We start from the raw sequence: 95,999 nt of genomic DNA, 5'->3' as shown, positions 1-95,999 counted from the left end.
GCCGAAGCCGACTATGCCGAACTGGTCGAATACCTGCGGGTGGGCGTACAGATGGTGTTTCTCGAGCTTCAGCCCAAGCGCGAAGGCCCCACGCGGCGCGAGTCGCTGCACTAGGGCCGCGGCGGCGCCTGTCGCGCACGCGGTTCCGCCTGTTTTCTTGAACGTCTTCGACGAGGGATCGGATGAGAGACCAATCGCATCTGCAGCATAGCGACGAGCCGGCGGTTCATGCGGCGCGTCGTGCACGCGTGGCGGATATCGTCGGCCGCGACGGGGTGGCGATGCTCGCGGCCACGCCCGAGCGCAACCGCAATAACGATGTCGACTATCCCTATCGGCCGAACAGCGATTTTCGCTATCTGACCGGCTTCTGCGAGCCCGAAGCGATCGCGGTGATCGCGCCCGGCTTCGAGGCCGGGGATTACATCCTGTTCTGTCGTGCCCGCAACGCCGATCAGGAAGTCTGGATCGGCCGACGGGCCGGCCCGGATGGCGCCATGGCCGACTACGGCGCCGATCAGGCCTTTGCCATCGACGAATTCGAGGATTGGATCGGGCGCCTGCTCGACGGCCGCTGCAGGGTCTATCTGTCTTTCGGTACGCATCCCGAGTTCGAACAGGGCGTGCTCGATCAGCTGTCGGGCATGCGCAGCCAGGGTCGAGGCGGCGTGCCGCCGCGCGAAGTGGTGGCCCTCGACGGGCTTCTCCACGACATGCGCCTGCGCAAGTCCGAACACGAGGTCGCACTCATGCGCCAGGCCGCTGCCACCTCGGCGCGTGCCCATATCGCGGCCATGCAGGCGGTGCGCCCGGGCATGTACGAGTATCAGCTCGCAGCGACCCTGCATTACACCTTCGAAAACGACGGTATGCACTGGGCCTATCCGAGCATCGTCGGCGCCGGCGAGAACGCCTGCGTGCTGCACTACATCGAAAACAGCGCGCCCATGGCCGACGGCGATCTGGTGTTGATCGATGCCGGCGCGGAATATCGCGGCTATGCCGGCGATATCACCCGCACCTTTCCGGTCAACGGACGTTTCTCTGACGCCCAGCGCGAGCTTTACGAGATCGTGCTTGCGGCCAATCGGGCCGCGATCGAGGCCGCCCGGCCCGGCGAGCCGATGAATGCGATCCATCAGGCGGCGCTGAAAGTACTGGTGGCCGGGCTGATCGATGTCGGCCTGCTCGAAGGCACGGTCGACGAGGCCATCGACGCCGAAAGCTACCGCGCCTATTTCATGCATGGCACCAGCCATTGGCTGGGCATGGACGTGCACGACGTGGGCGACTATAAAGTCGACGGTGAATGGCGCCTGCTCGAACCGGGCATGGCGCTGACCGTGGAGCCCGGGCTGTATGTCCGGGGCCAGGACAACCCGTCGTCGCGCTTCGCGGATATCGGTATTCGGGTCGAGGACGATATCGTCATCACCGAAACCGGCTGCGACGTGCTGACCGTAGATGTGCCCAAGGATGTTGACGAGATCGAGGCATTGATGGCCAAACCGTATCGGAGCGAAACGCCGTGAGCCGTGACTACGATATTGCCGTGGTCGGCGGCGGCCTGGCCGGCGCCACCTTTGCCTGTGCGCTGGCCGATACGGGGCTCAAGATCGCGCTCGTGGAGGCCGTGGCCTTCGACGCACCCGCCGACGAGAACATGAAGGCGCGTACCACCGCGATCGCGGCCGGCACCCGGGCGATGTTCGAGGAACTGGATCTGTGGGCCGACATGGCCCACGACGCCGCGCCCATCAAACGTCTGCACGTATCGCAACAGGGGCGTTTCGGCAGCGTGCGGGTGAATGCCGCCGACTACGATCTGCCGGCGCTGGGCTATGTGCTGCCGAACGTCACCATGATCGCGGCTCTGCGTGCCCGGCTGGCCCAGATGAGCCAGGTCGACGTGATTGCCCCGGCACGCTTCGAGTCGCTCACCCGCGACGACGCGGGCGAACGCATCGAACTGGCCTGTGCGGTCGGCGACGGCGAAAGCCGGACATTGAGCACACGCCTGCTGGTCGGCGCCGACGGTGCGCAGTCGTCGGTACGCGGCGCGCTGGGTATCGGCGCGCGCACCGACGATTATCAGCAGCGCGCCATCGTCACCTTCGTGGAGCCCGAACGCGCTCATGGCGGCTGTGCCTACGAGCGTTTCACCCCGGACGGGCCCGTCGCGCTTCTGCCCTGTACGCGCGCCAGCTGTGCCGCGGTATGGACACTGCCCAGCGAACGTGCCGAGCAGATGTGTGCGGTGAGCGAAGAGGCATTCATCGACGGCCTGCAGGCCGCCTTCGGCCAGCGCCTGGGCACGCTCAAGCTGGCCGGGCCGCGCGGCAGCTATCCGCTGGCGCGGGTGCTGTGTGACCGTGCGGCGGTCGATCGTGCCGTGCTTATCGGCAACGCCGGTCATGCCCTGCACCCGGCCGCTGCCCAGGGCTTCAATCTGGCCATTCGCGATGCGCTGCTGCTGGCCGCGATGCTGCGTGAGCGCCTCGCCGCGAATTCCGAGTTCGATCCCGGCGAGAGCGATCTGCTCGGCGCCTGGGCCGAGGCCCGGCGCCCGGACCAGCATCGTGTGGCTAATTTCACCGACGCGATCGTGCGTCTGTTCTCCAATCGTATTCCCATGCTCGACCATGCCCGCGGCGCGGGCTTGTTCGGCCTGTCGCTGCTGCCGTCGATTCGTGACGACATGGCCCGGCGCAGCATGGGCCTGGCCCTGGCCCCGGCGCGTATTCGCAAGGCAAGCTCATGAGTAGTCACAACCCGCGTTATGACGTGGCGATCGTCGGCGGTGGCATGGTGGGCGCCGTGCTCGCGGTGGCGTTGTCGCGCGCCGATTTCTCGGTCGCGCTGGTGGAAGCCAAACGCCCGCCGCGTTTCGATACCCACCAGGACTACGAGCTGCGCGTGTCGGCGATTGCGCCAGGCACGCGGCGTGTACTCGAGAATCTGGATCTGTGGGCGTCGGTCGAGCGTCGGCGCTGCTGTGCGTTCACCGGCATGAAGGTCTGGGAGGCGGGTGGCGCCAGCGAGCTGTTCCTGGAACATACTGCGGTCGGCCTGCCCGAGCTCGGGCATATCGTCGAGAACAACCTGATCGTCGACAGTGCCTGGCAGGCGCTGACCGATGTCGATATCTACTGCCCGGCGAAGATGGAAAGCCTGGCCCTTGATAGCGACGCCGCCCGGCTGCGCCTGGATGACGGCACGACCGTGAGCGCGGCACTCGTGGTGGGTGCCGAAGGCGCGAATTCCCCGGTGCGGGCAGCGGCCGGCATCGAAACCACCGGCTGGTCCTACGGCCAGCGTTGTACCGTGGGTACGGTCACCCCGGCGCGCCATCATCGTCATATCGCCTGGCAGCGCTTTACCGAAACCGGGCCGGTTGCGTTTCTGCCGCTTTCGGACGGTCGTTGCTCGCTGGCCTGGCATGCCGATGACGCGCTTGCCGCAGAACTGGCTGAACTCGATGACGAGACCTTTTGTGCCCGCCTGAGCGAGGCCAGCGGGCATGTGCTGGGTGAAATCGAGCATATGGATCGGCGGGCGTCTTTCCCGCTCAAGCTCCAGCATGCGCGCGAGTATTGTCGCCCGCGGGTCGCGCTGGCCGGCGATGCCGCGCATGTGGTTCACCCGATGGCGGGCCAGGGGGTCAACCTCGGTCTTCTCGACGTGGCGGGCATGGTCGAAGCGCTGGAAGCCGGCCGTGCGGCAGGCCGCGATGCCGGCGACATGACCTACCTGCGTCGTTACCAGCGTGCGCGGATGGCCGAGAATCTGATGATGCTGGGCATCACCGATGCGTTCAAACGGGTCTATGGCAGCGCCAACCCCGTGCTGCGCAGCCTGCGTCAGAGCGCGATCGGGGTCGCGGCCAACCTCGCGCCGGTTCGCCAGGCCATGATTCATCATGCCGTGGGGCTGTCGGCCAACGGCCCGCGACTGCTGCAATAAGCGCAAACGTCTGTATTTTGCAGCGAAAAGCGGCGTTCAGGCCGACGCTTGGCCTGTGTCGATCGCGCCGGTATAGTCGAGGCACGGTCAATAACCGCGTGGGAGAGAACGGGCTGTCGCCCGTCACCGAAGGCGCAAATTTCCGCCCGGAAACGCTCAGGTACCCGAACCACGCGCGCGCCGGCGTCATGACGCGCCGGCTTGATCGACTCTGGAGAGCAGCCGTTTAAACACGGCTCACCGAAGGGGCGAATCTCTCAGGTGCCAGGACAGAGGGGCGGCAGGCGAAAGCCCGGGCCGGCCCGTGTCCTGTTGATTCATCTGCAAAGAGATTGTCATGGCCAAACGAACCCCGCTCTATGAGGCGCATGTCGCGGACGGCGCCAAGCTCGTGGATTTCGCCGGCTGGGAGATGCCGATCGACTACGGCTCCCAGATCGCTGAACACAAGGCCGTACGCGAAAGCGTGGGCATGTTCGACGTTTCGCATATGGCGGTCGTGGATATCAGCGGTGCCGCGGCACGCGAGTTCCTGCGCTGGCTGCTGGCCAACGACGTGGCCAAGATCGACGACGCCGGGCGCGCGCTCTATACCTGCATGCTCAATACCCGGGGCGGGGTGATCGACGACCTCATCGTCTATCACCTGAGCAGCGATCTGTATCGCATCGTGGTGAATGCCGCGACCACGGAAAAGGATCTGGCCTGGATCAAAAGTCAGGCCCGCGATTACGACGTCGCAATCGACCACCGTCAGGACATGGCCATTATCGCCGTCCAGGGGCCGCGCGGGCGCGATATGGCCGCCGAGCTGCTCGACGAGGCGTTCCGGCAGGCCGCGCTCCAGCTCAAACCCTTTCAGGTGGCGGTGGAAAACGATCGCTCGGTCGGCCGCACCGGCTATACCGGCGAAGACGGTTTCGAGCTCGTGCTGCCGGCCGAGGAGGCCGTGACCGCCTGGAAAAGCCTGCGCGACAAGGGTGTGGCGCCCATCGGCCTGGGTGCGCGCGACACGCTGCGCCTGGAAGCCGGGCTGAATCTCTACGGTCAGGACATGGACGAAGAGCGCACCCCGCTGGAGTCGGGCCTGGCCTGGACCGTGGCGTTCAAGCCCGAAGAACGGGATTTTGTCGGCCGCGCGGCGCTCGAGCACCTGCGCGCCGAGGGCGTGGGCCAGAAGCTGGTCGGGCTGGTACTGGAAGGACGCGGGGTGATGCGGCATGAAACCGCGGTACGCGCCGCCGACAGCGATGTCGAGGAAGAACACGCCGAAGGCGAAATCACCAGCGGCAGCTATGCGCCGACGCTGTCGCGCTCGATCGCGCTCGCGCGGGTGCCCGTCGACTGGGAAGACAGCGTCGAAGTCTGCCTGCGCGGCAAGTGGCAGCCCGCGCGCATCGTGCGCTATCCCTTCGTGCGTAACGGCAAGAGCCGTATCGACGACTGAGCGTTTTTCTCAGTAGCCTTTAATCCACCGAACCATCGCGCACACCGCGCCAACCTGCTGCAAGGGGAGCCCCATGAGCGAAGTACCCAAGGATCTGTCCTATACCAAGACCCACGAATGGATCGACTATGACGGCGACGGCACCTGCACGGTCGGTATTACCGACTATGCCCAATCGTCGCTGGGGGACCTGGTGTTCGTCGAACTGCCCGAAGCCGGCACCAAGGTCGGTGCCGGTGACGCGGTGGCCGTGGTCGAGTCGGTGAAGGCAGCCTCGGATATCTATGCGCCGCTCGACGGCGAAATCGCCGAAATCAACGAACAGCTCGAGGATTCGCCGGAGCTGGTCAACGAAGATCCATTCGGCGAAGGCTGGCTGTTCAAGATGAACGTATCCGACCCGGACAGCGTCGAAAAACTGCTGGATGCCGATGCCTACGAGGGCATCGTCGAAGAAGAGGAAGACTAGCCCGCGAGCGCGGGCGTCGGATGGGCCCGGCCGCCCGCGCGCTCTCGGTCGTACTCAAGTTCTGCGAGGATTCATGCCCTTCATTCCGCATACCGAAGACGATATCCGCTCGATGCTGGCCACGATCGGCGTCGATGCCATCGACGACCTGTTCGACGAGATCGACCCCAGCCTGCGCGATGTGCGCCTGGACTCGATACCGGAACGGGCCAGCGAACAGGCCGTCACCCGGCTCATGGGCGAACGCGCGGCCCGGGATGCCGGTGGGCTGTGTTTTATCGGCGCGGGCGCCTACGAACATCATATTCCTGCGGCGGTCTGGGAGCTGACCACCCGGGGTGAGTTCTACAGCGCCTATACGCCGTATCAGCCGGAAGCCAGTCAGGGCACGCTGCAGGTGGTCTACGAATATCAGACCATGATGACGGGCCTGACCGGCATGGACGTGGCCAACGCTTCGCTCTATGACGGCGCCTCGGCGCTGGCTGAAGCCGTGCTCATGGCGGTACGCGCCAATCGCCGGTCCAAATCGGCGCGTATTCTCATGCCGGTGAGCGTGCATCCGTTCTATCGCCAGGTCGCGCACAACATCTGTGCGAACCAGGGCATCACCTTCGAGACGATCGGCTACGACCACGCCACCGGGCGTATCGACGAGGCAGCGCTTGAGCGCTGGGCCGGCGAGGACGTGACCGCGCTGGTGATCCCGCAGCCCAACTTCTTCGGCGTGCTCGAAGACGTGGACCGACTCACCGACTGGGCCCAGGATAACGGCGCGCTGGCCATCGGCGTGGTCAATCCGTTGTCGCTCGCCGTACTCAATGAGCCGGGCCGTTGGGGCGCTGGCGAGGGCGCCGATATCGTCGTCGGTGAAGGCCAGCCGCTGGGCGCGCCGCTGGCCTCGGGCGGGCCGTATTTCGGCATTCTGTGCTGTCGCAAGAAGCACGTCCGCCAGATGCCCGGCCGTGTGGTGGGTCGAACACAGGACGTGGATGGTCGTACCGGCTATGTACTGACGCTGCAGCCGCGCGAGCAGCATATCCGGCGTTCCAAGGCGACTTCGAATATCTGTACCAATCAGGGCCTGCTGGTGACCGCGGCCACTATTCACATGAGCCTGCTCGGCGCGACGGGGCTGGAGAATACGGCCGCGACCTGTATCGCCAATACCCGCGCGCTGGTGGCCAGACTCACCGCCATTGACGGCGTCGAGACGGTTTTCGACGGCCCGGCCTTTCATGAAACGGTGCTGCGGCTGCCCGTCGATGCCGAACGGGCGCTCGCCGCGCTGGCAGAACACGGCGTCTTCGGCGGGCTGTCCCTGGCCGAATTCTATGACGGGCTCGATAACACGGTGCTCGTCTGTGCCACCGAAACCAAGACCGAGGCCGATCTCGATACCTATGCCGACGCCCTGCGCGACGTGATTGCCGCCCAGGCCGACGCGGCTTGAGCGCCGCGCCCGGCAACTCATTTCATACGTTGTATCCAAGGACAGACGATGACCCAGCAGATTACGCTCAAAGGTAATGCCACCGAGGTCGAAGGCCAGCTGCCATCCCCCGGCGATAGGCTGCCCGACTTCAAGCTGACCGGCGCCAACCTGCGCGACGTAGCGCTTGCGGACTTCGCAGGCAAGCGCAAGATATTCAATATCTTTCCGAGCATGGATACGCCGACCTGTGCGCTCTCGGTCAAGCGCTTCAATGCCGAAGTCGATGCGCTCGACAATATCGCGCTGCTGCAGATTTCGGCGGACCTGCCGTTCGCGCATTCGCGTTTTTGCACGGCCGAAGGGCTGGAAAACGGCACGACCCTGTCGATGATGCGCGACAAGCGTTTCGGCCAGGACTATGGCGTGCTCATCGCCAACGGGCCCATGGCTGGATTGTGTGCGCGTGCGGTGATCGTGGCCGACGAACAGGGCACGGTGCTGCACAGCGAACTGGTGCCCGAGATTGGCCAGGAGCCGAACTACGAAGACGCGTTGGCGGCACTCAAGGTCTGAATCGTCGCGGAAAGACATTGTCCGCAAATGAACGCGAACAAGCGCAAATAAAAAACGAATAGAACGAGGACGTGGGTAACGAACGGCTGGGTTTCGATTGCTCCCGCAGGCGTTATCGAATTGATATGTCTTTGTCTTGTTTGCGGCCTTTTGCGTTTATTTGCGGACAACTAGCCTTTGTCGTGAAGAACCCCAATACCGAATAGTAACCACGTCATGACCGAAAAGCTCATCTTCGAACACAGCCGCCCGGGTCGTCGGGCGCTGGCACAGGCGCCGGCCGAGGCGCCGGCCATCGACGATATCCCGGCCGCATTGCGGCGCGAGTCGCCCGTGGGGTTGCCCGAAGCTTCGGAAATGGACGTGGTACGCCACTACACGCGGCTGTCGCAGCTGAATTTTTCTATCGATACCCACTTCTATCCGCTCGGCTCGTGCACGATGAAGCACAACCCGCGGGCCTGTAACACGCTGGCCTCGCTGCCGGGGTTTCTCAATCGGCATCCGCTGGCACCGGCCAGCCATGGCCAGGGCATGATGGCCTGTCTGTACGAGCTCCAGGAAATGCTCACCACCGTGACCGGTATGGAAGCCGTATCGCTCACGCCGATGGCCGGGGCCCAGGGCGAATTTACCGGCGTGGCCATGATCAAGGCCTATCACGACGCCCGCGGCGATAGCGCACGCGATGAAATTCTCGTGCCCGACGCCGCCCATGGCACCAATCCGGCCACTGCCGTGATGTGTGGCTGCAAGGTGGTCGAAATCCCGACCGATGCCGACGGCGACGTGGATATCGCCGCGCTGCGCGATGCCGTGTCCGAGCGCACCGCGGGCATCATGCTCACCAACCCGTCGACGCTGGGCGTGTTCGAACAGGACATCCTGGAAATCGCCGAGATCGTGCACGGTGCGGGCGGGCTGCTCTACTACGACGGCGCCAACCTCAACGCCATTCTGGGCAAGGTACGGCCGGGTGACATGGGCTTCGACGTCATCCACATGAACCTGCACAAGACCTTCTCCACGCCGCACGGCGGCGGTGGCCCGGGCTCGGGTGCGGTCGGCGTGGGCAAACGCCTGCGCGACTTCATGCCCATTCCGGTGGTCGGGCGCGACGGCGAGGGCGATGAGGCGACCTATCGCTGGCTCACCGAGAAGGATATTCCGAACACCATCGGGCGCTTGTCGGCGTTCATGGGCAATGCCGGTGTGCTGTTGCGGGCCTATGTCTATGCCCGCTTGCTCGGTCGTGACGGCATGACCCGGGTGGCGGAATTCGCCACCCTGAACTCGAACTATCTGATGACGCGCCTGCGCGAGGCCGGCTTCGATCTGGCGTTCCCCGAGCGGCGGGCGAGCCACGAATTCATCGTCACCCTCAAGCGTCAGAAGCAGCAGCTGGATGTCAGTGCGACCGACGTCGCCAAGCGCCTGCTCGACTACGGCTTTCATGCGCCGACGATCTATTTTCCGTTGCTCGTTCCCGAATGCTTTCTCATCGAGCCGACCGAAAGCGAATCCAAGGAAACGCTGGATGCCTTCGTCGACGCCATGGTCTCGATCTGGGAAGAAGCCAGGACCGATGCTGCGACCCTGAAAGAGGCGCCGGTCAAGCTGCCGGTGCGGCGTCTGGACGAAGTCGCCGCCGCCAAGAATCTGGATCTCAAGCACGAATCCGCCACGGCGGCCGGCGCCTGAGCCACGCGCGCCCGTCGAACTCGCCGGCTGCATGCGCTGGCTATGGCATCATGGGCGGCTGGCCTTCGTGTGACGTGCCTGCAGCGCGCACCGAGTCTCATCGAACAAAGGACAAGCTATGTCAGCTCTGATCTGCGGATCTTTCGCCTACGACACGATCATGGTCTATACCGGCCACTTCAAGAACGAGATCCTGCCGGATCGCGTGCATATGCTGAACGTGTCGTTCCTGGTGCCGGAGATGCGGCGCGAGTTCGGCGGCTGTGCCGGCAATATCGCCTATTCGCTGAAACTGCTCGGTGGCGAAGGCATGCCGATGGGCACGGTCGGCAGCGATTTCGACGACTATGCCGCCTGGATGGACGAGCACGACATTAGTCGCGAGTACATCAAGCGCGTGGACGAGGCCTATACCGCCCAGGCCTATATCACTACCGACCTGGACGATAACCAGATCACCGCCTTTCATCCGGGCGCGATGAACCATGCCCACGAACAGCAGGTGCCCACCGATGCCGGCATCACGCTCGGCATCGTCTCGCCCGACGGCAAGGACGGCATGGTCCAGCACGCGGCCCAGTTCGCCGAAGCCGGCATCGATTTCATCTTCGACCCGGGCCAGGGCCTGCCGATGTTCAACGGCGAAGAGCTCAAGCGCTTTCTCGGCCAGGCGGCCTATGTGGCGGTCAACGACTACGAAGCGGAGCTGATGAGCGATCGCACCGGTCTGTCGGTGGCCAGCATGGCGGAGCAGCTCAAAGCCATGATCGTCACCAAGGGCGGCGAGGGCTCGGTGATTTACGCCGACGGCGAACAGTTCAAGATTCCGGCCGGTTCACCCACCGCGCTGGCCGACCCGACCGGCTGTGGCGATGCATTTCGTGCCGGCTTGATTTGGGGCCTTCAGCAGGGCCTGGACTGGCCGACGATCGGGCGCGTGGCCTCGCTGATGGGCACGATCAAGATCGAGCGCCCCGGCACCCAGAACCATCGCTTCACCATGGATGAGTTCAAGGCGCGCTACAAGGAAGAGTTCGAGCAGGAACTGGGCTGAATACTGCCAGCGAGGCCGTCATGATCAGCATGCCCCAGCGTCTGAACACGCCGCGTCTGACTCTGCGCGTGCCCGGCGGCGGCGACGCTGAGGCGATCTTCGCCTTTGCCAGCGACGCCGAGGTCACCCGCTTCATGACCTGGGCCCGGCATGTCGATCTCGACGACAGCAGCGACTTTCTCGACGACGTGGCCGAGGGCTGGTCGTCCGGCGAAGACTACTGCTGGCTCATCGAGCATGCCGAGCACGGCGGTATCGGAACGGTGGCCTGTTCCTTCAGCGAGCACGGGGCCGAAATCGGCTATGTGCTTGCTCGTTCGGTCTGGGGTCAGGGTTTTGGGCGCGAGGCCGCGACCGCGGTGTTCGATGCGGCGCAATCCATCGACGACCTTTATCGAATCTGGGCGACCTGCGATACCGAGAATGCGGCTTCAAGGCGCATTCTTGAAGGTCTGGGCATGATCTATGAGGGCTGTCTACGGCGCTGGTCGCCGCGGCCGAATCATGCCGATCGGAAAGCGGGGCCGCGCGATGTGTTCATGTATGCCTGGACGCGTTGACCGAAGCTCGGTTTTGGCCGGCGGTCGCCCGCTGCGAAGCGTCGGGCGAGGCGAGCAACGGACTCGGATCGCGCGGCGCTACCCGATGCGGGCTTGTGGCCAACGCCCCCTGGGTATCACGTAACAGCGTTGCAACGCACAATTGCCATAAGATAGCGTCCAGTCAGCAAGTCTGAACCGCCAAGGCCCTCGCGGGGCCTGGCCGAGGGCGGCATACCCCACGGTGCGCTGCCCGCCTCGATCTACAGGCGTGCACCCGCCCATGCGGTGCTCGCAACAAACGTCAACACGACCTAGAATTCGTCGCCATGTTCGTGCATCCCGATATCGACCCCGTCGCCGTAGCCATCGGCCCGCTTGCCGTGCACTGGTACGGACTGATGTATCTGCTGAGTTTCCTCATCGGCTGGGGGCTGGGCATCGTGCGCACGAAGCAGCCCCATATCCACTGGGCACGTGAAGAGGTCGGCGATCTGCTGTTCTACGTAGTGCTCGGCGTGGTCGTGGGCGGGCGCGTGGGCTATATGCTGTTCTACCAGCCCGGGCTGCTGCTGGATAACCCGTTGCAGCTGTTCTATATCTGGCAGGGTGGCATGTCCTTTCATGGCGGCATGCTCGGCGTATTCGCCGCCGCCGGCTGGTTCGCCCGCAGCACGCAGCGCGCGTTTTTCGATATCACCGATTTCGTCGCCCCCATCGTACCGGTCGGCCTGTTCTTCGGGCGTATCGCCAACTTCATCAACGGTGAGCTGATCGGCCGGGTGACGGACGTGCCCTGGGCGATGATCTATCCGCATGTCGACATGGCGCCGCGTCATCCTTCGGAGCTTTATGAAGCCGGGCTGGAAGGTCTGCTGCTGTTCGCCATTCTGTGGTGGTTCGCCCGCAAGCCACGGCCGCGCATGGCGGTTTCCGGCCTGTTTCTGATCGGCTATGGCTGCCTGCGGTTCTTTGCCGAATTCTTCCGCCAGCCGGATTCGTTTCTCGGTTTCGTCGCCTTCGACTGGATGACCATGGGTCAGGTGCTGTGCACGCCGATGATCGTGGGCGGCATTCTCTTGCTCGCGCTGGCCTATCGGCGCGACCTGGCGACGTCATGAGTAGCTCGGCAAGGGTGGCACTCGAGCAGCCTTATCTCGATCTCATGCGCGAGGTGCGCGAGCACGGCACGCCCAAGGGCGATCGGACCGGCACCGGTACGCTGTCGGTATTCGGGCGCCAGATGCGCTTCGATCTCGCGCAGGGGTTTCCGGTGCTCACGACCAAGAAGCTCTATCTGCGCGCGATCATCCACGAGCTGCTGTGGTTCATCGCCGGCGATACCAATATCGGCTATCTCAAGGATAATCGGGTTCGCATCTGGGACGAGTGGGCCGACGAAAACGGCGATCTCGGGCCGGTCTATGGCTATCAGTGGCGCAGCTGGCCTGCGCCGGATGGCAGCTTGGTGGATCAGCTGGCCAAGGTCGTGGATTCGATCAAGAACAATCCGGATTCACGCCGGCATATCGTGACGGCCTGGAATCCGGCCCAGGTCGACGACATGGCACTGCCGCCCTGTCATCTGTTGTTCCAGTTCTATGTGGCCGAAGGCCGTTTGTCCTGCCAGCTTTATCAGCGCAGTGCGGATATCTTTCTGGGCGTGCCGTTCAATATTGCCTCCTATGCCCTGCTCACGCACATGATCGCGCAGGTTTGCGGGCTGCATGTCGGCGAATTCGTACATACCCTGGGCGACGCCCATCTGTACCTGAATCATCTTGAGCAGGCCGACGAGCAGCTTGCACGCACGCCGTACCCGGCCCCGCGTCTCTGGCTCAACCCCGATGTGGACGATCTTTTCGCCTTCACCTTCGACGATATTCGGCTCGAAGGCTACGAGAGCCACGCGCGTATCAGCGCGCCGGTTGCGGTTTAGCCAACGGCCAAGCGGGGCGTCTGTGGGCGCCGGCCTAGCGGTCGGGTTTCGACAGCGGGCCTGCAAGGCACTTGCGCTTACTGTAGATTCGCATTTTGATAGTCGGTCGACACGGCGGTTTTTCAGCCGAAAGGCGCTGCCTTGTCGAGCAGGCCCCGGTTTTCTCAGCCGCTCACGACAGCGGCGCAGTGCCGAGCGCGCCAGATGCCTGCACGGCTATTATATCGTGCTTGAAACGCCGCTAAATGGCAGTGTATATACGCTAAACTGCGGCGAAATCGGCTAAAAGTGGCATGACTTGATGTCTCGATCTCGAACCGTACGCGTACTTGTCATCGACAACGATCCCGAGGATCGCGCGTGGCTGGCCGAGCTGTTGCACTCGGGCGCGCGGCATCGCTATGCCGTGACCATGGCCGGCAGCTACGAGCAAGGGCTGGCGGCGCTCGCCAATGGCGGCTTCGACATCTGCCTGCTCGACTATCAGCTCGGCGGGCGAACCGGACTGGATCTGTTGCGCAGCCCGGCGGCCGCGGCGCTGAATGCGCCTATCGTGGTACTGACCGGCCACGACGATTACGAGATCGACGTCGCGGTCATGGAAGCAGGTGCCGCGGAGTTTCTGCCCAAGGGCGAGATCAACGCGACGCTGCTGGAGCGCACGATCCGTTATCTGCTCCAGCACTACGAGAATCAGCGTAAATTCAGCTACCTGGCGCGTCATGATCCGGTGACCGGGCTATTCAACCGGGCGGTACTTCTCGAGCGTCTGCAGTACATGCTCGAACGCCCGGTGTCAGAAAGCCACCCGTTCGCAGTGATCTATTTCGACCTCGATGGCTTCAAATCGATCAACGACAGTCTCGGCCATGGTGTCGGCGATCAGGCGCTTTATACCTCCGCCAGCCGGCTCAAGAGCGTCTGCGACACGCACCCCTTGCTTGCGCGTATTGGCGGCGATGAGTTCGTAGCGGTCATCGACAGCGACGACCGCGCCGAAGTCGAGGCCCTGGTCGGGGCCGTGCTGCGAACGTTTCGCGAGCCGATCATCATCGATACGCATCGCATCTTCGTAACGATTTCGATCGGGGTCGCGATGTATCCGCACGATGGCAAGGACGCCGGGACGCTGATCAACAACGCCGATGCGGCGATGTATCTGGCCAAGCAGGGCGGGCGCGATACCGTGCACTGGTTCGACGGCGAAAACGATGCCCGTGCCCGGGCGCGCCCCGGCTTGGACAACGAGCTGCATGCCGCGATCGAGGCCAGCGAACTGCATCTGGTCTATCAGCCGCAGTTCGATCTCGGCTCCGGACGGATTGTCGGCCTGGAGGCGCTGGCCCGTTGGAACCATCCGCGGCTCGGGCCCATTTCGCCGGACGAGTTCGTACCCATGGCCGAATCCCGTGGCTGTATTCGCGCGTTCACCCGCTGGGCGCTGACCACGGCCTGTCGCCAGTACCTGAACTGGCGCGATGCGGGCGTGCTGGACGCAGACGTCGTGCTGGCCGTCAACGTGTCCTCCCAGCATGCCCGTGACGAAGACTTTCTGCCCATGGTGCGACAACTCATCGACACCATGGCCATGCCGGCTCACTTGCTGGAACTCGAATTCACCGAGAACGCGCTCATCCTGGGGCCCGACGATACCAATCCGCTGGTGGAACAGCTCAAGCAATTGGGCGTTCAGGTCGTTATAGACGACTTCGGCAAAGGTTATTCCTCCTTGAGCTATCTCACCCGGCTGCCGGTGGATTCACTCAAGATCGACTTGAGCTTCTTGCATGGCGTATCCGACAACAGCCGCGATCGGGCCATGGCGCGGGCGATCATCGCGCTCGGCGCCAGCCTCGGCCTGCGCGTGGTCGCCGAGGGCGTGGAAACCAGCGCCCAGCGGCAGTTCCTCGTGGACAACAAGTGCGCGTTCGGACAGGGCTTTTTCTATGCGCCCGGCCTGGCAGTGGCGGACTGTACGCGTCTGCTCCAGCACGCCATGCCGGCCAGCGCGTTTTATCATTAACCACCGTTCGTTCGGCAGGGATGGTGTCGCATGACATCGACAGGCCGCAGCCCAGCCGATTCGAACGACCCGTCAGTCGGTGCGGCAGCGCTCACGCTGTTGCTCGAACAGATACCCGACGCCGCGCTATGCCTGCTCGACAGCGCGGGCGTGATCGAACAGTGGCATTCCAGCGCCGAGAGACTGCTCGGTCATATGGCCGCCCAGGTCGAGGGCCAGCGTCTCGAGACGTTGTTGCCCGAAGAGCGACGTTTCGAAGCCGAGTTGCCTCAGGCACTGTTTGAAGCCAGTTCGCGCGGGCGGGCCCGCTTCGAGGCGGCGCTGATAACGCGCATCGGCCAGCGCCGGCTTTGTACGCTCGATCTGTGCCCGCGTACCAACGACAACGACGACGTCGTTGGCTTTATCGTGCTGCTGCGCGCGACGGGCCCGCGGGGCGCGGCCGACGCGGTCAATGCAAACGAAAACCTGTTGGCCGCGCATCGGCTCAACCTGACCCGTGCGACTGACGAGCCGGCCTGGATCGGTATCGATCTGGCCGGCCGTATTGCCGGCCTGGGCGAAAGCGCGGCGCGCTGGCTGGCGTGTGACGCCGAAGACACGCTTGGCCGCGGCATCGCGGTCTGTGTCGAACTGCGCAACGACGCGAGCTGGCCGGTGATATTTCATCGCGCTGTGCGTTCGGCGGCCCCAATCAGTCTCGATGTAAGGCCGGCCAGCACGGCGGCGCCGGTGCGTACGGCCCGTCTGCTGCCGCTGCGTGGCGCGGGCGGCCGATTGAACGGTTTCACTCTGTTGATCGAGGTATTCGATGCCCAGGCCTCGCCAGACCCCGATACCATTTCCCCGCGCGTACCGCTCGATCGTGCCAGCGACCGCGCCGGCGTGATCGCCGCGGCCCACGATTTACGCGAACCCCTGCGCAAGATGCAGCACAACGCACGCCAGCTGCAGACCGCGGAAGCCCCGCGCATGAGCGACGACGGCCGCAAACAGCTCACCGCGTTACGCTCGGCGGCGGATCGCATGCAGAACATGATCGGCGGCATGCTGCGCCTGGCCCGTATCGATACCGCGGCCGCCCAGGTTGAAACCCTGGATCTGAACACGGTGGTCGACGATGTACGCGCCGATCTGGCGCTGCTCATCGAGGAGCACGGCGCAGAGTTCGAAATAGAAAGGCTCGGCACGATACGTGGTGACGGCGCACAGCTGCGCGCACTGTTCCAGAACCTCGTCGACAACAGCATTCGCTACCGCCGAGCGCAGGCGACACCGCGGATTCGTATCCGCGTCGATTCCACCCAGGCCGGTGACGCTGCCACAATCATCCACTACGAAGACAATGCCCGCGGCATCGAGTCTCAGGCCCTGGCGTTCCAGCCGTTTCGGCGCGAAGCGGGCCACGCCGGCGATCACGGTATGGGTATCGGCCTGTCGTTATGCCGGCGTATCTGTCGCCGGCATGGCGGCGATCTGCGTATCGAGCATACCGATGCCACCGGCACCCGGTTTATCCTGGAGCTGCGAAACCTGTCCGAACAGGCTGGCAGTGACGCCGATTGAACCGGGATCGCGTTGCGGCCAGGCGCTAATCTTTTCGACCGACTGAGCAAGACATGTCCACCGCAAACGATCTATCGCCCGCCGATGTCCGCCTGAGCCTCATCGCAGCCATGGATGAGAATGGCGTGATTGGCGCCGACGGCGGCATGCCCTGGCATATCCCGGATGATCTGCGCTGGTTCAAGCAGCAGACGCTCAACAAGCCCATCCTCATGGGGCGGCGCACCTACGAATCCATCGGCCGGGCGTTGCCCAAGCGCCGCAACCTCGTGCTCACGCGGGATGCGGGCTTCGATGCCCAGGGGGTCGAGTGCGTGGCCGATGTCGAACAGGCCATCGGTATCGCCGCGGGCGACGGCGCGGCCGAGCTGATGGTGATCGGCGGTGCCCAGGTCTACGGGCTGACGCTCGCACGCGCGACCACGCTGCAGATCACAAGGATCGAGGCGCGTTACACCGGCGATACCTGGTTTCCGGCCATCGACTGGGACGACTGGCAGCTCGTCTACGAACAACGCGTGGACGCCACGGCCGATACGCCGGCCCATCGATTCATGACCTGGCAGCGGCGACAGCACGCCTAGCAAGAGGGTTTGCGACCGGGAACGGGCGGTCGGGGCGTGATAACCGGCTTTTAGCGCCGGGTTTGTGTACGACGCGCGCCGTCGCTCGTGTAGCATTGAACAACCGCGCGCATCGGCGCCTGCACGGGCAGGATCGCCGGTGTGAACGCGGTGTAACCGCTCATAGTGCCGGCCTCAAGGAGATAAGCATGGCAGAAGACCTCAAGTCGCGTTTCGAGCAGGCCCAGAAGGACGTCGAGACGCTGTCGTCGCGACCCAAGAACGACGATCTGCTCGCGCTGTATGCGCACTACAAGCAGGCCACGGCCGGGGATGTCGAAGGCAAACGCCCGGGCATGACCGACTTCAAGGGCCGCGCCAAGTACGACGCCTGGGCAAAGCTCGAAGGCATGGATAGCGGTACGGCCATGCAGGCTTATATCGACAAGGTTAACTCACTGCTCGACGCCGATAGCTGAGGCCGGTTTCAGCTTCAGATAAGTGCCCACGGCGGCCCGCGTCTCGGCCAGCGACATGAAGCGGCCGAGCCGGGCCTCCTGCCGGCGGGGACAGGTAAAGGCACGGATATCGGGCTGCGTGCTGCTCGCCAGCGCCAGTTCGGTGACATAGTTCCAGTCTCGGCGTTCGCCCAGTGCCAGCTGAACCGGCGCGCTGGCGGCCACGTGGATTTCGCGGGACGCCGTGCGGTCGATGTATTGATCGCTCGCAGTCACTTCGAATACGCCGGCCTCGATCGTCTGCGGTTGGGGTTTGGGACCGTGGACCTTGAGTTCACAATAGCCGCGCCAGCTATCGATGCCACCAAAACGACGCGCCTCACCCTCCTGAAAATAAACGCTCCAGCGCCGCGGCGGGACTCGCAGATCGCGGGTGAGTTCGAGCTGGCTGCCGACCGCCAGCGCGGCGCTCGGCACAGGCGCTCGCAGGCTACAGCCGCCGAGTAGGGCAACGACGAGCAGGGCGGTCGAGCGGATGTGACGTGGGCGCATGGTGCAAGCTTGCACCAAAGCGCATGTCGAATCATCGACCCGACCGATCGATGCTCATGCCGGGGCCCATAATGACGCATCGGGGTCATGACGATTTGCGTAGACTGGGCGCAATGAAGCATTCCATTGACTGGCTGGTGTTCGACCTGGGCGGCGTCGTGGTCGACGTTCAGCCTGCCGAGGTCACCCTCGACAAACTGTCGCGCCGTAGCGAAACCCCCACGCAGCAGCTTGCCGAGCTGCTCAGAGAGCGTTTCACCGAGCGGCCGTATTCGATTGCCGAGCGTTTCCAGACCGGCGAACTTAACGAGGCCGGTTTTCATGCCGCGCTGAACGACAGTCTCGGCAAACCGCTTGAGGCGGCCACTCTCACCGCCGAACTGGAATCGATGCTGCGCGGCGAAAGCGCCGAGATGGTGGCCTTCATGCAGCAGCTCGCGCGGCATCATCGGCTTGCCTGCTACAGCAACACCAATGCCGTGCACTGGCGCTACATGCAGCGGCATTTTCGCTTCTTCTCTGTCCTCGAACGCGCCTTCGCCTCGCAGGAAATCGGCTTTGCCAAGCCCGATCCACAGGGCTTTGCCCATGTCGCGGCCGCGCTCGGCGCGCCTGCGGCGGCCTGTATGCTCATCGACGACCGCCAGATCAACGTCGACGGCGCGAAGGCGGCCGGCTGGCAGGCGCTGCATTTCGAAGGGATCGATCGTCTGCGTGAAGACTTCGCAGCGCTCGGCGTGGAGGCCGGCACATGAAGATTCCGGACGAACTGCTAGCGACGACTGAACAGGGGCCACGGGCCGACCACGTGGACGCACTGCGCGCGTTCCTGGATGCCAACCGGCGGCTGTTCGTGTTGACTGGCGCAGGCATCAGTACGCATTCGGGTATTCCCGACTATCGCGACCGCGACGGCGGCTGGAAAGGCGCAACGCCCATCCAGCACGCAGCCTTCGTCAGCCAGCCGGCCAAGCGCCGGCGCTACTGGGCCCGCAGCATGGCGGGCTGGCCGGCGGTGGCCCGAGCGCGGCCGAATGCCGCCCACGATGCGCTGTACAGACTGGGCGCGGCCGGCCATATCGGTACGTTATTGACCCAGAACGTCGATGGCCTGCACCGCGTGGCCGGCAATCGCGGCGTGATCGATCTGCATGGGCGCCTCGACCGCGTGGTGTGTCTGGCCTGCGATACCCGCCTGTCCCGTAATCGCGTCCAGGAAATGCTCATCGAAGCTAATAGCGGCTGGCTGCACGATAGCGATGCCATTCGGCCAGACGGCGATATCGAACTGGGCGACGTCGATTACGAACGCTTTGTCGTACCGGACTGCCCGGTCTGTGGCGGCATTCTCAAGCCGGACGTGGTTTTCTTCGGCGGCGCGGTGCCGAAAAAGACGGTCGCCCGAGCCTGGGCCGGGCTGGCCCGAGCCGAGGCCGTGCTGGTCGTGGGCTCGTCGCTGATGGTGTGGTCCGGCTTTCGCTTCGTGCGGGAGGCGGCCGTACGCGGTCTGCCGATCATGGCGATCAACCAGGGGCGTACGCGTGCGGATGATCTGATCACCCACAAGCTCGACGACGACTGCGCCGCGTTGCTGGCCGCCGCCGTCGATTAAGCCCGGCTCAAGCCGCCGGGGCGGGCATCAGCGATGGCGCTCTCGCAGGGCATCCACCTGCCCGAAGGGCACGGCCCCCACGACGAGCCGTGTCACGATAATATAGCCGACCAATCTGAGCTGCTGGCGAATCATGAGTCTATCTCCGAATGCGCGTGTCGTTTCACCCGGCCTCGTACGCACGAGCCTGCGCCCGTTTCTTGACGCGAGCGTGACATGAGCCAGAACCAGGACAATGCGCGTTTACGCCTGGGCATCGACCTGGGCGGTACGAAGATCGCCGGCATCGTGCTCGACGGCGAGGATCAGGTCCGTGCCGAACGTCGGGTCGATACCCCGGAAAGTGGCTATAACGCCACGCTGGAAGCGATCATCGATCTGGTCATGGCGCTTGAGAATGAAGTGGGCGCACAGGGTCTGCGCCTGGGCGTGGGTACGCCGGGCAGCGTGCTGCCGGCGACGGGACGGCTGCGCAACGCCAACTCCCAGTGCCTGAACGGCCGTACCCTCGGGGCCGATCTCGAGCGCGCGCTCGCACGCGAGGTGCGTCTTGCCAACGATGCCGACTGTCTGGCGCTCTCGGAAGCACGCGATGGCGCGGCCGCCGACCATCGCAATGTGTTCGGCGTGATTCTCGGCACTGGCGTCGGCGGCGGCGTGGTCATCGATGGCCAGTTGATTACCGGGCGTAACGGGCTCGCCGGCGAATGGGGGCATACCTGCCTGCCGTGGGCGACTGCCGCGGAAGTGCGCCAACCCCCGCGCTGCTGGTGCGGTCTGGACAGCTGTCTGGAAGCCTGGATCTCGGGGCCGGGGATGACTGCCGATCATGTTCGGCGTGGCGGTTACAACATACCGGCCCAGGCGATCGTCGAACGCGCCGAAGCCGGCGAGCGCCTGGCCGGGGCGACGCTCAAGGCCTGGCTGCAACGGGTGGCGCGGTCGATGGCGATGATCGTGAATATTCTCGACCCGGAAGTGATCGTGGTCGGTGGCGGGCTGTCGCAAATTCGCTGGCTGTACAGCGAGGTCCCCAAGATCTGGGCTCAGCATGCCTTCGCCGAGCATATCGATACGCCGCTGGTGGCCGCCGCCCACGGTGACGCCTCGGGCGTGCGCGGGGCCGCACGGCTTTGGCCGCTCGAGGGGTAGGTTGGCCGGCCTGACGCGCGTACCTCCTGATAGACACTCAAACGCTGCGCCAGTGGGGCGGCGGCGAGCTGTCGATACAGGGCCGGCATCGGCCCAATCGCGTTACACCACGAAAACGTGCGATACACGGCTCGGTTTTTGGGGTACAACAGGCGTTGGCGCCGTGTCGGAAGCCTTTGTCAAGCGCGCGCAGAACTCATGAACAGGGGGTTTGCGGGCCGCGCGGGGTGGGCTCTACCGATCGGTATGCTATGGTCAGTGGCCTGTATTTTTCGTATTTCCTGATTAGGAGTGTTTATGGCCGAGAAAAATCCCGAAAAGGGTTATGTCGCCCTGCTGGGTTGGTCGTTGGGTGCGGTTGAAGCGGCGGATCGCTTCGATCGACGCTATGTGGTCGTCGCTCCTGATTGGGCAGAAGACTACTGTAAACAACACGATATTCCGTATATTCCGTGGAATTTCGAGCGTTTGAACGACCGCTCGATGGAAATCGCGGAAAAGCTTAAGGATGAGGGCGTCGATGTCGCCATCCCGCTGTTCGAGGAAACGGTGGAATGGGCCGGCGCGATCAACTCCGTACTCATGGACAATCCGCGTCTGCATGGTCAGGCGGTGCTGTTCCGTGACAAGGCGCTGATGAAGCGTCGTGCGCAGTTGGGCGGTATCCGCGTGGGTATCTTCGAGGAAGCGCACGAGAAGGACGACGTCTATCGTTTCTTCAAGCGTGTGAACCAGACCCTGCTCAAGCTCGACGGTGACCCGGAAGATCCGATCCATCTCAAGGCCTTCGACAAGGCAGGCTGTCTCGGCCATCGCATGATCAAGTCGGCCGAGGAGATCGACTCGATTCCGGACAGCGAATATCCGCTGCTCATGGAAAGCCATCTCGATGGCTGGGAATTCGCGGTCGAAGCGTGGATCTGGGACGGCAAGATCCAGTTCCTGAACATCTCCGAGTACGTGACCCTGGGTTACTCGGTCTTCGTGCCGGCGACGCCGGAGCTGGAGAGCTGGCGCCACCTGATTACCCAGGAAATCGAAAAGCTCATCAAGACCTTCGATATCAAGTTCGGCCAGATTCATCCCGAGTACTTCGTGACCTCCGATGGCACCATGTACTTTGGCGAGGTGGCCTATCGTCCGCCGGGCTTCAAGGCTTTCGAGCTGATCGAACGTGCCTACGGCTTCAACGCCTATCAGGCCACGATTCTGGTCATGGACCCGAAGACCAAGCAGGAGGAGATCGATGCGTTCTTCCCCGAGCCGGTCACGGGTGCACAGGGCTACGCCGGCTGCTTTGGCGTGTACCCGCGCAAGCGCGTGGTCAGCAAGCTCGAGATCCCGAAGGAAACCGAAGAGCATCCCTACTTCGATTTCCACGAGCTGACCGCACCGCTGCAGGATACCGTCACCAAGCGTACCGCCTTCGGTACCCACTGGGGCCTGGTGTTCTTTTTTGGCGACAATCCGCATCAGCTGCGTGATTTGCTCAAGCACCAGGAAGATCTGGACTTCTATGTCTAGTCTTGTCTAGTTCGTGGCGGCGACTGCGTCGCCAACGAAAAAAGGCCGCATCGGTATTGCCGATGCGGCCTTTTTTGTGGGCTCGATCGCGAAAGGCGGCGTTCCGGCCGGGCCTGCCGCCCGGCGCCGCCTTTTTCGCGGCTGCCCCGCTCAGTCGTCCCAGGTTCGATCCGAGGCCCAGCCTTCGGCGACCAGGGCACGGATACGGGCCACCGCCTCGTCGGGTACGGCGCTGGCGTCGCCGATTTCCCGGCTCTTGTAGTGGTAGACATACAGCCGCGAGGCGAACTGTTCGAACGGTAGCGAGGATTCGCCTTCCAGCTCGCCGTGGCTATGGGTCGAGGTCACGATGTCCTGGCCCCAGTTCTGGCCCTTGTCACGGTTCGGGTTGAAGAAATAGACCCGCCATTCGCCGGCCGGGTCGTAGGCGACCCGCTGGATCGACAGCGCATGCCAGCCCACCAGATCGGCGTTGAAGTTCGTCGTGGCGATACCGCAGGGCTGGGCATAGACCAGATCACGGCCGCCGTTGTAGAGCGGATGGTAGGAAGCATAGAAATCGCGGATGAAGGCATCGAAACCGCGGACGTTGCCGGTCGCGGTATCGAGCAGTTCGCCAAAGCCGCGATGCACCCACCAGCCGTGCAGTTCGGGGTTCACCCAGCGATGACCGTCGCCGGTCCGGCCGATGGTGAGCCGGCTCATTTCCATGTAGATACGGTCGAGATGCGGGGTCAGAAGCAGCGAAACCGGATCCAACTCGGTATGTAGCGTGGTCGCCAGCCCGAACGACAGTTCGCTGGAACGGATCGTCTTGCCCTCGAACTGCATGAGCAGTTCGTTCTCCCGGGCGCCGAAGGCAATCAGTTCCAGCAGGTAGCCGACATCGTTCTGGGCCCACAGGCTGATCGCGCGTGCTGCCTGGCAGGTCGGGTTATGCCCCTGATCCACACCACGCGGCTGCCCGAGGACCGACAAGGTACCGGCGAGCAGCAGCACGTTGGCATCGGGCGGGTCCTGCCATTCGCTGGCGGCCCGCAGGTTTTCGGACACGGTCGGGTGGATGGCCAGCACCATCAGACGGCGCAGCCCCGGCAGCACCGGCCGGATAAAGGTCATGCCCTGTTCGAGCAGCTTCGACAGGCCATAGATGGAGCGCGCCGTTTCGCGCCAGATCGCGAACCGGATGATGTCGGATATGAGCGTCTGATGGGCACCGAGGCTGACCTTGCCGACCGCGTTGAGCGCCAGCGCCGGGCCGACCAGTTCGGGCGCGTTATCGACCAGATGCCGCAGCAGGTCTGCGTGCTGGGCCGATACCAGGCCGGTCCGCGCCATCGCCTGGCCGAAGTTGTGGGCTTCTTCGGCGAGGGCGTTGATGTCGAGCTCGGTGAGCGCTGCGGCGTAGTCTTCACGGCTGCCGATTCGGGAGAGCGGTGTCGGCCCGTTGAGCGCGTGCATCCATTCGCGAGCGCGCGAGACGGAGGGATCGTCGTCGGCAAGCTCGGTGGTGGCACGATCGGCGGCGCGCAGCAGGGCCTCCACGCGCTGAACCATGATCGGGCGCTGCAGGAGCACGCGCTCGGCCTCGTGCACGAGCGCGTCCAGAATCGCCGCGGCGCCCAGCCGGTCGAGGATGAACTCGAACAGGTTCTTGACCCGTTCAGCCGCCGCCGGATCGGCTTCGCGTGTTTCCTCGGTGGCCACCGGGAACAGCAGGTCGAGATTGCTGGCCATGATCTGCTGAAGAAAGCGGCGTGCTTCCTCAGCCGTCATTCCGGGCGATTCAATCGCATGCTCGGCGATGGCCAGCATACGCAGTTCGCTCAGGCATTCCAGCGTGGCGTTGATACCGCCGGCCCGCAGAGTGGTGCTGACCAGCGCCGGCTGCAGGGCTTCGGGCTGTTCCCAATCGCCGTTGGCGAACACGCCTGCGGCATCGAAGCGCTGCGCATAGCCATAGAGGTGGGCAACGCCCTCGGGGGTGCGCAGCAGCTTCTGTGCGCGTGCCAGCAACTGCTGCTGCTGCATCGCCTTGCCGAACGAGCGTGCGGCCTCCAGGCGTTCCAGAACCTGTTCGAAATCCGTTGCTAGGCGGGCCGGATCGCTCAGGCCGCCCACTGTGACTTGGGCCATGGTTTGCCCTCCAGTGAACCCGATGGCCCGTTGGCCATCAATTCGGGCACCCGCTCGCATCGTTTTCGCGCACGGTTCGCGTGTCTTTGGACGCCTTGCCGACGGTCGAACGTCGTCAACCGGTGGTATGCCCGCTGAAAATCAAAGAGTGGACGTTAACACAGCGCACCTGCGCGCTCGGGGCGCGTCGGGCATTGTTACAGCGATGTATCGGCAGAGGAAACGGCGCCTGAATGCCCAGAGGGGCAGCACTGTGCGCCTGTGCGCGGGCACAAGAGGGGGTTGCGCAACGCGTATACAGCCGGCCGCGAAGACCGGCTGTATACAAACTGACGAGGTTTAAAACGCCATGCCGATACTGATCGTACCGGTGAGGAAATCGTCTTCCGGATTGCCCGGGATCACGTCTTCATCGGTGTGGTAGTAGGTGGTATTGAACGCGAGCGACCAGTCGCCGTAGCCGGCCGGCACGAAGTCGAGCCCGATGCTGGCGGTGGCACCGATCGATGCATAGCCAAAGCCGCTGTCGCCGCCCTGGAAATCATCGGTCATGAAACCGACGCTGGTCGGTATGGACAGGGTGACCGGCGTCGTGGGGCTGTCGACCAGGGTGAAAGCCGGTTCGATGGCCGCGACGAATACCGCGCCGTCGTCCTGACCTTCCTGGCCATTGACGCGGATATGGGTCAGGAAACTCGGGTTGAGCGCGAAATCGCCGCCCCAGAGGCCGCTGTCGTCGTAGCCGATGCTCAGGTCGAGCACGCGCTCGGTATCGCCTCCGTAGTACCACTGCTGATAGATCGCACCCAGCGTGACCGCGCCGGTGGTATAGGTCAGACCGCCATAGACGTCGATTTCCTGGATGTTGCCGCCGATGGTTTGTTCATCGGTGTTGTTGTTGATATCGCTCCAGGCGCCGAAGGTGAGCGCGAAACCGTTCGGCAGGTCCGCGCCAAGATCGATATAGGCGAAGGTGGTCGACTGTGAACCATAGAAGTCGTTGCCGCCGCCCCAGACGTCCCCGCCGTAGGAGACGAAATGCGAGGCGTAGTCGACGCCCACGGAGCCGTAGATCTTGTCGGCGCCTTGCGGCTGGGCGGACTGCTGCTGCATCTCGGGCGGCGAATCGCTGTTCGGCGCCGCGTCCAGCGCGTTCTCGTCCAGCTGGGCGAACGCCCATGGGCTTGCGCCGCAAAGGAGCAGGGCCGTGCCCCAAACGGTGGCGGATGTGCGTGTCGTGATCATCTTTTCTCCCTGATGGATGGTTTTCTTGCGAAAAATCGAAGAAACGTATGTTTCAGGGTCAACGCAGCACGAAACGCGCCATTAAGCGGTTGATTAATCGTAATTTAGGGCTGCATCGCTAAGTCGAACGACGTATTCCAATGCGACGCGAATGTCGGCATTGCGCCGGGGCGTGCCGGCCCCCGAGATTCAAGCACAGCCATTTGATAGCGGTATGGGCGACCGCCCGCCCAGTGCGATACGCAAAAAGGCGAGAGCGACGCTGATTGGCGGTATCAGGGCGTCGTAAGGAAAAAATGAATATCGCCGCGTGTATCCACCATGCTGTGCATCGTTTGAATATCGGCGGGGTCGCGTTTGCTCAGATCGGCATCGGCTAGCGCCTCGGCCAGCGGGTACTCGATATGGCGGCGAACGGCACGCCCCATGGCACGAGCGCCGTAGCGGCGGTCGAAGCCGGCCTTGCGCAGTACCGCTCGGGCGGCGGGGTCGAGTTCGGCGCGTCGGCCGATGCGGGCAAGACGGGTATTGAGCTTGTCGACCTCGATATCGATGAGCGCATCGAGCATGTCCTGTTCGATCCAGTTGAACAGGCTGATCGTGTCGATGCGATTGACGAACTCTGGATCGAATCGTTCGAGTAGCGCCCGGTCGACGAGGTCGTGCAGGCCACGGCGCTGGCGTGCTGCAGAGATCGGCAGCCAGCGCCGCCAGCCGCTGCGGATAGTCGCGAGATAGCGCTCGATCTCGCGTGCGCCGCAGTTGCTGGTCATGAAGATCATCGTATTGCGAAAGTCGATGGTCTTCGCGCCGGAGGTGAGAGTGAGCTGGCCATTATCGAAGACGTTGAGCAGCGCACGGACGACTTCGCTGCCCGCTTTCTCGATCTCGTCGAACAGCACGATCCCCGGTGCGCCGAAACTGCCGGCAATGCGTTCGGGGTCGAGCAGGGTGGTGCCTTCTTTGCTGCCGACATAGCCCGGTGGCGCGCCGGTGAGCGCGGCGGCGTAATGTTCCTGGGCCAGCGTGTTCATGTCGATACGACACAACGCGTCCCGGCGGCCGTGAATTGCCTCGGCGAGTACGCGTACGAGTTCGGTCTTGCCCACGCCGGTCGGCCCGAGCAGCAGCCCCACGTGCAGCGGGCGGCCCGGGTCGCCGATATCGGCCTTGATGATCTTGAGCGTGGCTTCGAGGCTACCCAGCGCCTCGCGCTGGCCGACGATACGCTCGCTCAGCCGCTGCATGACCGCGTAAGGATCGAAATGGAAACGCGAGCTGCGGTTGGGGGCGTGGTCGTGCGTGTCACGCGCACCCGACGCGGAGGTGCCCTGGCGCTCGGCGAGCATGTCATTGATGAACGGCATGACGCCTCTCGTGTTCTGGCCGACGTACCGAGGTGTTCACCCCGGTACGTCAGGCTGGCCGCGACTCAGGCGCCGGCTTCTTTTTCGACCTGTGGGTGCGAAAGATTGCCCACCGGGCAGTCCGCGGTGGTCGCGGTGCTGCGGGTCATCGCCTCCACGTCTTCCTGGGCTTTTTTCGCATCCATCACCCAGGTGCGATAGAACTCGAACGGGCAGTCGGCCACGCCCTTGTCGCCTTCGCCGGAATCGTTCGTGCCGCTGTAGCCACGGTGCAGCAGCTTGAACAGATGATTCTGGGACTGGTCGTTGGCGCGGGCATCGCGAATCGCCGACACCGACAGCTGGGCATACTGGATACCGTTTTCCTCGGTACCGCATTCGCCCAGCGTACGGCCATCGAAGCCGATCACCGACGAATGGCCGAAATAGGAGTAGACGCCGTCGAAGCCGGCGGCGTTGGCCACGGCCACATAGCAGTTGTTGGCCCAGGCCATGCACTTGGACATCATCACCTGCTGTTCCTTGGCCGGGTACATATAGCCCTGGCAGCGCACGATCAGCTCGGCGCCCTTCATGGCGCAATCACGCCAGATTTCAGGATAGTTGCCGTCGTCGCAGATGATCAGGCTGATCTTGAGGCCCTTGGGCCCCTCGACCACATAAGTGCGGTCGCCCGGATACCAGCCCTCGATCGGGCACCAGGGAATGCACTTGCGGTATTTCTGGACGATCTCGCCGTGGTTGTCGATCAGAATCAGCGTGTTGTAGGGCGCCTTGTTGGGGTGGTTCTCGTGGCGCTCGCCGGTAATCGAGAACACGCCCCAGGTGTTGGCCTGGCGGCAGGCTTCGGAAAAGACGGCCGTTTCGTCGCCGGGAATGGTGGCGGCCGTGTCCATCATTTCGTCCGGGTCGTACATGATCCCCATCGTGCTGTACTCGGGAAACACCACGAGATCCATGCCGGGCAGGCCGATCTTCATGCCCTGGATCATGTCCGCGATCTTCTTCGCGTTGTCGAGTACGTCGGCCCGGCTGTGCAGGCGCGGCATCTTGTAGTTGACCACGGCCACGCCGACGGTATCGGCGCTGCTGGAAATATCTCCGTGTCGCATGCTGTCTCCGGCTGTCGTACCGGCAGCGCCGGTACGCGGTGATAGGTGGCGACGCCGCCGTTCGAAAACGGTCGACGCCGCCGGGAGCAATCGTTGTGGCGCGTGGCCGCTAGTGACTGATCATCCAGGGCCGCGGGCCGGTCTTGGTCTTGATCGCGGGTGCAGCACCCGTGCTGCTGGCCTTGCGGCTGCTGCTCGAACAGCAGCCACAGCCCGCCGGATGGCGCTTGTCGTAGGTCTTGGACGTATGCGGCCGGTCGGCGCTGCGTTCGTTGGTCTCGTGAGCCACACGGGCATGGCTGGAGATCAGCGAAAGACGCGGCGCCGAAATGATGCGGGCCGATGCCGCCCCGCAGTCGGGGCAGTCGGTCGGCTGGCTGCATTCGGCCATGCGGCGCATGGCGCTGAAGGTGCCGCAGTCGCGACAGGCGTATTCGTACATCGGCATGACAAACCTCCTACTGGTCGTAGGCGATGGGCATATCGACGCTACCGTCGAGGAACTTCGTGGGGCCGTCGGCGCCGGGCATGATGTCGAAGTCGAAGATTTCCGAGGGAATCCAGAGCGTCGCACAGGAGTTCGGAATATCCACCACGCCGCTCAAATGACCCTGGACCGGGGCCACGCCCAGAATCGAGTAGGCCTGGGCGCCGGAATAGCCGAACTTCTTCAGGTATTCGATCGCGTTCAGACAGGCCTGGCGATAGGCGACGTTGGCATCCAGATAATGCTGCTTGCCGGACTCATCCACCGAAATGCCTTCGAAGATGAGGTAGTCGTTGTAGGTCGGCACGATCGGGCTGGGTTTGAAGATGGGGTTCTTGATCCCGTACTTCTTCATGCCGTCCTTGATCAGTTCCACCTTCATATGCACCCAGCCGCCGGCCATTTCGATGGCGCCACAGAAGGTGATTTCACCGTCGCCCTGGCTGAAGTGCAGATCGCCCACCGACAGGCCTGCGCCGTCGACATAGACCGGGAAATACACCTTGGAGCCGCGTGACAGGTCCTTGATATCGCAGTTGCCGCCGTGCTCGCGCGGCGGCACGGTACGCGCGCCTTCGGCCGCAGCCTTGTCGCGGGCGTCACCGCTGAGCGCGCCCATATGGGCGGTATCGGCCACCGGCGGGTTGGCCAGCGGCGGCACGCGATCGGGATCGGTGGCGATCAGATCGGCCTCGCGGCTGTTCCAGGTATCGAGCAGGTCCTGGCTGGGCAGGCAGCCGATCAGGCCGGGATGAATCAGCCCGGCGAAATTCACGCCCGGTACGTGCCGTGAGGTGGTGTACAGGCCGTGAAAATCCCAGATAGATTTCTGGGCATGCGGGAAATGTTCGGTGAGAAAGCCGCCGCCGTTCTGCTTGGAGAAGAAGCCGTTGAAGCCCCATTCCGCGCCGGGCAGGGCGCCGATATCGAGAATATCGACCACCAGCAGATCGCCGGCCTCGGCGCCTTTCACGCCCACCGGGCCCGACAGGTAATGCACCGTCGACAGATCCACGTCGCGCACGTCCGAGGCGTCGTCGTCGTTGGCGATCGCGCCCGCCGTCCAGTCGTAGGTTTCGAGGATGAAGTCGTCGCCCGGGTTCACCCAGCAGGCCATGGGGATATCCGGATGCCAGCGGTTGTGCACCTTTTCGTTCTGGGTGGCCGGGGTGTCGAGATCGACCTTGATGAGCGTATCGGTCATGGCGTTGTTCTCCTACGAACGGTGTCAGCGGTGCGAGCGCGGCTCGCCGGTTCGGGAATCAGTCTTGAATGCGGCCGGGGGTGCGGCAATACGTCGGATGACGTAACGCGCATCGCGCTGCGGTTGCGAAGCTGCGGCTGGAAAGCAATGGCCGGTGGCGTCAACCGAAGCACGAGTAGGCCATGGCCGGCCGATAGGAGAACTGGGGGGGCCGCGATCGCGCATCGAGCCGGGGACCGACTAGCGGGCTGTTCAGCCGATGCCGATACCTTCGTGCAAGCGATAGGGCCGGCGCGCCGCGGCTGTATTCGGCGCATAGGTCGCTAGTCGCTGTCGCGGCCTCGGGCAAACGAGGCGAGCACTCCGGCAGTGGGCTGGCGTCGACCGCCGCCGTTGCCATCGGGGGGTTGGGGCGATGCTTCAGCGAGGCAGTTGGTCCGGGTTATAGCCGGGCCGTCGATAGAGCGTCTCCGACCTCGGAGCGATCGCTTGGTCGTAGACGTCGCGCGCCCAGTGACGGGGCTCGATATCCTCGATAGCAACCGATACCTGGTTGGGATCGGCGCCGGCAATCCCAACCAGACTCGCGACGAAAGCATCCGCGAGCTGGCGTTTGACGGTATCGGACTGACCGCCGGCGATTTTCAGATTCACGTGGGGCATGGGGTCCTTCTGCGATGTGCGGGCCCGCGGTGAGACCGCGGGCCCGATGTGATCAGAGCGGCTGGGCGGTCGGCCGGTACAGGATTTCGTTGATATCCACGTCGGCGGGCTGGCTGATCGCGAAGTACACCGCGCGGGCGAAGGAGTCCGCAGGGATGGCGGCCGATTCATAGAAGCCGTTAATGGCCTGCGACGCTTCGGCGTCGGTGATATGACTCGGCAGCTCGGTGTCGATCGCGCCGGGTGAAATGATGGTCGTGCGCAGGTTGTAGTCCTTCACCTCCTGGCGCAGGCCTTCGCTGATCGCGCGTACGGCGTACTTGGTTGCGCAATAGACCGTGCCTGCCGGCGTGACCTTGTGACCGGCCACCGACGACACGTTGATGATGTGCCCGTTCTGTTGTTTCTGCATCTGCGGCAGCACGGCGGCGATGCCGTAGAGCGTGCCCTTGATGTTGATATCGATCATGTTGTCCCACTCGTCGATCTTGAGTTTGTCGAGTGCGGACTGCTGCATCAGGCCGGCGTTGTTGAGCATGACGTCCACGCGGCCGTATTCGGCGAGCGCTGTGTCGACCAGATGCTGGACCTGGTGACGGTCGGTTACGTCGGTGGTTACCGCGAGCGCCGTGCCGCCGCTTGCCTCGATGTCCGAGACGATCGACTGCATACGCTCGAGGCGACGTGCGCCGAGCACGATCGTCGCACCGTGGCTGGCCAGATGGCGGGCAGTGGCTTCACCCAGACCGCTGCTGCCACCGGTAATGACGACAACCTGATTATCGAGCGAATCGCTCATGACAAGCTCCTTGGAACGTGTTGTTAAACGCACACGCCCGCGCCGGGCGCGTGCTTTGGTGACTTATTCGCGGCCTTCGTACTCGGCGTCCGTGACCTTTTCCATCCAGGTGACCGGGCCGTCTTCGCCCTTTTCCTGAATGGCGATGTGGGTCATCGCAGTCTCGGGGGCGGCCCCGTGCCAATGTTTCTCGCCCGGTGGAAACCAGACCACGTCGCCGGGGTTGATGGTTTCGATCGGTCCGCCTTCGCGCTGTACGCGTCCGCAGCCGGCGGTCACGATCAACGTCTGACCCAGCGGGTGGGTATGCCAGGCGGTGCGTGCCCGGGCTTCGAATGTCACGCTGGCGCCCGCTGTGCGGGCCGGCTCTTCGCGGTCGAACAACGGGTCGAGACGGACCGTGCCGGTGAAATACTCGGCCGGCGGGGTCGCCGAGGCACGACTGCCATTTCTGCTGATATCCATGGCGTTCTCCTGTATCGGTTTCGGGATTCGGTTATTCGGCGCGGTACTGGGCGTCGGTCACCTTGTTGCCCCACTCGACGTTCTGCCCCTCACGGCGCTCCTGCACGGCGATATGGGTCATGCTGTGTTCCGCGCTCGCGCCATGCCAATGGTTGGCCCCGGCCGGAATCCAGGCCACATCGCCGGCCTGTAATGTGCGCACGGGCTGGCCTTCGAGCTGAACGCGGCCCACGCCATGCGTGACGACCAGCTGCTGGCCGACGGGATGTACGTGCCAGTTCGTGCGCGCGCCGGGCTCGAAAGTCACTTCGGCCGCGGTCGCTCTGGAGTCGTCCTCGGCGGAGAAAAGCGGATTAACGAGCGCAGAGCCGGTGAAGTACTCGGACAGGTCGGTGCGCGTGGCACGCTGCTGCTGGGTGGTTATCTTCAGTGTGGTCGCGGATGAGTCCGTATCGGCGGTCGGCTCGGCAAGGGCCGTGCTCATCGGCGTGGCAAATGCGAATAAAAGCGCGAAGGGGAGAGTGGGCGGTTTGTACATGGTTCTTTCCTCTCGATGACCGTTCGTTTGGGCGATTTCGACAGGCGATGATTGTTGCGAGCGCGGCGGCGCGTATCCATAGTCGGTATTCGAATGGCTTTATTAGCTGGGCTTCTTAATCCAGCATGGGGAAGTCTGATGCCGCGCCGCTACTACGACGACCTGTTTTCTTTCGTGACGATTGCCCGAGAGGGCAGCTTTACCCGCGCGGCCGCGCAGCTCGGGGTTTCCCAGTCGGCGTTGAGCCAGTCGATGAAATCGCTGGAGCAGCGGCTCGGGTTACGGCTGCTGGCCCGAAACACGCGCAGTATTTCCACCACCGAGGCAGGCGATCGTCTGCTGGCGCTGCTCGGACCTCGTTTTGCCGATATCGAAGCCGAGGTGGCCGAGCTGCAATCCCAGCAGCAACGCCCGGCCGGCACGATCCGGATCAACACTTTCGACTTCGTGGCGGAATATATTCTCTGGCCGCGTCTCGAAGCCGTGATCGAGCAATATCCAGATATCACCGTCGAGATCGCAACGGATTACGGGCTGACCGATATCGTGGCCAGCCGCTTCGATATCGGTGTCCGGCTCGGGCCGTCGGTTGAGCAGGATATGATCGCCGTTGCCCTGCAGGCCGAGCAGCGCATGGTCATTGTCGGCACGCCGTCTTATTTCGCGAAGAACGACCATCCACGCATACCGGCTGATCTGGCGCACCACCGTGCAGCGAACCTTCGGTTACCGACGCGAGGCGCCATCTATGCTTGGGAACTCGAAAACGGCGGCGAAGCGATCGATGTGCGCGTGCCCGGCCGCCTGGTGTTCGACACGCTCTACCAGATCCGGCATGCGGTTCGGCGTGGCTATGGACTGGGCTTTCTGCCCATCGAGATGGCGGCAGCCGATATCGAGGCCGGCCGGCTGCACACCACGCTCGACGACTGGGCCCCGACATGGCCCGGCCACCATCTGTACTACCCGTCGCGCCGACAGTCGTCGCGTGCCTTGCGTACGGTCGTCGAAGGTTTGAAGCTCAGGCCGGACTAGCGCTGCAGTGGGTCGTCACCCATGTTGATGCTGCCTAGACGGTCAGATAGCGGCTGATCTGCTTGGCATCGATATCCTCACCGGCCGCTTCGTGGGCGATCTTGCCCTTGTCGAGCACCAGCATCCGGTCGGCCACTGCGGTAGCGAAGCTCAGCACCTGTTCGGATACGACGATGCTGATCTGGCGCGTGCGCTTGATCTCGTTGAGCGTCTTGGCCAGATCCTTGATGATCGAGGGCTGGATGCCTTCGGTGGGTTCGTCGAGCAGCAGCACCTTGGGGTCGGCCGCAAGCGCCCGCGCGATGGCCAGCTGTTGCTGCTGGCCGCCGGAGAGGTTGCCCGCCTTGCGGCGGCGCATGTCGCGCAGTACCGGGAACAGATCGTAGATATCGCCGGGGATCTTGCGTCGGCCGGTGGCTTCCAGGCCGGCGGCGATGTTCTCCTCGACGGTGAGGGTGCCGAAAACGAGACGCCCCTGGGGCACATAGGCCAGCCCGCGCTTGACGCGCTCGTAGGCCTGGCGCTTGCCGACGTCCTCCTCGCCGATACGAATGCTGCCTTTCGCGGGCAGGATGCCAATGAGCGACTTGAACAGCGTGGTCTTGCCCATGCCGTTGCGGCCCATGATGGCCACCGTTTCGGTCTGGCCGACGCTGAAGGAAATACCGTGGATGACCTCGCTCATGCCGTAGCTGACGCGCAGATCCTGGGTGCTGAGCATGATGATGTCCTCAGTGGCCTAGATAGACTTCGATGACGCGTTCGTCGGACTGCACCTTTTCCATCGGGCCCTCGGCGAGGATCTTGCCCTGGTGCAGCACGGTAACCTTGCGGCCGATGTCCTTGACGAAATCCATGTCGTGCTCGATCACGATCACGGCGCGGTTTTCCTTGATACGGTTGAGCAGGGCGGCCGTGGCTTCGCGCTCAGGCACGCTCATGCCGGCCACGGGTTCGTCGAGCATGAGCAGTTCCGGGTCCTGGATGAGCAGCATGCCGATTTCCAGCCACTGCTTCTGGCCATGGCTGAGCAGGCCGGCGCTGAGGTCCAGTTCGTCGACCAGATAGATCGTTTCGGCGATCTCCTGAATACGGTCGTTGAGGCGGGCCGTGCGCCGGAAGAACAGGCTCGACAACACGGTGCGCCCGCCCGGCGACGACAGCTCCAGGTTCTGGCGCACGGTGAGGTTTTCGTAGATCGAGGGCGTCTGGAACTTGCGGCCCACGCCGGCATGCACGATCTGGTGCTCCGAGAGCTTGGTCAGGTCCTTGTTCTTGAACTTGATCTTGCCGCTGGTCGCACGCGTCTTGCCGCAGATCAGGTCCAGCAGGGTGGTCTTGCCGGCCCCATTGGGGCCGATCACCACCCGCAGTTCGTTGCGTTCCACATAGAAATTCAGGGCGTCGATCGCCTTGAAGCCGTCGAAGGACACACCGAGGTCCTCGACCTCGAGAATCATGGCGTTGCTCATTACGCGGGCTCCTGCGGGGTGGTGCCGGCAGCCGACCGGCTGGCCGTATCCGGTTTGTGGGTCGACGGCTTGGATCGGGATTTACGGCCGGGCATGAGCTTCGAGCCGTAGTCCGACACGAGCCCGGCCAGACCACGCGGGAAGAACATGACTACGCCGATGAACAATGCGCCCATGACCACGGGCCAGATCTGCGGGAAGCTGTCGGACAGCGAGGTCTTGGCCCAGCTGACGATGAACGCCCCACAGGCCGCGCCCACCACCGACAGGCGCCCGCCGACGGCACAGAACACCACCATTTCGATCGACGCCACCGCGCCGATGAAGGTGGGGGACATGAAGCCGACCTGCAGGGTGAAGAATGCCCCGCCGATGGCCGCGAATACCGAGGCCATCACGAACACGAACACCTTCATGTTGGCCACGTCGTAGCCGGAAAAACGCACCCGGTCTTCCTGATCGCGCATGGCGATGAGCAGGCGCCCGAAGCGGCTGTTGATGATGAACTTGCCGGCAAGCAGACACAGCAGCAGGGCGATACAGCAGGCGTAGTAGAGAACGTATTTGGCGCCGTCGGTCCGAATGTCCCAACCCAGCAGGGTGCGCAGGTCGGTGATGCCGTTGATGCCGCCGGTATAGCCCTGCTGACCGACGATGAGAATGGTCAGAATGACGGCAATCGCCTGGGTGATGATGGCGAAATACACCCCGCCTACGCGGCGCTTGAACATGGCATAGCCGATCAGCCAGGCGAAGAAGGCCGGTACGGCGACGACTGCGAATACCGTAAAGGCAAAGCTGTGGAAGGGTTCCCAGAACCAGGGCAGCTCGGTGAGCTGGTTCCAGTCCATGAAGTCGGGAATGCCCGGCGTGGTCTGGATCTTCGTGGCCTCGGGCGTGGAAGCTTCCAGCTTGAGAAACATGGCCATGCAATAGCCGCCCAGGCCGAAGAACACCCCCTGGCCAAGGCTGAGGATGCCGCCGTAGCCCCAGCACAACACCAGCCCGACGGCGACGAAGGCATAGGTCAGATACTTGCCGAACAGATTGAGACGAAAGATTTCGGTGGTGGCCGGCAGGACGATCATCAGAATCGCGGCGATCACCGCGATCTGGATCAGCCCGGACGTGCCGCCGAATGCCTTGGTGAGACGTTGCACGTGAATACTCCCTGACGGCGCGGCCTTAGCGGCGCACCTTGCTGGCGAACAGGCCCTGCGGACGCAGCATGAGGATCACGACCACAGTGAGCAGGGTGAAGACCTTGGCCATCGAACCCGACCAGAAGAACGACAGGATCGACTGCGACTGGGCGATGCCGAATGCCGACACCACGGTGCCCAGCAGACTGGCCGCGCCGCCGAACACGACCACCAGGAAGGTATCGACGATATACAGCGAGCCGGTGGTCGGCCCGGTCGAGGCGATGGTAGTAAACGCGGCCCCCGCCACGCCGGCGATGCCGCAGCCCAGCGCGAAGGTCATGCGATCGACGCGGTCGGTATTGATGCCGGCCGCATTGGCCATGCCGCGGTTCTGAGTGGTCGCACGCACCTTGATGCCCCAGCGCGAGCGATACAGCAGCGCGAACAGCGCGAGCGTGAGCACGAGCGTGATTACGAGAATGAACAGCCCGTTGAGGGGGATATCGATCATGTCGGTGGCGCGGTAGGAGCCCAGCAGCCAGTCCGGCATGGTCACGGTCTTTTCACGCGGGCCGAAGATCGAGCGAAACACCTGCTGGAGAATCAGGCCCAGGCCCCAGGTGGCCAGCAGCGTATCCAGCGGTCGGTTGTAGAGATAACGGATCATGAACCGCTCGACCAGATAGCCGAGCGCGAACGTGCCGATAAAGGCCGCGACGATGGCGACCGGGAAGTACCAGGTCAGCGCGGTGGCGCCCCATTCGGCCGCCTGGTACGACACGAGATAGGTGATATAGGCGCCCAGCGTCAGGAATTCGCCGTGGGCCATGTTGATCACGCCCATCTGGCCGAAGATGATCGCCAGCCCCAGGGCCATGAGAAGAAAGACGCAGAACAGGCTCAGGCCCGAAAAACCCTGCATCACAAAGATTGCGGTCAATTCCTGTGCGGTGAAGTCGCCCATGGTTGCTCCCTTGGGCGTCCACCGGGGCCTTCTTGACCCCGGTGGACGCGTGTTGCTCAAGCGGTCAGGGGTCGGCCTAGTAGCCTTCCGGGAACGGATTCGGCTCGATCACGTCGGATTCCCACACCACCTTGGCCTGGCCGTCGCTGCCCCACTGGCCGATACGGGTACGCATCCACAGATGGTGGTTGGGGTCGACCTTGGTGTAGCCGTGCGGCATGCCTTCCTTCCATTCCATGTTGTCGGAGGCCGCGACCACCTTGTCCACGTCGAAGCTGCCGGCCTTCTCGACCGCGCGCTTCCACAGCCAGGGGCCCAGATAGGCGGATTCGGTCACGTCGCCGATGACCGCGTCCTGGCCGTACTCTTTCTTGAATGCCGCCACGAATTCCTTGTTGGAGGGGATATCCAGGCTCTGGAAATACTTCATCGAGGAATAGAAGCCCTCGACGTTCTGCTTGCCGATACCCAGCACTTCGTCCTCGGTCACCGAGATGGTGAGCATGGGCATACGCTCGGCGGTCATGCCGGCGGCCTTGAGCTGCTTGAACCAGGCCACGTTGGAGCCACCCACGACGGCGGCAAACACCAGATCCGGGCGCTTGAGCTTGATCTTGTTGATCAGCGAACCGAACTGGGTGTTGCCGAGCGGGTAGTAGTCCTCACCGACCACGCGCCCGCCGAGGTGCTTCTCGATATGGGTACGGGCGATCTTCATCGACGTACGCGGCCAGATATAGTCGGAGCCGACCAGATAGAAGCTCTTGGCGCCGAGTTCTTCGTTTGCCCAGTTGAGTGCGGCCAGAATCTGCTGGGTGGCTTCCTGGCCGGTATAGAACACGTTTTTGGACTGTTCCAGGCCTTCGTAGAAGGTCGGGTAGTAGAGCAGGCCGTTGTTCTGTTCGAACACCGGCAGCACGGCCTTGCGCGAGGCCGAGGTCCAGCAGCCGAACACGGTGGCGACCTTGTCGCCCTGGAGCAGCTTGCGGGCCTTTTCGGCAAAGGTGGGCCAATCGCTGGCGCCGTCTTCCACGGTGTATTCGATCTGGCGACCGAGAATGCCGCCCTGTTCGTTGATCTGCTTGATGGCGAGCTTTTCGGCCTGAATCGAGCCGGTTTCGCTGATCGCCATGGTGCCGGTAAGCGAATGCAGGATGCCGACCTTGACGGTGTCGTCGGTGACTGCCAAGCCGGTGGTCATGACCTCGTCGGTGGGCGGGGCGGCGGCATGGGCAGGGCCGAACAGCACGGAGGCGCCGAGCGTCACCGCGGTCAGGCCGGCGAGCCAGGATCGGCTCAGGGTATGCAATTTCATCGAGGGTCTCCCTTGGAATAACGAAACGGGGGCGATGGCTGCGGCTTTGCAAAGTCCGGGCCAAAGCCGGCCGCCTCGCTCGTTATTCAGACTGGCGCCTGTCATCGAAGCCGCCCATACGCCGATCAACGCACCGGCCTACGTCATTCGACGTAGTGGCTGGCGCGTTTCCTGCAGGCACGAGTGCTTACCATCGGATCCAACCGCCCGCTCGCTCTCGAACCGACTGCCTCATGGACAACGGCCCTCAACGCATCGTCAAGATCCGTCGCGCCTACAACCGCTGGGTGGGCGACGAAACGCTCGAGGACTATGCGCTGCGCTTTACCGCCCGCAGCTTTCGTAAATGGTCGGAGCTGCGTATCGCCAGCACCGCGCTCGGCGGTATCTCGTTTCTGGCCCTGGAGGCGATCGGCGCCGTGCTGATGATGGGCTATGGCTTCACCAACGCTGCCTGGGCGATCGGTGCCGTCTGTACCGCCATATTTCTGGTCGGTCTGCCGATCAGCTATTACGCCGCCCGCTACGGCGTGGATATCGATCTGCTCACCCGCGGCGCGGGGTTCGGCTATCTCGGCTCGACGTTCACGTCGCTGATCTATGCCAGTTTCACGTTCCTGTTCTTCGCTCTCGAAGCGGCGATCATGGGGCAGGCGATCTCGATGTATTTCGCGGTGTCGCTGCCGGTGGCCTACCTGATCAGCGCGCTGGCGATCATTCCGCTGGTGACCTTCGGCATCACCGCGATCAACCGCCTGCAGTGGTTCACCCAGCCGGTCTGGCTGATTCTGCTCGTCTTGCCTTACCTCGCCATCGCTGCCAAGCGGCCCGAAACCTTCACCGACTTCGCCGGCTTCACGGGCCGTCAGCACGACGGCAGCTTCAGCTGGGGCGCGTTCGGGGCCGCCTGCAGCGTGGCACTCGCACTGATCGGCCAGATCGGCGAACAGGTGGATTACCTGCGGTTCCTGCCCGAGAAACGGCCGGCCAATCGAACCCGCTGGTGGCTTGCCGTGGTGGCGGCGGGCCCCGGCTGGGTCGTCATCGGCGGTCTGAAGATGTTTGGCGGCGCGCTGCTGGCGTTCCTTGCGCTCCAGCACGAACTGCCCTTCGATCAGGCGACCGAGCCGACGCATATGTATCAGGTGGCCTTCGGCTATGTGTTCGAATCGCCCGGCGTGGTGCTGGCCGCCACCGTGGCGTTCGTGATCGTGTCCCAGGTCAAGATCAACGTCACCAACGCCTATGCCGGCTCGCTGGCCTGGTCCAACTTCTTTGCCCGGGTCACGCGCAGTCATCCGGGGCGGGTGGTGTGGCTGGTCTTCAACGTGCTGATCGCGCTGATCCTGCTCGAAGTGGGCGTGTTTTCCGCGATCGAGCGCGTGCTGGGGCTGTACGCGAATATCGCTGCTGCCTGGATCGGCGCGCTGGCCGCAGATCTGGTCGTCAACAAGCCGCTGGGCCTGTCGCCGAAGGGCATCGAGTTCAAACGGGCCCACCTCTACGACATCAATCCGGTGGGGATCGGCGCGCTCGTGATCGCAAGCGCGTTGTCGCTGGCCGCTTATACCGGCTTGTTCGGCCAGGCCCTGCGAGCGGCCGCGCCGCTGCTGGCATTGGGCGGCGCCTTCGTCCTCGCACCGCTGATCGCCTGGGCCACCGGTGGGCGTTTCTATCGGGCACGGCGGCCGGCCACGCCCTCGCAGCTGGCCCCCGATGGATCCGACCAGGGTCGATGCGTGCTGTGTCGCAATCGTTTCGAAGTCGAGGATATGGCGCTGTGCCCGGCCTATCGTGGCAGCATCTGCTCGCTCTGCTGCAGCCTGGACATGCGTTGTGGCGACCTGTGTCGACCGCAGGCGACGGCTTCGGCACAGGCCTCGGCCGTGGTTCGCCGGGCGCTGCCGAAATCGGTGCTGCCGCATTTGTATACGCGCCTTGTGCGTTACGGCGCCGTGCTGTGTCTTTTGAGCGTCGTGGTGTTCGGCGCGCTGGTCGCGGTCTATGCCCAGGTCGCGCCGCTGGTGTCGGCGGCCGATACGGCACGCCTGTTCGATATCTTTTTGCGTACCTTCCTGCTCATGACCGCGCTGACCGGCGTGCTCGCCTGGTGGCTGGTGCTCACGCGGGAGGCGCGCAACGTTGCCCAGCAGGAAACCTCGCGCCAGACCGAGCTGCTGATGCGCGAGATCCGGGCGCATAAGGAAACCGACGCCAAACTGCAGAAAGCCACCTCCGAAGCCGAAGCCGCAAATCGGGCCAAGAGCCGCTATGTATCGGGTCTGAGCCACGAGCTGAGAACGCCCTTGAACAACGTGCTCGGCTATACCCAGCTATTGCTGCGCGATACGAGGCTGGACGCGGCGCAGGCCGGCAAGCTCGCCACGATCCAGCGCAGCGGCGAGCATCTGCTCGCGCTCGTCGACGGTCTGCTGGATATCGCACGAATCGAAGCGGGGCGTATCAGCCTCAATATCGGCGAAATTCATACCGTGGCCCTGCTCGACCAGATCGAGGCCATGTTCGCGCCTCAGGCTCGTGCCAAGGGGCTCGAATTCGGAATCGAGCGGGTGGGGCGTATTCCGGAAATCGTGCGCGGCGACGAGCAGCGACTGCGCCAGATATTGATCAACCTCGTGGGCAACGCAATCCGCTTCACCCGCACCGGTTTGGTGCGGCTGCGTATTGCCTATGCCTGGGAAGTTGCCACATTCGAGGTCATCGATACCGGCCCGGGTATCGCCGAGGACAAGCTGGAACAGATTTTCCTGCCGTTCGAACGCCTCGACGCCGACCTGAGCGGCCTGACCAGCGGCACGGGGCTGGGCCTGACCATCTGCCAGCTGCTGACCCAGTTCATGGGCGGTGAACTCGCGGTCAAGGCCGCCGAGGGCGGCGGAACGCATTTCACGCTGCGCCTGTTTCTGGCCCGCCGCAAGAAAGCCGTGGCCGACGCGAACGCAGAGGCTGGACAGGCGGCGACGGGCTATCGTGGCCCGCGGCGTCATATCCTGCTCGTCGATGATCTGGCCGACCAGCGGGCGATACTGCGCGATTTTCTCGAACCGCTCGGGTTTGCCATCGACGAATGCAACGACGGCGCGAGCGCGCTGCACTGGCTGGCGACCGAACGCACCGATGCCATCATCATGGACGTCGCCATGCCGGGCATGGACGGCTTCGAGACCGCCCGCCTCATGCGCGCACGGCGCCTGAGCGAGGCGCCGATCCTGGTGGTTTCGGCCAATGCCTACGGCGAGGACGTCGCCCGCAGTGAAGCCGCCGGCTGCGATGCGTTTCTGCCCAAGCCGGTGGATATCGCGCGGCTTCAGGCCACGCTGGCAACGTTATTGCATCTGGAATGGGTGCACGAGAGACAAACGGCTGCGACTGCCGACGCGCCGTGCCCCGTCGGCGAGGCGCGTAGCTTGCCCGCGACGGTGCTGCCGCCCCGGCTCGTTCGTCGCCTGGCCGCGGCGATCGATACCGGCGCGATGGCGGGTGTCGAGGCGGTACTCGATGAAATCGAACGGGTCGAGCCGGCCAGTGGGCCGCAGCTGCAGCCGCTGCGTAACGCCAGTCGCGGCTTTGAATTCGATCGCCTGCGGCGGCTGCTGGCATCGCTATCGCAGCCGGTCGCACACGAGGGGAACGAGACATGAACGTGGCGTATGAATACGACAATCACGAGCATGCGAGCCCGGCCGCGCCGGCCGCCGTGCGCGGCGTGGTACTGGTGGTCGACGATCAGCCGCAGATGCTGGCGCTGCTTTCGGAAGTTCTGGGCGATGCCGGCTATACGGTGATCGTCGCCGCAGACGGGCGCTCCGCGCTCGAACGCGCGCGCATGATCACCCCCGACGTGGTCCTGCTCGATGCCTGCATGCCGGGCATGGACGGCTTCGAAGTGTGTCTGCGCATGAACGCGGACGCATCACTTGTCGGCATGCCGGTGATCTTCATGACCGGGCTGACCGAGAGCGAACATATCGTAAAAGGCTTTCGCGCCGGCGGTGCGGACTATGTGACCAAGCCGGTCAAGCCGGACGAGGTCTGCGTACGGGTGGAAGCCCACCTCAAGCGGGCCCAGGCCCAGCGCCGGGCCGACATGGTGGTCAGTGCTGGCGGACGGGCGGCCATCATCGCCGACGACGAGGGCCGGGTGCGGTGGCACAGCTCGCGGGCGGCGGCGTATCTGCAGCGCTATGTGGAAGCCGCGCAGCCCGACATGCTTCCGGGCGGGCTCGTGCGCTGGCTGCGTCAGGCTGAGCCTTCTTCACGCCCCTACGAAATCGCGCGCGGGCAGGCACGGCTATCCATTCGCCTGGCCGGTCCGGCGGGCGCCGAGGGCTGGATACTCACCCTGGTGGAGTTCGACGACGAAGCCTCGATCAACGATTTCGTCGAGCGCTTCGGCTTGACCCTGCGCCAGGCCGAAGTGCTGCTGTGGGTGTCGCGCGGAAAGACCAATCGCGATATCGGCGAGATTCTGGATATGAAGCCGCGTACCGTGAACAAGCATCTCGAGCATATCTTCCCGAAGCTCGGTGTGGAGACCCGCGCTGCGGCCGCGGCCACCGCGCTGCAGGTAATCGGCCCCTGACAAGGACTCAGGCCGCGCGGCGATCGGCCCAGCGCAGCCAGCGGCGTACCAGTCGCACGCTCAGCCACAGCGTAACCAGCAGCCAGCCCGCGGTGGCGATGAACACCGCCAGCATGAGCGTGCCGATGCCCAGCTCCGGCCATGCAGCAGCCAGGGTTTCGGCGGGGTGGGGCGCATAGGCCAGCGTGTTGAGCACGGTCATGGCGCTGGTGAAAAGCGTGGGCAGGGCCGCCAGCGGGGCGAGCAGGACCAGCAGCAGTGCCGTGGCCGAGAGCGCATGGTGTCGGCCCAGCCAGCGATGATGCGAGGCCGGCACCGGGGCTTGGCCCGCCGCAGCCCACCAGTGCAGCAGGGCGATGACGGCCATGACCGGGATCAGCAGGATGCCGACCCCGAGCCACAGTGCAGCCACGATCGAGCCCGCGGCGAGATAGCCCAGGGTGACGCTGGCCCCCGTGTCGGCAGTTGGCGTATTCATGCGCCCGGCATGGCGCGATGTTCGGCAAAGGCCAGCACGCCGCGAATGAAGCGATAGACGCCCCAGACCCAGAGAATCGCATAGCCCAGAAAACCGATGACCACGTAGGCGAGCACCAGACAGACCAGCGACCAGAGCACGGTGAACCAGAAGGTGCGCATCAGCCAGCGGTGGTGGCTGTAGGCCACCGGATCGCGGCAATCGCGCATCTTTACGTGATTGATGATCACGCCGGCGATCGCGGTGATGCCGTTGAAGAAACCGAGCCCGTAGAGGACATAGGTCACCAGCAGCACGTTGCGTTCGAGTTCGCGCCGGCTGACGCCGGTTTGGTCGAGCTCCTGACTCATGGATTGACCCGTTTTAGCTGACTTGATCGAAGAGCGCGGTATGAAGACGCCGGTTTGCTAGAATCCCGACCCATCAAGACGCTCAACGCCCGGTATTGGCATGCTTCAACTGTTCACGCACCATCGCAGTGTGTCCGCGCATCGCGTGCGCATCGCGCTCAACTACAAGGGCGTGTCCTACAAGTCGATCTTCACCGACATGGACCATGCCCGCGGCGATCGGCTGAGTTATCTCAACGTGAACCCGCAGGGGCTCATCCCCGCGCTCTGGGCCGAGGATGATCTGGTCATTTCCCAGTCGTCCGCCATTCTAGAGTATCTGGAGGAGCGCTATCCTGAACGGCCGCTGCTGCACGGCGATATTGCCGAGCGTGCGCGGATTCGTTCTTTCGCCCAGGTGGCGATCGCGGATACCCACCCCTTGAACAACCTGCGCGTGCTGCGCTATCTGCGCGACGACATGAACGTGCCCTACGAGAAACGGCGCGAATGGTTCGAGCACTGGATCCACAAGGCCTTCGCGCCGATGGAATCCATCCTGGCCAACCATGCCCGCGAGCACGACGAACACAGCTACTGTTTTACCGAAAAGCCCAGCCTGGCCGATGTCTGTCTGGTGCCGCAGGTATCCATGGCCGAGCGTTACGACGTGAATCTCAGCGACTACCCGACCATTCGTCGGGTCTATCGTGCCTGCATGACGCTGGCGGCGTTCCAGGCGGCCGATCCGGACAACCAGCCCGATACCCGCTGAAGTTGCTGCCACCGGGCCGGCTGGTGCTTCGTAAGCGCCGGCTCGCCCGCCCCGGTTGTGCCGCGTTTCGTGCTGCGGCTCCGCGCCCGACGCCATAGTGCTTGTTAATGCTGGACGCCCCGGTCTAGGGTGACAGCATCGACTTATGCAGAAGGTCAGGGCGGGTGATGAGCACGATAGCCACGATAGTTGCCGATGTGCGGGCACGGGCGAGCAGTTTCGAGCCGGCCGAGCGCCGCGATCTGCTGTTGCGGTTCGTCGACGCCTGGTTCGAGGGCATTACGCTGGACGAACTGGCGGCCCGATCCGTTGATGCGCTGTACGCGGCCGTCTGCGAGCAGTTCGAACTGCTTTGTGCGCCGCGCCAGAAGCGCGATCTCGCGGTGGTCACCCGCGATCTGGATGGCAGCGAAGGCTATTGCGATACCGCGCTGCTGGTGCTGGCCGATGACATGACCTTCATCGTCGATACCGTGAGCATGGCGGTACGCGAGGCCGGCGCGGATATCGACTGGATGATGCATCCGATTCTACGGGTCAGCCGCGACGCGGCCGGCGTGCCCACCGATATCCGCAGTGCCGCCGACAGCGCCGAACATGGCGACGAGGAATCGCTGCTGCGCCTGGAATTCGCCGCTCCCGCGGGGCTGGATCACGATGCACTGGTCGAACGGGTACGTCGCAACCTTGCCGATCTGGCCCGAGTGGTCGGCGACTGGCAGGCCATGCGCCGCCAGCTGCAGAAGGTCGTGGCCGAGCTCGATACCGTGCCCAGCGGCATGGATATCGACGAATGCGAACAGACCCAGGCGTTTCTGCGCTGGCTGGCCGACGATCACTTCACTTTGCTGGGCTATCGCCAGCGCGAAGTGCAGATCGGCGAGGACGATGCCGACACCATGGTCGACATACCCGGCACCAGCCTCGGCCTGCTGCGCGAAGATCGCGAGGATATCGACCCGGACGGCTATGTCGCCCCGGCGGCGGCGCTGGATAAATACAGCCAGTCGCCGCGTATTCTGGTGGTCGCCAAGGCCAACCGGCGTTCGTGGATTCATCACGCCGAAACCATGGACGTGATCGCCATCAAGCGCATGGACGACACGGGCAACGTGATCGGCGCGCATCGTTTTCTGGGCCTGTTCTCGGGCGAGGCCTATGCCATGAGCCCGCGCCAGATCCCGTTGTTGCGCCAGAAGGTGCGCGACGTGGCGGCCCGGGCGGCGCTGCGTCCGCGCTCGCACAGCGCCAAGAGCCTGCGCTACATCCTGGAGACCTTCCCCCGCGACGAGTTGTTCCAGTCCTCCGAGGAAGAGCTCTACAACACCGTCATGGGCGTGCTCGGCATGCGCGAAACCGAGCGCCTGCGGCTGTTCATGCGCCGCGACCGCTATGCCCGTTTCTATTCCTGTCTGGTCTATGTGCCGCGTGAACGCTACACACTGGGCCTGCGCGAACAGATTCAGGCCGAACTCGAACGCAGCCTGCAGGGGCGGGCCCAGGAATCCGATGCCCAGTTCCTGCGCGGCGCGCTGGTGCGAATCCACTACCAGATCGCGATCGAGGCCGAGAGCATCGATACGCCGGACGCACGCAGCCTCGAACAGAGCCTGATCGCCGTCACCCGGGCCTGGTCGGATCGTTTCGCGGCGGCGGCTGAAGCCCGCGGCCAGATCATGCCTGCCTATGCCCGCGCCTTCGACAGCGCCTATCGGGAACGCTTTTCGGCCGCGACCGCCGTCGACGACGCCGTTCTGTTGTCGAGCGTGGAACCGGGGGCGGCGCCGCGGCTGCAGGTGGTGGGCGTCGAGGCCGAAACCGTCCAGCTCAAGCTCTATGGCAACGGCGAGGAGACGCCGCTGTCGGCGACCATGCCGATTCTCGAGAACTTCGGCCTGTCGGTGCATACCCAGCGGCCGTACCGAGTGGAACGCGCCGGCCAGGATCCGCAGTGGATACACGAATACGAAGCCGACCATCCGGATGCCCAGGCGCTGGCCGAGAACGACTGCGGCGAGAACGTCGCCGAAGCGTTTTCGGCGGTCATCTCCGGGCATGCCGAGAACGATGGCCTCAACCGGCTGATCGTAAGCGCCGGTTTTAGCCCGCGCCAGGTCGTGCTGGTACGCACGATCACCCGCTACCTGCTGCAGACCGAGCTGCCGTTCTCGCCCGACTATATCCAGGAACAGTTGGCCGGCCATGCCGATCTGGTCGATCAGTTCGTGCGTTTGTTCGAGGCGCGCTTCGACCCGGCCCGCGCGGTGGCCGATGACGAGACCCGGCTGGCGGAAATCGATACCTCGCTCGACGAGGTCGCCAGTCTCGACGCCGATCGCGTGCTGCGTGCGTTCTACGGGGTGGTGAAAGCCGCGTTGCGCACCAACTACTACCAGCGTGACGAAACGGGCGCATTCAAGGCCTACGTCAGCATCAAGCTCGACCCCTCCGTCATGCCGGAGCTGCCACGCCCGCTGCCGATGTTCGAGACCTTCGTCTATGCGCCGGAGGTGGAGGGCGTGCATCTGCGCGGCGGCAAGGTCGCCCGTGGCGGGCTGCGCTGGTCGGATCGCCGCGAGGATTTCCGTACCGAAGTGCTCGGGCTGATGAAGGCGCAGATGGTCAAGAACGCGGTCATTGTGCCGGTTGGCGCCAAGGGCGGCTTCGTGGTCAAGAACGCGCCGGCCGACGAAACACGCGAGATGCGCCAGGCCCGCGGCATCGCCTGCTACAAGATCTTCATTCGCGGGCTTTTGGATATCACCGACAACCGCGTGGGCCAGACGATCGAGCCGCCCCAGGATGTGGTGCGCCGCGACGCCGACGACCCCTATCTGGTGGTCGCCGCCGACAAGGGCACGGCCACGTTCTCGGATATCGCCAACGGCCTGTCCCAGGCCTACGGCTTCTGGCTCGACGATGCCTTTGCCTCCGGCGGCTCGGCCGGCTACGACCACAAGGCCATGGGCATTACCGCGCGCGGCGCCTGGGAAGGGGTGAAGCGGCATTTCCGTGAAATGGGCCGCGATATCCAGCGCGAGCCGTTCACGGTCGTGGGCATCGGCGATATGGCCGGCGACGTGTTCGGCAACGGCATGCTGCTGTCCGAGCAGATCAAGCTGGTGGCTGCCTTCAACCACATGCATATCTTCATCGATCCGAACCCGGACCCGGCCGTGAGCTTCGCCGAGCGCAAGCGCCTGTTCGAGCAGCCGCGCTCGGCCTGGAGCGACTACGACAGCAGCCTCATCTCGTCCGGCGGCGGCGTGTTCGACCGTAGCGCCAAGACCATCGAACTCTCCGCCGAGGCGCGTGCGGCGCTGGATATCGACGCCACGCGCCTGAGCCCGCTGGAACTGATCAACCGCATCCTCAAGGCGCCGGTGGATCTGCTCTGGAACGGCGGTATCGGCACCTACGTGAAAGCGCGTACCGAATCCCATGCCAAGGTGGGCGATCGCGCCAACGACGGTCTGCGCGTGAACGGGCGCGACCTGCGCTGTGCCGCGGTCGGCGAGGGCGGCAATCTCGGGCTGACCCAGGCCGGGCGCATCGAATACGCGCTGGCTGGCGGGCGCTTGAATACCGATGCCATCGACAACTCGGGCGGGGTGGACTCCTCCGATCTCGAGGTCAATATCAAGATCGCGCTCGGTACGGTGGAAGCCGCGAACGCGCTCACCCGCGAGGATCGCAACACGCTGCTGGCCTCGATGACGCCGGAGGTGATCGAGCTGGTGCTGGCCACCAACTATCTGCAGACCCAGCAGATCAGCCTCATGGAGGCCGAAGGGATCACCCGCTTCGACGAGCAGGTCAGCTTCATGCGCGCGCTGGAACGCGAAGGCCGGCTTGACCGCCGGCTGGAACGCCTGCCGGACGACGAAACCATCGAGGAACGAGCCCGCAATCGCCAGGGCCTGACGCGCCCGGAACTGGCCGTGCTCATCTCCTACAGCAAGATCGCCCTGGCCGACAGCGTGCTGGCCAGCGACCTGCCCGACGACCCCTGGTTCGCCCAGCTGCTGGAGGCCGGCTTTCCGCATGCCATGGTTGAGCAGTTCCCGGATGCCGTTCTGCAGCACCGGCTCAAGCGCGAGCTGATCACCACGCTACTGACCAATCAGATGGTGGATCGGCTCGGGATCGCCACCGCGCATCGGCTGCCGGCCGGATTCGGCTCGCGCATGGATTCGGCCGTGCGTGCCTATGTGCTGGCCGATGCCTGGCTGGGCGGCGAGGCCCTGTTCACCGAAATCGAGTCCCTCGACAATCGTCTGGCCACCGATCACCAGTATGCGCTGCATCGGATCGTGATCGGCCTGCTCAAGCATGCGATGAGCTGGTTGCTGGGCACGCCGGGCATCGAGGGCGATCTGTCGAATCTGGTGGCCCGTTATCAGAACAACGCGCGGCTGCTGCTGGGCCAGCTGCCGAACTATCTGGTCGGCGGCTATGCCGAACGCTGGCAGGCCGACCACGACGCCTGGGCCGCGACCGGACTGGACACCGATTTCGCGGCGCGCATCGCCAGCGCCAATGCCGGCGGCGGGATCATGGATGTGGTCTCGTTGGCCGAGGAGTGTGGGCGCGATATCGAATCGGTGGCCGCGCTGTATTTCGCGGTCGGCGACCTGCTGTCGGTGCACTGGCTTCAGGAAGCGATTCATGCCCTGCCGGCGGACGGCCGCTGGGCAGCGCTTGCGCGCACCAGCCTGCGCGGCGACAGCTACCGTATCCATCAGCAGATCGTGGCCCAGGTCCTGGACGTGGCCGGCGACGATCCGCTGGCCACCTGGCAGGCCACGAACGAGCGCACGCTGGCATTCATCGTTGCACGTATGGATGAGCTCAAAGCCATCGACCAGCCCGGTCATGCCCACCTCACCGTCGCGGTTCGCGATATGGCCCGGCTGGCCACGGCCCAGCCCACCAGCCTGGGGGGCGCTGCCTGAACGAGTACGCGCGGCCAAAGCCCGGGCCGGCCGCGGCCTCGTCGCACCTGTCCTGGGTGGTGATGTTCGCCGCCATGCTCGCCCTGGCTGGCGTCGGTTTTGGCGTGCAGTTTCTGCTGTCGCCGTCGCCGATTGGCTTCAGCAGCTTCAATGCCCTGCATTTCGAGATCAACTATCTCGACCACGGCTTTGTCCGGCGTGCCCTCGTGGGCACGCTTTTTCAGGCCGTACCTGATGCCGCGCGCAGCGCTGCAATTCTGGTTTTCGGCTGGGCGGTGATCGCAGCACTGGCCGCCCTCGTGGCCGGCGTTCTCCACATGTTGCGGGAACGCATGAGCCGGGATTCGTTCCGGCTGCTGGCGTTGGCATGGATCGCCGCGCCGTGGACATTCATGAACCTCGGCTACGACTTCGCCCGCCTGGATCAGCTCAACCTGCTGCTGCTCGCCTTGAGCCTGTGGCTGGTCTATCGAGGCCGGATGCTCTGGCTGGCGCCGGTCAGCGTGTGCGGCCTGCTCGTTCACGAGGCCTATCTCTTCTACGGGCTGATACCGGTGCTGGCCTATGGCTGGGTCCGGTATCGATCCGTTTCGTCGGCCACGGGCTTGCGACAGCTGGCGATACCGATGGCGGCGGCACTGGCGATGCTGGGTACGATCGCCGTGGCCGGGCGCTACGAACCGGGCCGCGCGCGCCTTGTCGAGAGCCTGGGCTCGCGCCTGGCCGATCCGAACCACAATGCGCTCAACGTCTGGCTACGCAGCGGGGTCGACAACCCCGAATACGTGATCGCAAGGGTGGGGCAGGGGCTGTTCGGGCCGTTCGAACTACTCGCCATGGCCGGGCTGGTGCTTCTTGCGATGGCCACGCTTATCGGTGTGGCGTATATCGCGGGCCGGTGGCCGGACGCGTTCCTGCTGTCGCCGCTGGCAGTGCTGTCGCTGTTTGTCTTCGGTATCGACTATGCGCGGTGGACGGGACTGATCGCGATCCTGGCGCTCGTTGTCACGACCACTTATCTGCTCGACGGCGCGTTGCACGTGAAGCGTAGCCGCTGTCCACGGTATCTGCTGGTCACATTGGCCGCGTTGATGATACTCGCGGGGCCGCTGGGCACGGTGCATCTACTGCCGTTATGGTTTGGGTGACTCGGGCGCGCGGCGGCGGCGGGCTCAGCGGCCGGGGTAGGTCCGAGCACCGCGCCGGCAGTAGCGGCGTCGCCAGGCGAGGGGCGTGATGCCCGTCCAGCGTTTAAAGGCCCGTTGAAAGGCGCTTTGTTCGGAAAACCCGAGCCGATGACTGATATCGCCAATGCACAGTCCGGCATCGGCAAGATGATGCCGGGCAAGCGTATGCCGGGCGTCGTCGAGGCGTTGCCGGAACGTGGTGCTTTGCAGCTGCAGCCGGTGTTGAAGCGTGCGTTCGCCCAGATCCAGGGCGGCCGCGGCTTCGGCCAATGTCGGCGCGGACATGCCCATACGCGCCTGCAGCCAGGCGTCGAGCGCGTGCAGGGTGTCGAGTGAGGCGGCCCGGCGCACGTTCTGTTCGAACTCGGCGCTGATATGGGCGGCCAGTTCGGTATCGCCACGTCGCAGCGGCAAATCCAGCAGGGCCGGGTCGAAGCATATGCGACAGGCGTCTCGGCCGAATTGCACGTCGCAGTTGAAGAAGTCGCGATAAATGGCCGGGTCGCCCTGGGCACGATGGCTGAACTCGACGCGCTGGGGCGAGTCGTTCTCGCCTCTGGCCCAGCGGGCGAAGCCAAGCCAGGCCGCAAACGCTTCTTCGACCACGGCCGGCATGACCCGGCGCCTGCTGTGCCATTCGATCACCACGTCGTTTGCCCGCGCGAGCAGCCGCCCTTCGCCGATCGCGTTGACCAAATGGGCAAACCGGGCCTGGTAGGACAGCGCCTCGCCGAGGGTGGTGCAGTGGGTCAGCAGAAAACCCAGGCGGCCCCAGCGGCCGGGCTCGGCGGCCATGCCGAATTCGAGGCCGAGCAGGGGGTTGTGCAGGCCTGCAATGCCCTCGGCAAGCAGCTGCTCGTAATAGACGGCTTCGATGGAGCGCTGTGGCGATACGAGCGCGGCCGGGTCGAGCCCGATGTGTTCCAGCAGCTCGCCGCGGTCGAGCCCCTGGTTCTGCAGATGATCAAGCAGGGCGCGAATCAGCGATGCGGCGACCGTGGCTTGCATGCGATGTCCTGATATGGGCGCCCCGCGTATTGTCGCCGGCTTGCGTATCAAGTCAATTTTTTTGACGCCAAATTTCGCTACTTTCGAAATACGAAATCGACCAAGGTAACGACCAGCATGCGGCGATGGAACGGATGGGGCGACGACACCGTCGACAAGGATTTGCCGGCCACGGCCCGTGCCTTTCTCGAATCGCGGCTGGGGCGGGGCCAGGTCATGCCGGACGAGAGCCTGGCCAACGCCTGTGCCCAGGTGCCCGAGTCGCGTCTGGCGGGCATTCCGGGCTTCGACTGCTCGGCCGAAGCGCGGCTGCGCCATGCCCATGGGCAGAGCTTTGCCGACTGGGCCGCGCTGCGTCACGGTCATGTCGGCCCGTTTCCGGATGCGGTGGCCCGTCCGGCCACGCATGAACAGACGCGTTCGGTGGTCGATGCGGCCCGCGAGGCGGGGGCGGTGGTCATCCCCTATGGCGGCGGTACGAGCGTGGTCGGCCACCTGAAGGTGATCGATGACGGCCGCCCGGTGGTGAGTGTGGACATGAGCCGTCATGCACGGCTGCTGGACATCGACGTATGCAACCGAACGGCACGTATCGGTGCCGGGGCGGCCGGGCCGGTGCTCGAATCCCAGCTGCGTGCCCACGGCTTTGTGCTCGGCCACTACCCGCAGTCGTTCGACTACTCGACACTGGGCGGCTGGGTGGTCACCCGCTCGGCCGGCCAGCAGTCGCGCCGCTACGGCCGCATCGAGAATCTGCTGAACGGCGCGCGGCTGGTCTGTCCAAAGACGGATCTGGATGTCGGCGGGCAGGTGGCCTCCTCGGCGGGCCCGGATCTGCGCCAGCTCGTACTCGGCAGCGAAGGCCGGCTGGGTATCGTCACCGAAGCCGCGGTGCAGATCACGCCCATGGCCGAACGCGAAGCGTTTCATGCCCTGTTCTTTGCCGACTGGCCGGCCGCGCTCGCGGCGGCCCGCGCCATCACTCAGGCCGGGCTGCCGGTTTCCATGCTGCGTGTCTCCAACGAAGAGGAAACCGATACCCAGTTACGTATCGCCGGCCACGAGGCGGCGATTGGCTGGCTGCGCCGCTATCTCGGCGTTCGCGGCATCGGCAATCGCCCGGCGCTGATGATAATCGGCGTGACCGGCGACCGGCGCCAGGCGCATCGGCTGCGGGCCGATGTGCTGGCGCTCGCGCGGCGTGGCGGCGGCGTGCATGTGGGCCGGGGGATGGGCCGCATCTGGGCGAAGAATCGTTTTGCCGGCGCCTATCTGCGTAACGCTCTCTGGGACGCCGGCTTTGCGGTCGACACCATGGAAACGGCGGTGCCCTGGTCGCAGGCCACGGCCACGATGAGCGCCATGCAGCAGGCCGCGCATACGGCTCTGCAGGCATTCGACGAACGGGCGCTGGCGTTCGCGCATCTGTCCCATGTCTATGGCGGCGGCTGCAGCATTTACATGACCGTGGTCTGGCGGCGGGGCGCGGACTACGCCACCGATATGGCGCGCTGGCGTTCGCTCAAGCAGACCGTGAGCACGGCGATCGTGGCATGTGGCGGCACCATCAGCCATCAGCACGGGGTGGGCACGGATCATGCGCCGTATCTGGCCGCCGAAAAGGGCGAGGCCGGTATCGGCCTGATTCGTGCCGCCCTTGCCGAACTCGATCCACAGGGCATGATGAACCCGCACAAACTGATCGCGAAACAGGCCTAGCGTATGTGGACTCAAGACTGGCGACCGCGGTTCGAGGCGGCTGCCGAGCAGGCATTCGACGTGCTCGTTATCGGCGGCGGCATCACCGGGGCCGGCGTGGCGCTGCAGGCTGCCCGCGCCGGCCTGCGCGTCGCCCTGATCGAACAGAACGATTTTGCCTCCGGCACGTCGAGCTGGTCGTCGAAGCTCGTACACGGCGGCCTGCGCTATCTGGCCAGCGGCGACTGGCGGCTTACCCGCGAATCGGTGCAGGAACGCCAGCGCCTGATGCACGACCTGCCGGGGCTGGTCACGCCGCTGGATTTCATGCTGCCGGTCTATGCTCACGACAAGCCGGGGCGCTGGGCGCTGCAGGCCGCGCTGGGCGCCTACGACTTCATGGCGCGCAAGCGCTATTCGCACTACATGAAGCCGGCCGAGTTCGGCGGCCATATGCCCTATCTCAACCGCGAGGGGCTCAAGGGCGGCTTCGTCTATCGCGATGCGCTCACCGACGATGTGCGCCTGACCCTGCGGGTGCTCATCGAAGCATGCAGCCACGGCGTGATGGCAGCCAACTATGTCCGCGCCGAGCAACTGCTTTTCGAGGGCGATACGGTCAGCGGCGCCCGGGTGAGCGATCGCGAAACCGGTCGCAGCTTCGATATTCGGGCCTCGGTGGTGGTGAATGCCACCGGGCCGTGGAGCGATCGTCTGCGCGCTCAGGTCGAGGGCGCCGCCCAGCTGCGCCCGCTGCGCGGGTCGCATTTTGTGTTTCCGTTTCACGCGCTGCCGGTGGCACGGGCGATCACGCTGTTTCACCCCGACGACCGTCGGCCGCTGTTCGCCATCCCCTGGCAGGGGGCGACCGTGTTCGGCACCACCGATCTCGATCACGAACAGTCCATGGACGAGGTGCCGCGCATGAGCAGGGCCGAGTCGGACTATCTGATCGCTGCGGCGAACCATTATTTTCCTGCCTGTGGGCTGCAGGCCGCCGATGCCTTGTCCAGCTTTGCCGGCGTGCGACCGATCGTGCGCGGTGCCCCGGGCGCCTCCGCCTCCCAGGAGTCGCGCGAATCGTCGATCGAGCGCGAACGGGGGCTGATCACCGTCACCGGCGGCAAGCTCACCACCTTTCGCGTGACCGCCAACGACGTGCTCGAACAGATCGGCCAGGCCCTCGGCCGGCGTTTTGTTCGCAACGACAAGGCGCCGATCATCCACGCCGTGGGCGCTGCTGCGCAGACGCGTGGCGGGGTACGCCATGGCCCGGCGTTCGTCGACATGCCGGCACGGCCCGACGACGAGCGCGCCCTGGGCACCACCGACTATCGTTTTCGTGAGCTGCGGTATGCGCTGACCCACGAAGCCGTCGCCCATCTCGACGATCTGATGCTGCGTCGTACCCGCGCCGGGCTGCTGCTCGAACAGGGCGGGCTGGCCGAACTGGCCGTGCTGGAACCGCTGGTGCGGGACGCGCTCGGCTGGGATTCAGCGCGCTGGCGCGAGGAAGTCGAACGCTATCGTGCCCACTGGCAGCGGGTGCACGCGCCGCAATGAGCGAGCGCGATCGGCTGCTGGCTATCGATATTGGCACCCAGAGCGTGCGGGCGCTGGTGTTCGACGGCCACGGCAGGCTGCATGCGCGGGCCCAGATCCCTATCGAGCCGCCTTATCACGCACCGGAGCCGGGCCATGCCGAACAGGATGCGACCGTGTTCTGGCAGGCCATGGTTTCCGCCTGCCGACAGCTGCTTGCAGATGACGCGGCGCTTGCCGGGCGGGTCGCCGGACTCGCGCTGACCGCACAGCGTGCTACCAGCGTTTTCCTGGACGCCGCCGACGAACCGATCGGCCCGGCCATTTCCTGGCTCGACCAACGTCAGGCAGCGCGTGTTCCCAGGCTGCCCTGGCAGTGGCGCACACTACTCGCCGGCCTGGGGCTGACCGCCACCATCGACGCCTTTCAGCGCGCCGCGCCGGCGAACTGGCGTGCCGCCCACGCGCCAGAAGCCCATCGGCGCACGCGCCGCGCGGTGCTGTTGTCGGGCTATCTGCTACACCGGCTGATCGGCGAATGGCGCGATAGCGTGAGTGCCCAGGTCGGCTATCTGCCCTTTGACTACAAGCGGCGGCGCTGGGCGGGCGCGCGCGACTGGAAATGGCGGGCCGTGGCCGTAGAACGAGAACAGCTGCCGGCGCTGGTCGAGCCGGGCCAAGCGCTCGGCGGTCTCAGTGCTACGGCCGCCGAAGCGCTGGGCCTGCTAGTGGATCTGCCCGTGTTCAGCGCCGGCGCCGACAAGGCCTGCGAAGTGCTCGGCTGCGGCGCGATCACGCCGGAAACGGCCTGTGTATCGCTGGGCACGACGGCCACGATCAATACCTGTCGCGACGTCTATCGCGAGGTCACGCGTTTCGTACCGGCCTATCCGGCGGCGATACCGGGCCATTTCACCGACGAAATCCAGATCTATCGCGGTTTCTGGCTGGTGTCGTGGTTCAAGCAGGAATTCGCGGCCGATACCGTCGATGTCGCCGCCCGAGAACAGCGCGTGGCCGAGGCGCTGCTCGACGAGCGTATCGCGCCCATCGCGCCGGGCAGCGACGGACTCATCGTGCTGCCGACCTGGTCGCCGGGTGTACGCATACCGGGGCCCGAGGCACGCGGTGCGATCATCGGCTTTACCGATACCCACAGCCGTGCCCATGTCTATCGGGCGATCCTCGAAGGCCTGGCGTATGCCCTGCGCGAGGGCCGCGAACGTATCGAAAAGCGCAGCCGTACGCCGATCACGCGGCTGCGGGTCTCCGGCGGCGGTTCCCAGTCGGACCAGGCCATGCAGATATTGGCCAACGTGTTCGCCTTGCCGGCCGAGCGTGCGCATACGCATGAAACCAGCGGCCTGGGGGCCGCGATCAACGCCGCGGTGGGCCTGGGCTGGTATGCCGATCATGCCAGCGCGGTACGGGCGATGGTGCATGACGGTGCACGTTTCGAACCCGAGCCCGAAGCGGTCGCCGTCTACGAACGCCTGTATCGCCAGGTCTTCACCGGCCTCTATAAACGCTTGAAGCCGGCCTTCATTCGTATCCGCGAGGCGCTGGGCTAGGCTTGCTCTACAGCGGTTCGGGTTTCTTCGGGCGCCCGCGGCTGTGCAACCAGTCGAGCGCTCGCGCGGCCATCACCGCGAGCGTTGCGGCAATGAACGGGTTCACCGAAAAACGAAAACGCTGGTTCTCGTCCACTTCGAAGGCGTTGCCGATCACGCTGACGTACATGATGTTTAGCCACAAAAAGATCAGCGTGGCATCCACGGCACTGACCCGGCGCCGCAGCAGGCAGCGCAGCAGAATGAACAGCCCGTAGACCACGGCCAGCGTATAGCCGATAGCGATCAGAATGCCGATCTGGCCGGTTTCGAGATCGAACTCCGGCTCGGCCGGGTATTCGGGCTGGCCGGCCAGCAGCAGCGAAAACGCACGGCTGTAGGGCTCGATCGCGGCGCGGTTGTCTTTCAGGAACGGGTAGTCGCTGGAGGGGCGCATGAACATCAGCCAGGCCGTGCCCATGGACTGCAGATACACCTCGGGGTGGATGCGTACCGAGGCGATCGCGTCGTCCAGCGCCTGTTCGGACACGTCCGCATAGGCGAGGTGGTTGTAGTTCACGTGGCCGGTGGACTTGCGCTTCTGATCGAGCACGGTGATGCCGGTGGGTTCCACATCGTCGAAGATGTCGGCATAGGCCTCCGGCGTGTTGAAGGGGAAGTCCATCAGCGCCATGTCCGAGAGTTCGCCGGCCTCGACCAGACGCTGGCGTTCGGGTTTGTCGATGGCCAGCGTGGTGAGCTTGGACAGGCTCATGCCCATCCAGTCCGAGGTGGCGAAATGGCCGGTCACCATCACGTTCTTGCCGTACAGCGCAAACACCAGCGCAAGCGGCACGACCGCCGCCGCGAAGACCGCCTTGCGACGGCCCGGCAGTACCAGCCCGCAGAACAGGGCGAGCACCACGAACCACTGCCACTGGAACATCGAGCGGGTGTAGATCAGTGCGGCCATGGCAAGGAACATCGCCAGCGCGCGCACGAACGTGAAGCGCTCCATGCATAGATGAAACAGCCAGGCGATCGTGCCCAGCAGCGCCAGAATCATCAGCGTGTAGTAGGGGATGGCTTCGTAGAGTACGAGCGCCGGGGTGAGCATGAATAACGCCGCCACGCCGAAGGCCAGCTTTGCGTTGTCGGTGAGCTTGCGTACCAGCGAATAGAGCAGAAGCACGCTGGCGATGGCCAGGGCACTGTAGAGCGCACGAAACGCGATGGTCAGGGTGAGCGGATCGTCGCCGAGCTTGAGCACCAGGCCGATGACGAGGTTGTACAGCGGCGGCTGGCCCGGCATGTAGAACAGGCTTTCGGCCAGATTCTCGCGCAGCAGTACCGGGTCGAGAATCTGCCAGGAAGTCGCGATCGGCTCCAGGTCGAAGCGCACGCCGGCCGCATAGAAACAAAGCCGCGACAGCGCATACAGGCCGACCAGCCAGAGCGCCGGCTTGGTCGACGGGTAATAGAACGCGTCCTTTTTCATGCGCGAAGGATTCCTACAAACCGGTACGATGAAAGATCGCCCGCGGCAGCGCGGTGATGATGGTCATGATCAAACGCCAGAAGCCGGGCGTGTAGCACACGGCCGTGCCTTTCTCGATGGCCTTGTGAATATCACCGCCGACCTTCTCGGGGCTGGCGAACAGCGGGCCCTTGTCGAAATCGGCGGTCATGGGTGTATCGACCATGCCGGGGCGAATGGTCACCACCTGTACGCCGGCCTTGAACAGGCGATGGCGCAGGCCGTCCATGAAGGCGTTCAGGCCGGCCTTGGCGCTGCCGTAGACATAGTTGCTGGCACGGCCGCGATCGCCGGCCACCGACGAGATCGCGGCGATCGTGCCGTGGCCCTGGCGTTCGAAGCGGTTGGCGATATCGGTGAGCAGGGCGACAACGCTCACCGCATTGGTATGCCAGGCGGCCACGGCCGCGGCGGGATCGGCCGCGCAGGCCTGCTGGTCGGGCAGGGTGCCATAGGCCACCAGCACCGTATCCAGGCCGCCGAGGGCGGCCTCGGCCGCATCGATCATCGGCGCGTGGGCAGACAGATCGTCGGCATCCATGACCTGTGTGGCGACGTTGGATGCGCCGCGCACTTTCAGGTCGTCGGCGATGGCTTTCAGCCGGGCTTCGTTGCGCCCGGTCAGAAACAGCGCATCGCCGCTGGCGACGAAACAACGGGCGGTCTGTTCGGCGATGGTCGAGGTCGCGCCGACGATCAGAATTTTTCGCATATCACTCGCTCGACTTTTAAGACGAAGACGTTCGTGCATTGGGTGAGGCACTCAGCTGACTGAGTACAAGAAAGCATTTTGTCCGCAAATAAACGCGAATACGCGCAAATAAAGCAAGAGAAAATGCTTGCAGTCGCAGGCTTTTAGCCGCAGGCGCAATCAAGCCATCAACCGGGCTTTCTACATAAAAAATATGATCCGAAGACGCCGCCGAATGGCGTCGATGAGTAAATAAAAGGTGTGTATTTGCGCTCATTGGCGTTTATTTGCGGACTTTTGATTTTCCATCATTATGCGGATCCGTCACGCGTCGCCAGAAATTCGAGGAAAATGCGGGGTCCACAAAGGTCTTGAAGCGTTCCAGGTTGGGGAAATACTCGCTGAACGCGGCCGCGCTCATGCGCGCATCCTTGGCCGGATATACCGCCCCGCCGGCCGCGCGTACGACATCGTCGAGCGCCTCCAGCAGTTCGAACGTCTCGCGTCCGCGGTTGGGGAAATCCAGGGCCAGGGTCACGCCGGGGCGCGGAAACGACATCAGCCCCGGCGACTGCACATCGCCGAACACCTTGAGCACCGACAGAAACGAGCCTGCCCCGGCTGCGGCGATACGTTCCAGCAGCTCGGCGACGGCATCGCGCGCGTCGGCGTGTGGCACCACGCACTGATACTGCAGGAAGCCGTTCGGCCCGTAGGCACGGTTCCAGTGCTTGATGCCATCCAGCGGGTAGAAATACGGCTGGTAGTGCTGGGTGTCGCGGCTGCGCGGCTTGAATTTGCGCCGGAAATAGAGCGTGTTGAGCGGGCGCAGGGTCAGCGGATTGATCATCGACACCGGGGTGACGAAAGGAAAAGTCGGCCCGCCGCGCTTGCGCGGGTCCGGCTGCTGGCCGAGCGCCGGCTTGTGGTTGGCACGCATGAACCAGCCACGGCCGAGATTGGCGCCGCGCGCGCTGCAATCCACCCAGGCCACGGTGTATTCGTAGTCGCGATCCGAGGCTGCGGACAGCTGGAAGAACTCATCCAGATTCGAAAAGCGCAGCGTGTCCACGTCCATGTGCGGGCCTTCGATACGCTTGAGCGCGATCGTGGCACGGGTGAGCAGGCCGGTCAGACCCAGGCCGCCCACGGTGGCCGCGAACCACTCGGCATTGTAGTCCGGCGTGCATACGAGCGTGCTGCCGTCCGAGCGCAGCAGCTCCAGTTCGCGTACATGACAGCCGAATGTACCGGCCATGTGGTGATTCTTGCCGTGGACATCGTTGGCAATCGCGCCCCCTACCGATACGAACTGCGTGCCCGGTGTGACCGGTAGAAACCAGCCCTGCGGGACCACGAGTTCGAGAATATCGGCCAGCAGCACGCCCGCCTCGCATTCGATGACGCCCGTGGCCGGGTCGAAGGCGATGAAGCGGTCGAGGCTGCCCATATCCAGCAGCGTGCCGTCGTTGTTCAGACAGCTGTCGCCGTAGCTGCGGCCGTTGCCATAGGCCAGCACCGGCGTATCCGTGGCCGGCAGGGCGGACGGGCGCGCGCCCGGCCGCTGGACCTGTGCCGGGCGGCTGGCCGGATAGCGGCCCCAGGATGGATGGCTCGATGCGCTCATGGCCCTAGCCTATCGATTGCTGCGGCAACCATCGATCAGATCGCCGAGAACATGATCAACGCCCCGAGCAGCACGCATACACGGCTGCCGTTGTCCTTGGCGGCGAACACGATCGGGTCGTCGTGCATCTGCCCGCGCAGCGTCTTGAGCCAGATCCGGCTGATCCAGTACAGCACCACCGGGCACAGCAGCCAGATACGGGCCGGATGTTCGTAGTGATTGGTGATATCGGGGCTGTTGATATACAGCGCCAGAATCACCACCGCGGTATAGCCCGCGGCCGTGCCCAGGCTGCGAAGCGGGGGCAAATCGTCAGCGATATAACCGCGCCCGAGTGGTGCATCGCCGCTGTGTTTTTCCATCACCAGCAGTTCGGTGCAGCGCTTGGCCATGGCCAGGCTCAGAAAGATCGACATCGACAGCGCCAGCAGCCAGAACGACAGCGGAATGCCGGTGGCCGCGCCGCCGGCGATGATGCGCAGCGTATACAGGGCGGCGAGCGTGAGCACGTCGATCAGCGCCAACTGTTTCAGGCCCAGCGAATAGGCCAGGGTGACCAGGTAGTAGCAGCCGAGCACCAGCCAGAAGAACGGCGGCAGGAACGCCGCGAGCACGATGGCCGCGCCCAGCAGAATCGGTATCGCCATCACGCCCTGGGCGATGGGGATACGCCCCGAGGCGAACGGACGCTCGCGCTTGCGCGGGTGCTGGCGATCGTCGCCGAGATCGACCAGATCGTTGAGGATATACACGCTCGAGGCGAGCAGGCTGTAGGCAATGAAAGCCAGCACCGCCATGCCGACCATGGTCGCGTCTGCATACTGATGTGCCGCCAGTAGCGGTACGAAGATCAGCACGTTCTTGGCCCACTGATGCACGCGCAGAGCCTTGGTCCACGTCCGCCAGCTGGTCTTTTCCGGTGGAAAGCTCGCGCCGACGTCGTAGGCGGCATTCGCGCTGCGCTCGAGCTTGTCGCTGGCGTTGACCAGCACCGCCTGGCGCGCGTGGGCCCAGATCGCGTTATCGACTTCGTGATCGCCGGCATAGTCGAACGGCTTGTCGCCGACTTCGGCCTGAATGGCCGCCAGCTTGTCCTTGCCGGACAGATTGGTGCGGGCATCGCTGGCGAGCACCACGTCGAACAGCTGCAGATGGTCGGCCACCTGATGGGCGTATTTCTCGTTCGCCGCGGTCGCCAGGATCAGTTGCCGGCCTTTGGCTTTCTCTTCTTTCAGATAGGCGATCAGGGCCTCGTTGTAGGGCAGATGCTCGATGCCGAGATCGGCGCGATCGGCGATTTCTGCCTTGAGGGTGGCACGGCCGGCGCGCAGCCATCCGGGCAGCCTGACCAAGCTCTGCGGCGAGCTTTTGGCCAGCACGAACGCCGATTCCACCAGCAAGTCGGAATGCACCAGCGTACCGTCGATATCGACCACCAGCGGGATATCGGCAATCTGTGTTTCGGCCGCTGATTCGGAAAAAGCCTGCGAACTCATTCGAAAGAACCTGTAGAAAATGGAGCGTTTTGTACGTCGGCTAGCTAGGCAAGACCGCACGACGGCGGTCGAGTTCGATCGCGGCCAGGCTGATCAGCCCGAGCAGGACCGCAAACCAGAGCGTGGCCACCCGCGCGATCAGCGTAATCGCCAGTGCGGTGGTCGCATCGACGCCGGAGAGTTTGAGCAGCAGCACCATCACCGCCTCGGTACTGCCCAGGCCGCCCGGGATGAACGACAGCGCGCCCACGAGCATGCTCACGGCATAGATGCCGATGGCGGTAAAGAACGCCAGCTCGATATCCAGCCCGTGGGCGATCACGTACAGCGAAACGCCTTCTGCGGCCCAGGCCACCAGGCCGATCAAAAGCCCGACATACAGTGGTTTATGCCCGAGCAGAGCAAAGGCCTGATCCCAGGCCGACACCGCGCCGTGCAGCAGGTTCTGCAGCTTGCCCTGCGGGTCGGCGGTCCGCCGTTGCATGGTGACGAGCAGCCGGCGCTGTCGAATCGCCACCAACAGCGCCGCCAGACCGGCCAGGGGCACGACGACCCACCAGATGTAGTTGGAAAAGGCGATCAGAACCAGGGTGGACAGCAGTGCGATCGACAGCAGATCGATGAAGCGCTCGGCAAAGAAGGCGGCCAGGCTGTGTGCGTAGGACACGCCATGGCGCACGAGATAGACCGAGCGCATGCCTTCGCCGGCCTTGCCGGGGGTGGTGGTGAGCGCGAAGCCCGCGATATAGATGAAGGCATCGCGCCAGCCCCCCACGCGATCGCCCAGCCAGTACAGATAGCCGTGCCAGCGCGCAAAGCGCAGGGCATAGTTGAACAGCGACAGCGCGAGGATGGTCAGCCACCAGTGCGCCGCCAGCTTATGCATGGCCGCAAAGGTGCGCTCGGCATCGATACCGGCGATCAGGGTGAAATAGAGCAGCAGCGCAAGGGCAAGCGACAGCGCGATGGTTCGTTTACGGGGCAAGGCACGGCCTCATGGCGAAGCCGCCGATAACCGGCGGGCAAGGATACTGGTAGCGACACGCTGAGCGATATGGATAGCCGCACAGCCGAACACGCGCTCGACGCGCGCTTTGTCTTGATCCCCGATCGTGCCTCGAACCAGACGTTCGAATACGTGTAGCTTAGCGCAAACCAACCGGCGCGCATCAAGTCACATGCCCGGCGGCGGGTCCAGACCCGCCGCCCAGGCTGCCCGTAACGGCGCTTTCCCCAGGGAAGCTCTGCATAACCTCTCGCGGTTCGCGTTCGAGTCCTCACAGACGGTGCGGCAAGGCGTCCAGGCGCAGGGCCTGCCTTATTGGCAGGTCAAGCCTGGCAACGCAGCAGCAGCGTCTGTGAGGCCGAACCCCTTCGGGGCCGGGGCTTTTCGCGCGATTGATCGGCGTCAGTGTTCGCTACCGTGCCACTTGTTATTGGTTTGCGCACGCTACGCTCTCACTTCCTTGCCAATCGCGCGCAAAGCACCCGGCGCGACCGTGACAGGTTGTGCAGAGCTTCCCTAGAATGCCGTTCCTGGTCGACGGCCTGCGCGCCGTGCCTTTTCGTTTCAACCGCGAGACTCACTATGGCCGAATACCGTGCACCCACCCGCGATATGCTCTTCGTCCTCAACGAGGTACTGGACGACCAGCGCATCCGCAATCTGCCCGGTTACGAGGACTACGAGCCGGAAACCGTCTCGGCCGTGCTCGATGAGGCCGCTCGCTTCGCTGCAGACGTGCTCTCGCCGCTCAACTGGCCGGGCGACCGGGAAGGCGTGCACTGGAGCGAGGACGGCATCGCCGCGGCCGAGGGGTTTGGTGCGGCTTACAGCCAGTATGTCGAAGGCGGCTGGAACGGGCTGGCCGGCTCGGCCGATCACGGCGGTATGGGCATGCCGCGGGTGCTGGGCGCGGCCGCAATGGAAATGTGGAACGCCGCCAATATGTCGTTCGCCCTGTGCCCGCTGCTCACCGCGAGCGCGGTCGAAGCCCTGGAAAACCACGGCAACGACGAACTCAAGCAGACCTATCTCGACAAGCTCGTCACCGGCGAGTGGACCGGCTGCATGGATCTGACCGAGCCCCAGGCCGGTTCCGATCTCGCCCAGGTGCGCAGCAAGGCCGAGCCCGACGGCGACGCCTATCGTCTGTTCGGCCAGAAGATCTATATCACCTGGGGCGAACACGACATGGCCGACAACATCATCCATTTCGTGCTCGCCCGCCTGCCCGACGCACCGGCCGGCGTGAAAGGCATCTCGCTGTTTCTGGTGCCGAAATACATCCTCGACGAGAACGGCAACCCCGGCGAGCGCAACGACATGCGCTGTGCCTCGGTCGAACACAAGCTCGGCATCCATGCCTGCCCGACCTGCACCATGAGCTTCGGCGAGGACGGCAAGGGTGCGCTCGGCTATCTCGTGGGCGAAGAGAACAAGGGCCTGGCCCATATGTTCACGATGATGAACGCGGCCCGGCATGCCATGGGCGTCCAGGGCCTGGGCATCGCCGATCGTGCCTACCAGCGCGCGCTCGAATACGCCCGCGATCGCCAGCAGGGCGGTCGGGCGATCGCCGAACACGGCGACGTCAAGCGCATGCTGCTGTCCATGCGCTCCCAGACCGACGTGCTGCGTGCGATGTGCCTGGATTCGGCCAGCGCCCTGGATATCGCCGAACGCAGCGACAACGACGAGGAACGCGCCGCCGCCCAGGCCCGCGCCGATGTGATGATTCCCGTGGTCAAGGCCTGGGGCACCGAGCTGGGCGTGGATATCGCCAATACCGGTATCCAGGTGCATGGCGGCATGGGTTTCGTGGAAGAAACGGGCGCCGCCCAGTACCTTCGCGATGCGCGTATCGCGCCCATTTATGAAGGCACCAATGGCATCCAGGCCATCGATCTGGTCGGGCGCAAGCTCATTCGCGACGAAGGCCGCGGCATGCGTGCGCTCATCGCCGATATTCGGGCCACCGCCGACGGCCGCGCCGAGGGCGCCAACGAACACCCGGCACTCTCCGATGCGCTGGACCTGCTCGAAACCGCTACCGATACGCTGCTCAAAGCGGGCCGCGATGCGGCCATGGCCAACGCCTTCAACTACCTCATGCTCTGCGGCACCGTCTTCGGCGGCTGGTATGCCGCGCGTATCGCGGACGTGACGAAGAAGGCGCTAGACGGGGGCACCGATGAGCCCGACTTCTACGAAGCCCGTCAGGCCTGTGCCCGTTTCTATGTACGCCAGATCCTGCCCAAGGCGCGCGGCTATGCCGCGATGGTCGAGGGCGGGCCGGACGTGATCGACAGCGTCGACGCCCAGCGCCATCTCTAAGCCGGGAGGGCGCGTGCCGGCACGAGGCAGCGGCCGGCGCGCGACGCCCTGTATCGATTCAGGCGCTACTGGCTGAGTTCGGGCATCGGCCGCGGATGCGGACGGCGCCAGTCGTGGCCGCGCAGCATCATCTGCCAGTACATCATCGGGAAAACATGGCGCTTGAACAGCCAGTGAAGGCGCCGCGGCTGGCGTGGGTCCAGCGGGAAGCTCGATACCACTTCCTGGTCGTAGCGAAATTCCGCGAGCAGCACGCGCCCGTGTTCGACGGTGAGCGGGCAGGCGCCGTAACCGTCGTAGAGCGGCGCGTCGCCGCCGAGTTCGAGCGCGTTCAACACGCCGTCGACCACGGTGGGCACCTGACGGCGCACGGCGGCCATGGTCTTGGCGTTGGGCGTATCGGTACAGTCGCCCAGAGCGAAGACGTTGTCGTAGGCGGTATGAAGCAGCCGGTGGCGATCCACGCTGACCCAGCCAGCGGCACCAGCGAGCGCGCTGCTGCGAATCACATCCGGCGCGGACTGCGGCGGCACCACGTGGAGCATGTCGAAATCGCGTGTGACCTCGCCCTCGGCGGTTTTGAAAGTCGCTTGCTGGCGCTCGCCGTCCACGCGAATCAGGTCGTGGCCGAAATAAGGTGTCGCTCCGTAGCCGGCGATCACCTTGTCCAGTTCCCGGGCATAGACCGGAACGCCGAACATGCTCGCGCCCTGGTTGTAGAACTCGATGGCGGCGTTCACCCCGCGCCGGCGTAGCGTATCGGCGGTCAGATAAAGCGCCTTCTGCGGTGCGCCGGCGCACTTGATCGGCATGGCCGGCTGGGTGAACAGCGCCCGCCCGCCGGCGAGCGTGCTGGCGAGCTCGTGGGTGTAGGGCGCGTGGTCGTAATGGTAATTCGAGGTCACGCCGTTGCGCCCCAGGGTTTCGACAAGCCCCTCGATGGCATCCCAGTTCAACTGCAGCCCGAGCGCGACCACCAGCACGTCGTATCCGTGCTGGGCGCCGCTGGCCAGGGTGACGCGGTTCGCTTCGGGTTCGAAGCTTGCGATCGTGTCCTGTACCCAGCGTGCGCCCTCGGGCATCACGTCGGCCTGGGCACGGCGTGTGTGTCGTTGCGGCATGTCGCCGCCACCGACCAGCGTCCAGCCAGGCTGGTAGTAGTGTTCGGTACTGGGCTCGATCACGCTCACGTCGAGATCGGGGTGTCGGCGCAGCAGCGCCGAGGCCACCGACAGACCGGCGGTGCCCCCGCCGGCAACGAGAACGCGGTGATGGGCGATAGGGGCATTCGAGGGTTCGGTCATCGTGGCTATCTTCTGCTGAGCGGGTGATGCAGGGCTACAATCCCTGTAGTTCGGTTATTAGCTAACGTTTAAAAGTTATTAAAAACGGCGTTGAAGCGCCGGAATGTTATCAGCGGGGCGAGCCTGTCAATGGATATAGATCAACCCGAGGTGGTCGGTTTCTTCGATCGCAAGACGTTCAGCGTGCAATACGTCTGTATCGACCCGGCCACCGATCGATGCGCGATCATCGATCCGGTGCTCGATTACGACGAAAACGCGGCCCACACACGAACCGACTCGGCGGACGCGATCATCGCCTTCATCAGCCGGCGCGGTCTCACCGTGGACTGGATTCTGGATACCCATCCACATGCGGACCATCTATCGGCCGCGATCTATCTCCAGCAACGCTTCGATGCGCCCCGTGCTATCGGCCGACAGGTGGTCGAAGTACAGAAACTCTGGAAAGACATCTACAACTTCGGCGACGATTTCCATGCCGACGGCCGCCAGTGGGATCGTCTTTTCGACGACGGCGATCGCTTCGAGATCGGTCGCATGCAGGCAGGGGTGATGTTCTCGCCCGGCCATACGCTCGCCTCGATCACTTATGTCGTGGGCGACGCGGCGTTTGTGCACGACACGCTGTTCATGCCCGACTTCGGTACGGCGCGTGCCGATTTTCCCGGCGGCGATGCGGCCACGCTCTACCGATCGATTCAACAGATACTCGCGCTGCCCGACGACACGCGATTGTTCACCGGGCACGACTACATGCCCGGCGGGCGCGAGCCGCGCTGGCAGTCCACCGTGGCCGAGCAGCGTGCGAACAACCCGCACCTGCAGAACATGAACGAGCGTGCCTATGTCGAGCTGCGCAAGCGTCGCGACGCCGAACTCCCGTTGCCGGCGCTCATGCTCGCGGCACTGCAGATCAATATCCGCGGCGGGCGATTGCCGACGCCGGAGGCCAACGGCACCGCCTATCTCAAGATCCCGCTCAACGCGTTCTGATCTGTATCGAAACGCGCGTTCAGATCGAAGGCTGGTTGACCCGCTTCGATAGCGCCTCGGGGCTTTCCACCCGTTCCGAATAGCGATCGGTGAGGTAGTCGTTCTGATCGCGCAGCAGCAGGGTGAACTTGACCAGTTCTTCCATGACGTCGACAACGCGGTCGTAGAAGGGCGATGGCTTCATGCGCCCGGCCTCGTCGAATTCGTTGAAGGCCTTGGGCACCGACGACTGGTTGGGGATGGTGACCATGCGCATCCAGCGTCCGAGTATGCGCAGGTTGTTGACCACGTTGAACGACTGCGAGCCGCCGCAGACCTGCATCACCGCCAGCGTACGGCCCTGGGTCGGGCGCTGGCCGCCGACAGACAGCGGCAGCCAGTCGATCTGGCTTTTGAATACGCCGGTGATGTTGCCGTGGCGCTCTGGGCTGCACCACACCTGGCCTTCGGACCAGAACGATAGCTCGCGCAGCTCGGCCACCTTCGGATGATCGGCATCGGCCTCGTCGGGCAGGGGCAGGCCGTGCGGATCGAAGATCCGTGTCTCGGCGCCGAACGCCTGGAGCAGCCGGGCGGCCTCCTCGGTCAGAAAACGGCTGTAAGAGCGTTCGCGCAACGACCCGTACAGCAGCAGGATGCGCGGCGCAGGGCCCGCCACGGGCGAGCGCAGAGTGAGATGTTCGCGTGCGACATTGGGCAGATCGCGCAGGGCATCGTCGTTCATGGCAAGGCTCTCGAAGCGGGGAAAATCACGCGCCGATAAGCGCCAGCCAGCCGGCCAGCGCGGTGAGGGTGACAAGCAATACCGGCACCGTAAGCACGATGCCGATGCGGAAATACTGGCCCCAGCCGATGGTCAGCCCCTTGCGGGAGAGCACGTGCAGCCAGAGCAGGGTGGCCAGGCTGCCGATGGGGGTGATCTTGGGGCCCAGATCGCTGCCGACGACGTTGGCATAGATCATCGCCTCTTGGGCCAGCCCCGATACATGGCTGGCATCGACCGACAGCGCGACCACCAGCACGGTGGGCATGTTGTTCATGATCGACGACAGGAAGGCGGCAAGAAAGCCGGTGCCCACGGTGGCCACCCACAGCGATTGCGCGCCGAGCGTGTTCAGCAAACCCGCCAGATAGGCAGTCAGGCCCACGTTCTGCAGTCCGTAGACCACCAGATACATGCCCAGCGAGAACACGACGATATCCCAGGGTGCGCCGCGAACGACCTTCATGTTGTTGACCACCGACCCGCGCTGGGCGATGGCCAGCAGCACGGCCGCCCCGATGCCGGCGACCACGCAGACCGGTATGCCGGCGACCTCGGCCACGAAAAGACCGACCAGCAGCAGGGCGAGCACCCACCAGCCGGCTTTGAAAACGGCTGCGTCCTTGATGGCCTCGCGGGGTTCGCGCAGCTGCCCGGCATCGAAGCGTGCCGGGATTTCGCGCCGAAAGTAGGCGTACACGATCGCAATCGAAACCATCACCGATACGACATAGACCGGCGCCATGACGGCGGCATAGCTGCCGAAGCCCAGGCCGAAGAAATCCGCCGAGACGATATTGACCAGATTGGACGTGACCAGCGGCAGGCTGGCGGTATCGGCAATGAAGCCCGCGGCCATGACGAACGCCAGGGTCGCGCCGGCAGAAAACCCCAGCGCCAGCAGCATTTCGAACACGATGGGCGTGAGGATGAGCGCGGCCCCGTCGTTGGCGAACACCGCCGAAACCAGCGCACCCAGCAACATCACCAGCACCAGCAGCCGCGGCCCGTGCCCGCCGCCGCGCCGGGCTACATGCAGGGCGGCCCATTCGAAAAAGCCGGCTTCGTCGAGCACGAGGCTGATCAGGATGATGGCCACGAAGGTAAACGTGGCGTTCCAGACGATGCCCCACACGGTGGCAATATCGGCGATATCGACCACGCCGGTGGCCAGTGCGACCAGCGCGCCGGCGGTGGCGCTCCAGCCGATACCCAGACCGCGCGGCTGCCAGATCACCAGCGTCAGGGTGGCAACGAAGATCAGGAGGGCGAGAATCGTCATGGCGTGTTCGTAGAGCAAAGCAGGGCCGTCATGCCGGTCGGCATGGGCAGCGATTAAGCGCGGTTCGGGTTAGGCCAAGGGCAGGTCGGCGAGCAGGGCCTCGACGCGCTTTCGAATCGCGTCGCGTGTCGTGGCAAAGACACGGGCGATCTCTTCGCGGCTGCCCTGGGCACGGGCCGGGTCGTCCAGGCCCCAGTGGAGTTTGCGGGTGCCGGCCGGCAGCAGCGGGCAGTGTTCGTCGGCATGTCCACAGACGGTGACCACCGTATCTGCCCAGTCGATATCCACATCCGCCAGAATCGACGATGCCTGGGCAGAGATATCGACGCCGGCGTCCTGCATGGTCGCCACGGCGTTCGGGTTCAGCCCGTGCGCCTCAAGGCCGGCCGAGCGTACGGCCACCCGGCCGCCGCCCAGATGACGGGTCCAGCCTTCGGCCATCTGCGAGCGACAGCTGTTGCCGGTACACACGTAGAGAATGTTCATCCGTATCGAATCCCCGCTTAGCCGGCGCAACGGGCGCCGGGCCGATCGGCCATGGTGGCTAGGCGTTGTGTATCGCTGATGAAGGGTTCGCGCTCGGCGTTGGCCCGCCAGGCGGTATTGATGATGTCGCCGACCCAGGCAGGCAGCTGTTCTCGGATGCGGTAATACACCCAGATACGCTCGCGCCGGTCGTCGACCACGCCGGCATCGCGCAGCAGTTTCAGGTGGCGTGAGATCTTGGGCTGGGACAGGTCAAGCGCATGCACCAGCTCACATACGCACAGCTCGCCGTGGGCGGCGATCAATAGCAGGCAGCGCAGCCGTGTGTCGTCGGCGAGCGCCTGAAATACCTCGTGGGCGGCCGGTTCGGCGGCCAAGTGCTCGGGTTGAACAGTCATCACATTCGATAATTCGTATATACGAAAAATAGAATATACGGATTATCGAATAACGCAAGTCGGCATGACGGCTATCGCGGGCCTATAGCTGCCTTGGGTTGGGCGTCATGGTCCGCGCCCGTCGACGATTCAGAGCCCCTGGGCACCCCGACGCAGCCAGCCATGGACGAAGGCCAGCTTTTGCCGTGCCGCATCAGACAGGGCGAACGGGTAGAGATCCGACAGCCCCATGGAGCGGTTGACGTGGTTCACGCCGGTGGCCAGCGAGGCCGCGACATGAATCAGGCGATCTGAGTCGGGTTCTGCGTAAGGGTCCCAGCCGCGGTCCGGCAGATCCGGCGATGACAGGCCGGCAGCCACGAAGCTGTCGGTGATATCGGTCAGATGTAGCAGATGAGCCACGGTTTCGGCCCAGTCCTCATGCGGATGCGCCGAGGCATAGGTGGTCAGAAAACGCAGCGACCAGTCCGGCGGCGGGCCGTTCTCGTAATGGCGCTGCAGCGCGGCGGGGTAATCGGCCCGCTCGTCGCCGAACATGGCACGAAATGCGTCGAGAAAATCGTCGCGCAGGCTCAGACGCCACCACAGCATATGCGCGATCTCATGGCGCATATGGCCGATCATGGTGCGATAACGTTCCTGTAGCGCCTGGCTGCGGGTAGCGCTTACCACCGGGTCGGCCTCGGTCACGCTGATCGTGACCACGCCGTCGACATGGCCCATGGGCACCGGGGCCCAATCTTCGGCGAGCATATGGAAGACCGGCCGCGTGCCCGGATCTTCCGGGCGGAACCAGTGCCAGCGGCCCAGGTTGTCCAGCGCCCAGCGTTTGGCGGCTTCCGTTTGCGCCCAGTTGGCCATGGCGCCGTCGATGGCCGGGTCCGGTGCGAGCGCGGTCATGGCACAGGAACGACAGAAGGCCCCCTGTTCCGGGGCAATCCAGTTGCAGCCGATGACCTCACGGTTGATACAGAAGGGCGGCATCGGCACGAAGGCGCGTGCCTGTGGATCGTAGGCCACCGGCGTGCCTTCGGCGGTGGTGAGATTATCGAACCAGAGCGAACCGGAACCGACCGGGTTGGCGAATACGCGCATGCAGCAAGAGCTCCGAGAGCCAGAATGAAAAGTCTGGGGACACGTTCGGCTGTTCCCGGTCGCGGGTCAACCGCCGTCGATCCAGCCAGCGCCCGTGCGCGTTCTCGCGGCGCCGCAAACGAAAAAAAAGCCCGGCCTGAACACAGGCCGGGCTTGGCACCGCAGGTGCGGTCGATCAGCTGTTTTGAAGCAGCTGCCGGCGCAGGTCCAGCTTGCTGAACTTGCCTGTCGAGGTGCGCGGAATCTCGTCCACGAAAACATAGTTTTCCGGCACCATCCATTTTTCCATACGCTCGCGCAGGAAGTTGGCCAGATCCTCGGACGACAGCTCGCGGCCTTCGCGCAGCACGACCGCCGCCAGCGGGCGTTCGCCCCATTTCTCGTCGGGCTGGGCCACCACAGCCGCCTCGGCAACGTCTTCGTGGCCCATGATGGCGTTTTCCAGCTGCACAGAGGAAATCCACTCACCGCCGGACTTGATCACATCCTTGGTGCGATCGGTGATGTTGATATAGCCGTCGGCGTCGATCGTGGCGATATCGCCGGTACGCAGCCAGCCATCGGGCGTGAACTTGTCTTCGCTGTTCTCCAGGCGGTAGTAGCTGCCCGTGATCCAGGGCCCGCGCACCTGGATTTCGCCCATTTCCTTGCCGTTCCAGGGCAGGGGCTGGCCTTCATCGCCCACGATGCGGGTATCCACGAAGGGCACGGCCGTACCCGCGGTCGCACGAATCGCGTACTGCTCGTCTTCGGAGCGCTTCTGCACGTTGGGCTTCAAGCGCGCGGCCGAGGCCAGCGGCGAGGTTTCGGTCATGCCCCAGGCCTGGACCACGGTCAGCCCGTATTTGTCGAAGCGCCGGATCATGGCTTCCGGTACCGCTGAGCCGCCCACCGTCATGCGCATTTCCGGGTGCAGCTTCCAGCGATTCGGCTCGGCGTCGAGGGCGTTGATGATGCCCATCCAGATGGTCGGCACGCCGGCGGTCACGTTCACCTGTTCGGACTCGTATACCTTGAGCAGGCTTTCTGCGTCCATATGCGGGCCGGGAAAGACCTGCTTGGCGCCGGTCAGCGTCGACACATAGGGCAGGCCCCAGGCGTTGACGTGGAACATCGGCACCACGGGCAGAATCACGTCGTTGTACGACAGGTTCAGCGTGTCCGGCGTGGCCGAGGCCATGGCATGCAACACGCTCGAGCGATGCGAATAGACCACGCCCTTGGGCTTGCCGGTGGTGCCCGAGGTGTAGCACATGCCGCAGGCGTCGTATTCGCTCTTTTCAGGATACTCGAATTCGCCCTGGGGCGAGGCCAGGAAGTCGTCGTAGCCGATCATGCCGTCCGGTACCGGCTTGCCGGCCAGCGGTACGACGATGATCTTTTCGAAATTCACCTGGTCGGCGAACTTCTCGTAGAGTGGTAGCAGCACGTCGTCGATGATCAGGATGCGGTCTTCGGCGTGGTTGACGATCCAGGCCACGTCGTCCGGCGGCAGGCGCAGATTGAGCGTATGCAGTACCGCGCCGGTGATCGGGATACCGAAATAGGCTTCCAGATGCGCGTAAGTGTTCCACGAAAAGGTCGCCACGCGATCGCCGTTCTTGATGCCGGACTCGATCAGCGCCTGCGCCAGCTGCTTGGCGCGCTTGACCATGTCGGCATAGGTATAGCGGTGCAGGCTCTTGTCCGGCATGTGGGTGACGATTTCCACATCGCCGAACTGGGTACCCGCGCGCTCGAGAATATCGTCGAGCAGCAGCGGTCGGTCCATCATCGTGGATTGCATGGGATCTCCTCTAGCTTGAGTTGGCGCCGGTGTAAGGCGTTGTTCTGTTTTAGCGTTGTTGAGCATCGCATTGGCGTGGCGGCAGCGTCCATATTCGTTGGCCTATACCGATATTCCGAACCGCCAGTCTGGAAATGCCCGCGGTGGCAGGGCGGCGTGCGAGCCCGCGTGAAACGGGGTTTTGATCGGCCGGCGGCGGAACACGGCGACCCGTTCAGCTGCCATACGTTCTCAAGCGTAGGCTCGGAGCAAGTCGATTGTCTGCGCAATGCTTAACGCTCGATTCGGAATGAAGAAGGGGTCTGGCAATGAATAAACGTCTGTTGTCCGTATTGGTTTCCGCCGCGCTCGCGATCGGCCATGCCGGCGGCGTAATGGCCGGCGATCTGAACGTCGATGAGGTGCAGGCCGAGCTGGATGCCGCCACGCCGGAACAGCCGGCCGATTTTTCCGGTCATGATTTGCGCTACCTCGATCTGTCCGGCATGGATCTGTCGGGCGCCAACCTGGCGGGTGCGAATCTAAGCGAGGCTCGGCTGGAAAATACGTGCCTCGAAGGCGCCAGCCTGATCGGTACCAACCTCGACCATGCCTGGTTGGCCGGTGCGGATCTTTCCAACGCCAATGTGTCGGGAGCAACGCTCAGGCAGACGCAGCTGAGTGGCGCGCGGCTAGCGGCGGCGGATTTCACTCAGGCCGATCTGAGCGACGCAACGTTCGCCGACGCGACGATGGCCGAGGCCGATTTCACCGGCGCGCTGATACAGGGCACGGATTTCGCCGGCGCCGAACGCAGCGGTACGCGCGGCTTGAACGTGCCAGAGAGTGTTGTTTCGTCGACCGGCTGAACAACTGGCACGGCCTTGGCATGTAGCGGCAAACCCCATGTCGAACCACGCAATCGATGAATCTCAACAGCGGCGATCTGGAACGGTTGCGCGTTTTCTTCGCCATCGTTCAGGCCAACGGCATTGCCAACGCGCAGGGCGTGCTCAACAAGGATGCATCGACGATCAGTCGAGCGCTCACCCAGCTCGAAGAACGTCTGCAGCTGCGCCTGTGTGAACGAGGGCGGCAAGGTTTTGCGCTTACGCCCGAGGGCCGGGCGGTACATGCGCGGGCGCGGGAACTGTTCATGTCGCTCCGCGGCTTCGAACAGACCGTCGACAGCGTGCGCGGCATTGGCGGTGGCACGCTGCGCCTGGCGATCATCGACAACATAGTCGCCGATAACCAATGCCCGCTAGTGGCTGCGCTACGCGATTTCATGCAGCCGCAGGCGGGTCGCGATATCGACTACAGCCTGAACGTACTCACGCCCCAGGCCATGGAGAAGCAGCTTCTCGACAAGCGCATCGATCTGGCGCTGGGCGTATTCGAGTCACCGCATGACCTGCTCGAATACACGTCGCTCTACAGCGAAACCGATTATCTCTATGCGGCGGCGCGGCACCCCGCCTGTGCGGTCGGCGACGATGCACCTGCGCTGGCCGAGGTACTGGCGACCACGCGCTTTGCCTCACGCAGTTTTCTGGACGATGCCGAGCGCGCATTGCTCGGCCTCGATATCCGTACCCGAGTCAGCCACGCGAGCAATCTGGAAGCGCTGCTGGCGCTGATCCTGTCCGGGCAGTACGTCGGCTTCATGCCGACCCACTATGCCCAGCCGTGGGTCGAAAGCGGCGCATTGTGCCGCATCGGTCCGGCGCGTTATTCGCGCCGCTCGACCCTCAAGGCCGCGATCCATCGCGACAGCACTTCGCGTGCCATCGTCACCGAATTTCTGGCCCTTCTATGTGAACGCGGGGCCGATACACGTGAACCTGCGGAATGCGTCATGTAAGCCGTTCGGCGTGCGCGCTAACGTGAAACGCACCCTCGAAAACCGGACTGAATCCATGCGCCGTTTCATCGTGCTGGGCGTGCTTCTCGCCATCTTCTGTCAGCCGAGCGCGGCTCGCGCCGAGCCCACCTACCGCGTGGCATGGACGATCTATGCCGGTTCCGTGCCGCTGGTTTATGCCGAGCAGACCGGTCTGCTCGATCGCTGGGCGGATCGCTACGACATCCATATCGAAACCGTCCAGATCAACGACTACATCGAAGCGGTCACCCAGTTTTCGCTGGGCCAGTTCGATGCCGTGATCTGCATGTCGCTGGATGCGCTCACCATCCCGGCGGCCTCTGGTATGGATACGACGGTGATCGCGCCGTTGAGCACCTCGGCCGGCAGCGACGGGCTGATCATGCGCGGCGACGACCCGCAGCTGACCGATCTTAAAGGCCAGCAGATCAATCTCGTGGCCTTGTCCGGTTCGCACTACCTGCTGGCACGCGCGCTGGACTCGGTCGGCCTCGCCGAGCCGGACGTGACCGTCATCAACACCTCGGACGCCGATATCGGTGCGGTCATGGAAGATGCCTCGGCCCAGGCCGTGGTGACATGGAAACCCCAGCTCACCACCATTCTCGATCAGTACGACGATACCCATCTGGTATACGACTCGTCGGATATCTACGGCGAGATCGTCGACGTGGTGATCGCGCCGACCGACAAGCTGTCCGAACACCCCGATTTTGCGCGCGCGCTCGCCGGTGCCTGGTTCGAAGCCACGGCCGCGCTGGATCCGGCGCACCCCGAACACGAGCGCTTGCTGGCGGTCGCCGCGGATACGCTGAGTACCGATATCGAAAGCGTACAGAGCCAGCTCGCCACCATCGACTTCTTCAGCCCGGACGAGGCTATCGAGCTGATCCAGAGCGAGGATTTCGACGCCACGCAGCAGCGTATCGCCGAGTTCGCGTTCAAGCACGGTCTGCTCGGCGACGGGCTGCCGAGCGCCAACTTCATCGGCATCGAAAACGGGCACGGCGATATCATCGGCAATGCCGACAACGTGCGCCTGCGTTTTCCCAATGAATGGCTCGCCGAGGCGGCCAAACAGAGCGCGCCGTGAGTCGGCCGTTGCCGAGGCTGGCCGGCGCCTGCCCCTATGCTTGGCCGGTGGGCGGCGACTGGCGCGCCGCGGACACCGCGCTGCTGGTGATCGACATGCAGCGTGATTTTCTCGACCCGGACGGCTATTTCGCCGCGCTGGGCGAGAACGCGGGCGAGCTGCGCGATGCGGTCGCGCCCGCCGCGCAGGTATTGATGCTGGCCCGTGAGCTGGGCATGCGCGTGATCCATACCCGGGAAGGGCATCGCCCCGACCTGGCCGATCTCAACAAAACCAAGCGTGCCCGCGCCCAGGCCATGGGCGCGCCGATTGGCAGCGCGGGCCCGTTGGGGCGGCTGCTGGTACGCGGCGAGCCGGGCTGGGACTCGGTTGCCGAAATGGCGCCGGTCGCCGACGAGATCGTGGTCGATAAATGCGGCAACGGCGCCTTTCATGCCACCGACCTCGACCAGATCCTGCGCGCCAACGGTATCCGCAACCTCTGGTTGCTCGGCGTGACCACCGATGTCTGCGTCTCTTCGACCATGCGCGAGGCCAACGATCGCGGCTATGATGTGCTGCTGATCTCGGACGCCTGCCGTGCGGCCACGCCCGCGTTGCACGAAGCCACACTCGCGGGTATCGAGCGCGAAGGCGGCGTGTTCGGCGCGCATATATCGAGCAGCGCGCTGGTGAAAGCCGTGCGCTAGCCGCGCGCGGTAAATACGTCGCGGTATAGTGCTGCGCAATAATCCATCAAGAGGTTGCGTATGCGTTACTGGGAGGACTTCGAGGTCGGCGAGACCGAACGCTACGGCGCCTATGCGGTGACCGAAGCCGAGATCATCGAGTTCGCCAAGGCCTACGATCCGCTGCCGTTTCATACCGATCCGCAGGCTGCCAAGGACAGCCCCTACGGCGCGCTGACCGCGCCGGGGCTTTTGACCTGTTCGATCTTCATGCGGCTGCTGGTCGACCATGTGTTGCTGGACGCCGCGTCGATGGGCTCGCCCGGCGTGGATCAGGTGCGCTGGCTCAAGCCCGTCTATGCCGGCGATACCCTGTCGGTGCGACAGCAAACCCTGTCCACGCGCGTACTGGAAAGCCGCCCGGAAATGGGCCTGGTGAAAAACCGCTTCGAGGTGCTTAACCAGCATGACGAGGTGGTCTGCGATATCGCCTCGAACGGGCTGTTCGCGCGCCGCGACGCAACCGGGGCCCCGGCATGATTCATTACGAAGATCTGAGCGTGGGCGACAGCGTCGTACTGGGCCCAACCAGCGCCAGCGCCGAGGAAATGATCGCCTTTGCCCGTCGCTACGATCCGCAGCCTTTCCATCTAAGCGACGAGGGCGCTGCCCATACCTATTTCGGGCGCCTGGCCGCCTCGGGCTGGCATACGGCGTCGTTGACCATGCGCCTGATGATGACCGGCCGCGACGAGCCCCTGGCCAGCCTGGGCTCGCCCGGTTTCGAGAACCTGCGCTGGCGCAAGCCGGTCTATCCGGATGATCAGCTCAGCGCGCAGGTCACGGTCGCGGGCAAGCGCCTGTCCGAATCGCGTCCCGAGATGGGGCTGGTGCAGTTCGAAGTCGAAACCCGCAATCAGGACGACGCGGTGGTGATGAGTTTCCTGTCGACGTCGATGATCGCCCGCCGCGAACCCGGCTGAAACAGCCTCCGGGCCGCGCCGCGCCTCAGGTGCGGTGCGGCTCGCCGAGATACTCGCTCGAACTCATTTCGTGCAGGCGGCTCGCGGTACGTTCGAACTCGAACTCCAGGCGCGTGCCCTGGTAGAGGTCGTCCGGCTCGGCTTCGGCGGTGCAGAACAGGTTCACGCGGCGATCGTAGAATTCGTCCACGGCGTTGATGAAGCGCCGGGCGGCGTTGTTTTCGTTGTCGTCGAACACGGGCACGTTCGACACCATGATGGTCGAGTATTCGCGCGCCATCTCGATATAGTCGTTGGCCGAGCGGTTGCCCCGGCACAGATCCTCGAAATCGAACCAGACCGCGCTGTCGGCGCGACGCATCACCGGAATCTTGCGCCCCAGAATCTTCACGTTGCCGCCTTCGACATCGCGGCCGGTGGCCAGGCGTTCGAAATGGCTGGCCAGCACCGCGTCGGCTTCGTCGCCGGTGGGCGTCTGGTAGGTGGCGGCTTCGTCGATACGATCCAGCCGGTAGTCGGTGCCATCCTCGAGATGCATGACGGTGCAGTACTGCTTGATGCGCTCGATCGCCGGCTTGAAGCGTTCGCGCTGCAGGCCGTCCTTGTAGAGATCGTCCGGGTCCACGTTGGAAGTGGTCACCAGCGTCACGCCGCGCTCGAACAGCTCTTCGGTCAGGCGGGCGAGAATCATCGCATCGGCCACGTCGGAGACGAAGAACTCGTCGAAGCACAGCACGCGATCGCTCGCCCATTCCTTGGCGATGAGCTTGAGCGGGTCGGACTTGTTCGCGTATTTCTTGCGTGCCTCGTGCACCTTCTGCATGAAGCGATGAAAATGCAGCCGCGATTTTTCCTCGAAGGGCAGGTTCTCGAAGAAGCAGTCCATGAGGTAGGTCTTGCCGCGGCCCACGCCGCCCCACAGGTAGAGCCCCTTGACCGGCTCGCGTTTATCCTTGCCGAACAGGCGTTTGCTGGTGGGGTTGTCGAGCAGCGCCTCGTGGATTGATTGCAGCGCGTCGACCGCCTTTTCCTGTTCGGGGTCGCGTACGAAATCCTCGCGCTCGAGATCGGCGTCGTAGCGCGCGCGCGGCCCGGCGGCGCGATCCGCGGTGAAACCATTATCAGCCATGCAACGTCTCGTGCTTTAAAACCGGTTTATTATACGCTTCTCGCCATGGCTGCTATCGACGCGCTCGACGACAACACCACGCAGGTAATCGAATCGTTTATCGACGGGCTCTGGGCCGAACGCGGGCTCTCCGATGCCACCCTGGGCGCCTACCGCAACGACCTGGCCCATTTCGCCAAGTGGCTCGATCAACGCACGTCGCTGGTGAAGGCCCAGCGCGCCGACCTGCAGGCCTATCTGGCCGCGCGCAACACCCCGGGCTCGAGCCCGCGCAGTGCGGCCCGGCTGCTGTCGAGCCTGCGCCAGTTCTATCGCTACCAGCTGCGCGCGAACGCGATCGATGAAGACCCCACGGCGCTTATCGACATGCCCACCCAAGGGCGGCGCCTGCCCAAGACGCTCACCGAGGCTGATGTGGAAGCCTTGCTCCGGGCGCCGGATACCGACAGCGATATCGGCCTGCGCGATCGCGCCATGCTCGAACTCATGTATGCCGCCGGCCTGCGCGTTTCGGAGCTGGTGGGCGCAACCCGGGCCCAGGTCAATACACGCCAGGGCGTGATCCGCGTGACCGGCAAGGGCGGGCGCGAGCGGCTGGTGCCGCTGGGCCTGGCCGCGGTCGAATGGCTGGAACAGTACATGCGCGAAGCCCGCGGCATTCTGCTGGGCGCGAAACAGAGCGATGCCCTGTTCGTGACCGGCCGCGGCGGTGGCATGACGCGCCAGAACGTCTGGCACCGGATTCGCGGCTATGCCGAGCAGGCCGGGGTACGCCGCGACATATCCCCACATGCGCTACGCCATGCCTTTGCCACCCATCTGCTCAACCACGGGGCGGATCTGAGGGCCGTACAGATGCTGCTCGGCCACGCCGATCTGTCCACTACCCAGATCTATACCCACGTCGCACGCGCTCGATTGCAGGCGCTGCACGCCGAACACCACCCACGAGGCTGAACCAATGGCATGCAACATCGAGATCAAGGCGCGGGTCGCCGATGCCGAAGCGCTCGAAGCGCGCGTGGCAGAGCTCGCCGACGAGGGGCCGTGGCTTATCGAGCAGCACGATATATTCTTCAACTGCGCACAGGCGCGGCTCAAATTGCGCTGCTTCGACAACGGCGAGGGGGAGCTGATCTTCTATCGCCGCGTGGATACGGCGGGGCCGAAAGCCAGTGAATACGAGCGCAGCCCGGTGGCCGATCCGCAGAGCCTGCGGCGCGTACTGGAACGGGCCAACGGGCTGCGCGGCGAAGTCATCAAGACGCGCATGCTGTATCTCGTTGGGCGCACGCGTATTCATCTCGACCATGTCGCCGGGCTGGGCGACTACATGGAGCTGGAGGTGGTGCTAGGCACCGACGAGGCGAGCGAAACCGGCGAGGCCGAAGCCCGCCGGCTCATGCAGCAGCTGGACATCGAGCCGAACGCGCTGATCGACGGCGCCTATATCGACCTCATCGAGGCCAATGGCGCCTGACTAGCGCTCGAGCAGCTTGAGCTTGTCCGGCTTGTCGGCCCATTCGTCGGCGTCGGCCGGGGCGTCCTTGATCTCGGTGATCACCGGCCACTTGGCAGCCAGCTCGGCGTTGAGCTCAAGGAAGTGCGCCTGATCGGCCGGCAGATCGTCTTCCGACAGAATCGCCTCGACGGGGCACTCGGGCTCGCAAAGCGTGCAGTCGATGCACTCTTCCGGGTCGATGGCCAGGAAGTTCGGGCCTTCGTGGAAACAGTCGACCGGGCAGACTTCCACGCAGTCGGTGTACTTGCACTTGATGCAGTTCTCGGTGACAACGAACGTCATCGTGGATCGAGCCTCGTAACAAAAACCTCAGATACCGGACAGTTTATCAGCTGTCCGTGTTGTGCGAGCGCCCGCTGACCAACGCGGCAGATCGCGTCAGGATATTGCAGCCGATCGCGCCGCCGCGCCTTGATCTGGGTCAGCCGCGCGGCGGCTCAGGTCGAGCCGTGCTGTGTTCGGGCCACGCGGTCCAGGTTCATCTCGCGCCAGTCGTCCGCGCCGAGGCTGTCGGTATGCAGGTCGAAACGCCCACGGGCGCGATCCGCGAAATAATGCGACAGGGCGCGATGGATGGTCGGAAACGCCAGCTGCGACCATTCGATTTCGTCTTCGCGCTGAAGGGTCACGATCTGGCTCTCCTGGCCGGGCCCGTAATGGCTGCTGGCCAGTTTCGCGCGATAGAAGATATGCACCTGCCCGATATGGGTGACGTCGATCATGGCGAACAGTTCGGCGTCGCTGACTTCGGCTTGGGCTTCCTCGCGGGTTTCGCGCGCTGCACCGTCATAGATCGTCTCACCGAGTTCCAGAAAACCGGCCGGCAGCGTCCAGAAGCCCAGCCGCGGCTCGATCGCCCGTCGGCACATGAGGATCTTGTCCTCGTGCTCGACGATACAGCCCACCACGTTGCGCGGGTTGTCGTAGAAGATCTCGCCGGTGGCTGTGCAGATATTGCGCTTGCGGTCGTCGCCCGGCGGAATCTTGAATTCTGTCGGCGCGCCGCAGTTGGGGCAGTACGTCATGGGTTTGGGCATCCGCGAAGATTAGCAGACAACGGCCGCCAATCCGTGCGCTGCTATTCTGCGATTCGGCACGAACCATGCAACGGCTGAGCACATGAATCCGTCGATCAACGAAAAACACCCGGCCATGAGCGCGACCGACGTGGCCGCCCACGACGAAGCGCTGCGGGCCCAGGTACGCGCCGCCGGCACGCTGCTGGGCGACGTGCTGCGATCGCAGGCGCGCGAGGGCGTGTTCGATACCGTGGAAACGCTACGGCGCGGCTATATCTCGCTGCGCGAGAAGGACGACGCGAAAAAACGCGCCGAACTGCAGGCATTGGTGGCCGGTTTGCCGGCCGAAACCATGACCGAGGTCACCCGGGCCTTCGCGATCTACTTCAACCTGGCCAATCTGCTGGAAGAGCTGCATGCGCATCGCACCCGGCGGGCGCTGGCCGCCGAGGGCAACCCGCAGTGGATCGGCTCGTTCAACCGCAGCTTCACCGATCTGGCCGCCGAGGGCGTGAGCCTGAAACAAACGCTGGCACGGCTCGAGCGGCTGTCGTTCATGCCGGTGTTCACCGCCCATCCCACCGAAGCCAAACCGCGGGCGGTGCTGGATGCCCTGCGCCGGCTGTTCGAATGGTTTCGCGAGCTGGCCTTCGATACCCCCGACGCGCGCCGTCATGCCGAAATCGAAGAGCATATCCGCGAAAACATCCAGGTGCTCTGGAAGACCGAGGAGCTGCGCGGCTCGCGCCCGACCGTGGCCGACGAGATCCGCAACGGGCTCTATTATTTCCGCGCCTCGCTGTTTTCCAGTGTGCCGGTGATCTATCGCAACCTGGAACGGGCGCTGTTCAACGCCTACGGCGAACGCGTGGAGCCGCCCACGGTGCTGGATTTCGGCTCCTGGATTGGCGGCGACCGCGACGGCAACCCCTATGTCACCGCGCGCGAAACCCGCTATGCGCTGCGCATGCAGGCCCGCGAGGTGCTTTCCGAATACCTGCGCCGTATCGATCATCTGGCCAGCCGGCTGTCGTTTTCGGCGCGCTGGTGCAGCCCCAGCGATGCGTTCTGGCAAAGCCTCGCCGAGGACGAGCAACGTATTGCCGCGCATACCGGCGTACGCGCGGAACGTTTCGCGGCCGAACCCTATCGGCGCAAGCTTTATCTGATGCGCCAGCGCATTTCGGCCATGGTCGACCAGCTACAGACCGAGCTGCGCCTGCGCGCCGAACGCAGCGAGCGCAGCCCGCTGGCTTACGCCAATGCGGCGGAGCTGGTCGACGAAATCCGGATCATGCGCGAATCGCTGGCCGGGCACGGCGACCAGGCGATCGCCGACGATGAAATCAAGGATCTGCAACGGCTGGTGCAGACCTTTGGCTTTCATCTGGCCCGGCTCGATCTGCGTGAGGAATCCACCCGCCATACCCAGTGCATTCACGAGCTGTTTGCCGCCCTGGATATCTGTGCGGACTACGAATCGCTCGACGACGACGCGCGTACCGAGCTACTCGCCGCGCAGCTGGCCGTCGACGAGGTGCCCGAAGTGGCCCGGGTCGATGTCTCGGCGGATGTGGGCCATACGCTCGAAAGCCTCGCGGTGGTACGCGAATTCACCCGGACACTGGGCGTGGATGCCTTCGGCAGCTATGTGATCTCGATGACGCACAACGTCTCCGACATGCTTGCGCTGCTCTGGCTCATGCGGGCCACCGGGGTCTATGAACCCGGCGTGGGCACGCCGCCGCTGGCGATCGCGCCGCTGTTCGAAACCGTGGCCGATCTTGAACATATCGAGCCGGTGCTGGATGGCCTGCTGGGCCAGCCGGCCTATCGCGCCTTTCTGGAAGCCCAGGCCAGCGACGGCACGCGCCGCCAGGAGGTGATGCTGGGCTATTCCGATTCCTGCAAGGACGGCGGCATCATGGCCTCGCGCTGGCAGCTCTACAAGGCGCAGCAGCTGGCGGTAGCGGTCTGCGACAAGCACGACGTCGACAGCCTGCTGTTTCATGGGCGCGGCGGCACCGTCGGCCGCGGCGGTGGGCCCACCCATCAGGCGATCGTGTCGCAGCCGCCGGGCACGGTGCGCTCGCGTATCAAGTTCACCGAGCAGGGCGAAATGATCTTCGCCAAGTACAGCAACCCGGAGACCGCGGTCCACGAGCTCACCCTCGGTATTACCGGTACGCTCAAGGCCAGTGGTTTTGCCACCGACGATACCGATCATTCACGCATTGCCGCGTCGCTGTCGGATACCGGCGAGGCGTTCTATCGGCGCCTGACCGAAGATACCGACGGCTTCTTCGATTATTTCTATGCCGCCACGCCCACCGCCGAAATCGGCGCGCTCAATATCGGCTCGCGTCCCGGCCATCGCAAGGCGGTACGTGGCAAATCCTCCATTCGGGCCATTTCCTGGGTGTTCGCCTGGGCGCAGTCGCGCCATACGTTGCCGGGCTGGCTCGGCGTGGGTACGGCCCTGGCCGAGGCCGGCATCGACAACGACGAACTGGTGGCGCTCTATCGGGACTGGCCGTATTTCCGCACCATCATCGACAGCGTGCAGATGTCGCTGGCCAAGGCCGATATGGCCATCGCGGCCACCTACGCCGAGCTTGTGCCCGAACAGGCCGGGATATTCGAGGCCATCCGTAGCGAATACGATCGCGCGGTCGAGCGTATACTCGCGATTACCGGCGAAGCCGAGCTGCTGGACGACGATGCGGTGCTCAAACGCTCGCTGGACCGGCGCCGGCCATACCTCGACCCGCTCAACCATATACAGATCACCGCGCTCACGCGTTATCGTGAAGGCGGCGATCGTGTATGGCTGGATCCCGTGTTGCGTTCGATCAACGCGATCGCGGCCGGTATGCGCAATACCGGCTAATGCTTTTTCGCGCTATCGACAGTGAGAATAGAACCATGAACGGCCGACTTTTTTCTGCCTCGCGCCTTGTCTCGTATCTGGCCCTGTGCCTGTGCCTGTTCGCGACCCAGGCCTTTGCCCAGAACCAGAACCAGGGCCAGAACGCAGGTGACCAGGCGAGTGCCGCGGATGCGCCGCCGCAGCGCCCGGTCTATCTGGATATCGTGCCGGTGGCCGATGCACGTTATTCCATGCTGCCGGAGGAACTGGTCACCTCGCTGGCACGCGAATCGCTGTCCGGCGCCCGCCAGGCGACCATTCGCATGGCCGGCGAAGAGCTGCCGACCGGCGTACGGGTGCTGCGCATCATGTACATCGTGCACCAGCAGGAAGACGAGACCGGCGTGACCGCGGCGGTAGCGGCCTCGACCGAACTGCTGCGCACGGCCCGCGAAGGCGACGGTGGTCCGCAGACATTTTCCATCTACAACGGCTTGCAGCAGACGCTCGTTCAGGGCCCGGACGTGACCCGCGCCCGCGAAAAGCTGCGCGAGGCGTTCAAGAAAGAGTTGCAGGAGCGGATCGCCTCCGCCTTCCAGAACGCCGAAGCGCTCAAGTAACCGGGTGGCCCGGCTCGGCGCTTAGCCTTGTCGCCGCGCGCTGTTATCCTTGGGTCATTGTTTTTTGACGTTCAAGGAAACCGTCATGGCCGAAAACGAAATGCCCGAGATCAAGGTCGATGCCGACAGTCTCTATCGCGAAGAGTCCTTCACCGATCTGAAGGTCGGCAGCATCCGCCGTCTGGTGCCCGTGACCAAGGAAGGCGACGACGACAGCTCGCGCGAAACCCGCTATGAAGGCTCGGCCAGCCTGATGACCCCGGCCGGCAGCCTGCCGCTGTCGTTCGAACTCGAAGCCGACACGCTGGCGGGCGCGATCGATCAGTTCCCGGATGCGGTCAACGCCGCCGCCGAACGCGCGATCGAGGAACTCAAGGAAATGCAGCGCCAGCAAAGCCAGCAGATCCAGGTGCCGGGCCAGGGCGGCTACGGCGGTGGCCAGGGCGGCTTTGGCGGCGGCCAGCAGGGCGGCGGCGGGCGTATTCAGTTCTAGCGCCCGGGCCCTAGGTTCCCTGACTAATAGTGAGGCGGCGTTTCGTCCAGGTTCTGGACGGCGCCGCCTTCGGCTTCCGCTAGCGCGCCAATACGTGATTCGAGCTGCTGGTAGCGCTCGTTGAGGCGGTCGATTTCGCGGCTCTGGGCATAGACCAGATCGCTGAGCTGTTCGATGGTCGCGTCCTGGTAGGCGATACGCATTTCCAGGGTTTCGATACTCGATTCGCTCATGCCAGCCCCGCCGTCTCGAGGCCGAGTTCGCCCACCAGGCGATCGCGCAATGTTGCGATCATGGTCGCGCTGTAATCGCTGGACTGGTCAAGATTACCCCAGACCGGGCGCGGCCAGCAGGGGTCGTTCCTGTGCCGGGCGATGATGTGGATATGCATCTGGGCGACCTGGTTGCCCAGAGTGGCCACGTTGAGCTTGTCGGCTTCGAATTCGTTCGCAACGAAACGCGACAGCGCCCGCACCTGGGCGGCCACGCGCGCGTGCTCGTCGTCGTCGAGCTGGTGCCAGTCGATCGCCGCGGTATCCACGACCAGTATCAGCCATCCGACTGAGGCATTGCGGTGAAGTAGAACGCTCGCCCGCTCAAGGCTGCCCAGCATATGGCAGTCGGCCAGCAGTTGTTCGTTGATATCCATCGGCGTCGGCTCTGGGTACAAAACGATCGGTGCTATCCGCACCGGGGGCGTCATTGTATAAGATCGACGGACTGGCGCCGGCCAGGGCCGGCCGGGGCGTATTTCAAATCGGGGGGAACATGGACGCAATCAGAGGCTGGATCGACGTTATTCAGGGTGGGGGCTGGTCGGGCCTGTTGATGGCCGGCTTTGCGGTCGTCGTGGTGATGTTCATCTTCGCCTTCATTTCGAACCGGTACTTCTGGATCGTGCTGGCGCTGGTTGCCGCGGGCTTTGGCGCCTACTACATGCTTTATCTTCGCTAGCGCGGTAGCGCGCAGTTGCGACTTGTGATTAATTACTAGCGTTCGCCAAATCGGTCTCCTGTTTCTTACTTGAAGATCTGGTCGCTACGTCTTCCATCATTCGTGCGCCGTCGCCGTCCGGTCACGCTGGTGCTCTGGGGTTACGCCTTCTACGTAGCCTGCGGTTTTGCCCTGTTATGCATGCCGTTCGCGCACGAACGCACGGACCTGTCCTGGCTCGACCATCTGTTCACGGCGACCTCGGCCGTATCGACCACCGGGCTGGTCTCCATCAGCCCGTCCGGCAGCTACAGCTTTTTCGGTGAACTGATCATCCTCGGGCTGATTCAGCTCGGCGGCATCGGCTATATGACGCTGGGCTCCTTCGTGATCCTGGCACTGCGCCATCGCCTGGATGCCTTTCATCAGGGCGTTGCCCGCACGGCGTTCGTTTTGCCGCGCGACATGAACGTGGGCGCCTTCATCCGGGCGGTGGTGCTGTTCACGCTAGTCATCGAGTGCGTCGGCGCGGTATTGCTCACGGCCCTGTTTGCGTTCGCAGGCACGCCCGACCCGATCTGGAACGGTGTCTTCCACGCGGTGTCGGCCTTCTGTACCGCGGGCTTCAGCCTGTTCGATACCAGTCTTGAAGCCTATCGCGCGAATGCGGGCATCGTGCTCGTGGTCGCCGGCCTGAGCTATCTGGGTGCGATCGGTTTTATCGTTATGAGCGACTGGTGGCGCTGGGTTACCCGTCGGCGCGGGCCGTCGCTGACTTCGGGCATCATTCTGCGCGTGACCTTCTGGCTTGCATTGATCGGCACGGTGTCGATCGCGCTCACCGACGCGCATCTGGCTGAAATGCCGTGGGGTGAACGCGTGCTGGCCGCGTTCTTCCAGGTCATGACGGCGATGACGACGGTCGGTTTCGATACCGTGCCGATCGCCAACCTGGGCTCGGCATCGATTCTGCTGCTGCTGGTCGCCATGGTCATGGGCGCCTCGCCCTCGGGTACGGGTGGCGGCATCAAGTCGACCACGGTAGCGATCTTCTACGGTGCGGTACGTGGCGCGCTGGCCGGGCGCGAATCGGTGCGGCTTCTCGGCGAGACGATCAGCTCGCGGCGTATTCATATGGCGGTAGCGGCCGCCGGGTTTTATATCGGCGCGCTCGTTGTCGGCATGGCCGCGCTCATGCTCGTGGAAGATCAGGACTTTCTGTTGCTGATGTTCGAATCGGCCTCGGCCATCGGGACCGTCGGTCTGAGTCTGGGCGCCACCGGCGAGCTGAGCGTGGCCGGCAAATGGGTCGTGATCGCGATGATGTTCATCGGCCGTCTGGGGCCGATTACCGTGGGCGTAGCCCTGTTCCCGAGAGCCGAGGAAAAGGATTCCCCGGCCCGCCGCGGCGCCGACCTGGCGGTCTGAGCGCGCCTCAGCGCGCCGAAGGCGAGAGCGCGAGCCGCAGCCCGAAGCCGATGATCACCGTGCCGGTGATGCCATCGAGCGAGCGCGTCACCGAGGGCCGCGCAAGCGCGCGGGCCAGCGGGCGCGTGGCCGCGATGAGCAGTCCGAACCAGGCCAGCGTCAACAGGGCATGGATCGCGGCCAATAGGGTGCTGAAAGCCACGACATCGACGCCGGCCGGCATGAACTGCGGCAGAAAGCTCACGTAGAACACGCCCACCTTCGGGTTGAGCAGGTTCGTGCCCAGGCCGCGCAGCAGCCAGCCGCGCGCCGAGTGGCGGCGCTCATGCGGGGCATCGCCTTGGCTGCGCTCGTGGCCGGTCATGGCCGAGCGCAGCATGCCAACGCCAAGCCAGACGAGATAGGCCGCGCCTGCGAACTTGATGAGGCGATAGAGGCTATCGGAAACCGCGAGCAGCGCGCCCAGCCCGCAGGCTGCGACCAGGCCCCAGACGAAAACCCCGGCCACGATGCCGATCGCTGCGCATAGCGCGTTGCGGACGTTGTCGACCGCGGCCGTGCGTAGCACCAGCGCGGTATCGATACCGGGAGCGAGAGTCATCAGCCCGGCAGCGAGGGCGAAGCTTGCAAGCGCTGTCGCTATATCCATGGTTCGTGCCGCCGGATACGGCCTGCGTCGGGGGTGGCGGAGGTCGGTGCCGCGGCCTGTTGCCTCGGGCTTTCGCCCGGCGGGGCGGTGCGTTAATTCGCACCGAAAGGCCACGGTTCACCGCAAGCGCGTGGCTTGTTTCTCGAAAAACGCTTCGACCGCGTTCGTGCTCAAGAAATGGTGCCCGGGGCGAGAATCGAACTCGCACTCTGTTGCCAGAACCGGATTTTGAGTCCGGCGCGTCTACCAGTTCCGCCACCCGGGCAGGTGATGCGCGCGCAGTATACCGCTGTCGCCGCATGTGACCAATGCGTGGCCGATTTGAACGCGCTCAGTAATCCGCCAGGATCGACTCCATGTCGGTCTGATAGGCGGTCACCGTCTGGCGATAGCTCAGCGACGGCCGTGACGAGGTGCCGTTGATCACGAAGGCAAAGGCGCCATAGCCGCCGTTCTGCAGACGAAAGTAGCCGGCCAGCGCGCGCACGGTAACCGGCTCGCTCAGCGTGCCCGTCTTGGCGTTGATACGCGTGAGCCAGTCGAAGTTGCCCTGCTTGAGCGTGCGCGAGGGGGCCGATAGCGGCACTGGAATACTGCCGTAGAACGCCGGAAACAACGACGGCTGACGGTACATATACGACAGCAGGGCGATCAGATCCCGTGCGGACAGCTTGTTGCTGACCGCCAGACCGCTGCCACTGTCGAGAACGGCGCCGCTGCCGGCATTGGCCTGCATGGGAAAGCTTTCACGCAGCGCGCGATCGGCGAGCGCTTCCAGCGCCTGCGAGGCCAGCGGCAGGGTCAGCGGCCGGTTATAGCCGCTGTCGGCGGCCAGATCGAGCGTGAGCACGTCCGCCATGTAGTTGTTTGAATAGGCCATGAGCGGAATCAGCTGCTCGGCCAGGGTTTCGCTTTCCACCTGCGTAAGGGTTGTGCCGTTGCCGGCATTGCCCTGTACGCGGGTGTGGCCGGTCACGGTGATGCCCATATCGGCCAGCATGGCAGACAGCACGCGGGCGGTATCCTCGGCCGGGCCGGTCACCGCGCGATGGACTTTATACGGGCCAGTGCCCATCGGCACCGAGCCGCGCAGATGCAGGGTGGACATGCCGTTGTCGTAGCTGCGCCACACGCTCAGGCTCGGACGCGTGCCGGGCAGGGTGGTGCTTACATCGTTTGCGATGCGATAGTCGGACAGCCCGCGCGGCAGCAGCTCCACCCGGGCCGGGTCGCCGGCGCGTTCGCCGGCATAGACGTTGGTCTGCACGGTGGCAAAGTTCACGCCCGCCGACGACAGCGGGGCGCTGTAGGCATGCGAGGCGACGCGCTGGGCATCGCAGCGATCCTTGGTCAGGCAGGGGACGGTGCCGAACAGACCGTCGTCGACCACCAGGTCGCCGTTGACGCGGGTAATCCCGCGTTCCCGCAAGCCGTTGATCAGTCGCCACAGGCGGGCATTGTCGAGCGCCGGATCACCGCCGCCCACGAATACCAGGTTGCCGTTGAGGGTATTGCCGAAGACGCTGCCGTTGGTCTTGAAGCGGCTGGTGAAGCGATGGGCCGGGCCGAACTGCTCCAGCCCCGCGGCCGCGGCAAAGAGCTTGCTGACCGAGGCCGGCGTAAGGCGCTGGTCGGCGTTGATCTCGTCGATGACCGCCATGTCCTCGAGGCGTATCACCATGGCGCTGACCTGGGCCTGGCCGGAGAGCGCACGCAACGAGTCGAGATAGGAGGCCGCACTCGCCGGCAGGGCCATACAGACCAGGCAGGCCAGGAGCGCGGTCGCGACCACCCGGCCGGAGGACGACCGGCTTCGGGCCGGGTTACGAACGATGAGCATCTTATCCCTGAGCGCGCGGCGAAAGGCGCCAGTGTAGAGCCAGCGCGGGTATGGACTCAATTTGACGATTACCGTGGGCCCGCCCGTCGACGCCACGGGCTGGCGTGTCTAAACTGCGCGGCCATGCTGAACCTGCTTAACCAATCCGGCGCCGCGCGGCGCGCGCGCCTGACCCTGCCGCACGGGGTGGTCGACACGCCCACCTTCATGCCGGTGGGCACCTACGGCACGGTCAAGGGCATGACGCCCGAGGAGCTTGAAAGCCTCGGCGCGCAGATCGTGCTGGGCAATACCTACCATCTGATGCTGCGCCCGGGTACCGAGATTATCCAGCAGCACGATGGCCTGCACGGCTTCATGCACTGGGACAAGCCGATTCTCACCGATTCCGGCGGTTTCCAGGTCTGGAGTCTCGCCGAGATGCGCAAACTCACCGAGGACGGCGTGGCGTTTCGTTCGCCGCTCGACGGCTCGCGCCAGTATCTGTCGCCGGAACGTTCGATCGAGGTTCAGCACGCGCTGAACTCCGATATCGTCATGTGCCTGGACGAGTGCACGGATTACCCGGTGCCCAAAGAGGATGCGGCGGCGTCGATGCAGCTGTCCATGCGCTGGGCCGCGCGCTGTCGTGCCGCCCACGGCGACAGTGGGAATCTGCTGTTCGGCATCAACCAGGGCAGCGTTTTCGCCGATCTGCGCGCCGAGTCCATGGCCGCGCTCGTGGATATCGGCTTCGACGGCTATGCCATCGGCGGCGTATCGGTGGGCGAGGCCTGGGACGACAAGGCCGCCGTGCTCGAAGGCGTGCTGCCGGTCACGCCCGCGGACTATCCGCGTTATCTCATGGGTGTGGGCACGCCCTCGGATCTGGTGGCCGCGGTGTCGTTCGGGATCGACATGTTCGATTGCGTCATGCCGACGCGCAACGCCCGCAACGGCTATCTGTTCACCACCGAGGGCGTGGTGAAGATCAAGAACGCCGTACACAAGCACGATACCGGGCCGCTCGATCCCAACTGCGGCTGCCCCACCTGTCAGAACTACAGTCGGGCCTATCTGCACCATCTTTATCGCTGCGGCGAGATTCTGGCCGCCCGCCTGAACACCTGGCACAACCTCTATTATTACCAGCAGCTCATGCAGCGAATTCGCTCGGCCATCGAGGCCGATCGGTACGCCGAGTTCATGCGCGAGTTCTTTACCGCTCCGGAAGGCCGGGGTAGCGCCCAGGCGGCGTATTTCGGTTATGGCGGGTAACGCGTTGGCTTCGAATACGCGTGTCCTGAAGGCCTCGACGGCTGTGGCATACTACGCCGCTCGGTCGAGCGCGCACGCGCCAACCTCCGTTTTCAATCGAGGTAAATTATGGATTTTCTGATTTCGCCGGCCTATGCGCAGGCGGGTGGCCAGGCGGGCGGCATCATGCCGACGCTGATCATGGTCGGCCTTTTCTTCGTGTTCATGTATTTCATGATCATCCGGCCGCAGATGAAGCGCCAGAAAGAGCACAAGAAGCTGCTCGAAAGCCTGGATAAGGGCGTCGAGGTGGTCACCTCGGGTGGCGTGGCCGGCAAGATCCGCCAGGTCGGTGAAAACTTCATCGTCGTGGAAGTGTCGGAAGGCGTGGAGATTCGCATCCAGAAAAACGCCGTGGCCAGTGTCGTACCCAAAGGCACGCTGGACTCGCTGTAAGCGTATTTTCTTGGCGGCATTGGCGTGCCTGCCCAGGCAGCGCCGCCTTTGCCCGCGCTAGACCGTTGATCGGGGCCCTATGAATCGCTACCCATTATGGAAATACCTCCTGCTGCTGCTCGTGCTCGCGGCAGGCGTGCTGTATGCGTTGCCCAACCTTTACGGCGAGCAGCCGGCGGTTCAGGTCTCCAACGCCGAGGGTGAGGCTGCGACCCCGGCCCTGGTACAGCGGGTGCGCAGCACGCTCACCGATGCCGACATGGCCCCCGAGGACATCACCCTCGAAGACGGTCGGCTGCTCGCGCTCTACGAAAGTACCGAAGCGCAGCTGCGGGCGGCCGGTGTGCTCAAGCGCCAGCTGGGCAACGATTACACGGTGGCGCTGAATCTGGCGCCGAGCACGCCCGACTGGCTGCGTGCGGTCGGCGCCGAGCCGATGGCGCTGGGCCTGGACCTGCGCGGCGGCGTGCATTTCCTGCTTGAAGTGGATATGGAAACGGTCTTCAACGAGACCTACGATCGCTATGCGCGGGACATTCCGCGTTTTCTGCGCGACGAATCCATTCGCTACAGCCGCGCTTCGCGCGAGGGCGACTCGGTACGGCTGCAGTTCCCGAATGCCCAGGTGATGGATGAAGCCGCCGATGCGCTCGCCGGCGAGTTCGACGTGCTGCGCTTCAACCAGGCGCCGGACGCCAATAACACCCTTGTCGCCACGCTCACCGAGACCGAGCAGAAGCGCATTAGCGACTTCGCGCTCCAGCAGAACCTCACCACCCTGCGCAATCGCGTCAACGAGCTGGGCGTGGCCGAGCCGCTGGTTCAGCGCCAGGGCGAGTCGCGTATCGTGGTCGAACTGCCGGGTGTACAGGACACCGCCGAAGCCAAGCGCCTGCTCGGCAAGACGGCGACCCTGGAATATCGGCTCGTCGCCCAGGGTCAGGATGCTCAGGCCGCCGAACGCACCGGCAACATACCCGCCGGCACCGAGCTTTATCACACCCGCGACGGCCGTCCGATTCTGCTCGAGCAGGACGTGATTGCCTCGGGCGATCAGCTCGTGGATGCCTCTTCCGGTTTCGACCAGCAGTCGGGTAGCCCGGCCGTGTTCGTCACCCTCGACGGCCAGGCCGCCAGCAAGATGTTCGATACCACATCCGCCCATGTGGGCGATCCGATGGCGGTGCTGTTCATCGAAAACCGGATCGACACGCGCTACGAAAACGGCGAAGAGATTCGCGAGCGCAAGAAGGTCGAGGAAGTCATCAGCGTGGCGAATATTCGCAGCGCTTTCGGCAAGCGTTTCCAGACCACCGGCCTGGAGCGCGGCGAAGCCCACGATCTGGCGCTGCTGCTGCGGGCCGGCGCGCTGGCCGCCCCGGTGAACATCGTCGAGGAACGCACGATCGGCCCCAGCCTGGGCGCGGACAACATCGCCCAGGGGCGTCTGGCCGTGATCGTGGGCTTTCTGCTCGTGATCGTGTTCATGACGGTCTACTACCGTGGCTTTGGCCTGTTCGCCAACGCCGCGCTCATGATGAACCTGGTGCTCATCGTGGCACTGCTGTCGCTGCTGCAGGCCACCCTCACGTTGCCCGGCATCGCCGGTATCGTGCTCACCGTGGGTATGGCGGTCGACGCCAACGTGCTCATTTTCGAGCGAATACGTGAAGAACTCGATGCCGGCAACACGCCCCAGTCGGCCATCAAGTCCGGTTACGACAAGGCGTTTTCCTCCATTGCCGATGCCAACGTCACGACATTGATAGCGGCCGTGGTGCTGTTCGGCTTCGGCACCGGTCCGATCAAGGGCTTTGCCGTGACCCTGTCGCTGGGCATCGTCACCTCGATGTTCACGGCCATTGTCGGCACCCGTGCGATCGCCAACCTCGTCTACGGTCGCAAACGCCGGCTACAGAAACTGTCGATCTAGCATGCGGACTTTTCGTCTGCGTTTTTGCCCCATGTCGAGTCTCGAATGCGCCTGATCAAATCCAATACATCGATCGACTTCATCAGCTACGGCAAGTACGCCATCATCTTTTCGGCGTTGCTGATTCTGGTGTCGTTCGTATCGTTCTCGATGGAAAAGCTGTCGTTCGGCGTCGACTTCACCGGCGGCGTGGTTATCGAGGTCGGCTATCCGGACGCCGTCGCGCTCGACGAGGTCCGCGGCGCGCTTGATGAAGGGGGCTACCCCGGCGCCACGGTGCAGCACTTCGGTGCATCCGATGCGGTGATGATCCGTCTGGCCAGCGAAGAGGGCGCCGACAGCTCCGAAGTCAGCACCCATGTCATGGACTCGCTGCATGCCGACAACAGCGCCGCCGAGCTGCGCCGCGTCGAATTCGTGGGCCCGCAGGTCGGCGATGAGCTGATCAACAAGGGCGGCCTGGCGCTGCTGTACACCGTGATCGCGATCCTCATCTACGTGATCGTGCGCTTTCACTGGAAGCTTGCCGCCGGCGCGGTGGCTGCGCTGGTGCATGACGTGCTGATCACGCTGGGCGTGTTCTCGCTGTTCCACCTGGATTTCGATCTGACCGTGCTGGCCGCGCTGCTCGCCGTCATTGGCTACTCGCTCAACGACACCATCGTGGTCTTCGACCGTATTCGCGAAAATTTCCGGCGTATGCGCAAGGCCACGCCCACCGAGGTGGTCAACGCCTCCATCAACCAGACCCTGTCGCGCACCTTGATGACCTCGGGCACGACCATTCTGACCCTGCTGGCGCTGTTCTTCCTCGGCGGTGAGGTTATCCACGGCTTCGCCACCGCGCTGCTGATCGGTATCTTCATCGGTACCTATTCCTCGATCTTCGTGGCTAGCGCGCTCGCCCTGCGGCTCAAGATCACCAGCCAGGACCTGTTCCCGCCCAAGGAAGAGGATGCCGAGAAGGCGTCGCGGGTCACGCGGTAGTCGGCGGTTACAGGCCGCCAGTTTTGAATCAACTGTGCGGGTGAATTTTGGCTTGGGGTTTCGCGCTGCAGCGCGAGTGACTTTCATTTGCTTGTCCAAATGAAAGTAACCAAAGCAAAGGACACCCTGTCTTGCGTCGGCGCTACGCGCCGATGCCCTCCCATCGCAGACGACAAGCGGGACGGCCGGAAACTCGCTGCGCTCAAACATCCGGCCGTCTTCTTCCGCTTGCCGGCTGCGCTGCTCGGCGCTACGCCCAAGGGGCCCAGTACAGACAAGCTCGCTATCGCTCGCTCAAGGTCACGATTTTTGTAGGTCGGATTAGCCGAAGGCGTAATCCGACAAGAACGCAGCCACAGCCTCAGCATCAAGTACATGGCTGTATGGACGCCGCGCTACGGGTTATCTGCCTGTATTCCGACCCCGTGTGAAGCGAACGAGAAGCACAGGGCCGAAGGGTTTCCGGCGCACGGCGCCGGTGCGGCAAGGTGTTTGAGGGCGGCCAAAGCGATCCGAGCCATATTGATTGACTAGGGCCGCACCCTTCGGCCCGAGCATCGCAGTGGTTCGGCGCGCTCCGCGCCGACGCGTAACCCGGGCGTCTTTTCCTTTGCTTCCTTTCGTTTGGACGAGCAAACGAAAGGGAGTCGCACAGCAGTACGAAACCGAGGGTTCGGTAAACTCGTGAGTGCCGAAAGCCTGATAGGTCGAGCTCTCGTGTTCGGAACCAACGCTGGGGCAAATTTGAGCTTGGGGTTTCGCGCTGCTGCGCGAGTGACTTTCATTTGCTTGTCCAAATGAAAGTAACCAAAGCAAAGGACACCCTGTCTTGCGTCG

The 95,999-nt window shown here is 64.2% G+C and carries 86 protein-coding genes, 1 tRNA gene and 2 riboswitches; of the genes, 48 read left to right on the top strand and 39 right to left on the bottom strand.

Annotation, left to right across the window (positions count from 1 at the left end):
• The first annotated feature begins 182 nt into the window (after window positions 1–182).
• The 16 genes from pepP (at window position 183) to CMN27_RS04730 (ending at window position 17,751) form a co-directional block, all read left to right on the top strand.
• The gene (gene pepP, locus CMN27_RS04805; RefSeq protein WP_293624439.1) at window positions 183–1,532 is read left to right on the top strand and encodes a Xaa-Pro aminopeptidase; all 1,350 of its coding nucleotides are present in this window, start codon (window positions 183–185) and stop codon (window positions 1,530–1,532) included.
• Window positions 1,529–2,761 carry a 2-octaprenyl-6-methoxyphenyl hydroxylase gene (gene ubiH / locus CMN27_RS04800; protein ID WP_293624437.1) on the top strand — a complete coding sequence of 411 codons (1,233 nt, stop codon included), beginning with the start codon at window positions 1,529–1,531 and terminating at the stop codon, window positions 2,759–2,761. Before pepP ends, ubiH begins: the two co-directional genes overlap by 4 nt.
• Window positions 2,758–3,963 (top strand): UbiH/UbiF/VisC/COQ6 family ubiquinone biosynthesis hydroxylase, encoded by a 1,206-nt coding sequence (locus CMN27_RS04795; protein ID WP_293624435.1) that lies wholly within the window; start codon window positions 2,758–2,760, stop codon window positions 3,961–3,963. The genes ubiH and CMN27_RS04795 overlap by 4 nt, the downstream gene beginning before the upstream one ends.
• Before the next feature lie 89 nt (window positions 3,964–4,052).
• Window positions 4,053–4,145, top strand: a riboswitch (glycine riboswitch).
• 19 nt (window positions 4,146–4,164) lie between these two features.
• A riboswitch (glycine riboswitch) is annotated at window positions 4,165–4,246 on the top strand.
• A 54-nt stretch (window positions 4,247–4,300) separates the two neighbouring features.
• On the top strand, window positions 4,301–5,410 hold the full coding sequence (gene gcvT / locus CMN27_RS04790; protein WP_293624433.1) for a glycine cleavage system aminomethyltransferase GcvT: 1,110 nt from the start codon (window positions 4,301–4,303) through the stop codon (window positions 5,408–5,410).
• Window positions 5,411–5,483: 73 nt separating this feature from the next.
• A complete protein-coding gene (gene gcvH, locus CMN27_RS04785; protein ID WP_293624431.1) occupies window positions 5,484–5,879 on the top strand; it encodes a glycine cleavage system protein GcvH in 396 nt (131 codons plus the stop codon).
• 73 nt (window positions 5,880–5,952) lie between these two features.
• Complete coding sequence (gcvPA, locus tag CMN27_RS04780) at window positions 5,953–7,332, top strand: aminomethyl-transferring glycine dehydrogenase subunit GcvPA (protein ID WP_293624429.1); 1,380 nt, start codon at window positions 5,953–5,955, stop codon at window positions 7,330–7,332.
• Between the two features lie 48 nt (window positions 7,333–7,380).
• A complete protein-coding gene (tpx, locus tag CMN27_RS04775) occupies window positions 7,381–7,887 on the top strand; it encodes a thiol peroxidase (RefSeq protein ID WP_293624427.1) in 507 nt (168 codons plus the stop codon).
• A 216-nt stretch (window positions 7,888–8,103) separates the two neighbouring features.
• Window positions 8,104–9,588 carry an aminomethyl-transferring glycine dehydrogenase subunit GcvPB gene (gene gcvPB, locus CMN27_RS04770; RefSeq protein WP_293624425.1) on the top strand — a complete coding sequence of 495 codons (1,485 nt, stop codon included), beginning with the start codon at window positions 8,104–8,106 and terminating at the stop codon, window positions 9,586–9,588.
• Between the two features lie 118 nt (window positions 9,589–9,706).
• Window positions 9,707–10,642, top strand: coding sequence for a carbohydrate kinase family protein (locus CMN27_RS04765; RefSeq protein ID WP_293624423.1), 936 nt, complete (start codon window positions 9,707–9,709; stop codon window positions 10,640–10,642).
• A gap of 20 nt (window positions 10,643–10,662) precedes the next feature.
• A complete protein-coding gene (locus tag CMN27_RS04760; RefSeq protein WP_293624421.1) occupies window positions 10,663–11,202 on the top strand; it encodes a GNAT family protein in 540 nt (179 codons plus the stop codon).
• A gap of 308 nt (window positions 11,203–11,510) precedes the next feature.
• On the top strand, window positions 11,511–12,302 hold the full coding sequence (lgt, locus tag CMN27_RS04755) for a prolipoprotein diacylglyceryl transferase (protein WP_293624419.1): 792 nt from the start codon (window positions 11,511–11,513) through the stop codon (window positions 12,300–12,302).
• Window positions 12,299–13,120, top strand: a complete 822-nt coding sequence (locus CMN27_RS04750; protein ID WP_293624417.1) for a thymidylate synthase — start codon at window positions 12,299–12,301, stop codon at window positions 13,118–13,120. The genes lgt and CMN27_RS04750 overlap by 4 nt, the downstream gene beginning before the upstream one ends.
• Before the next feature lie 301 nt (window positions 13,121–13,421).
• Window positions 13,422–15,143 carry a GGDEF domain-containing response regulator gene (locus tag CMN27_RS04745; protein WP_293624415.1) on the top strand — a complete coding sequence of 574 codons (1,722 nt, stop codon included), beginning with the start codon at window positions 13,422–13,424 and terminating at the stop codon, window positions 15,141–15,143.
• Between the two features lie 30 nt (window positions 15,144–15,173).
• Complete coding sequence (locus CMN27_RS04740) at window positions 15,174–16,709, top strand: ATP-binding protein (RefSeq protein WP_293624413.1); 1,536 nt, start codon at window positions 15,174–15,176, stop codon at window positions 16,707–16,709.
• Window positions 16,710–16,762: 53 nt separating this feature from the next.
• Window positions 16,763–17,293, top strand: a complete 531-nt coding sequence (locus tag CMN27_RS04735; RefSeq protein WP_293624411.1) for a dihydrofolate reductase — start codon at window positions 16,763–16,765, stop codon at window positions 17,291–17,293.
• 188 nt (window positions 17,294–17,481) lie between these two features.
• On the top strand, window positions 17,482–17,751 hold the full coding sequence (locus tag CMN27_RS04730; protein WP_293624409.1) for an acyl-CoA-binding protein: 270 nt from the start codon (window positions 17,482–17,484) through the stop codon (window positions 17,749–17,751).
• On the opposite strand, the gene CMN27_RS04725 is transcribed toward CMN27_RS04730, so the two are convergent.
• Window positions 17,728–18,282: a hypothetical protein gene (locus CMN27_RS04725; RefSeq protein ID WP_293624406.1), complete on the bottom strand. Its 555-nt coding sequence runs from the start codon at window positions 18,280–18,282 to the stop codon at window positions 17,728–17,730. The two genes, CMN27_RS04730 and CMN27_RS04725, sit on opposite strands and share 24 nt — an antisense overlap.
• A gap of 113 nt (window positions 18,283–18,395) precedes the next feature.
• On the opposite strand from CMN27_RS04725, the gene CMN27_RS04720 reads away from it, so the two are divergent.
• From CMN27_RS04720 to CMN27_RS04705, 4 genes are all read left to right on the top strand, one after another.
• Window positions 18,396–19,037, top strand: a complete 642-nt coding sequence (locus tag CMN27_RS04720; RefSeq protein WP_293624404.1) for an HAD-IA family hydrolase — start codon at window positions 18,396–18,398, stop codon at window positions 19,035–19,037.
• On the top strand, window positions 19,034–19,894 hold the full coding sequence (locus CMN27_RS04715; protein WP_293624402.1) for an NAD-dependent protein deacetylase: 861 nt from the start codon (window positions 19,034–19,036) through the stop codon (window positions 19,892–19,894). Before CMN27_RS04720 ends, CMN27_RS04715 begins: the two co-directional genes overlap by 4 nt.
• A 216-nt stretch (window positions 19,895–20,110) precedes the next feature.
• Complete coding sequence (locus CMN27_RS04710; RefSeq protein ID WP_293624400.1) at window positions 20,111–21,046, top strand: ROK family protein; 936 nt, start codon at window positions 20,111–20,113, stop codon at window positions 21,044–21,046.
• A 297-nt stretch (window positions 21,047–21,343) separates the two neighbouring features.
• Complete coding sequence (locus CMN27_RS04705) at window positions 21,344–22,570, top strand: carboxylate--amine ligase (RefSeq protein WP_293624398.1); 1,227 nt, start codon at window positions 21,344–21,346, stop codon at window positions 22,568–22,570.
• Between the two features lie 150 nt (window positions 22,571–22,720).
• On the opposite strand, the gene CMN27_RS04700 is transcribed toward CMN27_RS04705, so the two are convergent.
• The 10 genes from CMN27_RS04700 to CMN27_RS04655 all read right to left on the bottom strand — a co-directional run bounded on the left by CMN27_RS04700 (window position 22,721) and on the right by CMN27_RS04655 (window position 32,586).
• A complete protein-coding gene (locus CMN27_RS04700) occupies window positions 22,721–24,706 on the bottom strand; it encodes a hypothetical protein (RefSeq protein WP_293624396.1) in 1,986 nt (661 codons plus the stop codon).
• Window positions 24,707–25,045: 339 nt separating this feature from the next.
• A complete protein-coding gene (locus CMN27_RS04695; protein ID WP_293624394.1) occupies window positions 25,046–25,951 on the bottom strand; it encodes a hypothetical protein in 906 nt (301 codons plus the stop codon).
• A 275-nt stretch (window positions 25,952–26,226) separates the two neighbouring features.
• A complete protein-coding gene (locus CMN27_RS04690) occupies window positions 26,227–27,318 on the bottom strand; it encodes an AAA family ATPase (RefSeq protein ID WP_293624392.1) in 1,092 nt (363 codons plus the stop codon).
• Between the two features lie 65 nt (window positions 27,319–27,383).
• Window positions 27,384–28,430: an aliphatic amidase gene (locus CMN27_RS04685; RefSeq protein ID WP_293624390.1), complete on the bottom strand. Its 1,047-nt coding sequence runs from the start codon at window positions 28,428–28,430 to the stop codon at window positions 27,384–27,386.
• Window positions 28,431–28,539: 109 nt separating this feature from the next.
• Window positions 28,540–28,878 carry a zinc ribbon domain-containing protein gene (locus tag CMN27_RS04680; protein WP_293624388.1) on the bottom strand — a complete coding sequence of 113 codons (339 nt, stop codon included), beginning with the start codon at window positions 28,876–28,878 and terminating at the stop codon, window positions 28,540–28,542.
• 10 nt (window positions 28,879–28,888) lie between these two features.
• A complete protein-coding gene (gene fmdA / locus CMN27_RS04675; RefSeq protein ID WP_293624386.1) occupies window positions 28,889–30,121 on the bottom strand; it encodes a formamidase in 1,233 nt (410 codons plus the stop codon).
• A 420-nt stretch (window positions 30,122–30,541) separates the two neighbouring features.
• A complete protein-coding gene (locus CMN27_RS04670) occupies window positions 30,542–30,784 on the bottom strand; it encodes a tautomerase family protein (protein ID WP_293624384.1) in 243 nt (80 codons plus the stop codon).
• A 52-nt stretch (window positions 30,785–30,836) separates the two neighbouring features.
• Window positions 30,837–31,583 carry an SDR family oxidoreductase gene (locus tag CMN27_RS04665; protein WP_293624382.1) on the bottom strand — a complete coding sequence of 249 codons (747 nt, stop codon included), beginning with the start codon at window positions 31,581–31,583 and terminating at the stop codon, window positions 30,837–30,839.
• 63 nt (window positions 31,584–31,646) lie between these two features.
• Window positions 31,647–32,048 carry a cupin domain-containing protein gene (locus CMN27_RS04660; protein ID WP_293624380.1) on the bottom strand — a complete coding sequence of 134 codons (402 nt, stop codon included), beginning with the start codon at window positions 32,046–32,048 and terminating at the stop codon, window positions 31,647–31,649.
• Between the two features lie 31 nt (window positions 32,049–32,079).
• A complete protein-coding gene (locus CMN27_RS04655) occupies window positions 32,080–32,586 on the bottom strand; it encodes a cupin domain-containing protein (RefSeq protein ID WP_293624378.1) in 507 nt (168 codons plus the stop codon).
• Window positions 32,587–32,724: 138 nt separating this feature from the next.
• On the opposite strand from CMN27_RS04655, the gene CMN27_RS04650 reads away from it, so the two are divergent.
• On the top strand, window positions 32,725–33,621 hold the full coding sequence (locus CMN27_RS04650; RefSeq protein ID WP_293624376.1) for a LysR family transcriptional regulator: 897 nt from the start codon (window positions 32,725–32,727) through the stop codon (window positions 33,619–33,621).
• A gap of 34 nt (window positions 33,622–33,655) precedes the next feature.
• Here CMN27_RS04650 and urtE read toward each other — a convergent pair whose 3' ends face one another.
• The 5 genes from urtE to urtA all read right to left on the bottom strand — a co-directional run bounded on the left by urtE (window position 33,656) and on the right by urtA (window position 38,517).
• Entirely contained in the window at window positions 33,656–34,342 is a 687-nt protein-coding gene (gene urtE / locus CMN27_RS04645; protein WP_293624374.1) for an urea ABC transporter ATP-binding subunit UrtE, read from the bottom strand.
• 10 nt (window positions 34,343–34,352) lie between these two features.
• Window positions 34,353–35,093: an urea ABC transporter ATP-binding protein UrtD gene (urtD, locus tag CMN27_RS04640; protein ID WP_293624372.1), complete on the bottom strand. Its 741-nt coding sequence runs from the start codon at window positions 35,091–35,093 to the stop codon at window positions 34,353–34,355.
• Window positions 35,093–36,181 (bottom strand): urea ABC transporter permease subunit UrtC, encoded by a 1,089-nt coding sequence (gene urtC, locus CMN27_RS04635; RefSeq protein WP_366515398.1) that lies wholly within the window; start codon window positions 36,179–36,181, stop codon window positions 35,093–35,095. Before urtC ends, urtD begins: the two co-directional genes overlap by 1 nt.
• A gap of 97 nt (window positions 36,182–36,278) precedes the next feature.
• Window positions 36,279–37,202 carry an urea ABC transporter permease subunit UrtB gene (urtB, locus tag CMN27_RS04630; protein WP_293624368.1) on the bottom strand — a complete coding sequence of 308 codons (924 nt, stop codon included), beginning with the start codon at window positions 37,200–37,202 and terminating at the stop codon, window positions 36,279–36,281.
• A gap of 76 nt (window positions 37,203–37,278) precedes the next feature.
• The gene (gene urtA, locus CMN27_RS04625) at window positions 37,279–38,517 is read right to left on the bottom strand and encodes an urea ABC transporter substrate-binding protein (RefSeq protein WP_293624366.1); all 1,239 of its coding nucleotides are present in this window, start codon (window positions 38,515–38,517) and stop codon (window positions 37,279–37,281) included.
• A 233-nt stretch (window positions 38,518–38,750) separates the two neighbouring features.
• Between urtA and CMN27_RS04620 the strand changes: the two genes are divergently transcribed.
• Window positions 38,751–42,179: an ATP-binding protein gene (locus tag CMN27_RS04620; RefSeq protein WP_293624364.1), complete on the top strand. Its 3,429-nt coding sequence runs from the start codon at window positions 38,751–38,753 to the stop codon at window positions 42,177–42,179.
• The gene (locus CMN27_RS04615) at window positions 42,176–43,120 is read left to right on the top strand and encodes a response regulator transcription factor (RefSeq protein WP_293624362.1); all 945 of its coding nucleotides are present in this window, start codon (window positions 42,176–42,178) and stop codon (window positions 43,118–43,120) included. Before CMN27_RS04620 ends, CMN27_RS04615 begins: the two co-directional genes overlap by 4 nt.
• 7 nt (window positions 43,121–43,127) lie before the next feature.
• Here the strand turns inward: CMN27_RS04615 and CMN27_RS04610 are convergent, their stop codons facing one another.
• Complete coding sequence (locus CMN27_RS04610; RefSeq protein ID WP_293624361.1) at window positions 43,128–43,598, bottom strand: hypothetical protein; 471 nt, start codon at window positions 43,596–43,598, stop codon at window positions 43,128–43,130.
• On the bottom strand, window positions 43,595–43,948 hold the full coding sequence (locus tag CMN27_RS04605) for a hypothetical protein (protein ID WP_293624360.1): 354 nt from the start codon (window positions 43,946–43,948) through the stop codon (window positions 43,595–43,597). The genes CMN27_RS04610 and CMN27_RS04605 overlap by 4 nt, the downstream gene beginning before the upstream one ends.
• A 100-nt stretch (window positions 43,949–44,048) precedes the next feature.
• Between CMN27_RS04605 and maiA the strand changes: the two genes are divergently transcribed.
• From maiA to CMN27_RS04590, 3 genes are all read left to right on the top strand, one after another.
• Window positions 44,049–44,702, top strand: a complete 654-nt coding sequence (maiA, locus tag CMN27_RS04600) for a maleylacetoacetate isomerase (protein WP_293624359.1) — start codon at window positions 44,049–44,051, stop codon at window positions 44,700–44,702.
• A 167-nt stretch (window positions 44,703–44,869) separates the two neighbouring features.
• Window positions 44,870–49,657 (top strand): NAD-glutamate dehydrogenase, encoded by a 4,788-nt coding sequence (locus CMN27_RS04595; protein WP_293624358.1) that lies wholly within the window; start codon window positions 44,870–44,872, stop codon window positions 49,655–49,657.
• Window positions 49,658–49,731: 74 nt separating this feature from the next.
• On the top strand, window positions 49,732–50,805 hold the full coding sequence (locus tag CMN27_RS04590) for a hypothetical protein (protein ID WP_293624356.1): 1,074 nt from the start codon (window positions 49,732–49,734) through the stop codon (window positions 50,803–50,805).
• A 24-nt stretch (window positions 50,806–50,829) separates the two neighbouring features.
• Here CMN27_RS04590 and CMN27_RS04585 read toward each other — a convergent pair whose 3' ends face one another.
• A complete protein-coding gene (locus CMN27_RS04585; RefSeq protein ID WP_293624354.1) occupies window positions 50,830–51,852 on the bottom strand; it encodes an AraC family transcriptional regulator in 1,023 nt (340 codons plus the stop codon).
• 117 nt (window positions 51,853–51,969) lie between these two features.
• On the opposite strand from CMN27_RS04585, the gene CMN27_RS04580 reads away from it, so the two are divergent.
• Genes CMN27_RS04580 through CMN27_RS04570 form a run of 3 tightly spaced genes read left to right on the top strand, consistent with a single transcriptional unit; the run spans window position 51,970 to window position 56,663 of the window.
• Complete coding sequence (locus tag CMN27_RS04580; RefSeq protein WP_293624352.1) at window positions 51,970–53,571, top strand: FAD-binding oxidoreductase; 1,602 nt, start codon at window positions 51,970–51,972, stop codon at window positions 53,569–53,571.
• A 3-nt stretch (window positions 53,572–53,574) separates the two neighbouring features.
• Window positions 53,575–55,113: a glycerol-3-phosphate dehydrogenase/oxidase gene (locus CMN27_RS04575; RefSeq protein WP_293624351.1), complete on the top strand. Its 1,539-nt coding sequence runs from the start codon at window positions 53,575–53,577 to the stop codon at window positions 55,111–55,113.
• Window positions 55,110–56,663, top strand: a complete 1,554-nt coding sequence (locus CMN27_RS04570; RefSeq protein ID WP_293624350.1) for an FGGY-family carbohydrate kinase — start codon at window positions 55,110–55,112, stop codon at window positions 56,661–56,663. Before CMN27_RS04575 ends, CMN27_RS04570 begins: the two co-directional genes overlap by 4 nt.
• A gap of 7 nt (window positions 56,664–56,670) precedes the next feature.
• On the opposite strand, the gene CMN27_RS04565 is transcribed toward CMN27_RS04570, so the two are convergent.
• The 5 genes from CMN27_RS04565 to CMN27_RS04545 all read right to left on the bottom strand — a co-directional run bounded on the left by CMN27_RS04565 (window position 56,671) and on the right by CMN27_RS04545 (window position 62,978).
• Window positions 56,671–58,140 (bottom strand): hypothetical protein, encoded by a 1,470-nt coding sequence (locus CMN27_RS04565; RefSeq protein ID WP_293624348.1) that lies wholly within the window; start codon window positions 58,138–58,140, stop codon window positions 56,671–56,673.
• Between the two features lie 13 nt (window positions 58,141–58,153).
• Window positions 58,154–58,891: an SDR family oxidoreductase gene (locus tag CMN27_RS04560; RefSeq protein WP_293624346.1), complete on the bottom strand. Its 738-nt coding sequence runs from the start codon at window positions 58,889–58,891 to the stop codon at window positions 58,154–58,156.
• A 262-nt stretch (window positions 58,892–59,153) separates the two neighbouring features.
• The gene (locus CMN27_RS04555) at window positions 59,154–60,497 is read right to left on the bottom strand and encodes an FAD-binding oxidoreductase (protein WP_293624344.1); all 1,344 of its coding nucleotides are present in this window, start codon (window positions 60,495–60,497) and stop codon (window positions 59,154–59,156) included.
• A 35-nt stretch (window positions 60,498–60,532) separates the two neighbouring features.
• The gene (locus tag CMN27_RS04550) at window positions 60,533–61,993 is read right to left on the bottom strand and encodes a UbiA family prenyltransferase (protein ID WP_293624342.1); all 1,461 of its coding nucleotides are present in this window, start codon (window positions 61,991–61,993) and stop codon (window positions 60,533–60,535) included.
• Window positions 61,994–62,033: 40 nt separating this feature from the next.
• A complete protein-coding gene (locus CMN27_RS04545) occupies window positions 62,034–62,978 on the bottom strand; it encodes a lysylphosphatidylglycerol synthase transmembrane domain-containing protein (protein ID WP_293624340.1) in 945 nt (314 codons plus the stop codon).
• A gap of 603 nt (window positions 62,979–63,581) precedes the next feature.
• Between CMN27_RS04545 and CMN27_RS04540 the strand changes: the two genes are divergently transcribed.
• Complete coding sequence (locus CMN27_RS04540; protein WP_293624338.1) at window positions 63,582–65,330, top strand: acyl-CoA dehydrogenase; 1,749 nt, start codon at window positions 63,582–63,584, stop codon at window positions 65,328–65,330.
• Between the two features lie 65 nt (window positions 65,331–65,395).
• Here CMN27_RS04540 and CMN27_RS04535 read toward each other — a convergent pair whose 3' ends face one another.
• Window positions 65,396–66,634, bottom strand: coding sequence for an FAD/NAD(P)-binding oxidoreductase (locus CMN27_RS04535; protein ID WP_293624336.1), 1,239 nt, complete (start codon window positions 66,632–66,634; stop codon window positions 65,396–65,398).
• A gap of 129 nt (window positions 66,635–66,763) precedes the next feature.
• On the opposite strand from CMN27_RS04535, the gene CMN27_RS04530 reads away from it, so the two are divergent.
• Complete coding sequence (locus tag CMN27_RS04530) at window positions 66,764–67,630, top strand: MBL fold metallo-hydrolase (RefSeq protein ID WP_293624334.1); 867 nt, start codon at window positions 66,764–66,766, stop codon at window positions 67,628–67,630.
• A gap of 19 nt (window positions 67,631–67,649) precedes the next feature.
• Here CMN27_RS04530 and arsH read toward each other — a convergent pair whose 3' ends face one another.
• The 6 genes from arsH to CMN27_RS04500 all read right to left on the bottom strand — a co-directional run bounded on the left by arsH (window position 67,650) and on the right by CMN27_RS04500 (window position 73,440).
• On the bottom strand, window positions 67,650–68,354 hold the full coding sequence (arsH, locus tag CMN27_RS04525) for an arsenical resistance protein ArsH (protein ID WP_293624332.1): 705 nt from the start codon (window positions 68,352–68,354) through the stop codon (window positions 67,650–67,652).
• A gap of 25 nt (window positions 68,355–68,379) precedes the next feature.
• A complete protein-coding gene (locus CMN27_RS04520) occupies window positions 68,380–69,675 on the bottom strand; it encodes an arsenic transporter (protein ID WP_293624330.1) in 1,296 nt (431 codons plus the stop codon).
• Between the two features lie 69 nt (window positions 69,676–69,744).
• A complete protein-coding gene (locus CMN27_RS04515; protein WP_293624328.1) occupies window positions 69,745–70,161 on the bottom strand; it encodes an arsenate reductase ArsC in 417 nt (138 codons plus the stop codon).
• Between the two features lie 17 nt (window positions 70,162–70,178).
• The gene (locus tag CMN27_RS04510; protein WP_293624326.1) at window positions 70,179–70,559 is read right to left on the bottom strand and encodes a metalloregulator ArsR/SmtB family transcription factor; all 381 of its coding nucleotides are present in this window, start codon (window positions 70,557–70,559) and stop codon (window positions 70,179–70,181) included.
• A 129-nt stretch (window positions 70,560–70,688) separates the two neighbouring features.
• Complete coding sequence (locus CMN27_RS04505; protein WP_293624324.1) at window positions 70,689–71,654, bottom strand: putative zinc-binding metallopeptidase; 966 nt, start codon at window positions 71,652–71,654, stop codon at window positions 70,689–70,691.
• A gap of 175 nt (window positions 71,655–71,829) precedes the next feature.
• Window positions 71,830–73,440: a long-chain fatty acid--CoA ligase gene (locus CMN27_RS04500; RefSeq protein ID WP_293624322.1), complete on the bottom strand. Its 1,611-nt coding sequence runs from the start codon at window positions 73,438–73,440 to the stop codon at window positions 71,830–71,832.
• Between the two features lie 308 nt (window positions 73,441–73,748).
• Between CMN27_RS04500 and CMN27_RS04495 the strand changes: the two genes are divergently transcribed.
• Genes CMN27_RS04495 through CMN27_RS04470 form a run of 6 tightly spaced genes read left to right on the top strand, consistent with a single transcriptional unit; the run spans window position 73,749 to window position 78,048 of the window.
• Complete coding sequence (locus tag CMN27_RS04495) at window positions 73,749–74,288, top strand: pentapeptide repeat-containing protein (RefSeq protein ID WP_293624320.1); 540 nt, start codon at window positions 73,749–73,751, stop codon at window positions 74,286–74,288.
• Between the two features lie 56 nt (window positions 74,289–74,344).
• Entirely contained in the window at window positions 74,345–75,283 is a 939-nt protein-coding gene (locus CMN27_RS04490) for a LysR family transcriptional regulator (protein ID WP_293624318.1), read from the top strand.
• Between the two features lie 55 nt (window positions 75,284–75,338).
• Entirely contained in the window at window positions 75,339–76,397 is a 1,059-nt protein-coding gene (locus CMN27_RS04485; protein WP_293624316.1) for a putative urea ABC transporter substrate-binding protein, read from the top strand.
• Window positions 76,394–77,086 carry an isochorismatase family cysteine hydrolase gene (locus tag CMN27_RS04480; protein WP_293624314.1) on the top strand — a complete coding sequence of 231 codons (693 nt, stop codon included), beginning with the start codon at window positions 76,394–76,396 and terminating at the stop codon, window positions 77,084–77,086. The genes CMN27_RS04485 and CMN27_RS04480 overlap by 4 nt, the downstream gene beginning before the upstream one ends.
• A gap of 60 nt (window positions 77,087–77,146) precedes the next feature.
• Complete coding sequence (locus CMN27_RS04475) at window positions 77,147–77,605, top strand: MaoC family dehydratase (protein WP_293624312.1); 459 nt, start codon at window positions 77,147–77,149, stop codon at window positions 77,603–77,605.
• Window positions 77,602–78,048: a MaoC family dehydratase gene (locus tag CMN27_RS04470; protein ID WP_293624310.1), complete on the top strand. Its 447-nt coding sequence runs from the start codon at window positions 77,602–77,604 to the stop codon at window positions 78,046–78,048. The genes CMN27_RS04475 and CMN27_RS04470 overlap by 4 nt, the downstream gene beginning before the upstream one ends.
• Before the next feature lie 25 nt (window positions 78,049–78,073).
• On the opposite strand, the gene zapE is transcribed toward CMN27_RS04470, so the two are convergent.
• Window positions 78,074–79,177, bottom strand: a complete 1,104-nt coding sequence (gene zapE / locus CMN27_RS04465) for a cell division protein ZapE (RefSeq protein ID WP_293624308.1) — start codon at window positions 79,175–79,177, stop codon at window positions 78,074–78,076.
• 45 nt (window positions 79,178–79,222) lie between these two features.
• On the opposite strand from zapE, the gene xerD reads away from it, so the two are divergent.
• Entirely contained in the window at window positions 79,223–80,134 is a 912-nt protein-coding gene (gene xerD / locus CMN27_RS04460; RefSeq protein WP_293624306.1) for a site-specific tyrosine recombinase XerD, read from the top strand.
• A 4-nt stretch (window positions 80,135–80,138) separates the two neighbouring features.
• Complete coding sequence (locus CMN27_RS04455) at window positions 80,139–80,657, top strand: class IV adenylate cyclase (RefSeq protein WP_293624304.1); 519 nt, start codon at window positions 80,139–80,141, stop codon at window positions 80,655–80,657.
• Here CMN27_RS04455 and fdxA read toward each other — a convergent pair whose 3' ends face one another.
• A complete protein-coding gene (gene fdxA / locus CMN27_RS04450) occupies window positions 80,658–80,981 on the bottom strand; it encodes a ferredoxin FdxA (RefSeq protein WP_293624302.1) in 324 nt (107 codons plus the stop codon). It lies immediately after the preceding gene.
• 155 nt (window positions 80,982–81,136) lie between these two features.
• Window positions 81,137–81,724, bottom strand: a complete 588-nt coding sequence (locus tag CMN27_RS04445; protein ID WP_293624300.1) for an NUDIX hydrolase — start codon at window positions 81,722–81,724, stop codon at window positions 81,137–81,139.
• 94 nt (window positions 81,725–81,818) lie between these two features.
• Here CMN27_RS04445 and ppc point away from each other — a divergent pair, with 94 nt between their 5' ends.
• From ppc to CMN27_RS04430, 3 genes are all read left to right on the top strand, one after another.
• The gene (ppc, locus tag CMN27_RS04440; RefSeq protein WP_293624298.1) at window positions 81,819–84,608 is read left to right on the top strand and encodes a phosphoenolpyruvate carboxylase; all 2,790 of its coding nucleotides are present in this window, start codon (window positions 81,819–81,821) and stop codon (window positions 84,606–84,608) included.
• A gap of 35 nt (window positions 84,609–84,643) precedes the next feature.
• The gene (locus CMN27_RS04435; protein WP_293624296.1) at window positions 84,644–85,207 is read left to right on the top strand and encodes a hypothetical protein; all 564 of its coding nucleotides are present in this window, start codon (window positions 84,644–84,646) and stop codon (window positions 85,205–85,207) included.
• An 85-nt stretch (window positions 85,208–85,292) separates the two neighbouring features.
• A complete protein-coding gene (locus CMN27_RS04430) occupies window positions 85,293–85,700 on the top strand; it encodes a hypothetical protein (protein ID WP_293624294.1) in 408 nt (135 codons plus the stop codon).
• Between the two features lie 23 nt (window positions 85,701–85,723).
• Here CMN27_RS04430 and CMN27_RS04425 read toward each other — a convergent pair whose 3' ends face one another.
• Window positions 85,724–85,933 (bottom strand): SlyX family protein, encoded by a 210-nt coding sequence (locus CMN27_RS04425; protein ID WP_293624292.1) that lies wholly within the window; start codon window positions 85,931–85,933, stop codon window positions 85,724–85,726.
• A complete protein-coding gene (locus CMN27_RS04420) occupies window positions 85,930–86,349 on the bottom strand; it encodes an HIT family protein (protein ID WP_293624290.1) in 420 nt (139 codons plus the stop codon). Before CMN27_RS04420 ends, CMN27_RS04425 begins: the two co-directional genes overlap by 4 nt.
• 119 nt (window positions 86,350–86,468) lie before the next feature.
• On the opposite strand from CMN27_RS04420, the gene CMN27_RS04415 reads away from it, so the two are divergent.
• A complete protein-coding gene (locus tag CMN27_RS04415; protein ID WP_293624288.1) occupies window positions 86,469–86,654 on the top strand; it encodes a hypothetical protein in 186 nt (61 codons plus the stop codon).
• A 102-nt stretch (window positions 86,655–86,756) separates the two neighbouring features.
• A complete protein-coding gene (locus CMN27_RS04410) occupies window positions 86,757–88,061 on the top strand; it encodes a potassium transporter TrkG (protein WP_293624286.1) in 1,305 nt (434 codons plus the stop codon).
• Between the two features lie 7 nt (window positions 88,062–88,068).
• On the opposite strand, the gene CMN27_RS04405 is transcribed toward CMN27_RS04410, so the two are convergent.
• The 3 genes from CMN27_RS04405 to dacB form a co-directional block, all read right to left on the bottom strand.
• The gene (locus CMN27_RS04405; RefSeq protein WP_293624248.1) at window positions 88,069–88,710 is read right to left on the bottom strand and encodes a LysE family translocator; all 642 of its coding nucleotides are present in this window, start codon (window positions 88,708–88,710) and stop codon (window positions 88,069–88,071) included.
• Between the two features lie 178 nt (window positions 88,711–88,888).
• Window positions 88,889–88,975: transfer RNA gene (locus CMN27_RS04400), tRNA-Leu, on the bottom strand.
• Window positions 88,976–89,041: 66 nt separating this feature from the next.
• Window positions 89,042–90,550: a D-alanyl-D-alanine carboxypeptidase/D-alanyl-D-alanine-endopeptidase gene (dacB, locus tag CMN27_RS04395; RefSeq protein ID WP_293624246.1), complete on the bottom strand. Its 1,509-nt coding sequence runs from the start codon at window positions 90,548–90,550 to the stop codon at window positions 89,042–89,044.
• 123 nt (window positions 90,551–90,673) lie between these two features.
• Between dacB and tgt the strand changes: the two genes are divergently transcribed.
• The 4 genes from tgt to secF all read left to right on the top strand — a co-directional run bounded on the left by tgt (window position 90,674) and on the right by secF (window position 95,162).
• Window positions 90,674–91,807, top strand: a complete 1,134-nt coding sequence (gene tgt, locus CMN27_RS04390) for a tRNA guanosine(34) transglycosylase Tgt (protein ID WP_293624244.1) — start codon at window positions 90,674–90,676, stop codon at window positions 91,805–91,807.
• Between the two features lie 108 nt (window positions 91,808–91,915).
• Window positions 91,916–92,242, top strand: coding sequence for a preprotein translocase subunit YajC (gene yajC / locus CMN27_RS04385; protein ID WP_006913368.1), 327 nt, complete (start codon window positions 91,916–91,918; stop codon window positions 92,240–92,242).
• A 79-nt stretch (window positions 92,243–92,321) separates the two neighbouring features.
• Window positions 92,322–94,175 carry a protein translocase subunit SecD gene (secD, locus tag CMN27_RS04380; RefSeq protein ID WP_293624239.1) on the top strand — a complete coding sequence of 618 codons (1,854 nt, stop codon included), beginning with the start codon at window positions 92,322–92,324 and terminating at the stop codon, window positions 94,173–94,175.
• 45 nt (window positions 94,176–94,220) lie between these two features.
• On the top strand, window positions 94,221–95,162 hold the full coding sequence (gene secF / locus CMN27_RS04375; RefSeq protein WP_293624237.1) for a protein translocase subunit SecF: 942 nt from the start codon (window positions 94,221–94,223) through the stop codon (window positions 95,160–95,162).
• Window positions 95,163–95,999: the final 837 nt, after the last annotated feature.

The organism is Salinisphaera sp. (assembly GCF_002729955.1).
In the GTDB taxonomy this organism is placed as follows: Bacteria; Pseudomonadota; Gammaproteobacteria; order Nevskiales; family Salinisphaeraceae; genus Salinisphaera.
This window is presented reverse-complemented; position numbering and strand designations above follow the sequence as displayed.

Coding starts and splice junctions, on each gene's coding strand:
- pepP (WP_293624439.1), top strand. CDS start 183: ATGAGAGACCAATCGCATCTGCAGCATAGCGACGAGCCGGCGGTTCAT.
- CMN27_RS04795 (WP_293624435.1), top strand. CDS start 2,758: ATGAGTAGTCACAACCCGCGTTATGACGTGGCGATCGTCGGCGGTGGC.
- gcvT (WP_293624433.1), top strand. CDS start 4,301: ATGGCCAAACGAACCCCGCTCTATGAGGCGCATGTCGCGGACGGCGCC.
- gcvH (WP_293624431.1), top strand. CDS start 5,484: ATGAGCGAAGTACCCAAGGATCTGTCCTATACCAAGACCCACGAATGG.
- gcvPA (WP_293624429.1), top strand. CDS start 5,953: ATGCCCTTCATTCCGCATACCGAAGACGATATCCGCTCGATGCTGGCC.
- tpx (WP_293624427.1), top strand. CDS start 7,381: ATGACCCAGCAGATTACGCTCAAAGGTAATGCCACCGAGGTCGAAGGC.
- gcvPB (WP_293624425.1), top strand. CDS start 8,104: ATGACCGAAAAGCTCATCTTCGAACACAGCCGCCCGGGTCGTCGGGCG.
- CMN27_RS04765 (WP_293624423.1), top strand. CDS start 9,707: ATGTCAGCTCTGATCTGCGGATCTTTCGCCTACGACACGATCATGGTC.
- CMN27_RS04760 (WP_293624421.1), top strand. CDS start 10,663: ATGATCAGCATGCCCCAGCGTCTGAACACGCCGCGTCTGACTCTGCGC.
- lgt (WP_293624419.1), top strand. CDS start 11,511: ATGTTCGTGCATCCCGATATCGACCCCGTCGCCGTAGCCATCGGCCCG.
- CMN27_RS04750 (WP_293624417.1), top strand. CDS start 12,299: ATGAGTAGCTCGGCAAGGGTGGCACTCGAGCAGCCTTATCTCGATCTC.
- CMN27_RS04745 (WP_293624415.1), top strand. CDS start 13,422: ATGTCTCGATCTCGAACCGTACGCGTACTTGTCATCGACAACGATCCC.
- CMN27_RS04740 (WP_293624413.1), top strand. CDS start 15,174: ATGACATCGACAGGCCGCAGCCCAGCCGATTCGAACGACCCGTCAGTC.
- CMN27_RS04735 (WP_293624411.1), top strand. CDS start 16,763: ATGTCCACCGCAAACGATCTATCGCCCGCCGATGTCCGCCTGAGCCTC.
- CMN27_RS04730 (WP_293624409.1), top strand. CDS start 17,482: ATGGCAGAAGACCTCAAGTCGCGTTTCGAGCAGGCCCAGAAGGACGTC.
- CMN27_RS04725 (WP_293624406.1), bottom strand. CDS start 18,282: ATGCGCCCACGTCACATCCGCTCGACCGCCCTGCTCGTCGTTGCCCTA.
- CMN27_RS04720 (WP_293624404.1), top strand. CDS start 18,396: ATGAAGCATTCCATTGACTGGCTGGTGTTCGACCTGGGCGGCGTCGTG.
- CMN27_RS04715 (WP_293624402.1), top strand. CDS start 19,034: ATGAAGATTCCGGACGAACTGCTAGCGACGACTGAACAGGGGCCACGG.
- CMN27_RS04710 (WP_293624400.1), top strand. CDS start 20,111: ATGAGCCAGAACCAGGACAATGCGCGTTTACGCCTGGGCATCGACCTG.
- CMN27_RS04705 (WP_293624398.1), top strand. CDS start 21,344: ATGGCCGAGAAAAATCCCGAAAAGGGTTATGTCGCCCTGCTGGGTTGG.
- CMN27_RS04700 (WP_293624396.1), bottom strand. CDS start 24,706: ATGGCCCAAGTCACAGTGGGCGGCCTGAGCGATCCGGCCCGCCTAGCA.
- CMN27_RS04695 (WP_293624394.1), bottom strand. CDS start 25,951: ATGATCACGACACGCACATCCGCCACCGTTTGGGGCACGGCCCTGCTC.
- CMN27_RS04690 (WP_293624392.1), bottom strand. CDS start 27,318: ATGCCGTTCATCAATGACATGCTCGCCGAGCGCCAGGGCACCTCCGCG.
- CMN27_RS04685 (WP_293624390.1), bottom strand. CDS start 28,430: ATGCGACACGGAGATATTTCCAGCAGCGCCGATACCGTCGGCGTGGCC.
- CMN27_RS04680 (WP_293624388.1), bottom strand. CDS start 28,878: ATGCCGATGTACGAATACGCCTGTCGCGACTGCGGCACCTTCAGCGCC.
- fmdA (WP_293624386.1), bottom strand. CDS start 30,121: ATGACCGATACGCTCATCAAGGTCGATCTCGACACCCCGGCCACCCAG.
- CMN27_RS04670 (WP_293624384.1), bottom strand. CDS start 30,784: ATGCCCCACGTGAATCTGAAAATCGCCGGCGGTCAGTCCGATACCGTC.
- CMN27_RS04665 (WP_293624382.1), bottom strand. CDS start 31,583: ATGAGCGATTCGCTCGATAATCAGGTTGTCGTCATTACCGGTGGCAGC.
- CMN27_RS04660 (WP_293624380.1), bottom strand. CDS start 32,048: ATGGATATCAGCAGAAATGGCAGTCGTGCCTCGGCGACCCCGCCGGCC.
- CMN27_RS04655 (WP_293624378.1), bottom strand. CDS start 32,586: ATGTACAAACCGCCCACTCTCCCCTTCGCGCTTTTATTCGCATTTGCC.
- CMN27_RS04650 (WP_293624376.1), top strand. CDS start 32,725: ATGCCGCGCCGCTACTACGACGACCTGTTTTCTTTCGTGACGATTGCC.
- urtE (WP_293624374.1), bottom strand. CDS start 34,342: ATGCTCAGCACCCAGGATCTGCGCGTCAGCTACGGCATGAGCGAGGTC.
- urtD (WP_293624372.1), bottom strand. CDS start 35,093: ATGAGCAACGCCATGATTCTCGAGGTCGAGGACCTCGGTGTGTCCTTC.
- urtC (WP_366515398.1), bottom strand. CDS start 36,181: ATGATCGTCCTGCCGGCCACCACCGAAATCTTTCGTCTCAATCTGTTC.
- urtB (WP_293624368.1), bottom strand. CDS start 37,202: ATGGGCGACTTCACCGCACAGGAATTGACCGCAATCTTTGTGATGCAG.
- urtA (WP_293624366.1), bottom strand. CDS start 38,517: ATGAAATTGCATACCCTGAGCCGATCCTGGCTCGCCGGCCTGACCGCG.
- CMN27_RS04620 (WP_293624364.1), top strand. CDS start 38,751: ATGGACAACGGCCCTCAACGCATCGTCAAGATCCGTCGCGCCTACAAC.
- CMN27_RS04615 (WP_293624362.1), top strand. CDS start 42,176: ATGAACGTGGCGTATGAATACGACAATCACGAGCATGCGAGCCCGGCC.
- CMN27_RS04610 (WP_293624361.1), bottom strand. CDS start 43,598: ATGAATACGCCAACTGCCGACACGGGGGCCAGCGTCACCCTGGGCTAT.
- CMN27_RS04605 (WP_293624360.1), bottom strand. CDS start 43,948: ATGAGTCAGGAGCTCGACCAAACCGGCGTCAGCCGGCGCGAACTCGAA.
- maiA (WP_293624359.1), top strand. CDS start 44,049: ATGCTTCAACTGTTCACGCACCATCGCAGTGTGTCCGCGCATCGCGTG.
- CMN27_RS04595 (WP_293624358.1), top strand. CDS start 44,870: ATGAGCACGATAGCCACGATAGTTGCCGATGTGCGGGCACGGGCGAGC.
- CMN27_RS04590 (WP_293624356.1), top strand. CDS start 49,732: ATGCTCGCCCTGGCTGGCGTCGGTTTTGGCGTGCAGTTTCTGCTGTCG.
- CMN27_RS04585 (WP_293624354.1), bottom strand. CDS start 51,852: ATGCAAGCCACGGTCGCCGCATCGCTGATTCGCGCCCTGCTTGATCAT.
- CMN27_RS04580 (WP_293624352.1), top strand. CDS start 51,970: ATGCGGCGATGGAACGGATGGGGCGACGACACCGTCGACAAGGATTTG.
- CMN27_RS04575 (WP_293624351.1), top strand. CDS start 53,575: ATGTGGACTCAAGACTGGCGACCGCGGTTCGAGGCGGCTGCCGAGCAG.
- CMN27_RS04570 (WP_293624350.1), top strand. CDS start 55,110: ATGAGCGAGCGCGATCGGCTGCTGGCTATCGATATTGGCACCCAGAGC.
- CMN27_RS04565 (WP_293624348.1), bottom strand. CDS start 58,140: ATGAAAAAGGACGCGTTCTATTACCCGTCGACCAAGCCGGCGCTCTGG.
- CMN27_RS04560 (WP_293624346.1), bottom strand. CDS start 58,891: ATGCGAAAAATTCTGATCGTCGGCGCGACCTCGACCATCGCCGAACAG.
- CMN27_RS04555 (WP_293624344.1), bottom strand. CDS start 60,497: ATGAGCGCATCGAGCCATCCATCCTGGGGCCGCTATCCGGCCAGCCGC.
- CMN27_RS04550 (WP_293624342.1), bottom strand. CDS start 61,993: ATGAGTTCGCAGGCTTTTTCCGAATCAGCGGCCGAAACACAGATTGCC.
- CMN27_RS04540 (WP_293624338.1), top strand. CDS start 63,582: ATGGCCGAATACCGTGCACCCACCCGCGATATGCTCTTCGTCCTCAAC.
- CMN27_RS04535 (WP_293624336.1), bottom strand. CDS start 66,634: ATGACCGAACCCTCGAATGCCCCTATCGCCCATCACCGCGTTCTCGTT.
- CMN27_RS04530 (WP_293624334.1), top strand. CDS start 66,764: ATGGATATAGATCAACCCGAGGTGGTCGGTTTCTTCGATCGCAAGACG.
- arsH (WP_293624332.1), bottom strand. CDS start 68,354: ATGAACGACGATGCCCTGCGCGATCTGCCCAATGTCGCACGCGAACAT.
- CMN27_RS04520 (WP_293624330.1), bottom strand. CDS start 69,675: ATGACGATTCTCGCCCTCCTGATCTTCGTTGCCACCCTGACGCTGGTG.
- CMN27_RS04515 (WP_293624328.1), bottom strand. CDS start 70,161: ATGAACATTCTCTACGTGTGTACCGGCAACAGCTGTCGCTCGCAGATG.
- CMN27_RS04510 (WP_293624326.1), bottom strand. CDS start 70,559: ATGACTGTTCAACCCGAGCACTTGGCCGCCGAACCGGCCGCCCACGAG.
- CMN27_RS04505 (WP_293624324.1), bottom strand. CDS start 71,654: ATGCGCGTATTCGCCAACCCGGTCGGTTCCGGTTCGCTCTGGTTCGAT.
- CMN27_RS04500 (WP_293624322.1), bottom strand. CDS start 73,440: ATGCAATCCACGATGATGGACCGACCGCTGCTGCTCGACGATATTCTC.
- CMN27_RS04495 (WP_293624320.1), top strand. CDS start 73,749: ATGAATAAACGTCTGTTGTCCGTATTGGTTTCCGCCGCGCTCGCGATC.
- CMN27_RS04490 (WP_293624318.1), top strand. CDS start 74,345: ATGAATCTCAACAGCGGCGATCTGGAACGGTTGCGCGTTTTCTTCGCC.
- CMN27_RS04485 (WP_293624316.1), top strand. CDS start 75,339: ATGCGCCGTTTCATCGTGCTGGGCGTGCTTCTCGCCATCTTCTGTCAG.
- CMN27_RS04475 (WP_293624312.1), top strand. CDS start 77,147: ATGCGTTACTGGGAGGACTTCGAGGTCGGCGAGACCGAACGCTACGGC.
- CMN27_RS04470 (WP_293624310.1), top strand. CDS start 77,602: ATGATTCATTACGAAGATCTGAGCGTGGGCGACAGCGTCGTACTGGGC.
- zapE (WP_293624308.1), bottom strand. CDS start 79,177: ATGGCTGATAATGGTTTCACCGCGGATCGCGCCGCCGGGCCGCGCGCG.
- xerD (WP_293624306.1), top strand. CDS start 79,223: ATGGCTGCTATCGACGCGCTCGACGACAACACCACGCAGGTAATCGAA.
- CMN27_RS04455 (WP_293624304.1), top strand. CDS start 80,139: ATGGCATGCAACATCGAGATCAAGGCGCGGGTCGCCGATGCCGAAGCG.
- fdxA (WP_293624302.1), bottom strand. CDS start 80,981: ATGACGTTCGTTGTCACCGAGAACTGCATCAAGTGCAAGTACACCGAC.
- CMN27_RS04445 (WP_293624300.1), bottom strand. CDS start 81,724: ATGACGTACTGCCCCAACTGCGGCGCGCCGACAGAATTCAAGATTCCG.
- ppc (WP_293624298.1), top strand. CDS start 81,819: ATGAATCCGTCGATCAACGAAAAACACCCGGCCATGAGCGCGACCGAC.
- CMN27_RS04435 (WP_293624296.1), top strand. CDS start 84,644: ATGAACGGCCGACTTTTTTCTGCCTCGCGCCTTGTCTCGTATCTGGCC.
- CMN27_RS04430 (WP_293624294.1), top strand. CDS start 85,293: ATGGCCGAAAACGAAATGCCCGAGATCAAGGTCGATGCCGACAGTCTC.
- CMN27_RS04425 (WP_293624292.1), bottom strand. CDS start 85,933: ATGAGCGAATCGAGTATCGAAACCCTGGAAATGCGTATCGCCTACCAG.
- CMN27_RS04420 (WP_293624290.1), bottom strand. CDS start 86,349: ATGGATATCAACGAACAACTGCTGGCCGACTGCCATATGCTGGGCAGC.
- CMN27_RS04415 (WP_293624288.1), top strand. CDS start 86,469: ATGGACGCAATCAGAGGCTGGATCGACGTTATTCAGGGTGGGGGCTGG.
- CMN27_RS04405 (WP_293624248.1), bottom strand. CDS start 88,710: ATGGATATAGCGACAGCGCTTGCAAGCTTCGCCCTCGCTGCCGGGCTG.
- dacB (WP_293624246.1), bottom strand. CDS start 90,550: ATGCTCATCGTTCGTAACCCGGCCCGAAGCCGGTCGTCCTCCGGCCGG.
- tgt (WP_293624244.1), top strand. CDS start 90,674: ATGCTGAACCTGCTTAACCAATCCGGCGCCGCGCGGCGCGCGCGCCTG.
- yajC (WP_006913368.1), top strand. CDS start 91,916: ATGGATTTTCTGATTTCGCCGGCCTATGCGCAGGCGGGTGGCCAGGCG.
- secD (WP_293624239.1), top strand. CDS start 92,322: ATGAATCGCTACCCATTATGGAAATACCTCCTGCTGCTGCTCGTGCTC.
- secF (WP_293624237.1), top strand. CDS start 94,221: ATGCGCCTGATCAAATCCAATACATCGATCGACTTCATCAGCTACGGC.